Raw genomic sequence first — 112,693 nt, forward strand, 5'->3', positions numbered from 1 at the left:
CCGCCGCGGTCGCCGTACGGCCCTCGCGCAGCAGCAGCGCGGCCAGCAGGGCGCGTTGCTGGGGGGAACCGGTGCTCAGCGACTCCTCGCCGCGCCAGGCGCGCACCGGCCCGAGCACGCTGAAGCGCAGCGTCTCCGGCTCCTGCGCAGAGCCCGGACGCCTCTGTACCGGCACCTGCGGAGGTACCTCGTCCATCGCCGTCCCCCTAGACATCCTGAGCAACCCTGTCAGTTTGCCTTGCTCATGGCGGATGCGTCAGCCGCGCGAGACCGCACTCACAGCCAGGCGCGCGGGACACCACAAGTCCCTCACACCCTCTTCGCACACTTCCGCACTGACCTGAGCGCGAAGCCCCGTCCGAGATACACCCAGCCGGAGACCAGGTAGCTGACGGGTCGTCAGATCGGCGCTACCTTGCCTCCATGGACACCTCCTTCCCGAAGATCATCTCCGTCGACGACCACACCGTCGAACCCCCGAACGTCTGGCAGGACCGGCTCCCGAAGAAGTACCTCGACACCGGGCCGCGCATCGTTCGCGCCCCCCTGAAGGAAATGACCTTCCTCGGCGGCCGCTTCAAGCCCGTCATGGGGCAGCCGGACGACGACGGCCCGATCGGCGACTGGTGGGTCTACGAGGACCTGCACCGCCCCCTCACCCGCCTCGACACCGCCGTCGGCTACAGCAGGGACGAGATCAAGCTGGAGATCATCACCTACGAGCAGATGAGGCCGGGCTCGTACGACGTCCCCGCCCGTCTCGCCGACATGGACGTCAACCACGTCCAGTCCGCCCTCTGCTTCCCCACCTTCCCCCGCTTCTGCGGCCAGACCTTCACCGAGGCCGCCGACCACGAGCTCGGCCTGCTCTGCATCCGCGCCTACAACGACTGGATGGTGGAGGAGTGGTGCGGGCCCGAGGCTCAGGGGCGGCTCATCCCCCTCACCCTCATCCCCCTCTGGGACGCCGGGCTGGCGGCGGCAGAAGTCCGGCGCAACGCGGCGCGCGGCGTCCGGGCCGTCGCCTTCTCCGAGATGCCCCCGCACCTGGGCCTGCCCTCCGTCCACACCGACGACTGGGACCCCTTCCTCGCCGCCTGCGACGAGACCGGCACGGTCATCGCGATGCACATCGGCTCCAGCAGCCGTATGCCCTCCACCTCCGCCGACGCCCCGCCCGCCGTCGGCTCCACCATCACCTTCGCCAACTGCTGCTTCTCGATGGTCGACTGGCTGATGAGCGGTAAGTTCGAGCGGTTCCCGAACCTCCGCGTCATGTACGCCGAGGGGCAGATCGGGTGGATTCCGTACATCCTCGAGCGCGCCGACGTCGTCTGGGAGGAGAACCGCGCCTGGGGCGGTGTCGCCGACAAGGTGCACCGGCCGCCGTCCGAGCTGTTCGCCGAGCACGTCCACGGCTGCTTCTTCGACGACGCCTTCGGGCTCCGCAACCTGGACTCCATCGGAGTCGGCAACGTCCTCTACGAGACCGACTACCCGCACTCCGACTCCACCTGGCCGAAGTCCCGCGAGGTCGGTGAGGCCCAGATGGGGCACCTGGCGGCGGACGTCGTGGAGCGGATCGTACGGCGCAACGCCATCGAGCTGCTCGGGCTGACCGACGACGGCCTGTGGGTCGGGCCATGAGCCTTCGCTACGGCATCCAGCTCCCCGTCCAGTCCCAGAGCACCCTCTACACCGAGCCCTGGGAGGCCGCCGCCGGCCCCGACGACCTCGTCGCCGTCGCCCGCGCCGCGGACCGCGCCGGGTTCGACTACGTCGCCTGCTGCGACCACGTCGCCATCCCGCGTCGGCTCGCGCCCGCGATGAGCACGGTGTGGTACGACCCCGTGGCCACCCTCGCCCATCTGGCGGCGGTCACCGAACGCGTCCGGCTCCTCTCCCATGTCGCCGTCGTCGGACTGCGGCACCCCCTGATCACCGCCAAGCAGTACGCCACCCTCGATCACCTCTCGAGCGGTCGCCTGATCCTGGGGGTCGGCGCCGGGCATGTGCAGGAGGAGTTCGAGGCGCTCGGGGTGGACTTCCGGCAGCGCGGCGCCGTACTCGACGAGTCCATCGACGCCCTGCGGGCCGCTCTCGGCCCGGACGAGTTCCCCGTGCATCACGGCAAGCTGTACGAGTTCCACGATCTCGGGCAGCGTCCCCGGCCCGCCCAGCCAAGCGTTCCCCTCTGGGTCGGCGGCTCCTCGCCCGCCGCCGTACGCCGGGCCGCGCTCAAGGGTGACGGCTGGCTGCCGCAGGGCGATCCGCGGGACCGGCTGCCCGGGCAGATCGCCCGGCTGACAGCACAGCGGGCGGAGGCGGGCATCGAGGCCCCGCTCACCATCGGTGCCCTCACCGAGCCGCTCTACGTCGGCCGCCCCACCTGGGACGTCGGCCGCCGCACCCTCACCGGTGACCCCGACGCCCTCGCCGAGTCCCTGCGGGCCTACCGGGCGATGGGTGTGCACCAGATCCAGGTGCGGTTCCGCAGTCGGAGCCGCGCCGAACTCACCGACCAGATGACCGCATTCGGCGCCGACGTGGCTCCGTACCTGTGAGGAGAACGCATGGGCAAGCTGGACGGACGTGTCGTGATCGTCACCGGTGCGGCGCGCGGGCAGGGGGAGCAGGAGGCCCGGCTGTTCCGGGAGGAGGGCGCCGAGGTCGTCGTCACCGATGTCCTGGACGACGCGGGCGAGGCGCTCGCCAAGGAGATCGGAGCCCGATACGTCCATCTCGACGTGGGGCGGGAGGACGACTGGCGCGCCGCGGTGGCCGCCGCCGAGGAGGCGTACGGCCGGGTCGACGGGCTCGTCAACAACGCCGGCATCCTGCGCTTCAACGCCCTCGTGGACACTCCCCTCGAGGAGTTCATGCAGGTCGTGCAGGTGAACCAGGTCGGCTGCTTTCTGGGTATGAAGACCGTGGCACCCCACCTGGAGACGGGCGGCACGATCGTCAACACCGCCTCCTACACCGGCATGACCGGCATGGCGGCCGTCGGCACCTACGCGGCCACCAAGCACGCCGTCATCGGCCTCACCCGGGTCGCCGCCCTGGAGCTGGCCCACCGGAGCATCCGCGTCAACGCCATGTGCCCGGGTGCCATCGACACGGCCATGTCCAACCCGGCGCTCCTGGACCCGGACGCGGACCCCGTGCAGACCTCGCAGGCCCTGGACGGGCTGTACCGCAGGCTGGTGCCGCTGGGGCGGATCGGGCGGCCGGAGGAGGTGGCGCGGCTGGCGCTGTTCCTGTCCTGCGAGGACTCCTCGTACATCACCGGGCAGCCGTTCGTGATCGACGGGGGATGGCTGGCCGGCGTCAGCATCATCTGACGGCCCATCAGCTATTGACGGTACGCACCCCCGGTGCCACAGTCGGCGGCAGCGAAGAAACCTGACGGTGCATCAGAAAAGACCCGGGACGGTGAACCTCCTTGGAATTCGGGCTCTTTGTACAGGGATACGTGGGCAAGCGCGCCGAGACCGACCCGCTCGCCGAGCACAAGGCGCTGATGGAGGAGGCCGAGTACGTCATCCAGGCGGACAGGTCCGGGTTCAAGTACGCCTGGGCGTCCGAGCACCACTTCCTGGAGGAGTACTCCCACCTCTCCGCCAACGACGTCTTCCTCGGCTACCTCGCCCACGCCACCGAGCGCATCCACCTCGGCTCCGGCATCTTCAACCCGCTCGCCCAGGTCAACCATCCGGTGAAGGTCGCCGAGAAGGTCGCCATGCTCGACCACCTCACCGAGAACCGCTTCGAGTTCGGCAGCGGACGCGGCGCGGGCAGCCACGAGATCCTCGGCTTCCTCCCCGGGATCACCGACATGAACTACACCAAGGAGATCTGGGAAGAGACCATCGCCGAGTTCCCCAAGATGTGGCTCCAGGACGAGTACGCCGGGTTCCAGGGCAAGCACTGGTCGCTGCCGCCGCGGAAGGTCCTGCCGAAGCCGTACGGCAGGTCGCACCCGGCGATGTGGTACGCGGCCGGGTCACCGCCCTCGTACGCGATGGCCGCCCGCAAGGGGCTCGGCGTGCTCGGCTTCAGCGTGCAGAAGGTCTCCGACATGGAGTGGGTGCTGGAGCAGTACAAGACCGCGGTCGTCGAGGCCGAGCCGATCGGGGACTTCGTCAACGACAACGTGATGGTGACGACCACCGCGATCTGCGCGCCGACGCACGAGGAAGCGATACGGATCGCGGCGAACGGTGGGTTGCACTACTTGCCGTCGTTGGTGTTCCGGTACCACGACACCTTCCCGCGTCCCGAGGGCTTCCCCGTGTGGCCGGAGACGCTCCCCGCGTACACGGAGGAGTTCGTCGAAGTCCTCATCGAGGAGGAGCTGTTGGTCTGCGGTGACCCCGACGAGGTGTTGCGGCAGTGCAAGCGGTGGGAGCAGGCCGGGGCCGACCAGTTGAGTTTCGGGCTGCCGGTGGGGGTGCCGAAGGAGGAGACGTTGCAGACCATTCGCCTCATCGGCGAGCACGTGATTCCGAAGATCGACACGGATCCGGTACATCGGACCTCCCGGTTCCGGGCTGCCGCGTAATCGCCGTTGCGGGGTGCGGGTGTTCTGTGGCTGGTCGCGCCCACGCGGCGGAGCCGCATGTCGACGCAGTCCCGCGCCCCTGGGTATCTCCACCGGCCCGGAGTCAGGAGGCAAGGCTCATGCTCGATCACGTCATCAAGGGCGCGACCGTCGTCGACGGCACCGGCGCGCCCGCGTACACCGCCGACGTCGGGATACGGGACGGTCGTATCGCCGTCATCGGCACGATCAGCGAAGGGGGCCGGACCACCGAGGACGCGCACGGCCTCGTCCTCGCCCCCGGCTTCGTCGACCCGCACACCCACTACGACGCCCAGCTCTTCTGGGACCCGTACGCCACTCCCTCCCTCAACCACGGAGTGACCACGGTCGCCGCCGGCAACTGCGGGTTCACCCTCGCCCCGCTCAACCCCGACCGCCCCGAGGACGCCGACTACACCCGTCGCATGATGTCCAAGGTCGAGGGCATGTCGCTGGTGGCGCTGGAGGAAGGGGCGCCGTGGAGCTGGCACACCTTCGGTGAGTATCTGGAGGCCCTCGAGGGGCGGATCGCGGTCAACGCCGGGTTCATGGTGGGGCACTGCGCGCTGCGGCGGTACGTGATGGGCCCGGATGCGGTGGGCGGGCAGCCGAGCGAGGAGCAGCTCGCGGCGATGCTCCGGTTGTTCCACGAGGCGATGGACGCGGGGGCGTGGGGCCTGTCCACCACCCAGTCGTCCACCCACTCCGACGGCGACGGGAAGCCGGTCGCCTCCCGGCACGCGCAGCCCGCCGAGCTGCTGGCTCTGTCCCGGGCGGTCGGCGAGCACGAGGGAACGCAGATCGAGGCGATCGTCGCGGGCTGCCTGGACCAGTTCAGCGACGCCGAGATCGACCTGTTCGTGGAGATGAGCGCGGCGGCGGGCCGGCCGCTGAACTGGAACGTTCTGACCATCGACGCGGCCGTCCCCGAGCGCGTGCCCCGCCAGCTCCTCGCCGGTGAACGGGCGCGCAAGGCGGGCGGCCGGGTGGTGGCGCTGACCATGCCGATCCTCACGCCGATGAACATGTCCCTCGGCACGTTCTGCGCGCTGAACCTCATCCCCGGCTGGGGCCCGGTCCTGGGCCTGCCCGTGCCCGAGCGGATCGCGAAGCTGAAGGATCCCGCCGTGCGGGCCGGGATGCTGAAGCGGGCGGCTTCCAAGGAAGCCGGCGTCTTCCGGCGGCTGGCGGACTTCGGGCGGTACGTCATCGGTGACACGTACAGCGAGGCGAACGCCGGGCTGACCGGCCGGGTCGTCCGGGACATCGCAGCGGAACGCGGCCAGGACCCCTTCGCCTGCCTGGTCGACATCTGCGCGAACGACGACCTCCGTACGGTCCTGTGGCCCATGCCCCCCGACAACGACCCGGCGTCCTGGGCGCTGCGGGCCGAGACCTGGCAGCACGAGGACGTCCTGCTGGGCGGCTCCGACGCGGGAGCCCATCTGGACCGGATGTGCGGGGCGCCGTACACCACCCGGTTCCTCGGGGACTGTCTGCGCGGGCGGAAGCTGGTCGGGCTCGAGCAGGCGGTGAAGATGCTGACGGACGACCCGGCGCGGCTGTTCGGCCTGCGGGAGCGGGGCCGGGTGGCGGAGGGCTGGCATGCGGACCTCGTCCTGTTCGACCCGGAGCGCATCGACGCCGGTACGGCCACCCTGGTGCACGACCTGCCGGGAGACAGCCCGCGCCTGGACTCCAGGGCGCTCGGTGTACGGGCCGTCTGGGTCAACGGGGTGGAGGCGATCCGGGACGACGTGGTGAGCGGGGCGGTTCCGGGGCGGGTGCTGCGCTCGGGGGGACACGCGGACGGTGAGCACGAGGTGAGCCAGCGGCTGTTCGTCGGCGGGGAGTGGGTCGAGCCCGAGGACTGTTACGCGGTCGTCGACCCCGCGACGGAGGAGACCGTCGGCTGGGCGCCGGAGGCCTCGCGGGATCAGGTGCACGCGGCCTGCGCCGCGGCCCGCGAGGCCTTCGGGCCCTGGTCGCGCACCCCCGCGGAGGAGCGGGCGGCGGTGCTGGCGCGGGCCGCGGACATCATCCGGAGCCGTCTGGTCCAGTACGCCGAGCTGGCCCAGGCCGAGACGGGGGCGACGACGGGGACGGCCCGCGGCATGCAGGTGGGTGTGGGCGCGGCCCGTTTCCGGCGGTACGCGCGCGTGGAGCCGGCGGAGTGGGCGATCCCGCCGCAGATCAACGAGGCCGGGCCGATGGGGAAGGCCGGCGTGATGGGCGCGCTGGCCGTCCGTCAGCCCGTCGGGGTCGTCACCTGCATCACCTCGTACAACAACCCCTGGGCGAACCCGGCGGGCAAGGTCGCCCCGGCGCTGGCGATGGGCAACACGGTGGTGGTGAAACCGGCTCCGCAGGATCCGCTGTCGGTGTACCGGATGGCGGAGGCGCTGGCGGAGGCGGGTGTGCCGCGCGGGGTCGTGAACGTCGTCTCGGGACGGTCGGTGGAGGTCGGGGAGGCCGCCGTCGCGTCGGGCGATGTGGACATGGTGAGCTTCACCGGCTCGACGGCCGTCGGGCAGCGCATCGCCGAGGTGTGCGGGCGGTCCATGAAACGGCAGTTGATGGAGCTGGGCGGGAAGGGAGCGGCGGTCGTCTTCGACGACGCGGACCTCGGTTCGGCGGTGTCCGGGATCGGCACGACGTTCTCCTTCTACAGCGGCCAGATCTGCACGGCGCCGACGCGGGTGCTGGCGCAGCGCGGGGTGTACGACCGTCTGGTCGGGCAACTGGCCGCGTACGCCAGCCGGTTGAAGGTCGGCGATCCGCGCGACCCGTCCACGGTCGTCGGCCCGGTGATCTCGGCGGCGCACCGGGGGCGGGTGGAGTCGTACGTCGAACTGGGCCTTAAAGAGGGCGCGGTGGTGGTGACGGGTGGCGAACGGCCCGCACTCGACCGGGGCTTCTACGTGGCACCGACCCTGCTCGCCGACTGCACGAACGACATGCGGGTGGCCCGGGAGGAGATCTTCGGCCCGGTGGTCGTCGTGATTCCCTTCGACGAGGAGGACGAGGGGGTGGCCCTGGCGAACGACAGCGACTACGGCCTGATCGACTACGTGTGGTCGGGCGACGTGGCCCGCGCCTTCCGCGTGGCCCGCCGCCTGCGGGCCGGCGGAGTCGGCGTGAACACCGTCGGCCGCAACATGGAGGCCCCGTTCGGCGGTTTCAAGAAGAGCGGCGTCGGCCGGGACGTCGGCTCGTACGCGCTGCACGCGTACAGCGAGGTGCAGGCGATCGTGTGGCCGGGGTGAGGCGTCAGGGAGGGCTGCCGTCCTGAGGGCTCAGGTACGGCCGCCGTCCGCCAGATCCACCCGCACGGTCAGCAGTTGCGTCCCGATGACCCGGACCGCCGCGCTGTTGAGGCGCGGCAGGGTGCGCAGGCGTGCGATGGGGTCGTCGTCCGGGAGGAGGTGGGCGGTTCCCTCGTGCCAGCGGCCCCTGATCCGTACGCGCACGTGTGGGTTCGCCTGGATGTTGCGGATGTACTGGGACCGCCCGCCGAACTCCGACACCAGCCAGAAGGAGTCACCGACGCGGCGCCCGCCCACCGGTGTGCGGCGGGGGAGGCCGGAGGTGCGGCCGGTGGTCTCCAAGACCGCGTGCAGGGGGAGCCGGCGCATCAGAGGATTGGCGAGGTGGCGCTGGACGGTCGTGGCGGCGCGGAATCTGAGGTCGGCGAGACGGGGCATGGTCCGTGCGGCTCCTGTGTCGTGGCCGGGGCGGTTGTTGATTCAATGGTCCCTCGGACGCGGTGCGACGAGGGCGGTGGCCATGCGGGTCGTGACCTGGAATCTATGGTGGCGGTTCGGCCCCTGGGCGGAACGGCAGAAGGCGATCCTCGCCACACTCAGGGACCTGCGCCCCGATGTCGTCGGCCTCCAGGAGGTGTGGGGCGCGGACGGCGAGAACCTCGCCGAGTGGCTCGCCGGGGAACTCGGCCTGCACTGCGCCTGGGGTCCGTCGCACGCCCCGGAGCGCTGGCAGCGCCGGATCGGTGACGAGCGCGTCGGCATCGGCAACGCCGTCCTCAGCCGCTGGCCCGTCACCGAGCAGGCCGTCCTCCCGCTCCCCGCCCCGGCGGATGCCGACGACGGCCGGCTCGCCCTGTACGCCCGGCTGGCCACCCCCGCCTATGAGGTGCCCTTCTTCACCACCCACCTCACCTCCGCCCTGCACGCTTCGGCCACCCGCTGCCGACAGGTCACCGCACTCGCCGAGTTCGTCGCCGAACACCGCGGCGACACGCCGTTCCCGCCGGTCGTCACCGGGGACTTCAACGCCTGGCCGGACTCCGACGAGATCCGCCTCTTCGGCGGCTACAAGACGGCTCCGGCCGTCCCCCGCCAGGCCCTCATCGACGCCTGGGAGTACGCCGACCCGGCCGCCCCGTCGGCCACCTGGGACCCGGCGAACCCGTATGTCGGGCCGGACCCGGCGGTCCGGATCGACTACATCCACGTCGGCCGGCCCGGCCCGGACGGACTCGGCCATGTGCAGGGCATCCGCCGGGCCGGCGACGCGCCGGTCGACGGCGTCTGGCCCTCCGATCATGCGGCGGTCGTCGCCGACCTGGCTGCCGAGCCCGGCTCGTAGGCGAACCCGCCGGCCCCGGGTGTGCTCAGACGGCGTGCTGACGTCGCGCCGACATGATCAAGTCCCAGGTGCGCGTACCAACGGCAGTAAGTCTCCTGGCAGTTGCCGCCCTCGCCCTCACCGCGGGCTGCGGCGGCCCCGCCGAGTACGGTGAAGGGGATCGCGCCATCACGGTCGACGCCGGTGACGAGTTCACCGTCGCCGTCGACGAAAACCCCTCCACCGGCGAGCGCTGGTATCCGGCCACGCCGAAGCCCGACGCCTCGGTGGTCCGCAGCCGCGGCGACGACTACGACGCCGACGACGACACCGGGAGCCTGGTCGGCTCCGGCGGCCGGCGGGTCTTCACCTTCGAGGCCACCGGCGCGGGCCGCACCCGTATCGTGCTGCTGCACTGCCCGGTCTACGCCTGCGACGGCGACCGCGCCTCCCCGGCCCCGGCCCCGGCCCCGGCCCGACCGCACCCGTCTCCCGGCCGGCCGCCGAGCGGACGACGTACACCGTCACCGTGAAGTGAGCGAACCGAGGAAGACCGGGTTCGTGAACGCCGCCAGCGCCTCCGGCAGCGGTCCCAGTGCCGCCTCGTGCCGTAGCTCCGCCCGTACATAAGCCGCGTACGAAGGCGTCGTACGCCATTCCACGGCGCCCGAACCGGTCACCGGCAGCGGCGCACTCGTGTGCAGCACCCCCTGGTCGGTGACGAACCGGACGGTGCAGCGCGGGGCGCCGCTGACCTCCAGGCGGACGGTCACCGGTGTCTCGCGGTCCACGTCCAACCGCTCGCCGATGCCTGCGTGTTCGCCTCGCCCGCCGGAAGCCGTGAAGGACAGGACGATGTTCCTGGACTCGGCGACATACGAGCGGCCCGCGCGGATGCCCTCCTGGATCGCCTCCCGGGTGAGACCGTCGGCCAGCACCACCGTCTGCGGGCGGCCGACGACATCGGGGTCCCGGTGGGCGTCGCTGTTGCCCATCGCCGGGATCCAGTCCCGCCCGTTGCGCACCGACGACACCAGCATGCTGTCCCAGTCCGCCAGCGACATCTCGTCGTCGGGTGTCCACGGCCCGTTCCACACCTCGACGGCGTCCGCCTCGCCGAAGCCGAACTTCCAGTTGCAGCCGATGCACGTGGCGTGCGGATGGGCCGGGACCACCAGGCCGCCGGCGCGGCGGATCTGGCGGGCGAAACGGCCGTAGCGGTTGTCGCGGGCCCGGTAACGCCAGTCGATGAACGTCCCCGGCTCGACACCCAGAGCCACCACGTGACCGTTGCGGGTCGTGACCTCCTCGCCCAGCAGGACCAGCAGGTCGTCGCCCGCCACGTCGGCCCAATGGGCGTGGGAAGCATGCGTGTTGTGCTCGGAGGTGTTGATGAAGTCCAGGCCCGCCGCACGCGCGAGGGCTGCGATCTCCGCCGGGGTGCGACGGCCGTCGGAGTACCAGGAGTGCAGGTGGCAGTCGCCCCGGTACCAGTCCCGGCCCCGGCCCTTCGCCCGCTCCGGCGGGTAGACCACGTCCGGGGCCTCGCCCTGCTCGCCGTACGTCAGCGTGATCGTGATCTCGTACGTCAGCCCCTGCGGCGCCACCGTGTACGGGCCCAGCGCGATGTGCCAGGTGCCGGGGCGGATCGGCCCCGGGAGGTAGCCGGGCGTCGCCTCGTCCGCGCGGATGAAGAACTCCGTGCGCGCCCCTCCCGACCAGCCCCTGAAGCCCCGGCCGCCCAGCTCGGTACCGCGTTCGTCGAAGATGCCGATGTCGAGGGCGTTGCCCACGGTGCCGGCCGGGACGGAGGGCCGGTCGTAGGTGTACGCGACCTTGAGCTCCCGTACCCCGGAAGGGATGTCCAGCGGTACGTACACGAAGTCGGGCGAACCGGCCGGAAGAGTGCCCCGTACCGTCCGCGTCTCCTGGTCGCCGTCCGCGGCCTCGGCGCCGCTCGCGAAGGTCACGCCACCCAACGTAAGGGCGGTCGCCGCTCCCGTCACGACCAGCGCACGTCTGCCGATGCCACCGTGGTCCTCAGACATGCCCCCAGTTTCGGGGACGCGCGTGAACTTCCGGGCACGGTAAGGGAATCGAGGGCTTACGGCGTCGCACGCGCAGCGCACTGCAGAAGACCTGCCGACCGGTCGGTATGGACAGGTGAGGTGTCCCCGGGTAGAGATGGGTCATGCGCATCGCCGTCACCATCTTCCTCACCGACGAGACCATCACTCCGACCCGGCTCGCCCGTGAGCTGGAGCAGCGGGGCTTCGCCGGGCTGTACCTGCCCGAGCACACCCACATCCCCGTCGAGCGGACCACGCCGTACCCGGCGGGCGGCGAGCTGCCGCCCGAGTACGGCCGCACCCTCGATCCCTTCGTCGCGCTCGGCCAGGCAGCCGCCGTCACCGAACACCTCGGCCTCGGCACCGGCATCACGCTGGCTGCCCAGCACGACCCGATCGGCCTGGCCAAGCAGATCGCCACCCTGGACCACCTCTCCGACGGCCGCTTCACCCTCGGTCTCGGCTTCGGCTGGAACGTCGAGGAGGCCGCCGACCACGGTGTGGAATGGCGGACGCGGCGTGAGCTGGTCCGGGACCGGATGGCGTTGATGCGCGCGCTGTGGTCGGAGGAACCGACCGCGTACGAGGGCGAGTTCGGCAGCGTACGGGCCAGCTTCGCCTACCCCAAACCGGTGCAGAAGCCGCGCGGGCCGGTCACCGGGCCGCGCACCCTCATCGGCGGTGCCGCCGGGCCGAAGCTGTTCGCGCACATCTGCGAGTACGCCGACGGGTGGCTGCCCATCGGCGGACGCGGCCTGTCCGAGTCGCTGCCCCTGCTGCGCGCCGCCTGGGCCGACGCGGGCCGCGCCCCGGAGGCGTTGCAGGTCGTGCCGTACGCCGTCCACCCCACCCCGGGCAAGCTCGCGCACTACACGGAGCTGGGCATCGAGGAGGTCGTCGTACAGCTGCCGCCGGCCGGGGAGGCGGAGGTGCTGCGGGCATTGGACGGGTACGGCGGCTTCCTGGACTGACCATCCGGACCTGATCACCTCGACCGTATGCTCGAAGGATGACGACTTCCGCGACCTCCGGAACCGGACCCACCGAGAACTCCCTGCGTCGCGCCCTGAAACGCGCCCGTGACGGCGTCGCCCTCGACGTCACCGAGGCGGCCGTACTGCTCCAGGCCCGCGGCGAGGCCCTCGAGGACCTCGCCGCTTCCGCCGCCCGGGTGCGGGACGCGGGCCTTCAGGCGGCCGGCCGGCCCGGCGTCATCACGTACTCGAAGAGCGTCTTCATCCCCCTCACCCGGCTGTGCCGGGACAAGTGCCACTACTGCACCTTCGTCACCGTGCCCGGCAAGCTGCGCCGGGCGGGACACGGGATGTTCATGTCCCCCGACGAGGTCCTCGACATCGCCCGGCGCGGCGCCGCACTGGGCTGCAAAGAGGCGCTGATCACCCTCGGAGACAAGCCCGAGGACCGCTGGCCTCAGGCGCGCGAATGGCTCGACGCGCACGGCTACGACGACACCATCGCCTACGTCCGCGCCGTCTCCATCCGCATCCTGGAGGAGACGGGCCTGCTGCCCCACCTCAACCCCGGGGTCATGACCTGGACCGACTTCCAGCGCCTGAAGCCGGTGGCCCCGTCCATGGGCATGATGCTGGAGACGACCGCTGAAAGGCTCTGGTCCGAGCCCGGCGGCCCGCACTACGGCTCCCCGGACAAGGAACCCGCCGTACGCCTGCGCGTCCTTCAGGACGCCGGGCGTTCCTCCGTCCCCTTCACGTCCGGGCTCCTCATCGGGATCGGCGAGACGTACGAGGAACGCGCCGAGTCCCTCTTCGCACTGCGCCGCGTCTCCCGGTCGTACCACGGCATCCAGGAACTGATCATCCAGAACTTCCGCGCCAAGCCGGACACCGCGATGCGCGGCATGCCGGACGCGGAACTGGACGAGCTGGTCGCCACGGTGGCGGTCGCCCGGCACCTCATGGGGCCGAGCGCCTGCCTCCAGGCCCCGCCCAACCTGGTCGACAGCGAGTACGAGCGGCTGATCGGCGCCGGCATCGACGACTGGGGAGGCGTCTCCCCGCTCACCATCGACCACGTCAACCCCGAACGCCCCTGGCCGCAGATCGAGGAACTCGCCGAGAAGTCCCGCGCGGCCGGCTTCGAGCTGCGGGAACGGCTGTGCGTGTACCCGGAGTTCGTCACGCGCGGCGAGCCCTGGCTGGACCCACGACTGCTGCCGCATGTCCGCGCGCTGGTGGACCCGGAGACCGGCCTCGCCCGCCCGGACGCGGTGGTGGAGGGCCACCCGTGGCAGGAGCCGGAGGAGGTCTTCGAGGCGTCCGGCCGTACGGACCTGCACCGCACCATCGACACCGACGGCCGTACGTCGGACCGCCGCGACGACTTCGACGAGGTGTACGGCGACTGGGGCGCCCTGCGTGAGGCGGCCGCCCCCGGCATGGCACCGGAGCGCATCGACACGGACGTACGGCAGGCCCTCGCGACCGCGGCGGACGATCCGACGAAGCTCACCGACGACGAGGCCCTCGCGCTGTTCCATGCGGACGGCCCGGCGCTCGACGCACTCACCCGGATCGCGGACGACGTGCGCAGGTCGGCGGTCGGCGACGACGTCACGTACATCGTCACCCGGAACATCAACTTCACCAACGTCTGCTACACGGGCTGCCGCTTCTGCGCCTTCGCCCAGCGCCGCACGGACGCCGACGCGTACACGCTGTCGCTGGACCAGGTCGCCGACCGGGCGCAACAGGCGTGGGACGTGGGCGCGGTCGAGGTCTGCATGCAGGGCGGCATCCACCCGGACCTGCCCGGGACGGCGTACTTCGACATCGCGAAGGCGGTGAAGGACCGGGTCCCCGGCATGCACGTGCACGCCTTCTCCCCGATGGAGGTCGTCAACGGCGCGACCCGCACGGGTATGTCCATCCGCGAGTGGCTGACGGCGGCGAAGGAGGCCGGCCTCGACTCCGTCCCCGGCACGGCGGCGGAGATCCTGGACGACGAGGTCCGCTGGATCCTGACCAAGGGCAAGCTGCCCACAGCGACGTGGATCGAGGTGATCACGACGGCGCACGAGCTGGGCATCCGGTCGTCGTCGACGATGATGTACGGCCATGTCGACCAGCCCCGCCACTGGCTCGGCCACCTGCGCACCCTGTCCGGCATCCAACAACGCACGGGCGGCTTCACGGAGTTCGTGACGCTGCCGTTCATCCACACCAACGCGCCGGTGTACCTGGCGGGCATCGCGCGCCCCGGCCCCTCCATGCGGGACAACCGCGCGGTGACGGCGATGGCGCGGTTGCTGTTGCACCCCCACATTCCCAACATCCAGACCAGCTGGGTGAAGCTGGGCACGGAGGGCGCGGCGGAGATGCTCCGCTCCGGCGCGAACGACCTCGGCGGCACACTCATGGAGGAGACGATCTCCCGCATGGCGGGCTCCTCCTACGGCTCGTACAAGTCGGTGCGCGACCTGGTGGCCGTCGCCGAGGCGGCCGGCCGCCCGGCGAAGCCGCGGACGACGCTGTACGGCGAGGTGCCGGAGGAGCGGCAGCGGGCGGCGGCGGCCTCGGACGGGCACCTGCCGGAGTTGCTGCCGGTGCTGGACTGAGGGATGGGGGCTCGGCCCCTCGCAGTACGATGATCCGACCCCCGGCATCGGGGGTCGGAGACTGAGGAGATGCGTGCCCGTGCCTGCCCGACGGCTTCCCTCGTGGGCCTGGGTGAGCGGCCTGACCGTGGGGGCGGTCGCGGGGGTCGCCGTCCTGGCCGTCCAGGCCGAACAGGGACCCCGGCCCACGGCCGCGGCCGCCCGGCCCGGCCCTTCGGCGTCCGCGAGCGCGCAGCCCTCGGCCGCGCCGACCCAGTCCCGGCCCGCCGCGGTACCGGACGGCTCCGGCACCGGGCGGCGCATCGTCTACTCCCTCGGCGAGCGGCGCATATGGCTGGTCGACGCGAGTGACAGCGCCCGCCGTACGTTCACCGTGTGGCCCGGCACGGTCGACCCGGACCCCGGTACGTACACGGTCGGGACGCGGACGGACGCCACCACGGGCTCCGACGGTGTGGAGATCGAGCACGTCGTGTACTTCGCGGCCAAGTCCGGCGTCAACATCGCCTTCTCCGCCGCGGTCGACGGCTCCTCGCCCCCACCGGCCGCGTCCGGCGTCCAGACCGGCGGCATCCGCATGAAGACGTCCGACGGCTCGGCGCTGTGGACGTTCGGGACGGCGGGGACGACGGTGGCGGTGGTCGAGTAGCGGGCCGTTCCTGCTCTTCAGTACAGGATCGAGGGCAGACAGGAACCGGCCGGGCGGCAGCGACGAGGCGGCTGCGCAGGCCTGTGGCATCCGGCTCGGTGCCCGGAGGCAGGCGATGCCCGACCTGGGAACTTGTATCCGTGAAGGCCGGGAAACGGCGAGCCGTTGGTACTCGGCGAGCGCGCCCGGTGGAATGCGCGCATCGGGCAGCGCTCCGCCATGCCGCGTGACGGCTGCGACGTACGAGGTTGTAGTGCCTCGCCCGCGCCGACGTGGCGAGGGTTCTTGCGACATGAAGGGCCGGCCGTCGCGTGGCCGGGGCAAGGGACCGTAGGTTCACATCCTGTCGTCCCGTGACTGCTCAGGTCCGTTGATCACGCGGGGAGTGGCGGTAGCCAGAGCTTCCCGGTGAACACGTCGCGGAGCACGGCGAGGAAGTTTTGTCCGTGCTTGCGGGCAGTGGTCACAGAGAATCTTCATATCCTGCTCGGGGCTTGGCGAAGAAGCACTGGCCGTCTTTACCATCTTCTCCGTCCTTGCCGTCCTCTCCGTCCTTTCCATCCTTGCCGTTCTTGCCGTCTTTACCGTCCTTTCCGTCCTTGCCATCCTTTACGTCATCGCCGCACCAGACGGCATCCCCGCCGTCTCCGCCGTCTCCGCCGTCTCCGCCCTTGGCGCTGCCGTCGCTGTCGCCGCCGTTCCCGCCGTTCCCGCCGTTCCCGCCGTCGGCGCTGCCGATGCTGTCGCCGCCGTTCCCGCCGTCTCCGCCGTCTCCGCCGTCTCCGCCGTCGGCGCTGCCGTCGCTGTCGCCGCCGTTCCCGCCGTTCCCGCCGTCTCCGCCGTCGGCGCTGCCGTCGCTGTCGCCGCCGTTCCCGCCGTCTCCGCCCTCTCCGCCGTCATCGGTGAAGGAGCCGGTGTGCACCACCGCCGCGGAACTTGGCGACATCGGCGTCGCGAACGCACTCACCGGCAGCGATACGGCGCCGGCAGCCAGAACAGTCGATGTGGCAGTCAACGCCAAACGCAGCGTCCAGCTGATTTTGCCCATGGAATTTTCCTTTCCCTCAGACTTCTTCTCGATGGGCCTCACGCCTTTCTGATGAGGCTGCGCATCCAGTAAGCCCGACCCGACGACTTTCCTCATGCCGCGAAAAAACGTGACTTGACATGACTGCTCACGACGGTTCGTGACGTGCGGAGGTCCCCGAAGCCGCCGTTCTCGGACAGTCCGTTCCGCAAGCCCGCGCCGCGCTCGCAGCGCACAGCTACCGGCCGCAGGCCCGGCGCCCAGCCCGGGCTGCGGGAACAGTCTCGACGCGGACGCGGAGCCGGTGAGCTTCGCCCGGGGACAGGTCTTCGACCTGCCCGATCCGCGCCTGACGGTGACCGAGCACCGGATGCTGAAACTGTGCTGCGGCTGCGGGCACACCACTGGCGCGAGCGTGCCAAAGGGCGTGCGCGCTGACCCAGTACGGCCCCGGCGCCCACGCCCTGGCCGTCTACCTGCTCGTGCAGCAGCACCTGCCGAGCGCTCGCGGCGTGGACGCGGCCGCCGACCTGCCGGCGGGTTCTTCTCCGAGGGCTTCCGGGATGCCGCCCTACGCCGGGCCTGTACCTGCTACCAGCGCTACGGCACCGCCCGCGCGCTGTGCAACGCCCACCTGCTGCGCGACCTGGACGCGATCACCGGCCAGGACCCGGTCGGGCGGGCAGGTGTGGGCCAAGGCCGCCGCCGACGCACTCACCGAGGCGAACACCGCCTGCGAGAGCGCCCGCGCTGACGGTCGCGACACCGTGCCCAGGACCTGGTCCGCGAGCTGACCCGCCGCTACGACCACGCCGTGGCCTGCGGGAAAGCGGCCCACCCCCACCGGCCGGAACCAAGAAGACCTTCGCCCGCCAGGTTGCCGACCGCGTAGAGCGCCGCCGAGCCGACATCCTGCGCTTCCTGCACGACCTCGCCGTCCCCTTCACCAACAACCAGGGCGAGCAGGACATCCGCACGGTCAAGGTCCAGACGAAGACCAGCGGCGGCCGGCGCACCCTCGACGGTGCCAACCGCCGGCTCCTGGTGTGCTCCTACCTCTCCACCGCCCGCAAGCACGGACAGAACTCCCTCGCCGTGCTCCCGAACGGCCGGAGGCTGTCGGCGGCAGTCGCGTGCTTTTACCCGAGGCCTCCGGCTCCGTCAAGCCCCGAGTCCTCGGAACATGACCAGGCTTTGCCGGTCAGGCCTAATTGAAGTGCGGGCCTCACCGGAAAGGAAACGAGGCAGCACGGTAAGGCGGAATTCCTCACCGAGGATACTCCCTCTCACTGAACCGCTGGTTATCCAGGTATGACGGTCCCGGTCGAAACCGGTCCGCCGACTGGCACCCTGAATTTCCGGGGAATGCCAGAAATCCCCTCTGTATCAGAAGGAGAAAATCCATGACTCATGACGTTCACACTCACAACGAGGCCCAGCCCAAGCGACGGGGCGTCCGCCTCGCGATGCTTTGCGCCGCGACCGCTCTGGTCTCTGGGGCTGTCGCCCTTCCGGCGTCCGCCTCGACGCCGGTCATGAGCCAGCCCACGACCGCGATCTCCTTCGTCACCGACGGTGGAAAGGGCGGCGCCGGTGGTGCCGGTGGCAACAGCGACGAGGGCGCCGGTGGTAACGGCGGTGCCGGCGGTGCCGGCGGCAACAGCGTCGAAGGCGACGGCGGCGACGGTGGCCGTGGTGGCGACGGCGGCGACAGCGACGAGGGTCCCGCTGGTGGCGGCGGTTCCGGCGGTGCTGGCGGTTCCAGCGTCGAAGGCGACGGCGGCGACGGTGGCCGTGGCGGCAACGGCGGCGACAGCGACGAAGGCGGCGGCGGCGGTGGCGGTGGCGGCGGTGGCGGCGGCGACAGCGTCGAAGGCGACGGCGGCAAGGCGGCCGTGGCGGCAACGGCGGCGACAGCGACGAAGGCGACGCGGCGACGGCGCGGCGGCGGTGGCGCGGCGACAGCGAGGAAGGCGACCGCGGCGAACGGCGGGTAGGTGAAGCCGTACGTGGTCCCCGGCACCCGGTAGTCGTAGATGCGTCCGCCGTCGTGGATCCAGCTGTGGATGGTCCCGTGGTAGACGCGCAGGTCGAACCAGTCCCGCAGCAGCGGCACCGTCGCGGTGAAGACGGTCACGGCGGCGGCGAGGACGAGCACGAGCAGCGGTCGCCCGCGGTCGGTGCGGGGCGCCCTCATGCCGTACGTCCAGGACCGGGACCTGCGCGGCCTGGTGGGCCTGCCACAGCACGACCACCGCGAGGACCCCGCCGGAGACGGCCAGCAGCAGCTGCCCGAGGTCCGCCGGGCCGCCGCTGGGCAGCACGGCGAGCGCGAGGACGCAGGTGACGGCCGCCACCCGGTGCCGTACCCAGGTGGTGGGCGCCGCGGCGGCGATGAGGAACAGCCCCCACAGCGCGTACCAGGGCCGGATCGCCGGGCCGAAGGCCGCGACCGCCGCCAGGCTGAGCCCCAGCGCGTACACCGGGCGGGGCGCAGCCGCAGCCATATGACGAGCAGGGCGATCGCGGTGATCGCCAGTCCGGCCGTGCCACACCGGGACGGCGAGCGGCGCCAGATCGCTGCCCAGCCGTTCCAGCAGGGCGCCGGTGGCACGGCCGAGCAGGCTGGTGAGCGCCCAGTTGTGCGGCGAGACGGGCGTGTTGAGAGCGGCGATCCAGCCGTACCGGTGCCGGCCACGGCCGTCGCGGTGACCGTCGTGGCCGCGGACGCGGCGGCGGTCGTCAGCACCGCCCGTACCGGGTGGCGCCCCGCGCGCATCTGCAGCACGACGATCGCGGCGAGTCCGAGCACGGCGGGCGCCTTCACCAGCGCGGCCAGTGTGATGAGTACGGCGCCCAGGACCGGCCTGCGGCCGAGCGCAGCGACCAGGCCGACGCCGAGCAGGCCGAGCATCATGGCGTCGTTGTGTGCGCCGGCCACGAGGTGCAGCAGCACCAGCGGGTTGAGGGCACCGAGCCACAGCGCGGCGGCCGGGTCGGCACCGCTGTGCCGGGCGAGGCGGGGCAGCGCGGCCGCCATCAGGGCCACGCCCAGCAGCGCCAGGAGCCGCATCCCCATGAGGCCGGCGGGCAGTTCGCCGCTGGTCAGGCCGGACAGCGCGGAGGCGGCGGCGAGGAACACCGGGCCGTAGGGTGCCGCGGTGTGCTGCCACACCGGGGACACCTCCTCGGCGAGCGGGCCGCCGAGACGGGACGGTCCGTGCGCGTACACGTCGATCTGGGCGTCCACCATGGCCCCTTGGGCGAGGTAGCTGTAGACGTCCCGGCTGAACAGCGGCGGGGCCAGCAGCAGCGGGGCCGCCCAGACGGCGAGGACCAGCAACAGCGCGCGCGGCGTGGGCGGTTCGGGACTGCGGATCAACCGGCCGAGCAGGGCCCAGGCCGCGATCAGCAGGACGACGCCGAAGTACACGCCGACCAGCCCGAGAGCGGCGCCGGCCGAGGGGCGACAACAGCTCGCGGACGGGAAGGGCTCCGGCCGTCTCACCGCCCAGTGCGAGAAAGGCGGTACCGGCCAGGCCGAGTACCTGACAGCGGCGGAGATCGACGGAGGAAGCCATGGCCAACACTCGGTCAGCGTGTCAACGCCGGGTGGCCGGAAAACGACGTTCCCCTTCCGGTGGGAGACCTGCGCATGACCTCCGTGTGATCAGAACACCGACAGTCCGGTGAGCGTCGTGAAACGGTCCAGGGCAGCGACCCCGGCGACCGAGTTGCCGCGCTCGTCCAGCCCGGGCTCCACACGCACAACGTGCAGCGTCCCGGCACGACGGCGACGATTCCTCCGCCGACGCCGCTCTTGCCGGGCAGGCCGACGCGTAGGCGAAGTCGCCGGCCGCGTCGTACGTTCCGCAGGTCAGCATCACGCGTTGACCTGTTTGGCCTGGCTGCGCGTGAACAGCCGCGAGCCGTCGGCGCGAACGCCGTGCCGGGCCAGGAAGGCGGTGGCGAGGGCGAGGTCGGCCAGGAGGCCCGGACGGAGCACTGCCTGAAGTACTGGTCGAGCAGCAGCGGCACCGGGTTGTCGATGTTGCCGTACGAGCCATGAAGTGGCCAGGGCGCGTTGCGGTCGCCGTGCGCGGCTTCGGAGGCGGCGACCTCGTGGTCGAAGTCCAGGCCGGGGTTGCCCTCTCGGTGCGCAGGAAGTCGAGAGTGCCCGCCGCGTCGCCGGTACGGTCTGGAGGCGGTCGGTGACGACCAGCGCACGGCGTTGATGAACGGGTTGCGCGGAATTCCGTTCTCGTACTCCAACTGGACCAGGGAGTTGAACGGGTTGCCGACGGCTCGCGGCCGACGTTCCCAGAGTTCGTCGCCCTCGCGGGCCAGGTCGAGGGCGAGGTGAAGACCTTGGTGACGGACTGCGTGGAGAACGGCTCACGCCAGTCCCCCACGCCGTACACCGTGCCGTCCAGCTCCGCGACGGCCATGCCGAAGCGGCGCGGGTCGCAGGCGGCGAGCGCCGGGATGTAGTCGGCGGGCCGGCCACGTCCGGGCGTGTGCTCGATCTCCTCGGCGATGCGCTTCAGGACCGGTTCGAAGGTCAGCGACGACGTCATGATCAACAGTGTGCCTCCGCATCAGGTCCTGACGCGCATCCGCAGTTCAGACGACGGGCGAGCCGCTGCCCGCGACGACCTCCGCCGCAACAACGCGGCCAGCCGCTCGGCCGGCAACAGGCCCCTCTCCAGACGAGTTCGCGACCCCTCGCGCCGGTGGCCAGGGCCTCCTTGGCGATGTCGGTGGCGGCCGTGTACCCGATGGCGGGTTGAGCGCGGTCACCAGGCCGATGGAGTTCTCCACGCTTGCGCGCAGGGCCTCGTGTTGGCGGTGATGCCGTCCACGCAGCGCTCGCGAGGGCGTGGCAGGCGCTCTCGAGATGGGTGATGCTCTCCGACAGGGAGTGCAGGATGACCGGCTCGAAGGCGTTCAGCTGAAGCTGTCCGGCCTCGGCGGCCATGGTGATGGTGACGTCGTTGCCGATCACCTCGAAGGCGACCTGATTGACGACCTCGGGGATCACCGGGTTGACCTTGCCGGGCATGATGCTGGAACCGGCCTGCACGGGCGGCAGGTTGATCTCACCGAGGCCCGCGCGCGGCCCGGAGGACAGCAGGCGCAGGTCGTTGCAGCTCTTCGACAGCTTGACGGCGATCCGCTTGAGCACGCCGGACATCTGCACGAACGCCCCGCAGTCCTGGGTCGCTCGACCAGGTTCGCGCGGTGACCAGGGCAGCCCGGTGATGTCGGCGAGATGGCGGCGAGCGGCTTCCGCGTACCCGGCGGGGGCGTTCAGCCCCGTCCCGATCGCGGTGGCGCCCAGGTTGATCTCGTGGATCAGCTCGACGGCCTCGGCGAGCCGGCTGGTCCTCGTCGAGCATCACCGCGTACGCCGAGAACTCCTGTCCCAACGTCATCGGCACCCGTCCTGGAGCTGGGTCCCCATCTTCAGTACGTCGCGGAACTCGACGCCTTGCGGCGAAGGCGTCCTGCAGCACGGACATCGCCTTGAGCAGACCGCGCACCGCGAACACCGTCGCGATCTTGACGCGTCGGGTAGACGTCGTTGGTGGACTGGCCGAGGTTGACGTCCTCGTTGGGATGCAGGTACCGGTACCGGCCCCTGGCGTGCCCAGCAGCTCCAACGCCCGGTTGGCGACGACCTCGTTGGCGTTCATGTTGGTGGAGGTGCCGGCACCGCCCTGGATGACGTCGACGACGAACTGGTCGTGCAGCTTTCCGGAGCGTATCTCCCGCAGGCGCGACGATGGCGTCCGCCTTGTCCGAAGGGAGCAGCCGAGTTCCTCGTTCGCGAGAGCGCGGCCTCCTTCACGGCGGCGAGGGCGTCGATCAGATGCGGGTAGGCGGAGATCGGCGTGCCCGTGATGGGGAAGTTCTCCGTGGCGCGCAGGGTGTGGATGCCCCAGTACGCCTCGGCGGGACGTCGCGGTCTCCGAGCAGATCGTGTTCGCTGCGGGTGGCGCGGTCATGAAGTCCTCTGTGGTGTCGGAGGTGTGCGAGTCAGGCGTACGAGGCGGAGGGCAGCGGATCGAGCGCGCGCACCGGCCGGACGCTGCCGACCCTGTCCGCCGCCGAGCAGCGGCTCGCCCGCGAACTCGGCGAGCAGCGCCGGGTCGACGCCGGCCCGGCCAGCGCCGCGCGCGACCGATCCGGCCCGTCGCGTCGGCATCTTCACGGCGACGGTCCGGCCGTCCGGAGTGCGGCGACCTGCACGCCTTCGAAGCCGTCCTTGCGAGCAGTCCGGGCACGGCCCGCATCAGCGCGCCACGTCCCGCCGGACCGCGAGGCCATTTCGGCGTGCTCGCGCATCGCATCGGCGACCCGCGCCTCGGGGTGCCGGGAGCGGCGGTGGTGATACGGGGCGGCCCGCGCAAGGCCGTGCAGGGAGACGGAGAACAGGGGTGCGCCGCAGCCGTCGACGGCACCCTGGCGACCCTGGCCGGTGGTCCTCGACGATCTCGGCGATGGCCTGCTGGAGGGAATGGGCGGGGTCGAGTAGTCGTCGAGGGACCAGCCGTTGAGCTTGGCCGTGTAGAGCATGGCGGCGTGCTTGCCGGAGCAGTTCTGGGCGACCGGGAGGGCATACGGCCCTCACGCACCCAGGCGTCCCGGACGACCGGGTCGAACGGCAGGTCGGGGACGTTGCGCAGATCGTCCTCGTCGAGTCCGGCGGTGTCGAGATGCGCCGGGTGCCGCGAGATGCGCTCCTCCCCGGAGTGGCTGCGGCGCGAGCGAGAGCAGCTCGCCGTCGAGCGGAAGTCCGGCCCGCACCATGGCGAGCGGCCTGGACGGCTTGAGTGCCGACCGGGGTAGAAGGGGCCTCGATGTCGCCGAGCTGGAGCTGGACCTCGCCGTCCGCACGAGGACGACGACGGAGCCGTAGTGGATGCCTTCGACCATCCCGCCGCGTATGAGATGGGCGACGGGGGCGTGGAGGGGCTCACGGACTGGGGTGCGTCCCGACGGAACTGCTGTACATCACTGCCTGGTTCATCGGTGAGGTGTCGTCGGCCGGGGCGCGGTTCACGCGTCGGCCCTGGTGGAGGTGGTGCGTATCCGGCCGCGCATGCCGTCCCCCGCGACCAGCGTCGCGACGATCAGCGGCAGGCACAGCACGTCTCCGGCGTCGACATGGACGGAACGTTTCTGCACAGCGTCGTGCAGGACTGCTCGCTCACGCCTCGGGTCCGCCTTCCGTGGGGTGTCCGTGCGCGCTGAGCGCACGATGTCGGTGAGGGTGGTCTCGACCCGGTCGTGGTGGGACATGGCCTCGACGCGTCGCGCTCGGAACCGTCGATCAGCGCCTCGACGATCGCCCGGTGCTCACGGTTGGACTGCTCCCGGCGTCCGCCCAGCTCGTTCAGGAACGCCGACTGGCGGGCCAGCGCGTCCCGGATCTCCTCGATGACCCGGCGGAACACCGGATTCTCGCGGCCTCGGCCACGGCCAGGTGAAGAGGTGTCCATCGCGACCCACGCGGTGGTGTCCGTCTCCGCTCCATGCGGTCCAGCAGGTGGCGAGGTGGTCGAGTTCTCCGGTGCGGCGCAGCGCCGCGTACCCGCGACCGGATCTCGACGTGTCGGCGCACCTCCAAGAGTCGCCGGCCGAGTAGTCGCCGAACGTGGGCTCCTCGACGCTGCTCGCGACGACGAAGGTGCCCTTGCCGGTCTTGGCCACGGTCAGCCCCATCGTCTGCAGGGCGCGCAGGGCCTCCCGCAGCACGGGCGGGAGACCTCGAGCGTGCGGCAGAGCTCCGCCTCGGAGGGGAGCTTGTCGCCGATCGCGTACTCGCCGCGCTCGATGGCGCCGCGGAGGTGTGAGCACCGCTTCCATCGCGCTGACGCGCCGCGGCCCACTCCACCTGTCTGGCTGTCTGACAGGTCACAGGGGTGATACTCCGGGTGGCCGGCGGTGGTGTCAAGCGGGCCGAGCGCGCCGCAAACCGGTGGACCCCCGTTCCGGCAGTGGGGCTACCCGCACCCCGCTCGGGGGAAGACGTCATTCTGCTGCCGGGAAATGGCTCACATACTGAAGCGCATGGCCAATCCAATGGTGCTCCCAGGGAACTCGTCCACGCGAAGAACAAGGCGCACAGCAAAGGGAAGCGACTTTTCCGAACTGTCGCGCCGCATAACCGAAGCCGGCTTCTGCGCCGCCGTTGTATTACACCGTGCGTTTCGGGGCGGTGACCTCGCTCTTGCGGAGGCATCGGGGCGTTTCTCGCGCTGGGGACAGCTGGAGCCAGCTGATCGTCGCCGCTTTCCTGGCCGTGATCTTCGGCCAGCTCGCGCTGGCGGCCCATGACCTCGCCCACCGGCAGTCTTCTCCGTCGGCGTCCCAGCGAGGCCGGCGGTCTGCTGGTCGCCGATCTGCTGCGGGCATGAGCTACGGCTGGTGGATGAACAAACACACCCGGCACATGCGAATCCGAATCACGAGGGAAAGGACCCCGACGTCTCTCCCGACATTCTGGTGTGGTCACAGCGGCAGGCACGCAAGCAAAGGGCTGCCCCGTTTCATCGAAAGCACCAGGCCATGCTCTTCTTTCCGCTGCTCACCCTGGAAGGGCTGAATCTGAGTTTCGCCAGCTTCAAGGCGCTGGGGAACGCGTCGTGAAACGGCCGGTGCTGGAGACGCTGCTCGTCGTCCATTTCTCGTGTACTTCGGTGCCCTGTCACCGTGCTCTCCCCTGCCAAGGCGCTCGCCTTCGTCGCCGTCCACCAGGGCCTTTCGGATCTGTCTCGGCTCGGTGTTCGCCCCAACCACAAGGGGATGCCGATGATCAGGAGGGGATGCGGCTGGACTTCCTGCGTCGCCAGGTCTCACCTCGCGCAACGTCAGGGCGGTGCGCTCATCGTCTTCATGGGCGGGCTCAACTACCAGATCGAGCACCACCTCTTCCCCAGCATGCCGACGCCGGCGCTCCGCAGGGCCCAGGTCATCACCGAGCGGTACTGCCCGAGCTGGGCATCCCGTACCACCAGACGGGCTGCTCGCCTCGCACCGAGAGGCGCTGCGCCACCTCAGGAGCGTCGAGAGCCGCTGCGCGCGGGGGTGACTGACTCGCCGGCGCCGTGCGGTGCGGAGGGCGCGGTCTTCGCCCCCGCACCCCCGTTACGACCACACGCCTCGGCGATCGCCACCCCCACGAACGCCGCGCCGAGACCCGCGCACGCTGCCACTACGTTGACGGCGGCGTAGAGCCCAGGCCCCCGTCTCGGCCAGCCGCAGTGTCTCGTACGAAGGTCGAGTACGTGGTCAGGCCCACACAGGCCGGTGCCGAGGAGCAGCTGAAGGGGAGCCCGCGCCCGCCGCGGCGCGCCGGCCAGCAGGCCGAGGACTGCAGAGCCCACGACGTTGACCGCGAAGGTGCCCCACGGGAAGACGGAGTCGTGCCGGGACTGCACCGCCCGTCGGCGAGATAACGGAGCGGGGCGCCGATCATGGCGCCCGCGACGACCAGCAGCCAGTTCACGACGACGTCTCCCCCTCGGTCCCGATGCGCCACGGCCGACGTACCTGATGACCTCGCAGCCCTCGAGGATCACGAGTCCCTCGGTGACCAGTTCGTCGAGCTGCGGCAGGAAGGCCCGGACGCGCTCCTCGGTGTCGACGATCACGACAGCCACCGGCAGGTTCTCGCTCAGGGACAGCAGCCGGGAGGTGTGGATCACGGACGAGGCGCCGAAGCCCTCGATGCCCTTGAAGACGCTGGCGCCCGCCAGCCCCGCCGCGCGGCCCGGTGCACGATCTCGGAGCAGAGGGGTCTGTGGTGCCAGGTGTCGTTCTCGCCGACGAAGACGGTCACGCGCGTAGCGCTGCCGGTCAGCCGGGTCATCGCTGCCTCCGTGTCAGGAAACGACGGGTCGCGGTCGCGCCGAGCCACACCGCGGCGAGCGCCGCCGACACGGTCGCGGCCAGATACGCCAGGGCGGTGCGCGGGTGGCCGGCGTCGACCAGCTGCTGAATGTCGACGGCGTACGTCGAGAAGGTCGTGAAGCCGCCGAGCACGCCGGTGCCGAAGAAGGGGCGGACCAGGCGGTGGGCGACCCAGACGTCGGTGATGATCACCATGAACACGCCGATCACGGCGCAGCCGGTGACATTGACCCAGAAGGTCGACCAGGGGAACCCGCCCGTCTGCGCGGGCCACCACACCGAGGCCGCATACCGGGCCGTCGCGCCGATCGCGCCGCCGACGACGACCACCGCGACGACGGGCACCTGGGCACGCCAGGCGCGCCGTCGTGGGGGACGCGTGTCCAGGGGGAGGCTCTCGGTCTCCGGGGCTGTCATGACAGTACGTCTCCTACTCGCCGGGCCCTGACTGCGGGCGCCTGTCGTCGCAAGTAGGGACCGTTGGCGGCACCGACGCCGCGGTTCGGGTACGGCGGGCCCCACCGCCGCGCCGCGCGGGAACGCGGCCCCCGCCAGACTAGCTCCGGGGCCGCGCACCCGTCACTTCGAGGCGGTGCCTCGCACACCGCGACGCCGCGCTCCCGGACACTGCCCAGGATCAGCAGGTCGCCCCCTGCACAGACGCTGGTGATCACGCGGAAGCCGGTGCGGCGGTGGGTGAGGTGGTGGACGACGTCACCGTCGTCGACCGCCAGGACACCGGCCGCGGCCGGAGGGCGGACGGGGGCGTGACCCTCGGGCGGGTACCCGCCGTGGCCGCTTTCCCTACCAGCCCTTCTCGAACATCCGGGCCACCTCGGCGATCCGGACCTCGTCGCGGCGGTAGTAGGTGCGGCGCCGGACACGCTTGGCGCGCAGCATGCCGAGGTCCGCGAGGAGGGTGAGGTGGGTGTGGGCCACCGCGCGGCGGACGCCGAGCTTCGCGGCGACGGCGTCGGCGGAGACCCCGTCCGCCACGAGGTCGGTGTGCCGCCGGCGGGGAAAGTGGGCGACCGGATCCTTCAGCCACTCCAGGATGCGCAGGCGGGTGTCGTTGCGGAGTCCTCAGCATTACGTCCCCCTCGGTCCGGGCCCTCTATGTGCGGCTTGCCCACTGTGGCGCCGGTCAAGCCGCCGTGCTCGGCACACCGCCGGACTTGACCGGGATCGAACGGACCTTCGCCTCAATGTCACGGAACAGCGAGGACCCGGCCGCGGAGGTACGCACTCGCACGGCCGGGTCCTCGGGTCCCGTGATCCGCCTGGGAGCAACACGATGGGGCCTCACCTCAGCCCCGCCGACCCCCGGCGAATCCCCGCCGAATCCCCTCAGCGGTGGCTGAACCACGCCATCGCCGGCAGCGCCCTGTTCGTAGCCGAACAGGGCCTGGTTCTCCCAGCCGTTGCCGGAGGAGGCGTCGGTCGGGTCCCAGCCGTTGCCGTTGACGGCGGTCCAGGTCGCCTCCCAGTAGAAGACGCCGAGGCCGCGGCCGTTCGGGACGGCCTCCACGATGCTCGCGATGTCCTTCATCCACTGCGTCTGCCCGGCCGTCGAGGCCGCGTAACCGGACACGAGCTCACCGGAGAGGTCGATGATGTTCTCGTGCGCGTCCTCGCTGTCCAGACGGAAGGGGTAGGCCGTCTCGGCGACGAAGACCGGCTTGCCGTAGCGGGACGCCGCGTCGTCCAGCGTGTCTGGAGTCGTGGAGCGTGCCGTGCCAGTAGCCGTAACGACAGACCGATGGCGTCGAACTTCACGCCGCCCGCCACGGCGCTGTCGAACCACCAGCGGGTGCCGGACAGGTCACCGCCCTTGGCGAGATGAAGCGCGACGGTGGTGGACGAGTTGACCGCCTTGACCGCGTCGTATCCACTGTTGATCAACCCGGCGAGCTGCGTCCAGTTGTCGGTGGATCCCTCGTTCCACAGCATGCCACCGTTGATCTCATTGCCGACCTGGACCATGTCGGCGGTGGTGCCCTGTGCCTTCAATGCGTTCAACACGTCGTACGTGTGGTTGTACACGTCCGTCTTGAGCTGACTGTACGAGTGGCCGCCCACGCCGCCGGCTTGCTCTGGGCGCCCGGGTCGGCCCATGTGTCCGAGTAGTGGAAGTCCACCAGCAGCTTCATGCCCTGCGCCTTGACGCGCTTGGCCATCGCGAGCACGCGCGTCTTGTTGTTGTAGCCGTCGGCCGGGTTGACCCAGACCTTCAGGCGCGCGTAGTTCATGCCGGACGACTTGAGGATGGCGAGGGCGTCGCCGGTGGTGCCGGAGCTGTTCTTGTAGACCCCACCCTTGGCCTCACTCTTGGCGAGGGACGAGATGTCGGCACCCTTGATCGACGTACCGGACGTGCCCGACGTGAAAGGTCAGGTCGTCAACATTGATCCAGTTACCCGCGTTCGCGTCCTGTTGATGCTGATGGTGCACTGGTTGTTCGTCACATTGACCGGCACGACGATCCGGATCCACCCACTGGCGGACACCGGCAGATCCGTGCGCTGCTCCGCGCTGCCACAGTTCTTCAGGGCTATGTACGCGGATTTCTGGCCACCGCCGGAACGGACCCACGCGGTCAGCTTGTAGGTGCCGTTGGCGAGCCCGGAGAGGTACTGGTACGTCTCCACCTTGTAGGCGGTGGACGCCCAGTGGCTCAGCCGGTAACTGCCGCTGCGGCCACCGGCTTCGACGTACGAGGCGCCGGTCGAGCCGTACTCGGACCAGCCGCTCGGCGTGGCCGCGCCGGTGCCGTCGGCCTCGAACCCGCCGTTGGTGAGCGTGCTCGCCGCAGCCGCGGTCGGGGCGGGCAGGGGCGGTGAGGGCGAGCCCGGCCGCAAGCGGCAACAGCAGGGCTCTGAGGGTGCCTCTGGGATGGAACTTCATCGTCCGTCGTCCCTTCCGACGTGATGGGGATGGGGGATGCCCCTCTCGTGGGGATGAGGGGCCCCTCCGCCCGCGGCTCTCGTGGCACACACGGGCGGAGGGGAGTCGGCTCAGCCGTCGAGTCGTACGACCCGTACGGCTCCGCCGGAACCGCCAGGCGGCCGGCGGCGCGTTCGCCGGTCAGCAGCTCGGTTCCGGACGTGTCCAGCGGCACCTTGGCGTCGGCGGCGGTGTGGTTGACGGCGAACAGGAAGGTGCCCGACTCGCCGGTGCGGCGCACGACTTCGACATCGTGGGGCAGGTCGGTGCGCGGGGCGATGCGCGCGTCCTCGGCGGCCCGGCCCAGCACCGCGTCGAGGCCGTCGGTGCGAGGCGGGTGGAGACGTACCAGGCGGTGCCCTCGCCGAGGCGGTGCCGGGTGACGGCGGGGCGGTCGGCGGTGAGGCCGTCGACGTAGGTCCACACCGTCTCGGCGCCGCGCGGCACCACGAACTCCGTCCACACGTCGGCGGCTCGCGCGAGGTCGGCCGTCCGGGCCGGCGATCCGGACCTTCTCGCCCTTCAGGAGCGGCGAGAACTCCTCCACCGTCAGGCCGAGGATCTCCCGCAACGGGCCCGGATAGCGCGCCTCGTGGACGGCGTCGTGCTCGTCGACGATGCCGGAGAAGTACGACACGACGAGGGTGCCGCCGTGCTCGACGTACTCCTTGAGGTTGAGCCCGGCCGCCTCCGTCATCAGATACAGCGCGGGCACGACGACAAGGGGATACGCCGACAAGTCGGCTTCGGATGGGCGAAGCGACCGTGAGGTGGCGGTCGTAGAGCACCTCGTAGAAGGTGTCGGCGCGTTCGCGGGCGTCGTGGTCCTCGCTGGGGCGCCAGTCGAGGTTCTGCGCCCACCAGGAGTGCCAGTCCCACAGGACGGCCACGTCGGCCTGGGTGCGGGTGCCGCGGATCGGGCCCAACGTGTCGAGGACGCGCCGAGTTCGACGACCTCGCGCCACACGCGCGTGTCGGTGCCGCCGTGCGGCAGCATCGCCGAGTGGAACTTCTCCGCGCCGCGCCGGGACTGCCGCCACTGGAAGGAACATGGCGCCCTCGGAGCCGCGCGCCACATGCGCGAGGGAGTTGCGGGCCATCTGGCCGGGCGCCTTGGCGGGGTTGCGGGCCTGCCAGTTGACCCGAGGTGGAGTGCTCGAGGAGCAGCCAGGGGGCGCCGCCGGCGACGGAGCGGGTGAGGTCTGCGGCCATCGCGAGGTTGACGTGGGTGCGGCGGCCGTCGGTGATCAGGTAGTGGTCGTTGGTGACGAGGTCGACCTCGCGGCCCCAGGCCCAGTAGTCGAGGGAGTCGCACTGGCTGAGCGCGGTCATGAAGTTGGTCGTGACCGGCACGCCCGGTGAGAGGCGGTGCAGGATGTCCCGCTCCATGCGGAAGTTCTCGCGGATGGTGACGTCGGCGAACCGCTTGTAGTCCAGTGCCTGCCCGGGGTTGCCGACGGTGGGGGTGAGGCGCGGCGGGTTGATCTGCTCGAAGTCGGTGTACCGCTGGCCCCAGAAGGCCGTGCCCCAGGCCTCGTTGACCGCGCCGACCGTCTCGTACGTGGCCTCCAGCCAGCGGCGGAAGTGCGCGGCGCAGGAGTCGCAGTAGCAGCGGAGACGGGGACGCCGTACTCGTTGTGCACGTGCCACATCGCGAGGCGGGGTGGTTGCCGTAGCGGTCGGCGAGCCGGGGTGGTGATGTTCGCGCGGCCGCCGGTAGTCGGCGTTGCTGTGACAGATGGCGCCGCGCGAGCCGAGATCGTAGCGGGTGCCGTCGGCCGTCACCGGCAGCGCCTCGGGTGGGCCCGGTAGAACCACACCGGCGGCACCACGGTGGGCGTGCGAGGTCGACGCGGATGCCGTTCTCGTGCAGCAGGTCGAGCAGGCGGTCGAGCCAGCCGAAGTCGTACATCCCGGGTTCGGGCTCCAGGAGCGCCCAGAGAAGATCCCGACACTCACCATGGAGACGCCGGCCTCCCGCATCAGCCGGACGTCCTCCTGCCAGACGGTTTCCGGCCACTGCTCGGGGTTGTAGTCCCCACCGAAGGCGAGCCTGGTGAGGCCCTGGGGGTGGTCTCCGGCATGGATCTCTCCGTTTAATCGATCATTTGGGAACGTGCACACACAGCTGGGGCGGTGCGAGCCCAACATAACCGCACAGCAACAACCATTGACAAGTGTCTGGGATGTTTCTCTACTGTGAACGCTCACAGAAGCATGACAGGGCCTCGCGACGGGCGAGGACCCAGGTCAGCAGGCATCTGCAGGGCAGTCTCCGCAGCGGGCGGGGACCCTGGTCAGGGGAGAGTTCCATGCCGAACACGAAGCGCCGGCGCTCTTTGAAATCGCAGCAACCACTGTCGCCGTCACGCTCGGCGCCACCGCACTCGCCGCCTGCGGTTCCGAGGACGACGGCGACGCCCAGTCGGGCCCGGTCTCGCTGACGTACTGGACCTGGACGCCCGGCATGGACAAGGTCGTCGACCTGTGGAACAAGGGGCCGGGCAAGAAGGAGCAGATCACGGTCACGGTGAAGAAGCAGGCGTCCGGCGACACGCTGGTCACCAAGATCCTCACCGCGCACAAGGCCGGCAAGGCGCCCGACCTGGTCCAGGCCGAGTACCAGGCGCTGCCGACGCTGGTCAGCAATGACGCACTCGCCGACATATCGGGCGAGGTGGGGACGCGAAGGGCAAGTTCGCCGAGGGCGTCTGGCAGCAGACGACGCTGGGCACGACGCGGTCTACGCGGTGCCGCAGGACATCGGACCGATGATGTTCTACTACCGCGAGGACCTCTTCAAGAAGTACGACCTGACGGTCCCGATGACCTGGGACGAGTTCGCCGAGACCGCGCGGAAGCTGAAGAAGGCCTCCCCGGACACCGACCTCACCACCTTCTCCGCCAACGACTCCGGCCTCTTCGCGGGCCTCGCGCAGCAGGCCGGCGCCAAGTGGTGGACCACCGAGGGCGACAAGTGGAAGGTCGGCATCGACGACGCGGCGACGCAGAAGGTCGCCAAGTTCTGGGGTGACCTCGTCGAGGAGGGCGCCATCGACAACCAGCCGATGTACACCCCGGCCTGGAACAAGGCGCTCAACACCGGCAAGCAGATCGCCTGGGTCAGCGCCGTGTGGGCGCCGGGCACGCTGAGCACCGCCGCGCCCGACACCAAGGGCAAGTGGGCCATGGCTCCGCTCCCCAGTGGTCCGGCAGCGAGAACGTCACCGGCAGCTGGGGCGGCTCCTCCACCGCGGTCACCACGGACTCCGGGAACAAGGAGGCCGCCGCGAAGTTCGCCGCCTGGCTGAACACCGACGGCGAGGCCCTGAACGCACTGGCCAAGGAGAGCGGCATCTACCCGGCCTCCACCTCCGCGCAGCTCAGCGGCGCCTTCACCACGCCGCCGGACTACTTCTCGAACCAGGCGGACTTCTACACCCAGGCCGCGGAGATCGCGAACACCACCGCGCCGTCCGCGTGGGCCCGAACGTCAACGTCGCCTACACGTCCTTCAAGGACGCCTTCGGCGCCGCCGCCAAGAACAAGTCGGACTTCACCGCCGCCCTGAAGACGATGCAGGACGACACGGTCGCCGACATGAAGAAGCAGGGCTTCGAGGTCGCCGAGTGACCAGCACGGCACGCCGGAAGTCGTACGGGGTCAAGGGGCCCCGTACGGCTTCCTGATTCCCGCATCGATCCTCTTCGTCCTGTTCTTCGCGCTGCCCATCGGGTACGCGATCTGGCTCAGCTTCCGCAAGGTGCAGGTCTCGGGCCTCGGCCTGGGCGCCGGTGCCCGCAAAGAGGTCTGGGCCGGGCTGGAGAACTACACCGACGCCTTCACCGACAGCGAACTGCTGGATGGTGCGCTGCGCGTCCTCGGCTACGGCTGCATCGTCGTCCCGGTGATGCTCGGCCTCGCCCTGCTGTTCGCCCTGATGCTCGACTCGAGAAGGTCAGGCTCGCACCCTTCTCCGGCTCGCGATCTTCCTGCCGTACGCCATTCCCGGCGTCGTGGCGGCGCTGCTGTGGGGATTCCTGTACCTGCCGGACGTCAGTCCCTTCTACTTCGTGCTCGACAAGCGGGCCTGCCGCAGCCGACCTGCTGGACGGCGGTCCGCTGTTCCTCGCTCTGTCGAACATCGCTGTGGGCGGCACCGGCTTCAACATGATCGTCATCTACACCTCGCTGCAGTCCATTCCGGCCGAGGTCTACGAGGCGGCGAAGCTGGACGGCGCCACGCCGCTGCAGATCGCACTGAAGATCAAGATTCCGATGGTGGCGCCCTCGCTGGTGCTGACCTTCTTCTTCTCGATCATCGCGACGCTCCAGGTGTTCAGCGAGCCGACCACCTCAAGCCGCTCACCAACTCCGTGTCCACGACCTGGAGTCCGCTGATGAAGGTGTACCAGGACGCCTTTGGCAAGGGCGACATCCACGCCCGGCAGCGCAGGCCACGATCATCGCGCTCGCCACCCTGCTGTTGTCCTTCGGCTTCCTGCGGGCCGCGAACCGTCGGAACAAGCGGGACGTCAGTCAAGGAGTCGCACGATGAGTTCTCTTGCCGTCCGCAAGGCCGCCCCGGCGGCCGGCACGACCCCGGGCACCGCCCAGGGTCCGCCGCTGCGCCGCCGGATCGCGCTGGTCCGACGATCACGCTGCTCCTCGGCGCGCTCTACTGTCTGCTGCCGGTCGCCTGGGTGGTGATCGCGTCCACCAAGTCCGGCAGCGAGCTGTTCTCCACGTTCACCTTCCTGCGGGCACCGGCTTCGCCGAGAACCTGTCGGACCTCAGCGCCTACCGCGACGGCGTGTACTGGCAGTGGATGGGCAACTCGGCCCTCTACGCCGTTCTCGGCGCCCTGCTGTCGACGGTGGTGTCGTCGTTCAGCGGCTACGCGCTGGCGACCTACCGCTTCCGCGGCCGCGAGGCGATCTTCAACGTGCTGCTCGCGGGCGTGCTGATGCCTCCGGTGATCCTCGCCATCCCGCAGTACCTGCTGCTGGCGAGGTGGACCTCACGGACTCGTACCTGTCCGTGCTGCTGCCGCAGATCCTCTCCCCCTACGGCGTCTACCTCGCGCGGATCTACGCCGCCGCCGCGGTCCCCTCCGACGTGGTGGAGCCGGGCGGATGGACGGGGCGAGCGAGTGGCGGATCTTCACCCGGATCGCGCTGCCGATGATGATCCCGGGGCTGGTCACGGTGTTCCTGTTCCAGTTCGTGGCCATCTGGAACAACTTCCTGCTGCCGTACATCATGCTCAGCGACGACGAGAAGTTCCCGATCACCCTGGGCCTGCACACGCTCCTGGAGCAGGGTGCCAACACCCCGGCGCTGTACACACTGGTGATCACGGGGCGTTCCTCGCGGTGTTCCCGCTGGTCGCGCTGTTCCTGGTCGTCCAGCGCTTCTGGAGCCTGGATCTGCTCTCCGGGGCCGTAAAGTCATGACCATGAGCAACACGGGGGCCGGCGCAGACGCCGACGATTCACGACGTGGCGCGCGAGGCGGGTGTCTCGCGCGGCACGGTCTCGCGCGTGCTCAACGGCGGCCATTACGTCAGCCCGGCGCGCAGGAGGCGGTCAACGCCGCCATCCGCAGGACCGGTTACGTCGTGAACCGGCACGCCGCTCGCTGATCACCGGGCGTTCGGACTCGATCGGCTTCCTGCTGACGGAGCCGCAGGAGCGGTTCTTCGAGGACCCGAACTTCAACGCCTGCTGCGCGGCTGCACCCAGCCCTCGCCCAGCACGACATCCCGCTGCTGCTGATGCTGGCCGGCACTGAGACGAACGGCGGCGCATCACGCGGTACATCACCGCGGGGCACGTCGACGGGGTGCTCCTCGTCTCCAGCCACTCCGGGATCCGGTGGCCCAGGAGCTGCGCGAGGCGGGGTGCCGCTGGTCGCCTGCGGCAAGCCGATCGGGCTGGGCTCGAAGGTGAGTTACGTCGCCGCCGACGACCGGGACGGCGCGGGACATGGTCCGGCATCTGCTGTCCCTCGGCCGACGGCGGATCGGCGTGGTCACCGGTCCGCTGGACACGCCGGGCCGTGTCGAGCGGCTCGCCGGGTACAAGGAGGTGCTGACCGACGGCGTCGAGATCGACGACGGCTCATCGTGTCCGGCGACTACAGCCGGGCCAGCGTGAGGCGGGCGCCGAGCGTTGCTCGCGCAGGCCCCGGACATGGACGCGGTGTTCGTCGCGTCCGACCTGATGGCACAGGGCGTGCTGACGGCACTCAGCGGGCGGGCGCCGGGTGCCGCAGACGTGGCGGTCGGCGGCTTCGACGACTCCCCCGCCGCCGTCACGGCGAGCCCGGAGCTGACGACCATTCGACAGCCGGGGACCGGATCAGCGCCGAGATGGTGCGGGTCCTGCTCGCGCAGATCGGGGCAGGATCCGGCTGCCGTGATCCTGCCACGGAGCTGGTGAAGCGGGAGTCCACGTAGCCGTTGCACGCACACTAGTTGCACACTCAACGAATGGCCGATTCGGTGTTACCGTGCGGATATGGCAGCGAACACGGCCCAGTCCGGCCTGGAGCAACGGTGGCGGGACATCCTGTCGGCGCATGCGCGGACGATGTGCGAGATCGACCGCGTGCTGCATCCGCACGGCCTGGGGGCGAGTGACTTCGAAGTGCTGGACATCCTCGCCACCGAGTCGCCGGAGGAGGGCGACCAGTGCCGGGTGCAGAACCTCGTGGGGCGGGTGCATCTGAGCCAGAGCGCCCTGTCCCGCCTCATCGGCCGGCTGGAGAAGGACGGCCTGGTCGAGCGCTCCGTCTGCGCGGGGACCGGCGCGGCGTCTGGGTGACCCTGACCCGCAAGGGCCGCGAGCTGCACGCCGAGGTCCTGCCCCTGCAACGGGCGCCCTGGCCCACGCTGCAGGGCTGACATGGGCGTTCACCCGGGGTGAACGCCCGCGGTCACCTCTGTGGCCGGGCCAGCAGGGTGCGCACGCCGTCCGAGGTGAGCGTCAGGCCGTGCGACGAACTGCCGTCGATGGTGAGAGACAGGTCGTCGGAGGGCCACTGCGAGGCGAGCGCGCCGAGCGGTACGAGGCGGTAGCGGGAGACGAACGGGAGCAGCTCGGCCATCTCCAGCTCCGAGGTGAAGACAGGCACCACCGGGCGCCGTCCGGTTCCTCCAGCACGGCAGCGCCACGGCGGTGGGATCGGCGGCCTCCTCCTCGAGGGCGTCGTCGGGCACGGGGACGAGCACCTCACTGCTCGCGAGCGTGTCCAGCGCCGCCGTGTCCTCGGTGTTCTCGCGAGCACGTCGAGTGCCCGCTGGGCCGGGGTGGCGTTGTTGTCGTTCGCGGGTGTCTCCATGACAGATCCCCTGGTAGCGGTGGTCGTACGGCCCGCCCGGCACGAAGTCGCCCCGGCGCGGCATCCCACGCGTACCCGACCCGACGGAACCCAACCCTCCGCCCGCCGGGCGGTGCTCCGGCGCCGGAAAAGGAGGTGAGGCCGGGCCCGCCCGCTGGTTGTATGAGCGTCATGCTGCCCACCGACCGCCTGCTGGCCTTCGCGGCCATGTCCTTCGTGCTGATCGTGATCCCCGGGCCGAGTGTGCTGTTCGTGATCGGCCGGGCGCTCGCGCAGGGCCGGCGCGCCGCGCTGACCACCGTCGTGGGGAACACGCTGGGCGCGTATGTGCTGGTCGTCGCCGTGGCGCTGGGGGTGGGGGCGGTGGTCGAGCGTTCCGTCCTGGTGTTCACCGTGCTGAAGCTGGCGGGCGCCGCGTATCTGGCCCACCTCGGGGTCAGGGCGTGGCGGCAGCGTGGTGCGCTGCAGGCCGCGTTCACCGCCGACGAGGGTCACCGGGGTGGTCTGCGCACGCTGTGGGAGGGGTTCGCGGTCGGGGTGGCCAACCCAAGACCATCGTGTTCTTCGCCGCCGTGCTGCCCCAGTTCGTGGACGCGCTCAGGGGCACGTCGTGGTGCAGATGCTGCTGCTCGGTCTGGTCTTCAACATCATCGCGGTGGTCTTCGACAGTCTGTGGGGGCTGACCGCGGCCACCGCCCGGAACTGGTTCGCCCGCTCCCCGCGACGGCTCTCCCTGGTCGGCGGCGTCGGCGGCCTCACCATGATCGGCCTGGGTGTCACGGTCGCCGTGACGGGCCGCAAGGACTGAACCGCCGGGCGGTGGCGGTCGCCCGCGACTGACCGCCCTCGGGGTTCCGACCTGCGGCTCGGCGGAGGCGGAGGCGGCGCTGTCCGGTGTATCTGCGGCAGCCGGACATGGGTTCATCATGGCTTGTGTGGTCACCTACAGGCTGATCGCCGGTTGTTTGTCGCGCTTCGGCCCTGGCGGCGCTCGCCGAGCGCGCGTTCGCTCGCGACGGTGGCCGCCGCGGCGCCTGCCTCCTGCTGCAGCGCCGGTTCCCCGCTCCTCGGTGAGAAGAAGGAGTGCCGTGTCATGGATACAAAGCTTGAGGTCGTGGTGATTCCGGTCGCCGACGTGGACCGGGCCAAGGCCTTCTACAAGGCGCTGGGATGGCGGGAGGACGCCGATTTCCCCGCCGGGGACGACTTCCGCGTGGTGCAGATGACCCCGCCCGGCTCTCCCTGCTCGGTGATCTTCGGCACCGGAGTCAGCGACGCCGCGCCCGGCTCGGCGCAGGGGCTGCACCTGGTCGTGTCGGACGTCGAGGCGGCCCGGGCGGAACTCGTCGAGCGGGAGCGGAGGTCGGCGAGGTCTTCCACGACGCCGGAGGCGTGTTCCACCGCGCCGTACCGACAACCGGGTCCCCGGGCCCGACCCGAACAGCTACGCCTCCTTCGCCTCCTTCAGCGACCCGACGGCAACGGCTGGATCCTGCAGGAGATCACCGAACGCCTTCCCGGCCGCTGAGGCTGCTGCTCCGCGGCTACTGGCCGAGGCGGTCCAGATCGGCGGGGGTCATGCCGAGCGGGCCGAGGACCACGACGCCGAGTTCCTCGGTCAGTGCCATGAACCACTCCGCGTCCAGCTCGGTCTCCGGCGTGGCCAGGTGAAGCGGGTGTCGGCCCGGACGACGAGCTCGGCGAATCCGGCCGGCGAGGAGTCAGACTTCTTGCGGGTGCCGACGTACCGGTCGCATAGGGCCGGTGAACAGGCGGAATCGCCCCGGGCCGGCGCTCGGTCAGCGGCTGCGGGTGCGGCTGACCGAGTCGGAGTCGGAGGTGTGGCTGGTCCGGTCCGTGCCGGCGGACGGACCGCCCGCCCTGAGCGCGGCCACGGCGGACGCGGGGTCGTCGGCGTAGAAACGGAAGGTGCGAGCCTCGGCGGGCTTGCCCAGGGCGTACGTACCGCACCGGCTCGGTGAGCTCGACGGTGACCGTCGTCTGGCCGTCCACCGCCATGTCGGCGACGCCGTTCTCATCCACGACGGCCAGCTTGCCGTTCGGGAACTTCCGGTCCAGGCGGACGGAGGCTATGCGGTCGGCCGGGATGCGGATGTCCAGCAGGGCGCCGTAGCGCAGGCGCAGCGAGCCGTCGGCCCCGATCACATGCGGGCGAACCACGCAGGAGGCGTGCAGGGCGATGACGAAGTAGCAGCCCCAGATGTCGAGGACGAGAGTGACGGCGTGCACCACGGGCCAGGGGATCAGGAAGGCGAGGGCCACGGTCTCGACGATGCAGACGAAGAAGAAGCCGTACATGACCGCCGTCTGACCCGAGGCGTACGGGATGGGCAGGTCCCCTCGCGTACGCCGTGCGGTCCGCGGCGGGTCACCCAGCGCAGGAAGCTGGTGGAGAGGAAGACCTCGTGGTGGTCAGCTTGCGCACGGGCGCCGGAACGGTGTCGGCGATCGCGGCGCGGAAGGCAGGGCCGCTCCAGACCGTCCGACGGTGCCGGCGGTAGTCGAGGGAGAGCAGGGCGGTCGCCGCGGCCATCAGCGCGAGTACGTCAGCTCCACCACCAGCCGGACGGCTGGGGCTGTGCGCACCCCGCCGACCACGCACAGGACGAGCACGAGTTCCCCGGGGACGAGCGTGGCGAAGGACCAGCGCACCGCCTTTCTCAGCGCCTTCACCTGGCACGCTCCCGCAGCAGCTCGATGGCGCGGCGCACGGCCGCGGCCTGGGCGGGGCGAAGTCCGCGAAGAAGGCGTCGCGAAGCGCCGTCCTCACCCACGGCGCCGTCGTCCGGGATGGCCATCGACTGCGCCGCCTCGTCCGGGATGCTGTCGACGATGGCCCGGGCGGTCGCTCCACCCGCGGTCGTCCTCGGCTGCCTCGGCCAGCTCGTCCAGCTGTGCGTAGACCTCGTAAGCGCGCCGCATGGCCTCCGGCCCGGCGCTGAGGCTGCGCACCATGGCGTCGAGCCAACCGCCGTCGCCGCCTGGTGAGCCGGTCTCCAGAAGGCGAGCAGCTCCCGCTCCCTGGCCGCCATCGCCGGCTCCGGCCCGGGCAACCGCGCCGAGGCGCGGGCCATGTCGGTGAAGAGGGCTGCGAGTTCGGGCGAGATGGGGGCCTCGGCGGGCAGCCGCCCGGTCTGCTCGGCCTGCTCGAGCAGCTGGCGCAGGCGGGCGCGCGCTGCCGGATGGACTCCTCCTGGCGGGCCAGGTCGGCGTCCAGCTCGGTGAGGATCTCGACGAGATCCTTGCCCGCGTCGTCCACCAGCACGTCCTTCACCTCGTCCAGGCTCAGGCCGAGCTCGGTCAGACGGCGGATGCGGGCCAGCTCGACGGCGTCGCGCAGTGAGTACTCGCGGTACCCGTTGGGCTGCCGCGGCGGCTCGGGCAGCAACCCGATGCGGTGGTAGTGCCGCACGGCGCGGGTGGTGATGCCGGCGATGCCGGCGAGCTCTCCGATTCGCATGGCCCAGTAGAAACGTTGTCGCCGCGACAAGGTCAAGCGGCACGGTTCACGGCTGGCGGCCTCTGCCGAACGCCGACCGTGTGTCCGCGCGCAGCCCGTACAGCACACCGTGCAGGCCGATGTCGTGCGCCTCGGGGGAGGAACGGCCCGGGGCAGAGGCAGACCCGGCTTCGCCTCGACCACCCGGGCCGTCCCGGTCGTGATGTCCTGCGCGCTCGTCGGTCACTCGGTGAGGGCGAGGAACTCCCGCACGGGCAGCGCCCGGTCGACGATCCGTGTGTCGCCGATCCAGCCGTAGAAGCCCTGCCCGAAGCGCGCGTCGAACTGTGTGGCGCCGAGGACGAAGGGCTTGCCGAGGGTGGCGATGCCGGCCGACGGCTGCGTGGGGTTGCGTGCGATCTTCGAGCCGTCCACGTACATCACCGTGCGGCGGCCGTCGTTGACGACGGCGATGTGCATCCAGCGGCCGACGGGGACGGCGTGGGACCACGACGTCGGGTCGGCGTCCTGCAGGTGCGGGTAGACGACGAACTGCAGGAACCTCTCCGGCGACAGGTTGAGACTGCAGGTGGGTTCCAGCGGCGACCAGCCGGTGGTCTTGCCCGCGTCGCCGTTGCGGCCCTCCCAGCTGAGGATGCCCATCCAGCTGTGGTCGCCCTCGAACGGCTCCGGCAGCCGGACGAAGGTCTCGATGGTGTAGCCGCGGGTGAACTTCTCGCTGTTCAACGGCGCCTGCGCGGCGGTCCGCAGGACGGCGCCGCGGTCGGGGCTCTTGCCGCCGTCGAAGCGGAGGCTGGCGTGCGCGGGCTGTCCGGGGTGGTGGTCCCGGGACCAGGTCAGCGCCTCGGGCCCGCTGGAGTGCAGTCGGCTCACCGTCAGGTCGTTGCCGTTGCCGGTGAGGTCACGTACGACCACGCCGTCGGCGACGGGGGCTCCGGAGGTGCCGGCCGCGGGGGTTCCGGACGCGTCGAACCGCCAGTAGGCGACCGTGCCGCGGGGCATCACCGCGGAGGCCGGGCGCGGCTCGGGCCGCACGACGGGAGCGAAGCCCTTGAACCGCTCGTCGAAGTCGATGTCGAGGCTGAACCGGTCGACGGGGCCGGTGAGTTCGATGGTCTCGGCCGCCAGCGGCGACCGCTGCTGCGGGTCCCGGGCGAGGAACCACGGCGAAAAGGTCTCGACGTCGATGACGCCGCGGACGAGGTCGAAGCCGTAGGTGCGGATCATCCCGGCGCCGCCGTAGTAGCGGTCCTGGTAGTTGGTGATGTGGACGTGGACATCGTTGTCGGCGTCGTTGGTCAGGACCGTGCGCCCCGGGGGCCAGTAGTGGCCGCCGAGCGCGAGGAAGATCTGGTCGTTGCCGCGGATGAGACCGTTCCACAGGCGGGTGCCGTGGCCCGACAGCTGGGCCTTGCCGTCGTCGTCCGACCAGGCGATGTCGTGTGTGGTGAGGACCGCGGGCAGTGCGGGATGGGCGTCGAGGACGCCCTGAGCCCACTGCAGTCCCTTGTCCGAGACCCGCCAGTCCAGGGCGAGGACGATCCACTCCTGGCCCCCCGCCTCAGGACGTGGAAGCTGTTGTAGCCGTCGGGCGAGGCACCCCGGAAGGTCGGCATGGCGGCGTAGCGGCGTGGTCCGAAGGCGGCGAGGTAGGCGGAGTCGCCGCGCTGGTCGTCCGTCGATGACCGGATGTCGTGGTTGCCGGCCAGCACGCTGTAGGGCACCTTGCCGTGGAGGGTGCGGAAGGTGTCGGCGGCGAGTTCGATCTCGTCCTCGGTGCCGTGTTCGGTGACGTCGCCGAGGTGCGTCATGAAGGCGATGTTGGACGCGGACCGCTCGGCCACGAGGTAGCGGAAGGTCTCCCGCAGCGGGGTGGGGTCGGCGCTGTCGGCGTCGAAGAGGTACTGCGTGTCCGGCAGGACGGCCAGTGCGAAGCGCGGGCTCTCGGTGTCGAACCGGCCGCCGCCTGCGCGGTCCTCGGCGGCCGCGGCCGTCGTGACATCCAGCCCGCGACCGCCGCGCCGGCTGCCGGACGGCGACCGCGGCGCGCAGCAACGCGCGTCTGTGCAGGGGAGTTTGCTGTCTGTCTGCGCTCATCGATGCTCCACGGGAGAAAGCTGGGTCGGGTCAGCCCGTACGCTGCTCACCCGCCCTGGCCACCCGGTGGCGTGGAGCTGAACACCGGCTGCATGGACGCCGCCGGTGCGTCCCTCTCACTACAACCCGACGCTCAGCACGTCCGCGGCCCGCACCGCCCGCCCCGACGCGAGGGACTCGTTCGCGGCCAGGCCCGTCACGAGGGACCGGGCGCCGGCCGTGGCGTCGGCCGCACGGCCGAGGGGGTCGGCGCCGGCGTCGCCGAAGAGGTCGTCGAGCATGCGGACGTCGCCGCCGCCGTGGCCGCCCTCGCCCGTGGCGACCTTGATCTCGCGCGGGCGTTCCCAGAAGCGGCGCAGCAGCAGTTCGGTGCGGCCCGCGTCCTCGTCGGTCTCGGCGCCGTGCAGAGCGGTCCGGGTGCCGGGGCGTGACCAGGTCGTCTCCTCGACGAGGAGTTCCAGTCGTCCCTCGCTGCCGTTGAAGGCGATGCGGTAGCCCTCCAGGGCGCGTACGCCGTCAGGTGGTACGTCAGCGTCGCGCCGGAGTCGTAGCGCACCAGTACCGCCATGTCGTCCTCGATGGTCACGCCCGGCGCGAAGACGTTCTGGTCGCGGTGGTAGCCGTCCTCCGACTCTGCGTCCAGGTAGAGCGACTTGAGGATCGGCTCGTCGGCCAGGCGCAGGGCGTACGGGTCGTCGTCGGCCGCCGGGGAGCCGTGTGCGCGGATGTAGTCGCGGGCCAGGCCCGGCGTCGGCCGGCCTCGTCGCCGTAGAAGAAGAGGCCGCCCTGTGCGAAGACGGTGTGCGGCGTGGCGTCCAGCCACCAGTTGACCAGATCGAAGTGGTGAGTCGACTTGTGGACGAGGAGTCCGCCGGAGTCGGCCTTGTCGCGGTGCCAGCGGCGGAAGTAGTCCGCGCCGTGCCGCAGGTCGAGGAGCCATTCGAAGTGCACCGAGCCGACCTCGCCGATCTCGCCGCCCGCGAGGAGCTCCCGTACGGCCGAGTGCACCGGGTTGTAGCGGTAGTTGAACGCCACCCGCACCGAGCGTCCGGTCCGCCGCCGTGCGTCAAGGATGCGCCGGGCGCGCTCGGCGTCCGTCGTCATCGGTTTCTCGGTGACCACGTCGCAGCCCGCCTCGAGGGCGCGCACGATGTAGTCGTCGTGGGTCCGGTCCACGGTGCACACCACCACGAGGTCGACCCGCTCACGGCGCAGCATCTCGTCGAAGTCCTCGGCCCCGTACGTGGGTACGGGCACGCGGTCCGGGTGCACGGACGCGATCCAGTCGTTGTGGACGTCCATGCGGTGCGCGTTGACATCGCAGAAGCCCACAAGATCCACTCGGTCCGCGTAGGGGCCGGCCAGTGCCTGCGTGTAGAGCCGGGCGCGGGCGCCCAGACCCACCACGGCACAACGACGTCGGGGCGCGGTGTCGAAGGTCATGCGGAGCCTTTCGTTCCGATGAGGCGGTGCAGGGGTCTTGTCGTGACATCCGGACGTCTCTAGGGTCGCAGAACGGTGCAAGCGCTTTCTAGTGTCTGGAGAGGGGTGACTCCGCATGCCCGGAATGCCCGTAGTGCCAGGAAGCAGAACGACGAGGTCCTGGCTCACGGCAGCCGTGCTCGTGCTGTGCGCGCGCTGACCGGCTGCTCCGGTTCCGCCGAGACGAGCGGCTCGTCCGGCAAGGTCGTGCTCCGCTACACCTGGGTGGGGCAATCCGGACAGGGCGGCCAGGACGGAGCAGGCGATCGAGCTCTTCGAGAAGGAGCACCCGGACATCGAGGTGCAGACCTCGTTCTCCGGATACGACAGCTACAAGCAGAAGCTCGCCACCCAGGCCGCCGGCGGCGACGCCCCCGATGTGATGCAGCTCGACTACCGCATGATCGAGCAGTACGCGTCCGGCGGTGTCCTCTACGACCTCGGCCGGCAGAAGTCCGTGCTGCGGACGGACGAGATCGATGCCGGCCTGCTCGCCACCGGTGCCGTCGACGGCAAGCAGTACGCCGTACCGCAGGGGCGTGGCACCGAGGCCGTCGTGTACGACGCAAAGACGTGGCGGGCCACCGGCGTTCCCCTGCCGAGCGGGGACTGGACCTGGAGCGAGTGGGCCGACACCATGCGCACCCTCGCGCAGAAGACCGGCCGACCGGCGGCCACCGACCCGGGCCAGAGCGAGGACGCCTTCGAGGTGTGGCTGCGCGGCCAGGGCAAGTCCCTGTACACCGAGGACGGCAAACTCGGCTTCACCGCCGACGACCTCACCCGCTGGTGGACGTTCACCGATGAGCTCCGCCGCGAAGGCACCGTCTCGCCCGCCGAGCAGACCCAGCTCGACGGCACCGTCGAGAACACCCCGCTCGGCCGTGGCAAGGCCATCGCCGACATCAACTGGGACGCGCCGGCCAGCGGTTTCGTCCCGCTCGTCGGCGAGGGCGTCACGCTCGCACCGATGCCGTCCGGCGAGGACGGCACACCCGGACAGTACTTCAAGCCGTCGATGTTCATGGGCGTCTCCGCCGACTCCGGGCATCCCGAAGAGGGCGCGCTGCTGATCGACTTCATGCTCAACGACCCCGGCGCCGCGAAGATCCTCGGCGCGACCCGCAGCATCCCGGTGAACGAGACCCTCCGCGAGGAGACCGCCGGGTCCCTCACGGACTTCGACCGGACCATCCACGACTTCCAGACCACCCTCGAAGGCGAGCTCAACGATCCGCCCCAGGCGCCCCCGTCGGGTGACAGCGCGTTGCAGACCACCTTCCAGCGGGACTACGACCAGGTCTCGTACGAGCGGATGTCACCCCGTGAAGCGGCCGAGAACTACATCACCGAGGCGAAGGCGGAGCTGAGGTCATGACCACCACGCAGATACCAACCGCGGTACGCCCGAAGGGCGTTGCCCCGGCACACAAACCCCGCGCCGCCGACGCGAGGGCGCCGCCTGGGTGTTCCTCTCCCCCTGGGTGCTCGGTGCCTGCGTCCTGACGTTGCTGCCGATGGCCGTCTCGCTCTACCTCTCCTTCACCGACTACGACCTGTTCAACCCGCCGAGCTGGGTGGGGCTGCGCAACTACACGCAGATGTTCACCGAGGACCCGCGCTACTGGCGCTCGGTGGTCGCGACCCTGACGTACGTCGCCATCGCCGTGCCCCTGCAACTGGGGCTCGCACTCGTCGTGGCGCTCGCCCTGAAGGGCATGAAGCGGGCAAGGGCTTCTACCGCTCGGCGTTCTACGCGCCCTCGCTGCTCGGCGCCTCGATGTCCATCGCCCTGGTGTGGCGGGCGATCTTCAACGACGGCGGCACGGTCGACAACCTCTTCGGTACCGGCGGCTGGGTGAACAAGCCCGGCTGGGCGCTGCTCGCGGTGGCCCTGCTGACGGTGTGGCAGTTCGGGGCGCCGATGGTGATCTTCCTGGCCGGACTCCAGCAGATCCCCGGAGAGTTGTACGAGGCCGCGGAGGTCGACGGGGCCGGGCGGTGGCGGCAGTTCCTGTCCATCACCGTGCCGATGCTGTCCCCGGTGATCTTCTTCAACCTGGTGCTCCAGACGATCCAGGCCTTCCAGGTCTTCACCCCGGCCTTCGCGGTCAGCGCGGGCAAGGGCGGGCCGGCCGACTCGACGCTCTTCTACACGCTCTACCTCTACGACCGTGGCTTCGTCGCCTCCCACATGGGCTACGCCTCCGCCATGGCCTGGGTGCTGCTGATCGTCATCGGCGCGGTGACCGCCCTGCTGTTCCGCACCTCGCGCTCCTGGGTCTTCTACGCCTCCGACACCGATGGAGGAGCCCGATGACTACGGCAACTCCCGCTGTCCGCAAGCCCGTTGCCTGGCGACGGGTCGCCCTGCACGCCGGCTGTCTGGCCGCGTGCTGGTGATGCTGTACCGCTGGCCTGGCTGGTGGCGACCTCGCTCAAGCCCGCCGACGAGGTGATCGCCAGCCTTCAGCTGCTGCCCAGCCGCCTGGAGTGGTCGAACTACTCCACCGCCCTGGACGGTGTGAACGACGTCTCCGTGGGCCGGCTGCTCACCAACTCCCTGCTGATCGCGGGCGGCGCGGTCGTCGGCAACGTCCTGTCGTGCTCGCTGGCCGCGTACGCCTTCGCGCGACTGCGGTTCCGCTTCCGGGGCCCGCTGTTCGCCTTCATGATCGCCACGATCATGTTGCCGCACCACGCGGTGCTGATCCCGCAGTACATCATCTTCAACCAACTCGGCATGGTGAACACCTACTGGCCGCTGATCCTGCCCAAGTTCCTCGCCACCGAGGCGTTCTTCGTCTTCCTCATCGTGCAGTTCATGCGCGGGCTGCCACGTGAGCTGGAGGAGGCGGCGCGCATCGACGGCTGCGGCCGTTCCGCAGTTTCCTCCTGGTCATCCTGCCGCTCACCCGCCCCGCGTTGATCACCACCGCGATCTTCACGTTCATCTGGACGTGGAACGACTTCTTCACCCAGCTGATCTATCTCTTCTCGCCCGAGAAGTTCACGCTGACGCTGGCCCTGCGGGCGTTCGTGGACGCCTCCAGCCAGTCGTCGTTCGGTCCGATGTTCGCGATGTCGGTGATCGCCCTGCTGCCGATCGTGCTGTTCTTCCTCGCCTTCCAGCGGTTCCTCGTGGAGGGCATGGCCAGTTCGGGGGTCAAGGGATGAGCGCCCGTACGCGTACGACCCGTGAGCCGGGCGAGCTCTTCGCCCCGCGCGACCCTCTTCGCGGACATGCTCAGCGTCGGCCTCGCCACGGCCGTGGCCTGTCTGCCGCTGGTGACCGTGCCGGCTGCGTTCTCCACGGTGTGCGCCGTCCTGCGCGCGTACGCGAGGACCGGCCCGCAACGGCGGGGCGGTATCTCACCCTGCTGCGCAGCGGCTGCGCACAGGTGACCTGGCGGCCGGTGCGGTGCTCCTCGCGGGCGTGCTGCTGCTGGCCGCGGACCTGGCCCTCGCGGGCGCGGGCTGCCGGAGCACGGCTGTTCGCCGTGGCGGCGGGCGCGATCGGCGCGTGCGCGGCGGTCGTCGGACTGCGTGCGTGCGCCCGCCCCGAGTCACTCACCGACTGGCCCGCGGCCGTGCGTACGGCGGCCCGGGACGCCGTACGGGATCCGGGCGGCAGCGGCCTGGTCCTGCTCGCCCTCGTGGCGGCCGCGCTGTGCGGCTGGATGCTGCTGCCGCTGGCCTTTCTCGCACCGGGGCCGCTGGCCCTGGCTCTGACGTCCGTCGACGTACGACTGGAGAGCATGTGATCGCCCGCAGAACGTTCCTCGCCACGACCGCCACGGCCGCGCGGCCACCGGATCAGCGGCGCGCCCGCCGCGGCCGAACCGCACACGGACGCCGGCTTCCTCGCCCTGCTGACCGAGGCCGCCGACCAGCGCGTCACCGGGCTGCTCACGACGTACGGCGAAACCATCACCGACCTGCGCGACCGGGGCCGGGCGCGGGCCGCGGCCCGCGCGCTGCGCACGTTCACCTCGGTCTATGTGCACAAGGAGTCGGCGTACCACCACTCCCCCGACCTGCTCGGCCCGCTCCGCGAACTCGCCGGCACTCTCGCCGAGGAGCAGCACGACGACGGCCTGTACGACCAGGGCGCCGTGCACTCGCCACCGGACACCGCCTTCTCGGTCGTCGACCTGAATCTGGCGTACGCCCTGCTGGACCGCGACGGGCACCGGCCGACCGAAGCCGTGCGCAGCGTCGTCGAGCAGGTGCTGGACAAGGCGGGCCCGGGTCTTGCGACCGGTGGTGTGCACACCGCCAACCACCGCTGGCTGGTGCGCCGCACTGGCCCGGATCCACCGCCGCCGGCCCGACCCGGCGTACGCCCGCCGCATCGACGCATGGCTGGCCGAGGCATCGACCTGCTGCCCGGCGGCGAGTACAGCGAACGCAGCCCCACCTACTCGGCCGTCGTCACCAACCCCGCCCTGCTCACCCTGGCCCGCCACTACGGCCGTACGGATCTGTACGCCCCCGTACGCGCCAATCTCAAGGCCACCCTCTACGTCATCGAGCCCAACGGCGAGGTGGAGTCGGTGCATTCGCGGCGCCAGGACCAGACGGCCCTGCGCTACCTGCCTGAATTCTGGCTCCAGTACCGGGAGTTGGCGATCCATGACGGCGACGCCCGCTTCGCCGCCGTGGCCGCCCTGCTGCAGGAGCGCGGCACGGACCAGACCTTCGGGAGACACCGCTGGGCGACCGGCTCGCGGAGGTCCTGGACCGCCCGGAGCTGGCTCGCCCGCTGCCGTCACAGGCACCGCTTCCCGAGAACTTTGTGCACCACGACCCCGACTGCCGCCTGGTTCGCGTACGCCGGGGCACCCGCACCGCGACCGTCTTCGCCGGCACCGACTTTCCCGAGGTGCGGGCCATTTCCTCGGGCCTGTCCACCAATCCCACGTTCTTCAAGATGCGCAAGGGCGCGGCGATCCTGGACTCGCTGCGCCTGTCGCCGCAGTTCTTCTCCCTCGGTCACTTCCGTGCCGAAGGGCTCGAGCCGGTCGACGGCGGCTGGCGGCTGCACGCCGAGGTACGGGCCGCGTTCCACCAGCCCCTGCCGCCGCAGCACCGCCGGCCCGACGGCGACTATCCGCTCAGCAACGACGGACGCTTCTGGTCCGCGATGGACTTCCCGCACCGCCCCAAGGAGTGGCGGACCTGCGCACCGAGGTACTGGTGCGTCAAGTACGCGGCGGCGGCTGGGAACTGGACTTCGACGTCTCCCGGTCCGGTACCCCTCGCACTGGAGCTGTGCTTCCGCCGCGGCGGCACCTTGACCGGTGACGGGCTCGAACCCGTTGCGGGCCAGACCGACACCTACCAGCTCGTCAGCGGCGAGGCCGCGTACACCGTCGGCGACGACCGGATCGAGTTCGGCCCCGGCAACGGCAAGGGCGGCAAGCAGCCGCCGGTGGTCGAGCCGGGCGAACGCTACTCGTGGATGAACGGCTCCCTCACACCGGACGGCATCCGCGTGCTGATCACCGGCAGGTCACCGCTGGCGTACCGGCTCACGCTGAGGTGATCGTCACTCGTCGACTTCTCATCGGGCGTCTGCGCAATTGAGCCGACGGGCCACTGCAGGGCGAATTCAGTGGCGTCAGTGCCGGGGCGGGTTCCTGCGCGGGGTGATCGTGGCGTTCGGCAGGGTGGGGGCGGGCAGGCGGTCGCCGTCGTACCCCTTGACGGTGCCGAAGCGTTCGGAGGCTTTCTGCCAGTCGTCCCGGGCCGGACGATGTCGTCATGGCTGCGGCCGATGAAGTTCCACCACATGACGATCTCCTCCTCGAAGGGGGGCCCTCCGAGCAGGACCGTGCGGGCCCTGACGTCCGACTCGTTCGTCAGCGTCAGGGCGCCGATGCCGGGGTGGGCGTAGCCCATGTCCGCCGGACGCAGCAGGGTGTCGGCCATGCGGACGTCGCCGTGGTCGACGAGGAGGCCGTGCTCGTAACCGGGGTCCACGGCGAGCGTGACCGATGCGCGGGGTTCGAGGGCGATTTCGGCGCCGAGCAGCGGCGTGAAGGTCCGCACCAGGGAGACGGAGCCCGCGAGCGAGCCGAGGAAGACCCTGATCTCGGCTCCGTCGATGTGCACGGGCTCGGGGACGTGGTGCTGGAAGTCCTTTTCGGTATGCCGGTGTTCATCGCAGGGCCACCCACAGTTGCACGCCGTGCAGGATCGTGGTCCGCGGCGTCGAAACCTCGGAGTGGGCGATGCCGTGTCCTCCGGTCATGAGGTTGAGTTCACCTGGCCGTACGAAAGCATGGCTGCCGAGCGTGTCGCGGTGCTCGATCTCCCCGCTGAACAGCCAGCTGACCGTCTGCAGTCCGGTGTGCGGATGCGGGGCGACGTCCATGCCACCGGTGGCAGAGACGTCGTCGGGGCCGTAGTGATCGGCGAAGCACCACGCTCCGATCAGCGTCCGGGCGCGCTGCGGCAGTGTGCGCCGTACGGTCATCGCCCGCGGCCCGCCCAGCGGCACCTCGCGCGGAGAGATCACCTCGACGCGCGGCTTCTCCGCCCCTCTTTCGGCGTCCGTTCCGCACAGCATCTCCACGGGGTCCGTTTCCATGTTGCTCATCGGATGCCGCCTCTCGCCCACCCCAAGGGGTTGTTTAAAATGGAACAACTTGTCCCGAGTATACGGAGCCCACGACCGCGTACACCACGCACCACGTGGACGGGGCGCCATCACCGAAGGAGTCCCGGGTTGAGCAGCAGCACGACGGAACCGGCGGTTCAGCGGATCTTCATCGACAAGCAGAGCCCAAAGGCCTACGACGCCCTTGTCCAGACGTCCGAGGCGGTCCGTGCCGTCGCTGCCGACGCCGGACTCGACCGCACCCTCGTAGAGCTGATCAACCTGCGCGTCTCGCAGATCAACAGCTGCGCCTTCTGCCTCCACACGCACACTCGGGCCGCCCTGCGCTCAGGCGACACCCCCAGCGGCTGGGGGTCCTGGCTGCCTGGCGGGACACCGAACTGTTCACGCCCGCGGAACGAGCCGCACTCGCTCTGGCGGAGACCGTCACCAGCCCCGCCGACGCCACGACACAGGAATCCGCCTACGCTTCGGCGCGCGAGACACTCACCGAGGACCAGATCTCCGCGGTGATCTGGGTGGCGATCACCATCAACGCGTTCAACCGGGTCTCGATCATGAGCAAGCACCCGGTACGGAGCAACTCCCGACCGTGATCGGCCCACCTTCAGGCCGTGCGAGGCGCCGCCCCGGATCGCCCCGAGGGCGCCACGCCGTCATCCTGGAACGGTGGGGAAGTCTCCTCGCTGCCGGAAGGAGCCCCGATGAAGGCCGTGCGAACCCACGACCGTGATGCCGCCGTCGACGGCCTGGTGGTGGAAGAGGCACCGTACCCGTACGCGGGCGAGGGCGACGTGATCGTAAAGGTGCACGCGGCCTGCTTCACTCCGGATGAGCTGACCTGGCCGGCCACCTGGGTCGACCGGGCGGCCGGGACCGAGCGCCCGTCATTCCGGGACACGAGGTGTCGGGTGAGGTCGCCGAGGTCGCGGTGGCACGACCGGGCTGTCGGCCGGTCAGCGTGTCGTCGGGCTGACCGACTGGAACCGGGACGGCACTCTCGCCGAGTACGTGGCGGTGGAAGCGCGCAACCTGGCGCCACTGCCCTCGGGAATCGACCACGTCCAGGCGGCGGCTCTGCCGATGCCGGGCCTCACCGCCTGGCAGGGCCTGTTCGTACACGGAAGGCTGGAGGCCGGGCAGAGCGTGCTGGTGCACGGAGCGGGAGGGGGCGTGGGAATGGCTGCGACACAGCTTGCCGCGAAGCCGGGGCGCGCGTGATCGGGACGGGGCGCGAGGGCAGCCGGGAGCAGGTACTGGAGCTCGGCGCCGAGGTTTTCCTCGACCTTCAACAGCCGGCGTGGGAGGAGACCGTGGGCCACGTCGACCTCGTCTTCGACGCCATCGGCGGGCAGGTCCTCGCCCGCTCGGCCGCCGTGGTCAGGCCCGGCGGCACCCTGGTGACCATCGCCCATCCCCGAAGGTGCGGCCCGAGGACGGCCGGGCCATGTACTTCATCGTCGAACCCGACCGCAGTCACCTCCTCGAGATCATCGGCCGGCACCGGAGGGCCGGCTGCGCCCGCTGGTGGGTGCCGTCCTTCCTCTGGACCGGGCGCCGGAGGCGTTCCGCACGAAGAAGGGAACAGTCGGCAAGACGGTCATCCAAGTTGCGTGAGCTAGTCGGAGGGTTTTCGCGACGGATGCTCTCGACGAACGTTGCCTCGTCCTGTGCGATGCGGTTGGCCTCCTCGAACACGCTGAGGACCTGTGCAGCGGGGATGACGGGCAGCGCCGGACGCGTCCGCGAACACGTAATCACCCGGGCGGACGGTCACGCCGGACACGACGACCGGCCGGTTCGCCTCGAACGGCGTCACCACGTCACCGCCCCATTTACTCGTCTCCCCAAGCAGTAGGCGGCGAAGTCGTACGTCGCGATGTCGACGAAGTCCCGGAGACGGCCGTCGGCCAGGACCCCGGCAAGACCATGTACCGCCACCAGCGAGAGCTTTGTTCCGCCTCCGAGCGATATGCCGGTATGCCCGTTGCCGGCCAGGACCAGCACCCGCCCCTGTGCGCCCTGTGCGATGGCGTCATGGAACAGCCGGAGGAAATTGAACTGCTCAGGTGGGAGTGCTTCCCGCATGCAGGGAGAAACGAGATCGTCACCGCGGGGCCCAGGAGGACACGGCCCGGGGTCGGGCTCACCAGGTCGTCGATGTGACACCGGTGACGGTGCATCCGTCCCATGGCATCGACGACATCGGGGGTACGTACTCGCGCGGCGAGATCCTGCAGGCGGTCGTTCTCGCGGGCAGTCATGCCGGTGCGGGATCTTGAGGTAGTCCAGTCCGCCGGCGTCGAGCCACATCTCGGTGGGAGAGCGAACCAGGCGAAGCAGAACCCTGTCGCAGCCGGGACAGCGCAGCACCATCCCGGGACCATCGAGGTAAGCGTGCGTCTGGGCAAGCACCATCTGTTCACCGCAGCCGCGGCATCGTCCGGAAACCACGGTCATATCGGTTCCGAACAGGGCTTCGAGATCCCGGCGGCGGCGTTGCCGTCAAGGAAGTCCGGCGTCACGGTCATGGAGATTCAGCTCCTCATCCGCTGGATCCAAAACGCTCGGTGCGGATACGGCCGGGCTGGTGGCCGAGGGCCACCAGCAGGCCGGCGGCCGTTTCGACGAAGCCGGTGGAACCGCAGACGTAGCAAGTGGGTTCAAAGTCCGGTGGCCACCCGGCGTTCGACAACTCCGAAGCGGTGAACCGCCCGGGGGGCCGCGGCCACTCGGCCGGGGTGGAGCGGGTATAGAGGTACGTCTTGTCGAGGCCCGGATCGTCCCCTCTCAAGTCGGATACGAAGAGCTGGTACTCAGGGCTGCGCACGACGTACACCAACCGGAAGGGCGTACGGCTGCCGACCGCGCGGCGCATGCGGATCATCGCCATCAGCGGCACCAGGCCCGAGCCGCCGCCCACCAGCAGAATCGGCTCCTTCTGCTCGGGCCGCCACACGAACCAGCCGCCGACCGGTCCGCGCAGTTCCACCACGTCGTCCACTGCCAGTTCGTCCGTCAGATACGGGGAGACCTCGCCGTCATCGACACGCTGCACGGTCAGCTCGACGCTCTCGCCGTCGGGTGCCGACGCCAGTGAGTAACTGCGCTGTGTGCTGTAGCCGTCCTCCGCCGTGAGTCGCACATCGACATGCTGCCCCGCCAGATGACCCGGCCAGCCGGGCACCTCGAAGACGAGGGTGCGCGCAGCGTCGGACTCGATACGCCGATCGGTCAGGCGGGCTGTCGTCCAGCGCAGCCGGTCCCCTAGTCGCCCTGATACCGCTGCTCGCGCCATGGGTCCCCATAATCGTGGTAGCCGATGTTCTCCCAGAATCCCCGTTCGTCCTCATCGAGCAGTTGGATGCGCTGCACCCACTTGGCGGACTTCCAGAAGTACAGGTGCGGAACCAGCAGTCGGGCGGGGCCGCCGTGCTCCGGCGCGAGTTCCTCGCCGTCGTAGCGGTAGGCGATCCATGCCTTCCCGTCGAGGAGGTCCTCCAGGGGCACGTTGGTGGTGTAATCGCCGTAGGAGTGAACCAGTGCGTAGTCGGCACTGGTCTCCACGTCCTCCAGAAGGACGTCCAAGGAAACTCCCTGCCACTCCGTGTCGAACTTCGACCACTTGGTGACACAGTGCAGGTCAACGGTCGGAGTCTGGCTGGGCAACGCAGTGAATTCCGCCCAGTTCCAGCTGTGCCGTGTGCCCGTCTCTGTGCGGATGGTGAACTCCCATTCGTCAGGGTTCACCCTGGGGGTGGGTCCTGCGGACAGAACGGGGAAGTCGGTGGTCTCGTACTGCCCAGGAGGAAGTCTGTGCCGGGTTTCCCGCGCTCGGCCGTGGAATCCGCGCGAAACGATGGGCATGTCGTGCCCCCATTCTCCGAAGCAGGCGGTTTCCATTCTCCAGGACATCGCACAGCACAGCATCTCGGCAGAAAAAGGCTCCGGAGTGGTATGGCTTCAGAACCACGTCATGGATCACATCACTGAAGACATCACTGAAGAGCGGAGGAACCCGTGAAGCTGGTACGCGACGCCATGACCACCGACGTCGTCACGGTCGAGCCCTACACCTCGCTGACCGCGGTGGCAGCCTGCATGCGGGAGGCCGACGTCGGCTGCGTTCTGGTCATCAGCGACGACGCCCTCCATGGGCTGGTCACCGACCGCGACATCGCGGTCCGCGTCATCGCCGAAGGTCTGATTGCCGGCAGCATCACAGCGCTGGAGGCCGCCTCCGGGGACCTCGTCACCGTCACCCCCGACACGTCACTGTGTGAGCAAGCACGTCATGCGTGACCACGCACTGCGCCGGCTGCCCGTCGTGGACGAGGGTCGCATCGTGGGTCTGCTCTCGCTGGGCGACATCGCCTCCACCCCGCACGCCCAGGAGGTTCTCATCGCACTCAACAATGCACCAGCCAACCACTGACATCCGGCACTGCCTGTCCGGCGCTTGAGCTGCGTGCACCAGCCCGGTGCGCTTCCGGCTCAACGCGAAAGGAGGACAATATCCGGGTACCGCAAAACCCAGAAGCCGTCTCCTGCCGATTACCGCAGTCCGTTCGGAAACGACGACAACACAAACGCGGAGGACCGAGATGACAGGACAGACACAGAGGGCCGTTCTGGCAGGCGGGTGTTTCTGGGGCATGCAGGACCTGATTCGACGCCTGCCCGGAGTGACGTCGACCCGCGTCGGCTACACCGGCGGTGACGTGCCCAACGCCACGTACCGCAACCACGCACACACGCCGAGGCGATCGAGATCACATTCGATCCCGACCGGACCGACTTCCGCACGCTCCTGGAGTTCTTCTTCCAGATACACGATCCGACGACGAAGAACCGCCAGGTAACGACATCGGTCTCAGCTACCGCTCGGCCATCTACTACGTGGACGAGAGCAGCGGAAAGTGGCGGAGGACACCGTCGCCGATGTCGACGCTTCTGGCCTGTGGCCCGGCACGGTTGTGACAGAAATCGAACCTGTCGGACCCTTCTGGGAGGCCGAGCCCGAGCACCAGGACTACTTGGAGCGCTATCCCGACGGGTACACCTGCCACTTTGTCCGCCCAGGCTGGCGGCTTCCCACTCGCGCGAGGGATTGACGCGGCGAACCGCACAGGCGCCTGGACTTCTACAACTGTCAGGCAGGGCCCCACACGCTCGGCTTGAGGTGACATGCGCCCGAGGGCTGCCCACCGACGGCCGCCGGAGTCACGATGTCGTACGACAATCTGGTCATCGTTCTCGCGGTGTCCGCCGGTGTCCCGTTCCTCCTCGCGGTGATGCCCCGCGTCCCTCTTCCGGGCCCGGTCCTCGAGATCGTGGCCGGGATCGTCCTTGGCCCGGCGGTGCTGAACGTGGTGCAACCGGACGCCATCGTTCAGGCCTTGTCGATCATCGGCCTGAGCTTCCTGCTGTTCCTTGCCGGGCTCGAGATCGACTTCCAGCAGCTACGCGGGCCGTGGCACGGCTCATCGGTATGGGTCTGGCGGCACACTTGCGCTGGCCGCGACCGTCGGCTGGGGCTGCACATCGCCGGGCTGGTCGAGAGCCCGCTGCTGATCGGAACCGCGCTGGTGGCCACGTCTCTGGGTCTTCTGGTCCCGATCCTGAAGGACGCCGACGCGGTCGATCGGCCGGTCGGCCAACTGACCATCGGTGGCGGCTCGGCAGGAGAGATCAGCGCCGTGGTGTTGCTGTCGCTGTTCTTCTCCGAGCATGCGTCGGGCCCGGCCTCCAGGCTGCTTCTCCTGCTCGGCCTCGCTTGTCTGGTGCGCTCGTCATGGTGGCCTCGATGCGTGCAGGACGCTCCATGTGGCTGTCCGGGGCCGTGGTGAAGCTGGCGGACACAAGCGCCCAAGTCCGGGTCCGCTTGACAATGGCTCTGATTGTCGGCCTGTCCGCGGTCGCCCTGCACCTGGGATTCGAGGCCATTCTGGGTGCCTTCATCGCGGGGGCCGTACTACGGCTGGTCGACCCCGACGCCGAACGGAACACCCGCAGTTCCACGTCAAACTGGAGGGCCTCGGCTATGGATTCCTCGTCCCGGTGTTCTTCGTGACGAGCGGTATCCAGTTCGACGTAGGAGCCCTGTTCGCGGACGCTGAGACGGTGCTGCGGGTACCGATGTTCCTTGCCGCGCTGCTCCTCGTTCGGGGACTGCCCGCATTGGCCTACCGCAGCGCCGGGCTCTCGCGCGCGGAGATCATGGCCAGCGGACTCCTGCAGGCCACCTCCCTCCCCGTCATCGTGGCCGCGACAACGATCGGCTTGAAGCTGGACGCGATCCGGCCGGCCAACGCCGCCGCGCTGGTGGCGGCAGGCCTGCTGTCGGTGGTCGTGTTTCCTCTGACGGCCCTGCCCTTGCTGAACCGTTCACGAGCATCCGCAAGCTCGGAGCCCGGAAAGGACCCGGATTGATCCCAAGAACGGCTCCCGCTGTCACTTGGGGCGCAGGCGTACCGCAACGGCGGCAGGGATGCCGGGAGGCTGGGAACGTGGTCCGGAGCGGAGACGTTTTCGTCTGGGAGCGGGCGGGTCGGCCCGCCCCGCCGACGAGGGGAACGAGGACGTCAAGATGAGCGACAAGGCCCGGAAGCTGTTCGAGGCACTCGACCTCGACCAGAACGGGACCCTGACCCGCGAAGAGGTGATCACCGCCCTGCGCACGAAGGGCCCGTCTCTTGCCGCGTCGGGGGATCTGCCGTTTTGGGGCGTGGGCGACGCCGATGCCTCCTCCGCGCTGTTCGACGCCGCTGACCAGAACGGGGACGCGGTACTGACCCTGGAGGAGTTCGCGGCATTGGTCGACCGCCGTTTCGGCTGGCACTGACACCGGACCGGCCTCCGCTGCAGGCGGCGGGCCGGCGCGACACGCGATACGGGGCGCGAGTGGGGCCGGCCGCGTGCATGAACCGTACGTCGCACCGGGCCCCCTCTTGTCTCCGACGGCATGGCACCCGTACGCTCACCATCCATACCGACTGGATGGTATGTCCCGAAGGAGCCGCCGGAGATGAGCCGCATCAACCGCCAGGTGCGCCTGGCCGCACGCCCCGTGGAAGAGCCGCGGCCGACCGACTGGGAGCACGTCGAGGAGCCGACCGGGCAGCCGGGCGACGGGGAATTCCTGGTGCAGGTGCTCTGTCTGTCGATCGACCCGGCGATGCGCGGCTGGATGAACGCGGGCAGGTCCTACATCCGCCGGTGGAGATCGGCGAGGTGATGCGCGCCGGCGCAGTGGGAAGGGTGATCGCCTCCCGGCACTCCGGGTTCGCGGTCGGCGACCATGTGTCGGCTCGTTCGGCGTGCAGGAGTACTGCGTGTCGGACGGACTCGGCGTGACCAAGGTCGACCCGGCGATGGCCCCTTGCCGACGTATCTCGGTGCTCTCGGCATGTCGGGACTGACGGCCTACTTCGGCCTGATCGACATCGGGCGTCCCGAGCCCGGCCAGACCGTCGTCGTCTCCGGAGCGGCGGGGGCGGTCGGCAGCGTCGTCGGGCAGATCGCCAAGATCCTGGGCTGCCGGGTCATCGGCATCGCCGGCGGCGAGGCCAAGTGCCGGCTGGTGGTCGACGAGTTCGGGTTCGACGCCGCGATCGACTACCAGAACGAGGACGTGCGCAAGGCGCTGCGCGAGCATGCCCCCGCCGGCGTCGACGTGTACTTCGACAACGTCGGCGGTGACGTTCTGGACGCCGTGCTGCTGCGGCTGGCGCGCGGTGCCCGTGTCGTCGTCTGCGGCGCGATCTCCCAGTACAACAGCACCAAGCCGCAAGGCCCTGCCAACTACCTGTCTCTGCTGGTGAACCGCGCCTCCATGACGGGCATGGTGGTGTTCGACTACGCCGACCGGTACGCCGAGGGCGTCGCACAGCTGGCCACGTGGCGGGCGGAGGGCCGGCTGAAGTCCCTTGAGGACGTGGTGTCCGGTGGAGTGGCGGCGTTCCCCGAAACCCTGATGCGGCTGTTCCGTGGTGAGAACCACGGCAAGCTGGTCCTGAAGATCGCGGACTGACGGGCGGAGGGGGAGGAATCCGGTGAAGGCACTGAGCTACCACGGCCGTCATGACATCCGCTACGGGATGTCCCCGACCCGGCCGTCACCAGCCCCACCGACGCGGTCGTCCAGGTCACCACGGCCGGCATCTGCGGCAGTGACCTGCACATCTACGGTGGCAACCCGTTCAGCCCGGAACTGGGCTACACGCCGGGACACGAGTGCGTCGGTGTGGTGGTCGACACCGGCGGCCAGGTCACCCGCTTCAAGCCCGGCGACCGGGTTCTGGTGCCCGCCTCGGCCGGCTGCACCCTGTGCCGGTCGTGCGCGGCCGGGTTCACCGCCCGGTGCGAGCGCGCCAAGTCCAGCACGGAGCTCTGCTACGGAGTCAGCCCGCAGCTTCCGGGCAGCCAGGCCCAGGCGCTGGCGGTGCCGTACGCCGATGTCAATCTGGTGCACCTGCCCGAGGGCATCTCCGACGAGGCCGCCGTCGTCCTGACGGACAACGCGCCCACGGCCTGGTACGGCTGCCGCCGTGCCCGTATCCAGCCCGGTGAGACCGTCCTGGTCATCGGCCTCGGCCCGGTCGGCCTCATGGCCGCCCAGTCCGCTCTTCGCGATGGGCGCCGCGCGGGTGCTGGCACGGACCTGGTCGCGGAGCGCTGCGCCTTCGCCGCCACCCTGGGGGTCGAGCCGGTCGAGGGCGAGGACGCACGGACGGCCGTACGGGACATTGACCGGCGGACGCGGGCCGGACGCCGTGGTGGAGGCCGTGGGCTCGGACGCCACCATCGATCTCGCCCTCAAGGCCGTCCGGCAGGCCGGCCGGGTCAGCGTCATCGGGGTCAGCCACAGCAAGGCGTTCCTATCCACATGGGATTGGCACAGGTCAAGGAACTGGAGTTCGCCATCGGGCTCTGCTCGATCCACTACGAACTCCCTCCCTGATCGCCCTCACCCGGCCGGCCGGATCAAGCCCGAGGTCGTGGTCTCCCACCGCTTCGCCCTCTCCGAAGGCCCGGCAGCGTACGAACTGTTCGCAGGCCGCTCCGACGGCGTCCGCAAGATCCTTCTCGACCCCACCCGCTGATTTTTTGCGCAGGGCCGCTTCGTCCGGGCGGTCCGCACCCTGCCGAGCTCGCCCGGTGTGCTCGCGGAGCGTGCCTACGGCTGCGCGGTGCCGTCGATCAGCTGCGAGACGCGGGTTGCGCCGGCGCGCACGGCATCCCGAGCTGCCGATGCCGCTGCTCGAACAACTCCACAGGTATGGACGTGGCCAGGGCCCCCGCGACCTTCCCCCGTGAGCCGGGGCAGTCCCTGCTGCCGCAGGTGGTCACGACGCCGCTCGGCCGGCAACGACGACAACATGACCTTGCCGAAAGCCGTGGCGTGGGGAGCCTGGTGGAGCACACCGAGCACCCCGGGTCACCTCGAGTTGCCGGCACAGGCGCCGGTGCAGGCCGGTGAGTTTGTACCCCAGCCCGTACCCGCGGGACTGGTGGAGCCTGACCAGACAGCCCTCGTGGACCAGGGTGTGCAGCAGGCGGTACGTCGTCAGGAGGGTGAGGCCCGCGCGCCGGGCGACGGCCTTGGCGGTGATGCCGTCACCGCCCGCCGCGACCGCCTCGAGCACCCGCAGAGCACGGCGGACCGATCCCCCCCGTACCGGGCACTTTCCAGGTGCGGGCGGCCTGCCGGTCACCGGCCGGCGCCGTAGGATCTGGTCGCCAAGGTCCTGGCCGGCGGGCACGAGTCGGCCACCGCCTGTTCGACGGCCGGCGTCGCTCGTGCCATTGCCGCCCCGCTCGACCGCACCGCCGGGCCTACCGGACCGGCCGCACGTGCCGACCGCCGTCACCTGCTGCAGGCCCGCAGCCGATCGACATACGTCCATGGAGAGAGTCTGATGATCTTCATCACCGCCAAGTTCCGAGTCCGTCCCGAGCATGCCGACCAGTGGCCGGAGATCACCGCCGACTTCACCGAAGCCACACGCCGGGAGCCCGGCTGCCTCTGGTTCGACTGGTCGCGAAGCGTGACGGACCCCACGGAGTACGTCCTGGTCGAGGCCTTCCGCGATGACGAAGCAGGCGCTGCTCACGTGCAGTCGGCGCACTTCAAGGCCGCACAGCAGACGCTGCCGCCGCATCTGGTCGAGACCCCTCGCATCGTGAACGCGAACGTTCCGCAGGACGACTGGTCGCTGCTGGGCGAGATGGCCGTTCCCGAGCAGGAGTAGCACGAGTGGGGCGCACTCCCCGGAGTGACTGGGGTGCGGACTGCGGCGGCACCGTTACGCGCTACGACGCGTCTGCGGCTGTCTCTCCGCCGGCGCCGCCACAGCCGCTTCCCCGTGCCCTGCCGTGTGGGCGGCTCACGGCACTGCGTACCAACGCATGCCCCGCGGAGCCGGTACGACGAAGCGCGCGGCGCCCGCACGGCCGATACTGAGGATGAGCCGCTGCAAGCCCAGGCACGCGGGGACGGGTGGGAGCGCCCGGCGCACCGCACTACGAGTCCCTCGAACGGTGCGAGGTTGATGGGGCGATGGACGACACATCCCTGACGACGCTCAGCGAGAGCCCGGAGGACCCCTTCTCGATCTACCAGTCGGCGTCCGCCGTCCTGGACGACCACGGGCGGGTCGTCGCCTGGAGCGAGCAGGCCACGAGCCTCCTCGGGCATCGGGCCGACGAGGTGCTGGGCCGGCCGCTGCGCGAGGTCCTGGTCGCCGATGGAGACGAGGCCCTGATCGCCGAGGCGGTCGCCGCGTGCCTGCGGGAGCGCGGCTGGTTCGGGCTGCTGCCGGTCCGGCATAGCGCAGGCCACCGCGTGTACGTGGGGTTCCGCGCCCGGAGGGTGCAGCGCCTGGACTCCACCGTCGAGTGGCTGCTCGTGGGCTCGCGCGCCGAGGACGTCGTCCAGTGGGAGGTCGACCGGGCCGTGCTGGACGGCTTCTTCCGCCGGTCCCGGTCGGTGTCGCGGTTCTCGGCCCGGACCTGCGCCTGCTGCGGGTGAACCGGGCGATCGCCCGGTTCGGCGGGCTGCCGGCCGAGGCCTACCCCGGACTTCGCACCTCCGACTTCCTGCTCGGTCCGGACGCGCAGCTGGTCGAGGAACGGCTCCGGTCGGTCCTGGAGACGGGCCAGCCCGTGATCTTCGCCGAGCAGCCCTGCCGGCTGCAGCGGGACCCTCAGAAGGAACTGATCGTCTCCGTTTCCGCCTTCCGGATGCAGGACCCGTCCGGCCGGGTGCTCGGCGTCACCGAGATCATCGAGGATGTCACCGACCGCCACCGGGCCCGTCGGCGCCTCGCGCTGCTCAACGAGGCCGGCACCAGAATCGGGAGCACCCTGGATGTGGCCAGGACGGCGCGTGAGCTGGCCGAGGCGGCGGTTCCCGCGCTGGCCGACGCGCTCTCGGTGGATCTGCTGGAACCCGTGACCCATGGGGAGGAACCCGCCCCGACGCCGTGGGCCCGCTGCGCAGGACGGCGGTCCGCAGCGTCCGGCCCGAGGCGCTGCAGGTGCTGTACCCGCTGGGCCATCTGTTCTCCTTCCCCGAACAGACCGCGCAGGGACGCTGCCTGGCCGAGCGGCGTTCGGTCCTTCAGCCCGCCGTGGAGGTCGACCGCGAATGGTTCCTGGTCGACCCTGAGCGGGCCGACAGGATGATCGCGCTGGGTGTCCACTCGCTGATGGTGGTGCCGCTGGCCGCGCGCGGTGTCGTCCTCGGCCTGGTCTGTTTCTGGCGGTGGCAGCGGCCCGAGCCGTTCGAGGAGGACCTCACCCTGGCGGAGGAGTTCGCCGCCCGGGCCGCTCTGCATCGACAACGCCCGCCGCTACACCCAGGAGCACCAGGCGGCCGTGGCCCTCCAGCGCAGCCTGCTGCCGAGCGAGGTACCCGAGCACCCGGCGGTCGACACCGCCCACCGCTACCTGCCCGCGCAGGCCTCCACCGGTGTCGGCGGCGACTGGTTCGATGTCATCCCGCTGTCGGGACTACGCGTCGCGCTGGTCGTCGGCGACGTCGTCGGCCACGGCATGCACGCGTCGGCGACCATGGGACGGCTGCGCGCCGCCGTGCACACCCTGGCCCATCTCGACCTGGCTCCGGACGAGGTCCTCGCCCGGCTCGACGACCTGGTGGATCATCTGGCCACCGAACAGCGGCAGGCCGACGCAGGCGCCCCCCAGATCGTCGGCGCCACCTGCCTGTACGCGATCTACGATCCGGTCTCCCGGCACTGCGCCATGGCCCGCGCGGGGCACCCGCCGCCGACCGTGCTGGGCCGGACGGTCGGGTGCGCCTGATCGACCTGCCCGCCGGGCTGCCGCTGGGTGTGGGCGGGCTGCCGTTCGAGACCGCCGACCTCGAACTGGACGAGGGCAGTCTGCTCGCCCTGTGCAGCGATGGGCTGCTCCTGGCCGACCACCGGGACATCGACCAGGGCTTGGCACTGCTGCGCACCGTACTGGCCGGTCCGGCCCGCTCGTTGGAGCACACGTGCAAGGCGGTGGAGGACGCGATGCTGCCCGAGCGGCCCCCGATGACGTCACGCTGCTGCTGGGCCGCACGCGGGTGCTGGCGGCGGAGAAGGTGGCCACGTGGGAGCTGTCGGCCGACCCCACTGCCGCCGGCCGGGCCCGGGCGCTGGTGACGGACCAGCTGACCGAGTGGGGGCTGGAGGAGCTCGCCTTCGTCACCGAACTGATCGTGAGCGAACTGGTCACCAACGCGTACCGGTACGCCGGCGGCCCGGTGCTGCTGCGACTGATCCGGCACACCCATCTCATCTGCGAGGTCTCGGACACCAGCAGCACCTCCCCCCACCTGCGCCAGGCCCGAAGCACCGACGAGGGCGGACGTGGCCTGTTCCTGGTGGCCCAGCTGTCCGAACGGTGGGGCACCCGCTACGGCCGCAACGGAAAGACCATCTGGCCGAGCAACCACTGTCCACTGCCGCTCCGAACGCGCGTAACGGTGAAACCAGGCCTTCCTGACCTGCGCCGCCACGCTCCGCGAAGAGCACTGAGCGGCGTCGAGGATCCGCTGCCGGCTCGCTTGTCGCGCACGGCGCCGCCGAGAGCGGCCGGAGCCTCTGGCTGGTGGAGGCACTGTCCGAACGCTGCGGGGTCCACCGCATCCCGGACGGCGCGAAGGAACGGGGGCGGTCCGCAGGTGTCGGGCACCGACTCGGACCGCCCCCGTCGGCTCAGTTCGCCGGGGAACCGAATTCCTTGCGGGTGTCCACCGGCTTGCCGAACAGCTGCCACCGCTCGTCCTTGAACCGCATCAGCTGCATCGTCTCGATGGGGAAGGCGTCATCGGGCCCGGTGGAGAGGGTGACACCGGGCAGCAGCATGTCCACCTTGACGTCCTTGAGGTTGCGCACCGCGTCCGCAGCCCCTCCCTGGTCGGGCACTCCATCGCGTCCAGGGCCTTGTGCAGGCTGGAGGCGGCGGCCCAGCCGTAGGCGTTGAACTGGTTGGCCGGGTCCGAGCCGGGCGCGTACTTGCTCAACGCGTCCTTGTACGTCTTCATCTCCGCGTCGTCGGCCCACTGCGGGTCGGCGGGTCCTTGAAGTAGGTCGCCGAGACCACACCTTGGACGTTCTTGAATCCGACGGGCTTGAGCACCGTGGCGGACGAGGACACGTTGTTCACGATGTGCAGCGGGTTCCACTTGGTGTTCTTGGCATCGGCGGCGAGGGCCTGGCTGCCGAACTTGGGCGTGGTGATGTTGAGCAGCACATCGGCCTTGGAGCGGGCGAGGCTTGTCATCTGCGCCGACACGGAGGGGTCGGTGACCTCGTAGCTCTCCTCGGCAACCACCTTGATGCCGCCGGCGACGGCTCCTTGAACCCGCGAGCAGATCCTTGCGAAGTCGTCGTTCTGGTAGAGGACGGCGACCTTCGCCTTCGCTTTCTCCTTGAGGTATTTGGCGTACACCGTGCCTCGGACACGTAGTTGGGCTGCCAGCCCGTGGTCCACGGGTGCTTGTCGTCCGTACCAGACGGAGGCACCGTGGCGACGAGGGCTGCGGCACCTTCCGCTTGTTGAGGTAGTCCACACGGCGGCTGTGGACGGGGTGCCCAGAGTCTGGAAGACGGCGAAGACCTTCTCCTGCTCTACCAGTCTGCGGGCCTCCTCGACCGCCTTGGGGGCTGGTAGCCGTCGTCGCGCACGGTGAACTCCACGTGCGGCCGTCGATGCCGCCTTGTCGTTGACGTGCTTGAAGTAGGCGCTCACGCCCTTGCTGATCGTGCCGTACGCGGAGGCCGGTCCGACAGCGGGTAGATTCCGCGAGCTTGATGGTCTTGTCGGTGATGCCCGTGTCTGTTGGCCCTGGCACCGCGCCGTCGGCAGCGGCGTCCTTGTCGTCCTGCCCGCGCTGGGTGCTGCAGGCGCGGCGAGGAGCAGGGCGGTGGATGCGGCCGCGGCCGTGGCCGCCCGCAGAGCGGTCGTCTTGCGCATGTGATTCATTCCTTTTCCGTGCGGGCGGTGCGCCCACGGGTTCGGCATCGACAGGTGCGGGATCCGCGGTGCGGGGGCGCGGACGGGGTTCTGATTCGGGTGTGCGGTCGGCGGCGGGTGGTGGTGCGGGTGAGGCGGCGGGCAGCGGCGCCCCGGGCGCGGCCCGCCAGACCGGCCAGTCCCGTCGGAGCCACGAACATCACCGCGATGATCAGCAGGCCGAACACCACACCGGGCGCCGCGTCGCTGATGTCCTGGGCCACGCTCGGCACGTACATCACGAACGCCGCCCCGAGCAGCGGTCCGTACAGCGAGGCGAGGCCCCGACCACCAGGCCGGCCAGCAGCGTGATGGACAGGACGAAGCTGAACGAGTCGGGTGAGACGAAGCCGATCACCCAGTGTACAGACACCCGGCGACACCGGCGAAGCTCGCGCTCCACGCGAAGGCGAGGGTCTTGTGCAGGGACAGCCGTACGCCCATGACCTCCGCGGCGCTCTCGTTGTCCCGCAGGGCGAGCAGTGCCCGGCCGACGCGCGACCGCAGGAGGTTGCGGGCGAGCAGCAGGGCCACCACAGTGACGGCGAGGACGACGAGGTACATCCACTGGTCCTCGGCCAGCCCGCTCCACGCGGGCGGCTGCAGCTTGTCCACGGTCAGGCCCATGGAACCGCCCGTGACCGGTTCGAGCCGCTTGAGCAGCGGCGGCAGGAACACCGCGAACGAGAGGGTGACCAGGGCCAGGTACAGCCCGCGCAGGCGCAGGGCGGGCACTCCGAAACCGAGGCCCAGCAGGAAGCATCCGACGGCCGCGACGGGCAGGGTGGCCAGGTGGCCGGTGTCGTACCGGTCGAGCATGACCGCGGCCGTGTAGGCCCCGGCCGCGAAGAACGCCCCGTGCCCGAGCGAGATCTGCCCGCCGAACCCGACCAGCAGGTTGAGTCCGGCCAGCGCCACGGCGTACAGCAGGACCATGGTCAGCTGGAAGACCTGGAAGGGGGCGAAGTAGAACGGTGCGCCGACGGCTACTGCCACGGCGAGCAGCGCGGTGAGCGCGGCCCGCAGGCGCCGGGCACGGTCGGTGCCGAGGTTTGCGACGATCGTGCTCATGTGCGCTCCACCGCCGCTCGTCCGAACAGGCCCTGGGGCCGCATCAGCAGCACCGCCAGGATGATCACCAGGGGTACGCCCACCTTGAGATCGGCTCCGATCACGTCCACGTACGCCCCGGCCAGCGTCTCGGCGACGCCCACGAGCAGGCCGCCGACGACCGCCGACCGGGCTGTCGAAGCCTCCGAGGGTGGCCGCTGCGAAGGCGTAGATCAGTACCCGCCCATCATGTTGGGCTCCAGGAACAGCACCGGGCGACGAGCACGCCCGAGACCGCGCCGACCGTCCGGCAGCCCCAGCCGAGCATCAGCACCCGGCCCACCCGGATGCCCGACAGCCGGGCGGAGACGGCGTTGCAGGCGGCCGCCCGCATCACCAGGCCGACGGAGGTGTGCTGGAACAGCAGGTACAGCAGGCCCATCACGAGGGCCACAGCGATGATCCCGAGCGTCGACCAGTCCACCCGCACCCCGGCCAGATCCATCCCGCCGTCGGGGAACGGCTGCGGGAAGTCCTTCACGGTGAACGACCAGATCAGACCGGCCAAGGCATTCACGAAGATGAACAGGCGACCGTGACGATGACCGTCGTCAGCTCGGGCGCGTTCCGCACGGGACGGATGACGAGCCGTTCGACCAGCATGCCGCCGGCGAACGACACCACCAGGGTGACCGGCAGCGCAAGCCAGAACGACATCCCGGACGCCACGAGCTGCCACGCCACATAGGTGGAGATCATGGCGAGCTCGCCCTGGGCGAAGTTGACGATCCCGGTGAACCGGTGGATCAGCACCAGGGCAGAGCCAGGCTGGCATAGACGGCGCCGGAGCCGACGCCTTCCACCACTTGCTGGAGTACCTCGGTCACGGCGCTCACCGCCCTTCCCCGGCGGACGGAGACACCGAGGTACACCTCGGCGACCTGTCCGTCCTCGCGGATCGGTCGGCCGGTCCGGACAGCACCAGGCGGCCGGCCTCCAGTACGTGGGCCCGGTGCGCGACATCCAGTGCGAGCTGGCGTTCTGCTCGACGACGACCACGGTGGTGCGTTCCTCCTCGTTGACGGCACGGACGATCAAACAACTCGCGGTGACCAGCGGCGCGAGCCCAGCGACGGCTCGTTCCAGGAGCAGCAGCGAGGGCCGCAGATCAGCGCCCTGCCGATGGCGAGCATCTGCTGCTCGCCGCCGCTGCGGACTGCCGGGCCTGGCGGGACCGCTGACGCAGCTTGGGGAAGTAGCCTAGATCGTTTCCAGTCGGCCGCCACCGCCGCACGCTCGGCGCGGCCCCGCCGCCGTCGACCGGGCGCACGTGGGCGCCGATGCGCAGGGTTCTCCTCGAACGGTCAGTCGTTGAAGGTGCCCCGCCCTCGGGCACGTGCGCCACGCCGAGCCGGGCGGCCTGCTCGGGCGAACGCCCAGCAGCTCCGTACCGTTCAAGGTCCCGAGCCGCGTCCGCGACCATGCCGCACAGGGCCCGCAGGTTGGTCTTGCCCGGCCGTGGGTCCGAGATCGCGCACACTTCGCCGCCGTGCGACGGTGAAGTCCAGCCTTGGAGCACGCGGCCTGGCCGTATCCGGCGTGCAGTCGGACCACCTTCAGGAAGTCCGCTCCGCGCACTCGCCCCGGCCTCGGTGGGACGGTGGTCGCCTCGCTCATGCCGCCACCCCCAGGTACGCCTCGATGACCGCCGGGTCGCGCTGGATCTCCTCCGGCGGGCCTTCGGCGATCTTGCGCCCGAAGTCGAGACACACGACCTTGTCGCACAGGCCCATCACGAACCCCATGTGGTGTTCGACCACCACGAGCGTCAGGTCGAAGTCCTCGCGCACCGCCCGGACCAGATCCGCGAATTGGTCGACCTCGCCGTGGCTGAGACCGTTGACGGGTTCGTCGAGCAACAGCAGCCGGGGGCGTACCGCGAGCGCCCGGGCGAGTTCCACGCGTTTGAGGGTGCCGAACGGCAGCCCGGAGGCGGGTGCTCGGCGACGTCCGCCAGGCCGAGCCGCCGTAGCAAGTCGTCCGCCTGGTCACGCAGTTCCCTCTCCTCCCGCGGACGCGGGGCAGCCGGAGCGCGCGGCGAAGTGACCGGTGCGCCCCGGCTGTGGCGCCGACCATGACGTTTTCCCGGACCGTGAGCCGCGGGAACAGTCCCAGGTTCTGGAAGGTGCGGGCGATACCGCGCCGGCCACGGAGTGCGCGGAGGGCGAGCAGGTCCTCGTCCTCGAAGCGCACCGTTCCCGCATCAGGGCTGCAGCGCCTGGTGAGGCAGTTGAACAAAGTGGTCTTGCCGGCTCCGTTCGGTCCGATGAGCCCCACGGCGGTGCCCGGCTCGACGGTGAAGGCGACACCGTCCAGTGCCGTGATCCCGCCGAAGCGCACGCTGATACCGTCGACCGCGAGCATGAGTGACGCCCCTTCCGAGGTGCGGGGGGTGAGCGAGCGTCACAGTAGGTGGGGGCCTTACGGCGGCACATTGGGTGCGAGCACCCAACTTCGCGGCCTCCGACTTGTGCGCCGCGCCCAGTTCCCCGGGATCTCGCCGCCGGGCCTGTTGACGGGACACGATGCGGACAGCGACGATCGGCGCCATGCCTCGCGGACCCGCCCTGGGCGCCCCCGCACTCTCCGAACGCTCAGCCGGGAGCGGCACCGCATCCTGCACGCCGTCCAGGACCGCTCGAGGAGGTCACGCAGACCGCCGTCGCGGTGATGCGCACGGAGATCCCGTCGTACGCCCTCCAGACGAGCGGTTTTTCGACGACGTACGTGACCAGGTGCTCACGCACTACCGGATGCAGCTCGCGGCGCTGGCCGGCGACCGCGACATCGCCCCCGAGGACCTGGTCTTCAGCGCGCGGCAGCCATGCGCAGGGCCCGCGCGGGTTCGCTCTGGAGGACTGGATCAGCGCCTTCCGCGTCGGCCGGCAGGTGCTGTGGGACGCGCTGCTGGACTGCGCGGGCCCGTCCCCCGAGGCGCAGCAGGCCGCGCTGTCACTCGTCACCCCGCTGATGCGGTACGTCGACTACGCCAGCACCCATGCGCGCAGGCCTACGTCGAGTACAAGCAGCACGTGGTCGCGGACGCGGACCGGAGCGCGGGACCTGCTGGACCAACTCCTGGCCGGCGCGGCACCGACGCGTGGCCCCCTGCTCGCCCGGCCCAGCGTACGGCATCGGCCGCACTCGCCGATGATGGGTCGTGGCCGTGTGCGTCGACGACACCCGCACCGGCGACCTCACCTCCGCCGAGCACGGCTACGCGACCAGCGCGTCCCTCAGCGTCGCCGGGCCCTGGGCCGGCCGGACCCTGGTCGTCGTCCGCCATGGCCAGGTGGTGGCCGTGCCCGTGGTGCGCACCGGCATGGACCCGGAGGACATCTGTGCGCACTTCGGGGCCGTGCAGCGGCGGCTCGCGCGGGAGGGGACCATGCTCGCCATGGGCATCAGCACCGTCGCCAGGCGCCGGCGAACTGCCGCGCGCCTACGAGGAGGCCCGGGCCGCACTCGACCTCGTGCCGAGTGGGGCGGGGTGGCGGCACTGCCGCGCCTGTCCCCTTCGACTACCTTGCGCTGCGTGCCGACGACCTCGCCGCCAGTTGGTCGATCCCCGTGTGCGTGCGCTGCTGGAGGAGGACCGAAGACGTGGCGATCCGCTGGCCGCCACCATACGGGCCTTCGCGGAGGCGGATCTCAACCTGCGGCTGGCCGCCGACCGGCTGCGGTGCACCACAACACGGCGCACTACAGGCTGCGCCGGATCGAGGAACGTACCGGGCGCAATCCGCGCCGGATCGCCGACCTCCTGGAACTGCTGGTCGCCCTCGCCATCCGCGACGGGGACAGGGAAGACGGAGAACCAGTGAGCGGAATCGTGGAGACGACCGGGACGCAGACGCCGCGTCAGCACCCGGACGGACAGGCGAAGTCGCGCCTGCCGGAAGCGGACGCCGAGCGGACGGCTCCGTGCGGCACGCCCTGCTGAGCGCCGCCCTGGAGGTGTTCACGAGCGCGGTTACACCGAGCCGGTCTCAATGAGATCGCGACACGTTCCCACATCCCGCTGGGCAGCCTCTTCCAGCACTACGGCGGAAAGCGCGGCCTGTATCTCGCCCTCTGGGAGGAGTTCCGGGAGGAGCAGGAGCGCCGGACCGCGGCCACGCTGGCCGCCGAGCGTGACCGTGGCGTGGACGATCCCATCGCCCTCTTCGTCGCGGAGCCAGGGCCTACCTGGAGGGTGCCTGGAACAGTCGGCGCCTCGCCATGCTCCTCGTGGAGGACGACGGCCCGCCGGCTTCGACGCGCTGCGCCGCCAGTGGGACCGCGCCTGGGTACAGCGCAACGCCCGGCTCCTGGAGGTGGACGAGAAGCGACGTGTCGGCCGGGTTCGGGTGAGAGTGCTGACCACCGTCATCGGAGGGCTGCGCGCGAGCTGGGCGACTGCGCGGACGAGAGGAGGCCCGGGAGATCGGACGAGGTGTGCGGCATCCTCATCCACCTGTCGGCTCCGGCCGGCTGAACGCCCGGCGCCGGCACGGCACCAAGGTGCCGCACAGACGTGCGGGTGCGCGGGTGGCGGGTTGAGACAACGCTGCGCGGAGTGCGTATCGCTTCACGACGGATGTCGCCGAGGAGGACTGCCGATGGGAATCCCCGACGCCGAACCGCGGCATGGCCGCACGTCCGGGGCGGTCCCGCGCAGGAAATCCGGGACTCCTTCCAGGCCGTTCTGGACGCCTTGGACGCCGCACGGACCGACCTGCGCACGCTGGACCAGCAGCACCGTCGCCTCGGCGACACGGCCGAGGACAGCGCTGTTGCCGGTCACCTGCGCCGGATTCCGCAGGAAGTCGTGCAGGGCCGCTGTGGTCACGCGGCACGCGACCAGCTGCGGACCGCAGAACCGGCCCACCTGCGGACACTCCCCGCTCCGCCATCCCGCAACCGTGGGATGCGCCTCCGGCCCCGCTCGTCGCCCCGCCCTCCGACGCGCCCGTGTCCCCGCAAGTCGTCCGCGCGCCCGAGCGGCAAGGAAGCGGAGGACTCCGACGACGCCGAGGATCTGGTCGCTTCATCGACCGCCGGCGCATCCGTGTCGCCGGAGCCCTCGGACTGGGCACCGTGAGCGGATTGATCGTCGGCGCGGCCCTGCTCGACAACGAGCACACCGCACCGGCGGAACCCCCCGCATCCATGGAGCAACCGGACCGCCGCTTCCCGGCAGTTCCGCGCTCCCCAGATCCCGGGCACCGGCGTGCTGCGCGAGGCGGACAGCGGCCACGGGGTGTACGAGTTGCAGGTGCGTCTGCTGCAGATCCCGGGCATCTACGACGGCGGCGCCGTCGACGGCCACTACGACGCGGAAGTCGGCAGGCCGTAGCCCGATTCCAGGAGTGGTACGGCATCCGCGGGACGAGAGCGGCGTCTACGGGGACAACACCCGCCACGCCCTCATGCTGCGCACGAAGTAGTGGCCGACAGCCATGCGGCGGACATCGGCTCATCCCCACGGCCTTCGTGCGGACATCAAGCTAGCGGCCGAGGCCCTCGACCGCCACGGTGGCGGCCTTGGCGAGCAGGGCGTCGCGGCGCTCGGCGTCCTTCTTGTCACGGGTGGACAGGACCGCCATGACGATGGGGTTGCCGCCGTCGTCGGGCCACACCACGGCGATGTTGTTGCGTCCCCCGTATCCGGCGGTGCCGCTCTTGTCGGCCACGTCCCAGTCGTCGGGACGCCCGCCCTGATGAGCGTCCGGCCGGTCATGTTCGTCGTCATCCACTGCCGCAGAAGCTCGCGTTCGTCCCGCTTCAGGGCGTCACCGAGCAGGAACGCCCGCAGGCTCCCCGCCATCGCTCGCGGGGTGCTCGTGTCGCGGATGTCACCCGGTGTGCCCTCGCTCATCTCCGTCTCGTACCGGTCCATCTCGGTGACGTCGTCGCCGAACTCCTCCAGCACCTTCTCCAGGCCGTCGGGCCCGCCGAGTTCGTCGAGGAGCAGGTTGACCGCCGTGTTGTCGCTGTACCAGAGGGTGGCGGCACACAGCCCCCGCAGGCTCATGCCGGTCTCTACGAAGTTCTCGGACACGGGCGAGTTCTCGACCAGGTCGTCGCGCGAGTACCTCACCACCTTGTCGATGCCGTCCGTCCCGTACTTGCGGAGGACGGCACCCGCCGCCAGCGCCTTGAACGTGGAGGCGTACGCGAACCGGTCGTCCGCCCGGTGGCCGACCGACCGGCCCGTGCGGTGTCCAGGGCGTAGACACCGAGCCGCGCGTCGAACTCCCGCTCCAGTGCCCGGAACTCGGCAGTGGTGGGCTTCGTGCCCGCCGCCGGTGATGCGGACCGCGCCGCGCCGGCGGGTGAGCCGGCCCCGGACGCGGTGTGCTGACCGCACGCCGGAAGTGCGGCGAGCGCGAGCAGTCCGGCCGCCACCCAGGCGGCGCCCGGCGGATGCGAAGCGGATGCGTCATGGAATGGACCTCCGAGCCGTCGAATGACATGGGGAACCTGCGAGCCCGGGGAAAGCCCTGGGCGTCGACCACTCTCCGGCCAGTGAGGTGCCGAGGTCCAAGACGCGGACGTTCGACTCCATGCTGTTTTGGCATAGTTGGGCTCATGGATCTTGTCGCGGCATGCCGGGCGTTCGTCAGTGTGAGCGAGCACGGCAGCTTCACGGTGGGCGCGGCGGCGGCCCGGACGGCCCAGTCCGTGGTGAGCCGCCGCGTCGCCGCGCTGGAACAACGCCTCGGCGAGCGGCTGCTCGACCGGTCCTCGCGGCGGTGACGCTGACGCCCTTCGGCCGGGACATGCTGCCGACGGCGAAGCAACTCGTGCGGCTCGCCGACCGGTTCGAGCACGAGGCGGAGGCCGCGCGACGTCGGCCGCTACGGCTCGCCGTACCCGCCCTCTGCCCGACCGGTGCCCTCGCCCGCCTCATCGCCCAGGCGCACGAGCAGCACGTCCTCCTCGACCCGTTTCCCGCCGGGCCGGCCGAGCGGCCGACCTCGTCACGTCCCGGCAGGTGCGCGCGGCGCTGCTCGCGGTGGCTCCCACCGAGGCGACCTGGATGGTGCCGCTGGGCCTGGCGGTCGCGCACGCCCCGGGCGGCGGGCCGATCTATCTGGACACCCTGCGCCCCGGCCGGCCGACCGCGACCAGCGGCCCCGGCGTGTGTGGCTCCAGCCGGAGGACGACGTGCCGCACGTCCGGGACCGTCTCGCCCGGCTGCGCGACGCCGTCGGGCTGCTCCCGGCCCAGCTGGCCGTCGCACCGGCCGTGGCCGCCGCGGCGGACGTGCTCAGTCAGGGCGACGCACTGCTGTGCTCGGCCGCGCAGGCCCGCGAACTCCGCTTCCACTGGCGGCCCGTCGGCGAGCTGGGCCCCGGCTTCGCGCGGGGTTCTCCCTGGCCGTGGCGGATGAGGCGGACGTCGACGCCGTCCGCGTACGCCGGGCGTGCGCGGACGGTATCAGCCGGTGCCTCGGCGCCACGGAGCGCTCGGAGGCAGCCGCATGACCACCAGTACCGAGAGACTGCTCGGGGATCTGCGCCGGGCCCTGCGCGACGGCGGGCTGTACGGCTCGTTCCTCGTCCGGGACCTGGAGACGGGTGACGAGATCGGTATCGACCCCGACATCGAGTTGCCCGTCGCGTCCCTGGTGAAGATCCCGCTCGCCCTGGTGACGCTGGAACGCATCCGGCGCGGGGAACTCGACGGCGCCACGGTGATCGAGGTGCCGCCGGGGCGCATCACCACTGCCGGTCCGACCGGCCTGAGCCGGTTCCGTCACGCCGCCCACATCGCAGTGGAGGACCTGCTCTACCTCACCCTCTGCATCAGCGACAACAGCGCCGCCGACGCTCTCTTCGAACTCACGCCGCCCGACCGGGTCGGGGCGGTGCTGCACGAGTTGAGGCTGCGCGGCATCGCAGTCCGGCACACCATGCGCGAGCTGATGGAAACCCCGGTGGAGCGTTTCGACCCGGCGGACGTGCACCTCGCGCACGCCCTCGCGATCGACGCCGGCACCCCGGGGCGCGGCCACCGGGTGCCGCAGCTCGACATCTCGCGCGCCAACACCGGGACGGCACGGGCCTTCGTCGACCTCCTTCAGGCCCTCTGGCGGTCGCGGCCCGGAACCGAGAGCGCCGAGCCCCCGACGATGCCCTCGGCGATCCACCCCGACGTCGCGGCACGGGTACGCGGCTTCATGGCCAACAACCTCGTGCGCAACCGCCTCGCCCCGGACTTCGACTCCGACGCCTCCACCTGGTCGTCCAAGACCGGCATGCTGCTCAACCTGCGCCACGAGGTGGGCGTCGTCGAACACGCCGACGGCCAGATCTACGCGATAGCCGTCCTGACCGAGTCGCGGGTGGCCGCCGGCCGACAGCCTGGCGCCGACGCCCTCATGGGCCAAGTCGCCCGGCGGCTGCGCGACGAGCTCCGTTCGAGGTGGGGCTAGGTGTTCTGTCCACGGAGGTCGGTGACGGTGACGCCGTTGCGGGTTCGGGCGGGCAGAACTCGGCCGAGACGACGTTCTTGCCGCCACCGACCCAGTCGCCGTTGAAGTTCAGAGCGATCATGTGCCGCCCGTCCTTGGTGCCGAAGGCCTGTGTCGAGGAGCCGTGGATACCGCCGGAGTGGCCCCAGACCTTGATCCCGCAGGTCGTCTCGTACTCGATGAGGCCCAGGCCGTAACGCTGGCGCGGCAGGTTGCCCTCGGTCGAGACCGTGGTCGTCATCTGCCGGAGCTGGGCGGGGCGCAGCAGCCTGCCGCCGAAGAGGGCGGTGTAGAAGCGGTTGAGGTCGGCGGAGTTGGTGACCATCTCGCCCGCCGCCCAGGCCCAGGACGGGTTGAGTTCGGTCACGTCGTAGGTCTTCCCCGGGTCCTCCGTGAAGGTGGAGTAGTGCCGGGTGGGGCGGGGACATGCGGGTCGGTGCCGGGGAAGTACGTGGCGCGCATCGCGAGCGGCCTGGTGATGCGCCGCTCGATCTCCTCGGCGTAGGGCCTGCCGGTCAGCTTCTCGATGATCAGCCCCAGCAGGAGGTAGTTGGTGTTGGAGTACTTCCAGGAGGTGCCGGGTTCGAACTGGGGCGGGTTCTGCAGGGCGAGGGCGATGACCTGCTGTGGAGTCCAGTCGTCGTAGCGGGACTCGAGGAACTCGATGCCCAGCACCTTCTTCGAGAACGCGGCGTCCTCGGTGAAGTTGAAGATGCCGCTGGTGTGGTTCATCAGCTGACGGACGGTGATCTTCGTGCCGTCGTGACCGTTCCCCGCACCAGGCCGGGGAGGTAGTGGTCGACCGTGGCATCGAGATCGGCCTTCCCTTCCGCCTGGAGCTGGAGCAGGACGGTCGCCACCAGCGTCTTGGTGACGCTTCCCGCGCGGAACCGGTCGCCGTTGCCGCGGGGCTGCTGTGTGGAGAGGTCGGCGACGCCCGAGGTGCCCTTCCATCCCCGCGGGTGTCGCGTGCTTCGGCCACGACACCCGGTACGCCCGCGGCGACGGCAGCGTCCATGGCGGCCTGGGTGGCAGCGTGCCGGGACTCCCGCGTCTCAGCAGCGGTCACCGTGCCGCCGGCCGCGGCCGCAGGCGTCGTCAGCAGGGCCGATCCTGCCGCTGCGATCGCTGTCACGCCCAGCAGCGTCCTCCGTGTCCGGCGTGTCGACATGTGCACCAACCCTCTCTCGGCCTGCGGGACACGCATCGTGCCGACCACCCCTAACCGGCCACCAACACCCGCCAACGGCGGTGATGTGACGTTGAACCCGGCCCGTTACTGAACGAAGATGATGTTCTTCGATCGATGCCGGACGCCGGACGTTCGGTGTTCGGCGTCCGACGCGGGAGGGCCGGTGAGGTTCGCAGTACTGGGATCGCTGACGACCATCGACGACGACGGCGTGGCCGTCGCCCTCGGCGGATCGAAACCCCGCTCGTTGCTCGCCGTACTGCTGCTGGAACCGAACCGCACGGTGCCGCTGGACACGGTGTGGGGTGTTGTGGGGCGAGGAGCCACCGCCGACGGCCACCGCCTCGCTGCACAACCACGTCGCCCGGCTGCGGCGAAGCCCCACGACGCCGACGGCACACGGCTGCGCACCATGCCTCACGGGCTCGAAATGCACGTCGGCGAGGGTGAGTTGGACCGTGACGTGTTCGAACAGCGGGTACGCCGAGCGCAGGAGGCCCGCAACCGGGAGGACTGGGAGGTGGTGGAGCGGGACGCCGGTGCCGCCCTGGCGCTGTGGCGCGGCGCACCGTTCGCCGATGTGCCCGCCGTCGCCGGCCACCCCGTGGCGACGTTCCTCCAGGAGCAGCGGTTGCAGGCGCTCGAATGCCGCTTCGAGGCTCTCCTGCACCTCGACCGCCTCGACGGGCTCGCCGCCGAACTGGGCGTCCTGGTCAAGGAGCATCCGTTCCGGGAGACGCTGCACCGCCAGCTGATGCTCGTCCTCGGCCGCACGGACCGCCGGGCCGAAGCGCTGGCACTCTTCCGGTCGCTGCGCCGGAGCCTGGTCGAAGAACTCGGGGTGGAGCCCGGCCCGCCGTCCAGGAAGCCCACCGGGAGGTGCTGCTCCGCAGCGCGGCCGTCCCGCACCGCGCATCACCCGCCGCTCCGGCGGCCGGCCCGCGGCCCCCGTCGGCGGGGACGCCCCGCGGCTGGCGCAGCTTCCCGCGCCGCCCGGTGAGTTCGTCGGCCGTGCCGAGCACATGGCCGAGATCCGTACGGAGCTGGAATCCGGTCGCAGCCGCACTGCACTCGCCGTGATCAGCGGAATGCCGGGCGTGGGCAAGACGGGCCTCGCCCTGCACATCGCGGAACAGCTCCGGCATGCGTTCCCCGACGGCCAGCTGTATCTCAACCTCCACGGAGCCCACCCGGCGTGGCCCCCCTCGAACCCGCCGACGCCCTCGCCGTTCTCCTGCACGGCCTCGGGTGGACACCCGGCGGATCCCGTGCGATGTGGAGGCCGCCTCCGCCCTGCTGCGCTCCGCGCTCGCCCCCACCCGCACGCTGCTCGTCCTCGACGACGCGGCCTCGGTGAGCCAGATACGTCCGCTGCTGCCGGCCGGCGCCGGCTGCGCCGTACTGCTGACCAGCAGACGGCCGCTGGCCACCCTGGGAGCCGCCACGCATGTCCGGCTCGAACCGCTCTCACCGCCGGACAGCGCCCTCCTGCTGGAGCAGGCCTCAGGCCGGTCCTGGGCCGCGTCCGACGCCGAACCGGTCGCCCGGCTCGTGGCTCTGTGCGGCCACCTGCCCCTGGCGCTGCAGGTCTCCGCAGCCCGTCTGAGGAGCCGGCGAACCCTTCCGGTGGAGAAATTGGTCGAACGCCTCGCCCGGCAGGAGGACCGCCTGGACCATCTCGAACTGGAGGACCTCAGCGTGCGCCGATCCCTGATGGCGGCCCATGAGGCGCTCCTGGGCTCGGACGATCCGCGCGACGGTGACGCCGCCGCGGCCCTGGTCCTCATCGGTGCGCTGGACCTGCCCGAGTACGGGGCACCGCTGATGGCCACCGCCATGGACTGCACGGAGCGCAGCGCCGAGAGGACCCTGGACCGTCTTGCGGAGGTGGCGCTGCTCCAGGAAGTGGGCTGGGGCCGCTACGCCCCGCACGACCTGATCCGCGACTTCGCCCGGGAACTCGCCGGCCGGCCGGGTGAGCAGGCCCGGAACGCCGATGCCGTCGAACGGTCCCTGCGCTGGTACCAGGAACGGCTCGCACACTGCGCCGCGGCCCTGCGGCCGGGGACCGGGCGAGCGCCCGAGCACGCCGGGGGCCGGACCGGCACGGTCTTCGCCGATACGGCGGCGGCACTCGCCTGGGGTGCCGCGGAAGCGCCGAACCTGCTGGTCCTGGCCGGCTCCGGTGCGCACGGACGCCTGGCCCGACCCGCACCCTGGAGCTGATCAATGCCTTGTTCCCCTACCTGCACGACCGCGGCCGGGTGCAGGATCTCGAACGGCTGACGCGGCACGCCATCACCCTTGCCAGGTCCAGCGGCAACACCCGCGCCGAAGGCCGGGCGCTGGGCCACCTCGCCTCCGCGTACTACTCGGCCGGACACGTCCGACAGGCACTGCTGCTTCTGGACGAAGCCGTGGAGCTCAGCGAGCACCTCGCCGACGACGTGGCCCGGATGTGTCACCTCGGCAACCGGGCCGCGCTGCTGCGCGAACTCGACCAGGACGCTGATGCCCGAGCAACGCTGGCACGGTGTCTCGCCCTGCGCCCCGACCACCTCGCACCCGGCGAGGAAGCGATGCTCCTCGGGCACCAGGGGTACGTGGCCGAACTCACCGACCTGCGCTCGGCCCTCTCGTACCACCTGCGCAGCAGGGAACGTGCCCGGGAGGCCGGCAGCGCCGTGATCGAGCAGGTCGCCCTGTGCAACATGGGCCGCACCCACCTGGGTCTCGGCGAGCCCGCCCGGGCCCTGCAGAGCTTCGAAGAGGCGCTGCGCGTCATGGCGGCCGACGGGGCGCACTGGAACGCGGAGCGGGAGACGCGCCTGGGCCAGGCCCAGGCCCTGCGGGCGCTGGGCCGGCTCGGAGAAGCCGGGGAAGTGTGCACGGCGCTGCTCCAGGAAGCCGCCACGCGCGGCGACTCCTACGGTCGGGGCCTCGCCGAGTACGAGTTCGGGCACGTCCTGAGAGCACTCGGGACGAACGGGCGGCCCTGAGCCGATGGGGCAGCGCACTGTCCGCCCTGGAAGGAACGGACGCGCAGGTACTCGCCGACCTGCGTGCCCTCACCTCTGCCCGACGGTCGCTGCCGACGGCTGACCGCTCGTCGGCGCAGTTCCAGGCGGCTCCGTACGTACGAAGGGCGCAGTCAGCGGGTCGGGGTGATCCGTACGGTCTCGGCCCAGTCGGGGGGCTGAGGGGCGTCCTCACCGATCAGGGCGACGATCAGGCGGCAGGAGACAGGTTCCGGGGCCACGGGGTGTACCCGTCGGTGAGCACGACGACGATGTTCGGCGGTTCGGGTGCGGCGAGCGCATTCCGGATGCCGACGGTCATGTCCGTCCCGCCGCCGCCGGCCAGTTCGACCTGGTCGACGGCGGTCACCCTGGCGACGGCGTGGACGTCGGCGTCGCAGGCGAGGACGGCGACCCGGTTGCCGCCGACGCCCACCTCGCGCAGCACGCCCGACACCTCGGCGAGCGGGCCGCGAGATCGTCCTCGCCCATCGAGCCGGAGGTGTCGACGACGATCGCCACGCGTGGCAGCGGTCGGCGCAGGCTGGGCAGCACCACCCGGCCGCCGAGGGCCGGGTGCGGCGCGAGGGGCGCCGGTAGGTGTAGTCGACCGCACCGCCCGCCCACGCGGCGGCCTCGCGGACGGCGCCGGTCAGCGCCTTGCGCCAGTCGACGGTGGGTTCCAGGACCTCCTCCGCCCAGCGCCGCCAGCCCGCCGGCACCGAACCCCGGGAGCGTCGGTGGGCACGGACGGCCTGGGCGGTCTGGCGGCGCAGGGCCTCGGCCTCCACGGGGCCGAGCCCGGCCACGCCTTCGCCGCCCTTCTCCCCCAGGTCCCAGGGCACTGGGACGCCGTGCGCGCCGGACCCGCAGTCCACCGGGTGGAGGGACGTGGCCGGAATGCCGGGCAGGTACTCCTCGAAGAGTCCGCCTCGGGCAGACCGAACATGCGGGGTTCCATACGCCCTTCGGGCAGTCGCAGCCCGTCGGAGACCAGGTCGTCGTTGATCTCGCAGTCCTGGGCGATGTTGACCCGCAGGCGGTCGCGCTGGTCGGCCGCGGGCAGCCGGTCGGCCCGGCCGTGGTGGTCGCGCAGGAGGTGCGCCGCCTCGTGGATCCACACCCCGGCCAGTTCCTCGACGTCGGTCGTCTCGACGAAGTCGGGTGCGACGTAGCAGCGCCAGTACCGGTCGACGGCCATGGTGCGCACCTGCCGCGAGCGACGGCTGTCAGGGCGTACAGGGCGGAGGCCAGGTACGGCGTGCCTCGGCCGCTCTGTAACGCGCGGCCAGCAGCTTGGCGCGGTCCAGCCCGTCGGCCGGGCCCCCGGTGACAGCCATGGGGCCGGTCAGCGCGCGCCCGGCAGGGCGCCGGCGAGCTGGAGCAGTTCCAGGAAGGCGTCGATCCCGGGCGGGATCGGCCAGTCGGGCTCGCGCATCGCGGCGAGGTCGCGGGCGGCTCGCGCGGCCACGTCGGGCACTCCGGCGTCCACGGCCTTGGCGAGGACGTCCCAGCCCGCCTCCCAGCGGGGCGAGTGGGTTCGCTCTGCACGGCGGCGACCACGGCGATGAGGAACGCCAGCTGGCGGTCGCCGCGTTCGGGAGCGCGAAGGCCGACGGGTCGGCGAGCACCCGGTCGGGGTCGGGCAGGTCCAGGTTCTCCAGGTACGACAGCAGCTCGATGCCGGCCGCCTCGCCGACGGCGCCCATCACGGCGGCGGCCTGCGCCTCGCGTCCGGCGCCGGACGCGTACCCGGCGGCGAGCAGGCGCAGCGCCATCTCCCAGGTGCGCGGGGAGGGCCAGGCGCGGCCGCGCCCTCGGCCTCTTTCGGCATGTGGTGGACCAGGCCGGGCCGGGCGGTCAGGAAGCCGCTGATCACGCCTCGGGCGCGGGCGACCGCGCCGGGCACGCGGCCGGGTTCCACGCGGGAGGACCGTCTCGGGCCAGGTGCCGGCCATGCCGCGGGCCACGGTGCGCGGGTCGTGCGTCCAGTCGAGGTGGACGAAGCGGTTGGCGAGCGGAGGGCTGAGGTGCCAGCCGTCGGCGGCGCTGGAGGGCGGGTTGGCGGCGGCGACGATCCGCACCGACTCCGGCAGGGTCAGGCTGCCGACCCGGCGTTCGAGGACCACTCGCAGCAGGGCTGCCTGCACGGCCGGCGGCGCCGAGGACAGTTCGTCGAAGAACAGCAGCCCGTGGCCGGTGCGCGCGAGCCGGACGGCCCAGTCCGGCGGGGCCATCGGCACGCCCGAGGCCGCCGGGTCCTCGCCGACGATCGGCAGCCCGGCGAAGTCGGACGGCTCGTGGACGCTGGCGATGACCGTCTCCAGGTGCACGCCGAGGGCGGCAGCGAGCTGTTCCATGCCGGCCGACTTGCCTATGCCGGGCTCGCCCCACAGCAGTACGGGCTGATTCGCCGTCACGGCCAGGGCGAGGGCCTCCAGTTGGGGGTTGCCGGCCGGTTCGGTGCGGGTGACGCGTATGCGGGCGTTGAGGGCGTCGGCCGCGCGGGCGGCGGGAACGGGAAGGGAACCGGTCATGCGTGGATGTCTCGTTCTGTGCGGCCAGCTCTTCGTCCTCGTCCCAGTCGGGCTCGGAGTCCTGCTCGCTCATGTATTCGTCCCACCACTCGGAGCCGATGCCGGGGTGCTCCTGCAGCACGCGGCGGCGCAGGAACATCAGGTCGGTCCGTTGGTAACGGCGGATCACCTGGGCGAGGGAGAGCTCCATCTCGTCGTCACGTCGATCTGGCGCCGGCGTCGAGAAGGTCCTGACCAGGGCGGCGGACCCGCCGTAGTGGACGGCGCTCTGGAGCGGGGTGCGGTACGTCTTGTCCTGCGCCTCCAGGTCGAGCCCGGCGGCAAGCAGTCGCGCAGCAGTTCCCGGTGGTCGAGCAGATGGAGGACGTGCAGCAGGCCGCGCCTCTGCGGTCGCGGACGTGCGGGTCCGTTCCGGCGTCGAGCAGCGCCAGCACGGCGGGGGTGTCCCGTGCTGGCATGCTGGAACAGCTCGCGCCGCTGGTCCCGCAGGGCGCGCGGCAGCCGTCCTCGCCGCTGGTCCAGGCGTGCTGGGTGGCGAAGCAGCCGGACACGGTGCCGCCGAAGGCGCGCAGGGCGAGTTCGCGCTGCCGCTCCTGCTCGGTGTGGGATGTCGAGCACGCCGTTCCTGGACACGACCTCGTGCCACACGCCGCCGCAGCGGACGCGGACCGGCGCGGCGTCGTCGGGCCGGGCGGGCCGGCAGCGGGTCCGGCCTGCGGGAACAGCGCGGCGGCGACCAGCGGTGCAGGTCCTCGGGCCGGATCCGGCCGGCGCGCAGCAGGCCGATGTCGGGCAGTCGCTGCCAGGCGTACGAGGGCAGGCGGGGACGTCCTCCTCCTGGCCGCGGTCCCTGCCGACGACCTGGGCCGGGGCCCCGTCGGCGGCCGCGAGGGTGACCCGAAGGCAGCCGCGCCAGTCGACGGGGATGCGGAAACACGTGCCGCGTCCGGCGCGCTCCAGCAGACGGACCTCGGGGGCGATGCGGGTGAGGTCGGGTGCGAAGTACGTGATGAGCTGGGCGACGTCGAGCTGCCGGTAGGAGCGCGGGCCCTGCGGTGGAGGGGTGAGGTCGAGGTCGAGTCCGGCGGCGGCGTACGCCTCGATGTGCGCGCCACGGGCCTGTAGGACGGCGACCCACTCGGCGCGGGCGGCCGGGTCGGCGGGGCCCGGGTCCTCGGCGGGCAGCTCCCCGGCGGCGAGCGGGGTGCCGTCCGGGTGGAGGAACGGCAGACGGCCGGAGTCGGCGGGGCCCGCGCTGTGGCGCAGTTCGCCGGTGCGGCGGACGTCCCAGAAGCGGCGGGCGGCGGTCCAGTCCTCGGTGACGTACGTCAGGCCGTGGAGCCGGTCGCGCGCGGGCGCGATGGCGGGGCCCAAGTGCAGCCGGAGCCGCTGCGGTCCTTCCAGCATCGGGGAGTTCGTCAGCGACAGGACGGGGCCGGAGCCCCCGTATGCGGCGAGGACGACCCGCCGGCCGGGGGTGAGCGTGGTGTGGCCGCTGAGCGTGCGCGGCAGGTGCCAGCGCAGCAGGTCCGGTGCCAGGTGTGCGCAGGTCGTCGGTCACCCGGGCTGCCACGTCGGGGCCGTACCGGTCGGCGATCCGCTCCGGGTCGAGGTCGTCCGGGACGTCCACCGCGGCCGCGGCACAGGCGGCCCGCCAGTCACCTGCCAGGCGTGCCTGCGTGGCGCGTTCGATCATCCAGCCGGGGACGGCGTAGCGGCGGATGCGGGCCCAGGCGGAGGCGTCCTCCGGCGAGAGGCCGCGGGTGGCAGCGGACGCCGGCTCATCGGTACACGCTGCCGATCGCACGCAGGTCGGGGTGGGTCGGCCGGGCGGGGCGCAGCCGCTCGGCGAAGGACCGCTTGACGCGACGGGGCAGGCCGGGGCCGAGGCCCACGTACTCGAGGCGGTGCCGCTCGGGCAGCGCGGCGAGCAGGCTCTTCGCGCCGCGGCCGGTGATGCCGGTGTGGCGCAGTTCGAGGCGGCGCAGCGGGCTGCCGGGCAGGGCGGCGGCCAGGCCCGGGCGCCGTCGTCGCCGGTGGCGTTGCCGGTGGAGCCGAGGCTGCGTTCGGACATGGCCCGGCCGAGATCGAGGGTTTCGATGCCGTCGAGGGCGTCGGCGAGGGCGCGGGCGCCCGCGGGGCCGATGCCGTTGCCGCCGAGGCCGAGCCGGACGGGCCTTGCGGGGTCGGTCGCAGCGGCCAGGACGGCGGTGCCCTCGTCGCCGAGGTGGTTCGCCGTCAGGTAGAGCTCACGGACGCCGGCGTCACGGACGAGGGCGGCGAGCAGCGGTGCGTCGGCGGCGGTCAGGCCGTTGCCGCCCAGGAAGAGCCGTTCGAGCGGAGCCTCCCGGTCCAGGAGGGCGTCGAGGAGCACCCCTACGCCCGCGGGGCCGATGCCGGAGTTGACGAGATCGAGGGTGCGCAGGGTGGTGTTGCGGCGCAGCAGCCTCGCGAGAGTGCGGGCACCGGTCTCCCGGACGGGATTCCGCTTGAGCCACAGGGCGCGGAGAGTGGTGTCGTCGGCGAGTGCCGCGGCGAGGGCGGTCACGCCGTCCGGGCCGATGCGGTTGCAACCGAGGTAGAGGGTGTGGATCCCGTGGGAGGCGCCGGCGTCCCGCGCGGCGGCCAGGGCGTCGGCGACCGACCGGACTCCGTTGTCGCCGAGGGAGTTGGTGCCGAGGAGCAGATGGGCGGCGTGCGGGGAGGCGGTGGCGACGGGCAGCAGCCGGGGCGCCGTCGGCGCCGAGCCCCTGCTTGCACAGGTCCACCGACCGTCGGCGCGCAGGGTGCCGAGCGGAAAGGCCTCGTCGTCGGCAACGGGCCGCGCGTCGGCGAGGCGGGCCATCAGCGGCCCGAGCTCCTCGGGGTCGGCGAGCGGCAGATCGGGGTGCTCGATCGCGGGGCAGCGCACGGGCGTTGTCGGCTGGGTCATCACCACTCCACCGGTCTTCGCCGGGGCCCGGCGTCCGCGTCGACATCAAGTAGGCGCAAGACCGGTCGGATTCGAACCGACGTCCTCCAGCTCGATGCGTGGGCGCGACGACCTCTGCGCTACGGCCTTGCTGCGCACGATCATAGCCACACTCCGCACCTGATTTCGATCACCAGTGTGATGCGATTGCGCCAGGCGGCGCGGCCGAATATGGGCGTACGGTCGCGGGGCACGGACGCCCCGACACCAACTCCATGGTGGAAACGCGCACTTCAACACCCAAAACTATGGTGTCCCACCGCACACGAGGAAGTGGCGCACATGGCCTCCGCAGCATCCGCTCCCCCAACGCCCGGCAACCTCAAGCGCATCGTCGCCGCCAGCCTCATCGGCACCACCATCGGGGCATCAGCGGTGACGCCCGCGCTCACCTACTCCCTGTTCTGGCGAGGGTTCACTCGCACCGGCCTGCTCGCCACCCTCTACGGCGGCGCGGCCTGCGCGCTTGTGCTGATGGTCTTCTCCAAGGCCGTTTCGGGCACGCCGTCCGCCGTCTTCCCGGACGCCGACTTCGCCCTGTTCCCCATGCAGTCCACCGGACTGGTCTCCGTCCCGTTCGGCTACCTGGCGGGCTGGCTGGGCAGCCGTCCGGACCACTGGCACCGCGCCGCCGCCAGCCTCGAGAACCGGCGGCTGTACGAGGAGAGCGAGGCACGGCTGCTCGCCGCCGCCCCGGAGGCAGCCCGTCAAGCCAGGTTCGACGGACGATGCCGTAACGGCGCATCTTGCGGTACATCGTGGCGCGGGAGATACCAAGGTCCTGGGCAGTGCGCTGGACATTGGAGTTGTGGTCCATCAACCCACGCAGGATGGCATCGCGTTCCAGCGCCTCGATGGTGGTCAGGACCTTGTGCGAGGACACCCGGCATTCCGGCGGGAGGTCCTCCGCATGGATCATCGGGCCGGAAGGCCGCCGCGCCAGTCCGCGCATCACCGACTCCAGCTGCCGGACGTTCTCCGGCCAGGGGCATCGCTGCAGCATGGTCAGGGCATCCGGGGAGAACCTGCTCTCACCGTTCGGCCGGTACTTGCGCAGGAAGAACCGCGCCAGGTACTCGATGTCCCCGGGCGATGGCGCAGGGCGGCACCTCCACCAAGGCACCGCAGAGCTGGTCGAGCTGGTCATCGGTGCCGACCATCGACGGCTGGCTGGTCAGGACCAGTTGCCCGGTGGCGGTGCCGTCCAGGTGCGTCAGCAGGTTCCTCAGTCGCTGCCGCAGCTGGTCGCCCAACAGGTGAACGTCGCGCAGGACAAGCACGTTGGACGGCACGGCGAGCAGCTCTCCGATGTCATGCAGCCAGCCCTCGGTGGCGGCAGGCGCATCGGACAGCGGCGGCTGCGTCATCTCCAGCCGGCGTCCGCCGCCGTGGGCCCGGTGCAGGGCCTCGACCAGCGCCCTCTTGCCGACGCCGGCTTCGCCCAGGAGATGCAGCGACGTCCCGGCCACGAACGCCGCCTGGCTGTCGGCGACCGCGCGCAGCCAGTGCGGGGACGAGCCCACCAGTCCCAGGTCGGACCGGGCAGGCGCGGCGGAAACCGCGGGTCCCTGCTGCGGGCGTCCGATCAGCCGGACTCGGAAGACGGCGCCCGCGTCGCTGTCCTCGCGCCGACAGCGACTGACCCTGAGTTCGGCGACCCGTCCGGAGGGCAGGGCGATGCTGCGCGTCCCCTCCGTCCGGGGCTGTCGGCGATCTCGCGGGCGTGGTCGAGCAGCGCGTAGTGATCCGGCCCGGTCACCGCCGTGCTGAGTTGCTCGTTCATCATGACGACATCGCGGTTCAGGGCCAGCACGGGGCCCGGACGTACCGAGGAGCACGCCTCCATGTAGTCATGGAACAGGGCCCGCTCGCGCCGCGAGGTGATCGCCGCGATTTCACCTTCGATCTGGGCTGCGACCGAGCGGGCGAAGGCCATCAGCATGCCGTCGGAGCCCTGACGGATGGTGGTGAGGTTGAAGGCCCCCAGCAGGTGCGCCGGGTGGATGCAGGATCGGCACGGCCGCGCAGTGGAAGTCCCGCAAAGCCTCGACGTAGTGCTCCATTCCGGCGATCATGACCGGACGGCCGCTGGCCAGCGCGGTCCCGATGCCGTTGGTGCCCACGTAGCGCTCGGCGAACACATGGCCCGGGGCCAGCTGCACGCGGTTGAGGTTCGTCGTCAGCCCCTCGTGGGACACCTTCCGGAGAGCACCACGCCGTTCCGGTCCGTGATCATGATGGACACCGGGTCGTCGGCGAGCTGCTCGTGCAGCCTGTCCAGGATCGGCAGCGCCGCCCTGGCGAGGGGGCTGTCGAGGTTGGGTTGTTCAGGTACGGAGCATCGAGGCTGCCCGACCGCACCTTGTGCTCCATCGAGCGCTGCCACGAGGCCACGACAAGCGGCCGGGCGCTTGGATCGTTGGTGACTTCCAGGTAGAGCTCTCTGGCTGCTCTCAGCGAGCTTCCGGGCTGGTGGCGGGGCATTAACACTCCCGTACTGCGCGCGTCGCATTCCCTCAATGCAGTGATTGGACCAGCTCGGCGGCGTGGCCCTACGGCGTGTATCACATTGAGACATCCGCGGACGACTTCTGAGACATCGACCTGCGAGCGACGGCCTGTGTAATCGGCGCACCATCCACCCGCCGACCCACAGGAGCCGCCATGAAGGCCGTGCAGGTCATCGAGTACGACGAGCCGCCCGTGCTCGTGACGTGCCGGACCCGCAGATCACCGTCCGCTGGATGTGATCGTGAAGATCGGGGGCGCCGGAGTCTGCCGGACCGATCTGCACATCCTCGAAGGACAGTGGAAGGACAAGAGCGGGGTCACCCTGCCGTACACGATCGGTCACGAGAACGCCGGCTGGGTCGCGGAGGTCGGGCAGTCCGTCACCACGTCAAGGTCGGTGACCCGGTCATCCTGCACCCGCTGGTGACTTGCGTCTGTGCCGCGCCTGCCGGGCCGGCGACGACGTGCACGCATGAACTCGGCCTTCCCCGGCATCGACGCCGACGGGGGCTACGCCGAGTACCTGAAGACCAACGCCCGCTCGGTCGTGCCGCTCGCTCCGTCCCTCGAGCCGGCCTCGGTGGCGGCCCTGGCCGACGCCGGGCTCACGGCGTACCACGCCGTCGCCAAGGCGGCCCGGGTACTGCGGCCCGGTGACAGGGCCGTGGTCATCGGCGCGGGCGGGCTCGGCACATCGGGATCCAGGTGCTGCGGGCCCTGTCGCCGGTCGAGATGATCGTCATCGACCGCAGTCCGGAGGCCCTGGCGCTGGCCGAGGAACTGGGCGCCGACCACACGCTCGTCGCGGACGGAAGCGAGGCCGACCGTGTGCGGGACCTCACCTCGGGGCACGGGCGGAGGCCGTCCTGGACTTCGTCGGTGAGGGGGGTGCCGTCGAGACGGGCGTGGCCTGCCTGCGCCGCAACGGCAACTACTACGTCATCGGCTACGGCGGCCACCTCCACGTTCCGACGATCGACGTCATCTCCACGGAGATCAACTTCATCGGGAACCTCGTGGGGTCCTACAACGACCTCTCCGAGCTGATGGTCCTGGCCGCCCGCGCAAGGTCACCCTGCACACCCAGCGCTACCCCTCGCCTCCTTCCAGCAGGCCCTCGACGACCTGGACTCCGGGCCGTGCGCGGCCGAGCGATCTTGATCCCTGACACCGCAGGAGCAGCCCATGCGCAGCAGACCGTACCCGGCCCTGGTCGCCGTCGCGGCCGTCGCGGCCCTGACCGCCACCGCGTGCACCGCCCAGAGCCAGGAACAGCAAAAGCCCAAGGAAAGGCCGCGCTCTTCAAGCCCGGCTCGGAGATCAGCTACCAGAAGTACGGCAAGGACTACCCGGCCACGAAGGTCAAGGACGTCCCCGGACCCTGCAGCTACGAAGCGATCAGCCGCAAGGACTACTCCGGACAGACACTGAAGATCATCAGCCACGCCGTTCCCGTCATCGGTGAGCCGACTCAGCTGCACGCCAAGCAGTTCGAGGACATCACCGGCGGGAAGGTCGAGGTCGTCAACGTCCCCTTCGGTGAGCTGCACCAGAAGATCCTCACGCCCCTTCAGGCGGGCCAGCCGGCGTACGACGTCATGTTCTACCCGTCCCTGTGGATCGGCGACATGGCCCCCTATCTGGCACCGGTACCGAAGAAGTACCTGAACACCCCCGGCATGAAGGACGTCACCAAGGCCTACATGGACGTGGCGACCTGGGACGAGAAGGTCGTGCAGTACCCGGTGGACGGTGACCGGCACTACCTCAAGGTCCGCACCGATGTGCTGAAGGACCCCAAGCGGCAGGCGGAGTACAAGAAGGCCACGGGCAAGGACCTGAAGGTCCCACGACGTGGGCCGAGTACCAGCAGATAGCCGAGTTCTTCAGCGGCAAGGACTTCGACGGCGACGGCAAGCGCAACTACGGCAGCGCCGAGGTGACCAAGCGCGACGACCTGACGTTCTCCGCGTTCATCAGCCGGGCGGCGCCCTATGTGAAGAACGCGGACGTCGAGGGCGGTGTCTTCTTCGACGTGGAGACCATGCAGCCGCTGATCAACACGCCCGGCTTCGTCCGCGCCCTGGAGGACATGGTGAAAGCCAAGTCCACGTGGGCACCCGGCGGCGCAACTTCGGCCTGGGAGACGAGATCTTCTCCTTCGGCGGCGGGCAGACGCTGATGTCGTACTCGTGGACGACGCCTTCATCCAGGCCCAGCAGCCGGACAGCAGGATCCGCAACAAGGTCGAGGCGGCGCCGCTGCCGGGCTCCACGGAGGTCTACAACCGCACCACGAAGTCGTGGGACAAGAATGCCAACCAGGCGCCCTACTTCACCTGGGGATGGACCTCGGCGGTGGCCAAGTCCTCCAGCCACCAGCAGATGGCCTTCGACTACCTGTGCTTCTTCAGCAACGAAGCCAACACCGCCCTCGACCTGACCATCGGCCGGTTCGGTGTCAACCCCTACCGCAACGCCCACTTCGACCCGGCGTTCTGGCAGAAGCAGGGCTGGGACAAGGACGCCGCAGAATCGTACGTCCGAACACTCTCCGGCATGGAGAAGAACCCCAACCGCATGTTCGACCTGCGTGTTCCCGGTGTGAACCAGTACATGTCCGCGCTGGCCAACGGCGTCGCCGCGGCTCTGGCGGGCCAGCAGTCCCCGCAGCGGGCACTGGACGACGTGGCCCAGGAATGGTTCGAGATCACCGACCAGATCGGCAAGGACAAGGTCCAAAGCGCCTATCGCAACGTGGTCGCGCTCGAGGACAACTCCTGATCCGACCGCAGGATGCCCCCGGGTGGCCGGACCGGACCGGCCACCCGGGGGCGCCCGCCCCTTCCGCGAGGAGAACCATGGACGGCCTGCGCCGACACAAGAGCATGTTCCTGTTGCCCGGACTGCTCACGCTCTTTCTGATCATCATCTTTCCGCTGCTGTTCACCATCCGCGTCAGCTTCTCCGGCTGGAACGTCAGCAACCCCTACCTGGACTTCATCGGAGGGCCAACTACACCGCCGTGCTGCACGACAGCCGCTTCTGGGCGTCCATCACCCGGCTGATCCTGCTGGCCGGCGGCACGGTCCTGATCCAGTACGTCATCGGGTTCGGCATGGCCCTGCTGGTCTGGCGCGAGGTACGCGGCCGCAGATTCTGGCGCGTGCTGTTCCTCGTCCCGATGATGACCACGCCCGTGGTGATGGCCGCCATCTGGCAGACGATCTTCCATGAGTCACTGGGGCCGGCGAACGATCTGCTGGACATGCTGGGCCTGAACAGGATTCCCTGGCTCACCGAGTCCGGGCCGGCGCTCGTCGCGCTGATGACGGTCGAGGTCTGGCAGTGGACCCCCTTCATGTTCCTGCTGCTGCTGGCCGGCCTGCTGAGCCTGCCGAAGGAACCGTTCATGGCCGCCGCGATCGACGGCGCCGGCACTGGCGCACCTTCTGGAAGGTGACCTTCCCGCTGATGGCTCCGGTGTCGGTCGCGCGGTCGTCATCCGGCTGATCGAGGCGTCCAAGCTCTCCGACAGCGTCTACGTACTGACCTCCGGCGGGCCGGGCTCCTCCACGGAGACTCCGGGTTACTACCTCTACATCCAGGGGCTCAGGGACCAGCAGACCGGGTACAGCGGCGCGATGTCCCTGATCTACCTGGTGCTGATGAGCGTCACGCTCACGGTCGTCGCCGCCCTGCTCACCAGAGCGTTCAAGCTGAAGGGACTCATGAGGTCACGCCTTTATCCCACATTCAAATACACCGTGATCGCGCTGTGGGCCTGCTTCGTCGCGGGACCGTTCTTCTGGGCGATGACGACCAGTTTCAAGAATGCCAACGCGGTCCAGGCGGCCCCACCTACCTTCCCTGGCTGCAGTACAAGCCGACCCTCACCGGCTGGCGCAACATCTTCGGCGGAGCCGGCGGTGTCGATGTGATCCAGCCCTTCGTCAACAGCGCGATCGTCACCATCGCCGCGTCGGCCATCAGCCTGGCCCTGGGTCCCTGGCCGCCTACGCACTGTCCGCTACCGGTTCAGGCTGGGCTTCATCAAGAACGGCGACATCGTCTTCTTCTTCGTCTCACAACGAATCATGCCGCCGGTCGTCCTGGTGATCCCCTTCTTCTACCTCCTGCAGTGGGCGGCCTCCTGGACAGCATCCCCGGCCTGGTCATCGTGACGGTCGCACTGCTGCTGCCCATCGCGGTCTGGGTGATGGTGGACTTCTTCAACGGCATTCCGCGGGAAATCGACGAGATGGCGATGCTGGACGGCTGCGGCCCGTTCCAGACCTTCGTACGGGCGATCCTGCCGAACTCCCTGCCCGGCCTGACCGTGGCGGCGATGTTCTGCGCCGTGTTCGGCTGGAACGACTTCTTCTTCGCCTTCCGGCTGACCTTCACCGAGGTCCAGACCCTGCCCCAGGCGGTCGTCGCCCTCAACTCCTCCATTCCGCCGTGGTGGACGCTGTCCGCCCCGCGCTCTTCGGCGTGACGCCGCTGATCCTGCTCGCCATCTGGGTGGAGCGCTATCTGTCCAAGGGGAACCTGTCGGGAGCGGTCCGATGAACCTGAACGCCACTGATCTCTGCCTGACCGTCGACGGCGTCGACCACCTCAGGAACGTGACCGCGACCTTCCAGCCGGGACGGCTCCACACCGTCATCGGCCGGACGATGGCCGGAAAGACGACGCTGCTGCGGTCCTGGCCGGCCTGCAGAAAGTGGATTCCGGCTCCCTGACCCGGGCGGGAGCGGACTTCCTGAAGACGCCGGTGTGGCGGCGCGACACCGCCATGGTCTACCAGCAGTTCATCAACTACCCGCATCTCAATGTGTTCCACAATGTGGCCTTCCCGCTGAAGCGGGCCGGGCTGTCACAGGAGGAGATCCAGCGTCGGTCCGGCAGAGCCTGACGAGTGTCGGGCTTTCGGATTTCGAGGCACGCAAGCCGTCCCAGCTCTCCGGCGGCCAGCAGCAGCGCGTCGCGATGGCCCGCGCCCTGGCACGCGCCACCGGCATCCTCCTGCTCGACGAGCCGCTGGCGAACCTGGACTACAAGTTGCGCGAACAACTGCGTGACGAATTCAAGACCCTCTTCTCGGACCGGGGGGACACGATCGTCATCTACACGACCACCGAACCCGCCGAGGCGATGATGCTCGGTGATGTGGTGCTGGTCATGCACGAGGGGCGGATCCTCCAGACCGCACCCCGCAGGAGGTCTTCGAACGCCCGGCGACCACCACGGTGGCGTCCATCATCAACGACCCGCCCATGAACATCTTCGCGGGCCGGATCGAGGGCGGCCAGGTCACGGTGGCCGGCTTCCAGGCCACACATGTCTCCGCGCACTGTCCGACCTTCCCGACGGCGCCTACCGGTTCGGCCTGCGCGCCACGGACGTCGGCCTGGCCTCCAGCGGGGTCGAGGGCGAGGTCACCTTCGTGGAGATCTCCGGTTCCGAGACCTTCGTCCATGTGGTCGTCGGCGAGAGCCCCTTCGTCGTACAGATCGAGGGCATCCACGACGTCGCCTCGACCTGGTCAAACTGCGGCTCCGTCCCGACCGGCTGTTCGCCTTCGACGAGCAGGGAACGCTCGTGCGGACACCTTCATACGATCTCGCTTCAGTGGAAGGGCGTTGACATGGCGCAGTTGGACATCGTCGACGTCGGGCACGCCTACGCGCCGGGTGTCGAAGAGGAGCGGTGGGCTCTCAAACCGCTGAACCTGACCTTCGAGTCCGGCACGACGTATGCACTGGTCGGCCCCTCGGGCTGCGGCAAGACGACGCTGCTGAACATCCTGTCCGGCCTGGTCAGACCGTCCCAGGGACGGGTGCTGTTCGACGGCGTCGACGTCACCGCCCTGCCCACGAAGGCCCGCAACATCGCCCAGGTCTTCCAGTTCCCCGTCATCTACAAGTCGATGACGGTCTACGAGAACCTCGCCTTCCCGCTGCAGTGCCGACGTTGGGACAGGGCGAGGATCGACGCCAAGGTCCGGCAGGTCGCCGAGGCCCTGGACCTGCACGGCCGGCTGAGGCAGCCCGCCCGCGGGCTCACCGCCGACGACAAGCAACTGATCTCACTCGGCCGCGGCCTGGTCCGGGACGACGTCGCGGCCGTACTGATGGACGAGCCGCTCACCGTCATCGACCCGCAGCTGAAGCACCTGCTGCGGCGCAAGATCCGTGCGATCACCGAGCAGTTCAGGCCCACCGTGATCTACGTGACGCACGACCAGTACGAGGCGATGAGCTTCGCGCAGGAAGTGCTGGTGATGAAGGACGGCCGTGCCGTGCAGCAGGGCACCCGGAGCAGCTCTTCGAGGCGCCCTCGTCCACCTACGTCGGCTACTTCATCGGCTCACCGGCGATGAACTTCCTGACCGTGGACCGGGGCAACGGAAGCCTCGCGCTGGGTGGCCGGGCGCTGTCCGCCGCCTGGGACATCCCGCACAGCACGACCGAGGTCCAGGTGGGCGTCCGGCCCGAGTACGTCAAGATCGTCACGGACCCCGGTCCCAACACCTTCCCGGCACTCTGCGGAGCGTCACGGACCACGGCGCGCAGCGCGTGCTCGAGGTCGAGGTGGCCGGGCAGCTCGTAAGGACCAAGACGCGCGCGGGAGGAGGGAGTGCCGGCGGGCGAGGAGGTCCTGGTCCATCTGCCGCGCGCCAAGGTACTTCCGTACGCGGACGGTCAGTTGGTACTCCAGCCGTCATGACCCGCCGGGCACGCCCGCGCCACCCTCCCTCCCCCGCGCCGCCGCACGCGGCGGAAACGACACCAAGACATCCAAGACATCCAAGACATCCAAGACATCAGCGAAGGAATCCCATGATCTTCATCACCGCCAAGTTCCGGGTCCGTCCCGAGCACGCCGACCGCTGGCCCGAGATCGCTGCTGACTTCACCCGGGCCACGCGCGCCGAGCCCGGTTGCCTGTGGTTCGAGTGGTCGCGCAGTGTGGAGAACCCGACGGAGTACGTTCTGGTGGAGGCTTTCCGCGACGACGAGGCCGGGGTCGCGCATGTGCGGTCCGCGCACTTCAAGGCTGCGCAGCAGACGCTGCCGCCCCATCTGGCCGAGACGCCGCGCATCGTCAACATGAGCGTTCCGCAGCACGACTGGTCGCTGCTCGGGGAGATGGCGGTCCCCGGCCAGGACTAGCGATCCCGCCGCCGGGTGCGGCCGCTGCCGTCCTCGGCGGATCCGGGGTCGCCCGGCGAGGCCCGAGACGGTCAGGTGAACATGCCGGCCAGTGGTTGTTCGGTCCACACGGTCTTGCCCTCGCGGGTGTAGCGGGTGCCCCAGCGTTCGGCCATCTGGGCCACCAGGAACAGTCCGCGCCCGCCCTCGTCGGTGGTACGGGCGCGGCGCAGGTGGGGTGAGGTGTGGCTGGTGTCACTGACCTCGCACACCAGACACCGTTCACGGATCAGCCGCAGGGTCGCGGGGCCACTGGCGTAGCGGTAGACGTTGGTGACCAGTTCACTGGCGATCAACTCGGTCGTGAACGCCAAGTGCCCCAGGCCCCATTCGCTCAGCTTGGCCGAGGTCAATGCCCGGGCCCGGGCGGCGCTGGCAGGCTCCAGCGGCAGACGCCAGGAGGCGACATCGTCCGCCGGCAGCATGCGGGTGCGGGCGATCAGCAACGCGACGTCGTCGCTGGGGCGCGGGCACGAGTGAGTCGACCACCGCTTGGCAGGTCCGTTCCAGCGGGTCCGCAGGACGGCTGAGCGCGGCGCACAACTTGGTCAGGCCGACGTCGGCATCGATGTGACGCTCGCCGATGATTCCGTTGGTGTACAGGCACAGCAGGCTTCCCTTGGCCAGTTCGACCTCCCGGGCCTCGAACGGCAGGCCGCCCAGGCCGAGCGGTGGCCGGCGGGCAGGTCGAGCAGAGCCACCTGTCCGTCCGGAGCGGTCACCACCGGCGGCGGGTGGCCGGCACGGGCCGCGGAGCACCGCCCGGAGACCGGGTCGTACACGGCGTACAGGCAAGTAGCGCCGACGACCTGCTCGCCCACGGGCGGTTCGCCGGCTGCTTCCTGTTCGGCCGCCAGCAGAAGGACCAGATCGTCCAGGCGGGAGAGGACCTCGTCCGGTTCCAGGTCGAGACTGGCGAGCGTGTGTACGGCGGTGCGCAGCCGGCCCATCGTGGCGGCGGCGTGGATGCCGCGTCCCACCACGTCGCCGACGACGAGGGCGACCCTGGCCCCGGACAGGGGAATGACGTCGAACCAGTCGCCGCCCAGGCCCGGGGCCGCGCTGGCCGGCAGGTACCTCAGGGCCACCTCGACGGCCGACTGGTCCGGGACCGTCCGGGGCAGCAGGCTGCTCTGCAGGGCGAACGCGGTCTGCTGCTGCTGAGTGAAGCGCCGGGCGTTGTCGATGGCGACGGCGGCGCGCGAGGCGAGTTCCTGGGCGAGGGTGAGATCGTCCGCCTCGAAGGGATCGGGGCGGCGCGAACGCCACAAGGTCATCACGCCCAGCACCAGGCCCCGCGCGGCCACAGGGACCACGATCAACGAGTGAGCGCCCAGGTCCGGAGCGTGGGCCCCCTGGCGGCCTTCCGCCGAGAACCAGTCGGGCGGGAGAACCGGTTCCAGGACGGGCTGTCCTTCGGCCAGGCATCTGGCCTGGGGTGTGTCAGGCCCGAACTCCACCGGCTCGCCGTGGGGATGGGGCGGGCCGGCTTGCTGGGCGCCGACGCTGTTGGCGCCCACGCGGACCACCGGCCCCGCCAGGCCCCGCGCCAGTTCCTCACCGCGCGTCACGGGTTGAAGCAGGTCCACCGACGCGTGGTCGGCGAGGTGAGGCACCACCACTCGGCAAGTTCCCGGGCGGTCTCTCCCACATCCAGGGTGGTTCCGATACGGCTGGCGGCCTGGTCCAGGAGCGCGAGCCGACGCTGGGCCCGATGGCGTTCGGTGATGTCCTCGATCATCTCGGCCACGCCCAGGACGCGGCCGGACGCATCCTCCATCGGGAAGGAGGAAACCATCGCGACCTGCTCCCGTGCCGGATCCCACTCCAGGCGAACGAACTGCTCGGAGTAGACCATCGGCCTTCCGGTCTCCATCACCTGGCGCACCCGGTCCACGGCCCTGCGTGCATCGTCGGGGACGAGGAAACAGCCGGTGGGCAGCCCCCGAAACTCCGCTGCCGGGACGCCGCTGAAGCGTTCGATGGCCCGGTTGACCCGCAGAAGCCTCAGGTCGGGACCGTGGACGACCAGGCCGATCGGACACCGGCGGTACAACCCGTCCAGGACCGCCCGGTCCCTTTGCCACTCCAGGACGTCAACCGCGAGTGCCCCCGCAAGAAACCACTCACGGACCCGGCCATCGCGTGACAGCTCATGGGCCTGAGCCCCATCTCCACGAGCCGCCCGTCGCGGTGCCGCAATGTGAGCACGCCGAACCAGCCGCCGGCTCTCCTGCACCTCGCCGCGGCCTCAGTGACAGCCGGCAGATCAGGAGGATCGACAAGGACCTCGAACGCCGGACGACCGATCACGGCTGTGCCCGGATAGCCGAGCAGTTCCTGAGCCCGCCGGTTCCATCCGACCACGACTCCCGGTCGTCGAGCACCGCCAAGGCGGCAAGGTGCAGGGCGAACGGATCGTCATGGATCTCGCTGAACTCCGTCATCCGCTTCTCCACCGCTGGACACCACCTTGTACTCCGGGTCGGTGGCCAGGCGTTCCTGAATGCCCCGCTGACCTGCTGTTGCCTGGCAAGCCTAGTGAACCCGGTGCGGCCGCGGCCTCGCCCACGGCGCGGCACGCCGTGGCGGGCACGAGGGATTACGGCAGGCAGTGACCCTCTTGCGCTGGCGGGACTCGCGCAGCAGCCACAGCCTCCGCGGCCGACACTCTGTCCTTCGCGCCGCGAGCAGCGGAGAAGGCATCGATCAGCCTGGAAGTAGTCTCCTCCGTGGCTCTCAGCGAGTTCCCCCGCCAATGACACGACCAGCGTGCCATCGCACTTGCGGCCCGCTGTCCCGGTCCGATTGGCTTGCCTGAGTGAATGAGCGACTGCGTTCCGCGCTTGTGCAACGCGGCCTGACGGTGGAGGAGTTGACCGAAGCCTGCTCCATGGATCCCAAGACCGCCAGCCGGTGGGTTGGTGGCCGGGTCCCCCACCGCCGGCACCGTTGGACGGTCGCGAACCTGCTGCGCGTAGACGAGACATACCTGTGGCCGGAGAACGGCCAGGGAGCTCAACGGCCCGGTACGGCCCGCTCGGAACTCGTTGACACCTATCCCAACCGGGCGAGCGCCCCCGGCGATGTGTGGCTCTCCCTGCTTCTGGCGCCATGAAGCAGGTGGACGTGCTCGTTTTCTCCAGGACCTTCTTCGCACAGACGAACCCGCACATCGCGAGGATGCTCCAGGAAAGGACGCAGGCAGGAGTTCGCGTGCGGCTGTGCTTCGGCGATCCGGACGGGGAGGCAGTCCGCATCAGAGGCAGGGAGGAGGGCATCGGAGACACGCTCGCGGCCAAGATCAAGGCGTCCCTCACGTACTACCGCGACCTCGTCGGCTACCCGGGCAGTGAGGTGCGCCTTCACGACACGACCCTCTACAACTCGATCTTCCGATACGACGACCACCTCATGGTCAACCCGCACATCTGGGGCCAGCCGGCCAGCGCCAACCCGCTACTCCAGCTCCGCAGCACAGACGGCGGGGAGTGGTTCCAGCGGTACAGCGACAGCTTCGAGGCCGTGTGGGCATCCGCGCGCCCCTGGGCGCCCGACAGGCAGGAGTAGCACCACCGTCGGCAGGACCGAGTACTACTACGACCTCAAGGCTCCCAAGGCCAACACTCTCATCCCGCCAGCAACCTGCTCGTGGTCAACGACGAAGGCGCCATCCTCCTCCAGCGACACCGCGACACCGGCCAGTGGGCGCTGCCCGGCGGGGCCCAGGTCGTTCGTACAGTGGCGCGCTCCACCTGGACGCCATGAACCACGCCTGCTCCACGTGTGTGGGTCGACGGCGTACGGGATGCGAGCTGGGGAGAGTGTGGGTAGAGGCAGGGAGCGGGTGCGGCACGAAGCGGCCTAGGAGCGGCGCGTACAAGCGTCGCCGAGCCGGTTGCGGCACCACGGCGCCCGGAGCCAGTCTGTGGGAGCCGGTCGAGGGAGGCTGGGGGCACGGCGAGGGTTTGCAGGATGTGTCATTCATACTGCTCCTCAAGCGAGCCGGGGATTGCAGTAGGCCCCCGAGATCACAGAAGCGAACACGTGAACGATCAGCCGTCCCGGCTCGAGATGCTGCGCTTCCTCGAACGAGTCCAGCAGCAAGACCTCGAGCGCACCCGACGGTGGATCGCGGCAGCCCAGCAGCGAGAGGCGCAGCGCCAGCGCGCCATCCAAGCCCGTCCCCGGCGCCGGACCGGCTCATCGAGCAGAGCCTGAGCCGCGACGTGCCAGCCGCCTACGTCCACCGAGGCGACTGCCACATGGCAGGCAAACGTTCCAGAGGCGTCGCCCGCGACCAGGCGCTGCGGGCGCTCACCGACGGCATCGCCCGTGCCCGCACCGCCTGCCGGACACCGAGCTGGGGATTCTCGACTAGGCGCTGCGAGACTTCCGCGCCCCAACCAGCCTCCGAGCGACACCCGCGCCCCGAAGCAGACATAACACCTCAAACAGGATGAATAGCGGCACATGCCGGGGCACTCCGACCCTTAACCCCCACAGAACGGAGTCACCCCATGGTCATCCAAAAGATGCATGAAATGGGCATCCGCAGTGAACACGCCTACATGGCCGGCATGGCATCCATCGGCCTCGCCGTCGCCGCCTGGGTCACCAGCCTCAACGCCGAGCCCGGCGCCGGGGTCGCCCGCGCCGACAGGTGGGGAATCTTCGTCGGCGAATGGGCCCCCACCTTCTTCGGCCTCGGCCTCGCCCTGTCCCTACGAACAGAACGACGGCACCCTCACCGCTAGCGTCCACGAAATTCGGGAGCAGCAGAAGGCCAGCTGACTACACCACACTGCGGCGTCCGCCTCTGGACCAAGGGGCGGGCGTCCATCCACCGCCCAACGTGCAGCACAGGCCCGACACCCACACCCTGGACCCATGGCCACCGCACGCGTCGTCATCTACCCGCCCGACGAGGACGGCGGCCGGCGCGTGCGCATCGACGGGGAGATCCGCGGGCGGGCGTACAGCGTCCGCGACATTGCCGCGCTCATGCAGAACGCCGACCTGCAAGGCTTCCACGAGATGGACGTCGTGCGGGCTACGGGCATCGAATGGCGCGGCGGCGGACCCGACAGCTGGACGCACCGAAGAAGGCCGCGCGTCACGAAAAGGCGACCCTCCACGAGAAAAGCACAAGTCCTCCACCAAATCGCTACTCTCAGCCCTCCCAGAATCAATCAGGGGGGCGACATGACCAACCCGTACACCACCACGCCGCGGCCAGCGCCGAAGTGGGCGCGGAAGCGCTACGTGCTGCCCGCACTCGGCCTTACCTTCTTCCTCGGCATCGGGGCCGGCGCCAGCGACTCGCAGCCGACGGACGACGCGAAGCCGGCCACGGCCAAGGCACAGCCCACCGCGACCGTCACCGCCACCATGACCGCCGCCGCCAAGCCGAAGCCTGCGCCCACCGTGACGGAAACCGTGGAGGTTGAGGTCACGGAGACTGTCACCGCCGAGTCCGCCTCCGACACCGGCAGCGACAGCGGTGGGGCAGCGTCTACTACGAGAACTGCGCCGCGGCCCGGGCCGCCGGAGCCGCACCCGTCCACCAGGGCGAGCCCGGCTACGGCAGCCACCTCGACCGCGACGGCGACGGCACGGGCTGCGACTGGGGCTGACACACAGGAGCCCGCTGGGACGGGGGAGCCTGGCGGGCCTGCGGCCTGTGTGGCACGGAGTGGCTGGGAGAGCCGGTCGAAGCTCAGGAACAGCCGGATGAGCTCCGGGAGAAGGGCATACGTGCCCTCCGCGTGCCCGAGGAACAGCGACGCTCGGGAACAACGGGGAATCTCGGTGAGGACGCCGGAAACTACCAGGTCAGCGGCTTGCTAGGTCAGCACGCATCCACATACGAGATCTTCCAAACAGGTGCTCCGAGACCCTCGATGCGCCGGGCTTGGCTGGAACATTGACCCCCATCACCCGCGCGGGTCCCTGACTCACTCGCTCGGCTCTTGGGGCGCGAGCACGCTCAACCGATAGGTGATCGGGTGCTTCAGCCGCCCGCACAAGGTGTCGATGGTTGCGTCCTGGAAGGATCAGTATCAGGTCGCTCCTCCTGGAGGCTACGCAGCCGCGCCCGGAGCTGGTCGGAGTCCTCCGTTTCACAGATGACTTCCCAGCACCATCCAACCGCCAGGGCCGCGGAAGCTCGCTGATGTTCCTCGCGTGCTTGCCGCTTCCTTTTCCTCTGTCCAGGCATGGGCATCACCATGACGGCTGCCAACTCCCCTGACAACAGCGACGGCGTCATCGCATCCGGCCTGAGTGTCTGACTGCGTGACAACGCCGACGTACAGCGACGCACATGGGGCACACCTGCGGACCATGGCGGCAGGTGAGGGGCACCCTGGCCCATGGTCGGGGCTCAGAGGAGTTGCTTCGGGACGAAGAGGTCATCTGGTCAAGGGTTCGAGGTTGCAGAACGTCGGAGCCGCAGGCGGGATCGGTCGTGGTCTCCTACGGTGGAAAGGGACGCCAGAAAGGCCAGCGCAGGACAGCAGGTGAGTGGCTGTGAGCGACCCCACGGGCCCCGGTAGCGACACGATCATGAATGAGCTGGTGCAGGCCTTTCACGAGCTGGCTCCCGAGGATCTGCCGGAGCTGTTGCGGCGGCACTACTCGGCTCTGGGATCACCGGGCTGACCGCCTACTGCGCCGATCTACGGCAGGAGTACCTGATCGCCCTTCCCGACAGCCGCGGCGATTCCTCGCAGCGTCTGCCCATCGACTCCAGCTTGGCGGGCTGGGCATACCGGACCGTCTCGGCTCGGATCGCCGAGAGCGACTCCGGCGCGTTGACCCTCTGGCTGCCCGTGATAGATGGCGTCGAACGGATCGGCGTCCTGGGGGTCCAAGTGCCGGACCTCAACGCCGTCATCCTGAACCGCTGCCGGGCGCTGGCCTCCCTCATCGCCTTCGTCCTGATCAGCAAGGGAACCCACAGTGACAGCTACGCCAACCTGCAGCGCAGGCAGTCCATGAAGTTGCCGGCGGAGATGGTCTGGGCGTTCCTGCCGCCCAAGTCCATAGGCACGCCGTACGTCACTTCCAGCGCCATCCTGGAACCGGCCTACGACCTGGGGGGCGATGCCTTCGACCATGCCCTCTTGGGCGACGTCCTGCATGCTGCGGTCATCGATGCCATGGGTCATGACCTGTACGCGGGACTGACCTCCTCCGTCGCCCTGGCCGCCTGCCGCAATGCCCGCCGCAGCGGCGGGGAGCTACCCCGCATCATCGACACCATCGACCACACAATCCACGAGGCGTTCCCCGACCGCTATGCGACCGGCGTGTTCCTGCACCTGCACCGCACCACTGGACAGCTCAGCTGGGCCAATTGCGGCCATCCCCCGCCCATCCTGCTGCGTCGCCGCGATGTCATCCCTGGCGCTTTCGACAGTCCTCCGAGCTGCCTCTCGGGTTGGGACCCACACGCCCGGACATCCCTCGGCGCATCCACTCCGCGCAGCTGGAACCCGGAGATCGCGTTCTGTGCTATACCGACGGCGTCGTCGACGCCCGGTCCTCAGACGGCGAACTTTTCGGGGAGGAGCGCTTCGTCGACTTCATCCCTCCGCGCCACCGCCGCCGGTGAACCCGCATTCGAAGTCTTGCGCCGTCTCGTGCACGCCATCCTTGACCACCAGCAGCACCACCTCACGGACGACGCCACCGTCCTGCTCTTCGAATGGCATCCACAAAGGCCCTTACGTTCACCACCGGACGGTGAAGCGACATTCGTTTCGGTCCGCCTGGTCGGCAACGCCTACTACCCGGGGGATCGTCCGGGCCGTCCCTGGACCGTGCGAGGGCGCCCGAGGGCACTCAATGGCGACCGACAGTGACAGACGAGCTACCACGCCAGCAGTGAAACCCCAGGTCAGAGGGGACCGGCCATACGGGTTTCCGCTCAGGGTGGCGTTCAGGCAAGAGGGGGTGTTTCGTGCCGCTCCGGCACGCATTTCCCCGGCTTGGCCTCCGGACGACTGCTCTACGTAGGCATAGCCCCGCTGGTAGCTCCAGGACGACGGCCCATGGGCTTCGAGCAGTCGGGTCACATGGGGATCGGGCCGCTGGGCACACCCATGGCATCGCGTGCATCGCGGGCCACGGCCGCGATGTCCGCCCGGCTCGGTTCGACCGGCAGGGCCAGGCGCGGCAGTGCCGCTGGGGGAAGCTCCACGTAGTGCTCGACGGTCGTGACCAGCCGCCAGACGATCTTGCCGAACGCGACAGCTTGATCCCGTTGCAACTGCGTCGTTGCCCTGAGGCTTCGGAAGGGGGCAGCGCTGGGCACCGTTGGATGCGGGTGCCCCGTAGCGAAGAACGTGGCAGGCACCCCAATGCCATGGCCAGCTGCGCAACTACCGTGGCCGAAGGCCGACTCTGGCCTAGCTCGTACTGACTGACCGCTGCCGGTGTGAGCCCCACCTTCCTGGCAAGTTCGTTCTTGCGGAGCCCTCGAAGCTGACGAGCCGTAGTCAGAGCTTCGGGTTCGAAGGAGCGGGAGGCGAGCTCAGCGCCTCTCGAACAGCTCGGCGGAGTCGGCCTCCAGGGCGCCTTCCGCGGCGGAGTGCTGGGCGAGCGCGACGAGTTCCTCGGGCTGCGGGCGGAGGCCAGTTCCTCGGCGGGCTCCAGGCCGAAGCGGCGTACGAAACGGTTCGCGGTGTTGTTCAGGTGGTGGATGAACGGGCTGAAGGCGGCCGTGAAGCCGCGCTGCGGGGCTGCGACCACCTTCGCGACGGCCAGCGGATGGGAGATCGCCCAGTTCTTCGGCACCAGCTCGCCGACCACCATCAGCACGACAGTGGAGACCGCCACACCCACCACGGTCGCCACCGGCGAGGCGGCACCGCCCAGGCCCACGGCCTGAAGCGGACCCCGCAGCAGCGCGGCGAGCGACGGCTCGGCCAGCATGCCGATCACCAGCGAGGTCACCGTGATGCCCAGCTGAGCGCCGGAGAGCTGGAGGGTCAGTCGGCGTACGGCCTTCAAGGCGCTGTCGGCCCCCCGCTCGCCCGCCTCCGCGGCGCGTTCCAACTCAGCGCGCTCGACGGTGGTCAGCGAGAACTCGGCCGCGACGAACAACGCGCAGGCCAGCGTGAGGAAGAGGGCCAGCAGGAGCAGCAGGACCTCGGTCACCGTGCCACCCCCGCTCCCTCGGGCGGGCGGGAATCGGCACGGCTGGTACTGGGAGGCTCACCCATTGCGGGACCGTGACTCCTTTGTCGGATCGGGGGGGTCGGGAAGAGCATCGACGCCTTCACCTATGGTAAAGGGCACGCAAAGCACACTGGTCAAGTAGTCGACCACCGCCGACTTCCGGCAGTTTTCGGACTTTCCCGCGTCGAGAGCCGCAACACCGTCTCCAGGGTGTGCAGCCACCCTATGCTTCTACTCGCTTGTAGAGAACGGCCCGGCATCCCCGGTTGTTCCACGGACACGCACGTACGCACGTGAAGGAGTGAACGCCACGATGGTGTTCAAACGACTGCTCGGCTCGCTCGTGTGGGCGGCCCCACGGTCGACACAGTCCTCGACCCCGGTCCCCGCCCGGCGGCACGCTCAGGGGGCAGGTTCACCTCAAGGCGGCAACGCCGACTTCGACATCGAGTACATCACCCTGGAGCTGGTGGCCCGGTCGAGGCCGAGCACGAGGAGGACGAGAGCGAGGGCTCCATCGCCTTCGAGCGGTACACGGTCGGCGGCGGCTTCCGGCTCGCCGAGGGTGAGGAGCGGTCCGTGCCGTTCAGCGTGACGCTGCCCTGGGAGACGCCGATCACCGAGCTGTACGGCCAGCCCTTGGGCATCGCGGTGTGCGCACCGAGTTGTCGGTGGCGGCGCGAAGGACAAGGGCGACATCGACCCGCTGACCGTGGGCCCGCTGCCCGTACAGGAAGCGGTGCTGGAAGCCCTGGGCCAGCTCGACTTCGGCTTCAAGTCCGCCGACCTGGAATACGGCCGCATCGGCGGCACAGGGCAGCAGCTGCCCTTCTATCAGGAGATAGAGATCACCCCGTCGCCCGGTATGCGCACCAGGTGAACGAGATCGAGGTGACCTTCCTCGCGAACCCGGCCGGCCTGGAGGTGGTCCTGGAGGCCGACAAGCGCGGCGGCTTCCTCTTCTCCGGCCACGACGCGCTCACCCGCTTCACCGTGGGCCACCACGACTCCCGCGACTGGAACGCCGAGGTCGACGGCTGGATCAGGCAGTTGGTGGAGCACCGGGCGCCGCACGGACACGAGAGCCACTACGGACACCACGGCCACGACGAGCACCACCACCACGGCCACCGCTCCGGCCCCGGCATCGGCACCGCGGTCGCCGCCGGAGCGGCGGGTCTGGCCGTGGGTTCGTCGGCGGCATGGTCGCGGCCGAGGTCGTCGACGAGGTGGGGGACTTCTTCGAGGGCGAGGAGGAAGGGAGGACGAGGGCTGAGCCGTACCCCAATGACAGCAATCGCACCCCGACGGGACCCATCCTGCTAACTTCTACGTAGCTGTAGAAGATGCGGCCGCCTCGACGCGGGCGGCCGCAACCCCGTACCCGTTTGGAGTTCTCATGGCCCTGTGGGACCGCATCAAGGAGTCCGCATCGACGATGCAGACCCAGCTGGCAAAGAAGAACGACCTCAAGAGCGGCGCCTTCCGCGACGCGAGCATGCCATGTGCGCCCTGGTCGCCGCCGCCGACGGCACGATCGACCCCTCCGAACGGCAGCGCGTGGCACAGCTCATCGCCACCAACGAGGTGCTGCAGAACTTCGACGCCGAAGATCTGCGCCGTCGCTTCGAGGACAACCTCAGCAAACTGACCACCGACTTCGCCTTCGGCAAGGTCAGTGTGCTGCAGGAGATCGCCAAGGCGAAGAAGAAGCCGGCCGAGGCGCGCGCCGTCATCCAGATCGGCATCGTCATCGGCGGCGCCGACGGCGACTTCGACAAGACCGAAGCGGTCGTTCGCGAGGCGTGCTTCACGCTCGACCTGCCGCCGCACGAGTTCGATCTCTGACCGAGGACTGCCCCACGGGGCGGACGTCGGGCCCTTGGCCCCTGCCGCCTGCGTGATCACCCAATCCCACGCAGGCGGCAGGCTTTCCCTGGTCCTGGATGTGAGCGTTTGTGACGCCGAGAAGCGTAAGGCGCGGCAAGGTGCCATGCCTCCACACCGCAGCCGTGCTCTCTGAAAGTCGCGCCTTTCTGCGCTGGTTCCGCTTGGACTGGGCGAGGAGAGCGTGAGCAGTACGACGCAGGCTGCGTCGGCCCGTGCAGCGGCATCCGCGACTGCAGCCGCCGAGCAGACGGGGCCCTGCGGCCGAAGCGGCGGGACGCCTTCTCGACAACGCCAAGTACCTGGCGATGGTCCTGTCGCGATGGCACGCCTGGGAGCCCTGCGTTCCGCAGCCGTGCTGTCACCGCGTCTACACGATCGTCTACGCCTTCACATGCCGGCGTTCATCGTGATCTCGGGCTACTTCTCGCGCGGCTTCGACGCAAGCCCGGAGAAGATCAAGCGCCTGATCACCGGGCTCGTCGTGCCGTATGTCGTCTTCGAGGCGGCGTAACCTTCTTCACCCGGTGGAGCAACGGCGTCCCCGACCGCCCGGTCAGCCTGCTGGACCCCCTGTATCTGACGTGGTTCCTGGCGGCACTGTTCCTCTGGCGGTTGACCACACCCGTCTGGAAGAGCATCCGGTGGCCACTGCCCATCGCGCTCGGTATCGCGGCCCTGGCCACGCTCTCGCCACCCATCGGCAAGGACCTCGACCTGCAGCGCGTCCTGCAGTTCCTGCCGTACTTCGTGCTGGGCCTGTGCCTGAGGCCGGAGCACTTCCGGCTGGTGCGCCGGTGGCGGGTGCGGATCATGGCCGTGCCAGTCTTCGTGGGTGCGCTCGTGTTCGCGTACTGGGCGGTCCCGCAGATGGACTACGCCTGGTTCTTCCACAACGCCGCCGCCGAGGACTTCGGAGTGCCCGCCTGGTACGGGCCGGTCATGACCCTGGCCCTCTTCGGCTGTTCCATGGTCCTGGTTGCCTGCTTCCTCGCATGGGTGCCTGGACGCCGGGCATGGTTCACCGCCCTGGGCGCGGGCACCCTCTACGGCTACCTCCTGCACGGTTTCGTCATCCAGGCCGCCAACCACCGGCACTGGTCCCACCTCGACTGGTTCCACCAGCCGCTCGGCAAGATCACCGTCTCCCTCATCGCCGCCGCAGTCGTGACCGTGCTGTGCACGCCTCCCGTGCGGAGCATCTTCCGGTTCGTGCTGGAGCCGAGGATGGACTGGGCCTTCCGGAAGGGCTTGACCCTGACGGGTCGCGGCCAGAGGGCCGCACAGAAGTAACCAGGGGTCGCACAGGAGTAGGGGCCGGGAGGCGCCGGGAACCGGGATGTGGCCAGAATCGTTTGCCTAATTCCACAGCTATCGGAGGAGTACCGACCTTGTCCGCCAGATCGACGGACCCCTCGGGGCACAGTCCCCGACCATCCCGCCAGGTCTTTGCTGAGCGCGGCACCCGGCGGGGTGCCCCATCCCGATCGATGCGCCGATGAGTGCCGTGGAAGCCTGGCTGGGCCTGCTGGCCGTCCTTGTCCTGACCGCGGGCACCGGCTATTTCGTCGCCCAGGAATTCGCCTACGTCTCGGCCGACCGGCTCGCGCTCTCCCGTGACGCCGAGGCCGGTGATCGGAAGGCCGCCCGTGCGCTGAAGGTGCTGGAGCGGCTGTCGTTCATGCTGTCCGGCGCGCAGCTGGGCATCACCGTGACCGGTCTGGTCGTCGGCTTCATCGCCGAGCCGTCGGTGTCCGCCCTGCTCAAGCCGGTCCTGTCCGGTATCGGCATCCCGATGGGGCGGTCAGCGGTATCTCCGTGGTGCTCGCCTTCGTGGGCGCCACTGTCGTGCAGATGGTGCTGGGCGAGCTGGCGCCGAAGAACCTCGCGATCGCCGTGCCCGAGCGACTGGCGAAGTCGCTGGCCACCTCGACTATGGCGTACCTGAAGGTCGTCGGCCCCGTGGTGAGGATCTTCGACGGCGCGGCGAACCGGCTGCTGCGCAAGGTCGGCATCGAGCCCGTCGAGGAACTGCACCACGGCGCCACCCTGGAGGAGCTCGGCCACCTGATCGGCGAGTCGCACGAGCAGGGCGAGCTGCCGAGGGACACGGCCGCCCTGCTGGACCATGCCCTGGAGTTCTCGGAGCGCACCCTGGACGAGGTGATGGTGCCGCGCGCCGACGCCGTCTTCGTCCGCAAGGACGCCGGCGTCGCCGAAGCCATCGCCCTGATCGGCATGCACGGCCACTCCAACTATCCCGTCCTCGGCGATCACCCCGACGACATCACCGGCGTCCTGGGCGTGCGCGAGCTGATGCGGCTACCGCGGAGCAGTTCGCCGGCACGACCGCCGGCGCTGTCGCGCGGCGTCCGCTGCTGCTGCCCGACACGCTGCCGCTGCCGGAGGCGGTCGAGCAGATGCGACAGCAGGACGACGAGTTCGCGGTCGTTCTGGACGAGCACGGTGGCGTGGCCGGCATCGTCACCTACGAGGACATCGCCGAGGAGCTGGTCGGCGACATCGCCGACGAGAGCGACACCGTCACCGAACTCGCCGTCGCGGACAGGGACGGCTGGCTGGTGGACGCCGGGCGCCGCCTGGACGAGATCGCCGAGGCGACCGGCATCGAGCTGCCCGAGGAGGAGGACTACGACACCGTGGCCGGCCTGATCGTGGACCGGCTCGGCCGCTTCCCGACGGTCGGCGACCGCCTCTCCGTCGAACTGTCCGACGGCGGTCGCGCGGTGATCGACGTACGGAGCCTGGACCGGCACGTGCCGGAACGGGTCCGCATCCAGCGGGTGGCAGAGAAGGTGGAGGAGCAGGCATGAATTTCCCGATGGCGCTCTTCGTCACCGTGCTGCTGCTGATCGGCAGCGGGTTCTTCGTGGCCGCCGAGTTCGCGCTGGTCGCCGCCAAACGGCACCGCATGGAGAAGGCCGCCGCCCAGGGACAGCGCGGCGCGAAGGCCGCGCTCGCCGGAATGCGCGAGCTGTCGCTCATGCTCGCCGGGGCGCAGCTCGGCATCACCGTGTGCACGCTGGGCCTGGGCTCGGTCTCCAAGCCCGCGATCTCCCACGAACTCGACCCGCTGCTGCACAGTCTCGGTCTGCCCAGCGCGCTCAGCTACGGCGTCGCCTTCGCCGTCGCCATGATCGTCGTGGTGTTCCTGCACATGGTGGTGGGCGAGATGGCCCCAAGTCCTGGGCCATCGCACACCCGGAGCGCTCGGCGATGCTGCTCGCCCCGCCCTTCCGGGGCGTGGTGAAGCTGGTGCGGCCGTTGATCGGGCTGCTCAACTGGGTCAGCAACGCGCTCGTGCGACTGTGCCGGGTCACCCGCGCGACGAGCTGGCCGCCGTCCACAACCGCGAGCAGCTCACCCACCTGGTGGAGGAGTCCGAGCGGCTCGGACTGATCAGCGAGACCGACTCGGAGCTGCTCACCCGGTCGCTGACCGAGCCGAGACGCGGGTGAGCACCCTCCAGGTCCCGGCTGGTCAGATCACGTCCGTCGAGGGCAGCGCCGGCATCGAGGAGATCCTGCGCGTGGCTGCCGACAGTGACCGAACCCGTCTGCTGGTCCGTGACGGCGACGTCTTCCTCGGCTCGATCCATGCCCGGGACGCTTTGGTCGCCCGAGCCCAGGGCCGTGCCGCCGACGCTCGTGCCCTGGCCCGACCGGTGCCCGAGATGGCCGGGGACACCACCGTCACTGACGCGATCGACCTGCTCCGCGGGCGCCGCGCCTCTCTGGCGGTCGTGCGCGACGCGTCCGGCCGAGCAACCGGCATGGTGAGCCTGGACGACCTCCTGGCCCGCTTCCTGCAACCGCAGACAGCCTGAGCGGACAAGTGATCACACGACGGGGTCCGGCCGGCAGGCCGGACCCGTCAGCGTCTTGCCGCCACGTCGACCGGTCAGGAGCGCGCGGGCGGCTCGTCCCGCTCAGCGGCAGTGCCCGGCACGACCCGGCCCGCGCCAGGCTGTGCGCCGTCGGCGTCCTGCTCCTTGAGCGCTTTGGCCTCGCTCTTGAAGATTCGCGCTGCCTTGCCCGCCGAACGCGTCAGTTCGGGCAGTTTCTTGATGCCGAGGACCACGACAACGACGAGGAGGATCAGGGCCAGTTCACTCAAGCCGAACATCAGGTCTGCTCTCTCCTGGGGCGAGCCGTCCGCCGATATGACGAACCGGCGACGCGAAGTGATCTACAGTGCTGTAGAAGTCTCTCCTGAAACGTGATCGCGCAACAAGCCCGCCTTCCAGCCTCGTTGGCCGGGAGAGGCTGCACCATGCGAGGGAGCAAGGCAACAAGATGCTGGACCACCACGACCCTACAGCCGCACCGGTAGCCGCATCAGTTCGACGGGATGCGGCCCGCCGCTGCCGAGCCATCACCGAGGCCCGCTGGTTCGCCATCACGGTCTTCGCGATGATCCTGGCCAACGCGGCCCTGCTGGGCGTCGAGACCTACCACGGGCTGGCGGCCGAATGGCACCGCTGGTTATGGCTCGCCGAGCATGTCTGCCTTGCCGCCTTCACCATCGAGATCCTTCTGCGCATGGCCGCCCATGCAGACCGCCCCGGGCAGTTCTGGAAGGACCCCTGGAACGTCTTCGACCTGGCCGTGGTGCTGTGCGCCTACCTCCCGTCGTCCGCGAGAACACCACCGTCCTGCGACTGCTGCGCCTGGCCCGCGTCCTGCGCACCGCCCGCTTCCTGCCCCAGCTCCGCGTAGTCCTGACGGCGGTCGCCCGCAGCCTGCCCGGCACACTCAGCTTCCTGCTCGTCGGCACCCTGCTGCTGTACGTGTACGCCATGGTCGGCTGGGTCTTCTTCAGCCACCACGACCCCGAGCACTTCGGCTCCCTCGGTCGTGCCGTGCTCACCCTGTTCCTCCTGATGACGCTGGACGGCATCGGCGACGCGGTCCGCGCCGGCTTGGAGATCTCCCGCTGGAGCCTGCTCTACTACGGCTCCTACGTGCTGCTCGCCTCCTTCGTCCTCGTCAACGTCCTCATCGGCGTCGTCCTGACTTCCCTCGACGAGGCGCGGCAGACGGAACGGGACGAGCCCGAACAGGCCGAGGGCCCGGCAGACCCATGCGCGCTGCAGGAACGAATCACCGCCGCCCGCCGCGCCCTGGACGATCTTCAAGCCGAACTCGACCGCTCCACCCCGGCCATCACTCGAGAAGCAGAGCGGATTGAAATCAATTCGAACGGGCACTCGCATGCCGCCAACGATTGAGAGGGTGGCATACCGCTCGTGGAGATCTCAGGCGTCATCAGCGCGATCGTCATCGGCATCGTGATCGGTTTCCTCGGCCGGCTCGTCGTCCCCGGCCGCCAGCGCATCGGCGTCCTCTGGACGATCGCGATCGGCATCATCGCCGCGCTCATCGGCACCGGCATCGCCTCCGGCCTCGACGTCGCCGACACCGAGGGCGTCGACTGGGTCGAGTGGCTCTTCCAGATTGGCCTCGCGGCCCTCGGCGTCGCCGCGGTCAGCAAGGTCAAACTGCGTCGCTGACTCGCCGACTCCACAGCATGCGCGGAAACCCGAAACAGCCGCCGCCAGCACAGGAGCGGATCTCGGCGCACTACCCGTCGGGGCTTCCGACCCGGCGGACATCGTCACCCACACCGACCGGACCGCCGAGGTCAGGGAGGCCGCGGCGACAGTGGGCGGCGTGGCCCGCGTCGAGGACGCCACCGACCACACACCGGACAGCGAACTCACCCACCTGACCGTGGTGTTGAAGGACGCGCCTGACAGCCAGGCCGCAAGGACACGATCGACGACCTCCGCGAAGCCGTGAACCCGATGGGCGCCCTGGTCGGCGGCACCACCGCCGAGACTCTCGACACCCAGCGAGCCGCCGACCGCGACCTGACGACGGTCGTCCCCATCGTGCTCCTCGTCGTCCTTGCCGTACTGATCCTCCTGCTGCGGTCCCTCATCGCCCCGATCCTGCTCCTGGCCACGGTCGTGCTGTCGTACTTCGCGGCCCTCGGCGCCTCGAACCTGCTCTTCGAGCACGTCCTGGACTTCGCGGGCGTCGACTGGTCGATCCCGCTGATGGGCTTCGTGTTCCTTGTCGCCCTAGGCATCGACTACAACATCTTCCTCATGCACCGCGTGAAGGAGGAGACCGGAGGCTGGGCCACGAACGCGGGATCCTGGAAGGGCTGACGAGTACCGGCGGCGTCATCACCTCGGCGGGCATAGTCCTGGCGGCCACCTTCGCGATCTTCGCGGGACTGCCGATGGTGACAATGGCCCAGATGGGCGTCCTCGCCGGCATCGGCGTCCTCCTGGACACCTTCCTCGTCCGCACCGTCCTGGTGCCCGCCCTCGCCCTGGACCTGGGTCGCTGGTTCTGGTGGCCGGGCCGCCTCTTCCGGCCCTGCCGCACGTCGACGGGAACACCTCGGCTCACACCGCCTCCACCACGGCCGGGACCGGGCCCACGAGGTGGCGTAGGCCCAGGAAGGTCCCCCTCCTCTCCAGGCCCTCGCCTACCCGGCGCATGCACATCGGCAAGATGCGCATGCGCCGAGCTTGCCCGGCCGATGCCGGATCCCACTGGTCAGCCGGTGGACAACGCCTGACCGCGCCGACGCCTGCTCACAGGGGCGTGGCGGCGTACAGGATGAAGAACATCGTCACCGCGGAGTTCGCGGACGACATCGCCGATACCGCCGTACCCGCGGCCGCACCCCACGCCGCAAGGCCCACGGTGGTGAACACCGAGGGCCAGCTCCGCACGACGGGAGCCGGGCCGAGCAGAGCGGTTACCCGGCGCGGCACCGGCCCCGGTGCGGCGAGCCCCGCCAACGTGGGTACCGGAGTGGCGCGGACACGAGCGCCGCCTTGCCGATCGCGCGCGCCACCGTGCGGCGACTGCCCACCTTCTGAGCGCCTCTTCGTCCGCCCACCGTTCGGCTGTGTAGGAGACGGCCGTGCGCAGCGGACGCAGGAACGGGTTGGCCTGGCCGCGAGTTGGACAGCGAGCAGGAACCGGTGATGCCGCGCGGCCAAATGCGCCCGCTCATGGGCGAACAGCGCCCGGCGTTCGGCCGGCTCCAGGCAGTCCAGCAGGGCCGTGGTCACCACCACCCGGTCCCGGCCACCTCCCGGCAGCGCGTACGCGTAAGGGACGCCATCGGGCAGTACGACGACCTCGGTGCCGGGCATCCCGGCCAGCGCCCTATGAGCCCGCGGCGCACCCGGCCGTGCCGCCACAGGGTCCGGCCGCAGCCAGCAGCACGGCGAACAGTGCGGGAATGGCGGCCTTCCCGGCTACCTCGTCGTACGGCACCGCCGCCCGCACCTCCGGGTCCGACCAGCCGTCGGGCAGCGGGTTGCCGGGCAGTTGGGCGTGCCCACCACCATCACCAGGCCCAGGCACACCGTGCTGCAGGACGCCATCATTGCGGCCACGCCGGTCAGCAGTCGGTCGCGGCCCGCGGATGCAGGTGCTGCTCGGCCAGGCGCGCGATCGGCCAGGCCGTGAGCGGCAGTACCAGCGGCAGAAAGACGAAGACCCCCATGAGATGTCAGTCTTCCCCTTCGCTCCGGTCCGACCCAGCAGGTCGCGCAGCAGCCGCTCGTCGTCCGGCCCCAGGCCCGTGACAAAGCTGGCCAGCACCGCCTCCCGGTCGCTCTCGG

The 112,693-nt window shown here is 70.2% G+C and carries 90 protein-coding genes and 61 pseudogenes (2 of these 151 only partly in view); 78 read left to right on the forward strand and 73 right to left on the reverse strand.

Features of this window, described 5'->3' with window-relative positions; translation table 11 throughout:
- On the reverse strand, positions 1-196 hold the 5' end (the start) of the coding sequence (locus tag StrepF001_RS00500; protein ID WP_129796372.1) for a BTAD domain-containing putative transcriptional regulator. Its footprint begins 2,756 nt before the window's first position; the window shows 196 of its 2,952 coding nt (coding positions 1-196); the start codon lies at positions 194-196; its stop codon lies off the left edge, out of view.
- Positions 197-423: 227 nt separating this feature from the next.
- Here StrepF001_RS00500 and StrepF001_RS00505 point away from each other — a divergent pair, with 227 nt between their 5' ends.
- The 6 genes and pseudogenes from StrepF001_RS00505 (at position 424) to StrepF001_RS00530 (ending at position 7,851) form a co-directional block, all read left to right on the forward strand.
- Positions 424-1,647, forward strand: a complete 1,224-nt coding sequence (locus StrepF001_RS00505) for an amidohydrolase family protein (protein WP_129796373.1) — start codon at positions 424-426, stop codon at positions 1,645-1,647.
- Entirely contained in the window at positions 1,644-2,564 is a 921-nt protein-coding gene (locus tag StrepF001_RS00510) for an LLM class F420-dependent oxidoreductase (RefSeq protein WP_129796374.1), read from the forward strand. Before StrepF001_RS00505 ends, StrepF001_RS00510 begins: the two co-directional genes overlap by 4 nt.
- A gap of 9 nt (positions 2,565-2,573) precedes the next feature.
- Positions 2,574-3,344, forward strand: a complete 771-nt coding sequence (locus tag StrepF001_RS00515; RefSeq protein WP_129796375.1) for a glucose 1-dehydrogenase — start codon at positions 2,574-2,576, stop codon at positions 3,342-3,344.
- A 101-nt stretch (positions 3,345-3,445) separates the two neighbouring features.
- Complete coding sequence (locus tag StrepF001_RS00520; RefSeq protein WP_129796376.1) at positions 3,446-4,564, forward strand: LLM class flavin-dependent oxidoreductase; 1,119 nt, start codon at positions 3,446-3,448, stop codon at positions 4,562-4,564.
- Between the two features lie 119 nt (positions 4,565-4,683).
- Positions 4,684-6,412, forward strand: a pseudogene (locus tag StrepF001_RS00525) (D-aminoacylase).
- Positions 6,413-6,420: 8 nt separating this feature from the next.
- Complete coding sequence (locus StrepF001_RS00530; protein ID WP_129797465.1) at positions 6,421-7,851, forward strand: aldehyde dehydrogenase family protein; 1,431 nt, start codon at positions 6,421-6,423, stop codon at positions 7,849-7,851.
- A gap of 30 nt (positions 7,852-7,881) precedes the next feature.
- On the opposite strand, the gene StrepF001_RS00535 is transcribed toward StrepF001_RS00530, so the two are convergent.
- Positions 7,882-8,289, reverse strand: a complete 408-nt coding sequence (locus StrepF001_RS00535; RefSeq protein ID WP_129796377.1) for a nitroreductase/quinone reductase family protein — start codon at positions 8,287-8,289, stop codon at positions 7,882-7,884.
- 82 nt (positions 8,290-8,371) lie between these two features.
- On the opposite strand from StrepF001_RS00535, the gene StrepF001_RS00540 reads away from it, so the two are divergent.
- Positions 8,372-9,193 (forward strand): endonuclease/exonuclease/phosphatase family protein, encoded by an 822-nt coding sequence (locus tag StrepF001_RS00540; protein ID WP_129796378.1) that lies wholly within the window; start codon positions 8,372-8,374, stop codon positions 9,191-9,193.
- 53 nt (positions 9,194-9,246) lie between these two features.
- Positions 9,247-9,705 (forward strand): protease inhibitor I42 family protein, encoded by a 459-nt coding sequence (locus StrepF001_RS00545; RefSeq protein WP_129796379.1) that lies wholly within the window; start codon positions 9,247-9,249, stop codon positions 9,703-9,705.
- On the opposite strand, the gene StrepF001_RS00550 is transcribed toward StrepF001_RS00545, so the two are convergent.
- The gene (locus StrepF001_RS00550; protein ID WP_129796380.1) at positions 9,697-11,220 is read right to left on the reverse strand and encodes a CehA/McbA family metallohydrolase; all 1,524 of its coding nucleotides are present in this window, start codon (positions 11,218-11,220) and stop codon (positions 9,697-9,699) included. The two genes, StrepF001_RS00545 and StrepF001_RS00550, sit on opposite strands and share 9 nt — an antisense overlap.
- Before the next feature lie 143 nt (positions 11,221-11,363).
- On the opposite strand from StrepF001_RS00550, the gene StrepF001_RS00555 reads away from it, so the two are divergent.
- The 3 genes from StrepF001_RS00555 to StrepF001_RS00565 all read left to right on the forward strand — a co-directional run bounded on the left by StrepF001_RS00555 (position 11,364) and on the right by StrepF001_RS00565 (position 15,485).
- A complete protein-coding gene (locus tag StrepF001_RS00555) occupies positions 11,364-12,212 on the forward strand; it encodes an LLM class F420-dependent oxidoreductase (RefSeq protein WP_129796381.1) in 849 nt (282 codons plus the stop codon).
- 38 nt (positions 12,213-12,250) lie between these two features.
- Positions 12,251-14,836, forward strand: coding sequence for a bifunctional FO biosynthesis protein CofGH (locus tag StrepF001_RS00560; RefSeq protein WP_129796382.1), 2,586 nt, complete (start codon positions 12,251-12,253; stop codon positions 14,834-14,836).
- Positions 14,837-14,909: 73 nt separating this feature from the next.
- Complete coding sequence (locus tag StrepF001_RS00565; protein WP_129796383.1) at positions 14,910-15,485, forward strand: hypothetical protein; 576 nt, start codon at positions 14,910-14,912, stop codon at positions 15,483-15,485.
- Between the two features lie 463 nt (positions 15,486-15,948).
- Here StrepF001_RS00565 and StrepF001_RS00570 read toward each other — a convergent pair whose 3' ends face one another.
- The 9 genes and pseudogenes from StrepF001_RS00570 to StrepF001_RS00600 form a co-directional block, all read right to left on the reverse strand.
- Positions 15,949-16,629, reverse strand: coding sequence for a hypothetical protein (locus tag StrepF001_RS00570; RefSeq protein WP_129796384.1), 681 nt, complete (start codon positions 16,627-16,629; stop codon positions 15,949-15,951).
- Positions 16,630-17,313: 684 nt separating this feature from the next.
- A complete protein-coding gene (locus StrepF001_RS46845) occupies positions 17,314-17,589 on the reverse strand; it encodes a hypothetical protein (RefSeq protein ID WP_240797212.1) in 276 nt (91 codons plus the stop codon).
- An 895-nt stretch (positions 17,590-18,484) separates the two neighbouring features.
- Positions 18,485-18,709, reverse strand: a pseudogene (locus tag StrepF001_RS46175) (hypothetical protein); the annotation flags it as partial.
- A 22-nt stretch (positions 18,710-18,731) separates the two neighbouring features.
- Positions 18,732-20,093: pseudogene (mptB, locus tag StrepF001_RS00580) on the reverse strand (polyprenol phosphomannose-dependent alpha 1,6 mannosyltransferase MptB); the annotation flags it as partial.
- Positions 20,094-20,182: 89 nt separating this feature from the next.
- A pseudogene (locus StrepF001_RS00585) lies at positions 20,183-21,089 on the reverse strand (glutaminase).
- 46 nt (positions 21,090-21,135) lie between these two features.
- Positions 21,136-22,491, reverse strand: a pseudogene (locus StrepF001_RS00590) (aspartate ammonia-lyase).
- Between the two features lie 231 nt (positions 22,492-22,722).
- On the reverse strand, positions 22,723-23,091 hold the full coding sequence (locus StrepF001_RS46850) for an asparaginase (protein ID WP_240797214.1): 369 nt from the start codon (positions 23,089-23,091) through the stop codon (positions 22,723-22,725).
- A 51-nt stretch (positions 23,092-23,142) separates the two neighbouring features.
- Positions 23,143-23,451, reverse strand: a complete 309-nt coding sequence (locus StrepF001_RS46855) for an asparaginase (RefSeq protein ID WP_240797216.1) — start codon at positions 23,449-23,451, stop codon at positions 23,143-23,145.
- Between the two features lie 309 nt (positions 23,452-23,760).
- Positions 23,761-24,431, reverse strand: a pseudogene (locus tag StrepF001_RS00600) (GntR family transcriptional regulator); the annotation flags it as partial.
- A 514-nt stretch (positions 24,432-24,945) separates the two neighbouring features.
- Between StrepF001_RS00600 and StrepF001_RS46860 the strand changes: the two are divergent.
- Both StrepF001_RS46860 and StrepF001_RS46865 read left to right on the forward strand, forming a co-directional pair.
- Positions 24,946-25,167 carry a hypothetical protein gene (locus StrepF001_RS46860; RefSeq protein ID WP_240797217.1) on the forward strand — a complete coding sequence of 74 codons (222 nt, stop codon included), beginning with the start codon at positions 24,946-24,948 and terminating at the stop codon, positions 25,165-25,167.
- Between the two features lie 246 nt (positions 25,168-25,413).
- Positions 25,414-25,752, forward strand: a complete 339-nt coding sequence (locus StrepF001_RS46865) for a fatty acid desaturase (RefSeq protein ID WP_240797300.1) — start codon at positions 25,414-25,416, stop codon at positions 25,750-25,752.
- On the opposite strand, the pseudogene StrepF001_RS00610 reads toward StrepF001_RS46865, so the two are convergent.
- From StrepF001_RS00610 to StrepF001_RS49300, 11 genes and pseudogenes are all read right to left on the reverse strand, one after another.
- Positions 25,677-26,026 (reverse strand): annotated as a pseudogene (locus tag StrepF001_RS00610) (CrcB family protein); the annotation flags it as partial. The gene StrepF001_RS46865 and the pseudogene StrepF001_RS00610 overlap by 76 nt on opposite strands.
- A gap of 22 nt (positions 26,027-26,048) precedes the next feature.
- A pseudogene (locus tag StrepF001_RS00615) lies at positions 26,049-26,389 on the reverse strand (DUF190 domain-containing protein); the annotation flags it as partial.
- Positions 26,386-26,847 (reverse strand): fluoride efflux transporter CrcB, encoded by a 462-nt coding sequence (gene crcB, locus StrepF001_RS00620; RefSeq protein WP_129796385.1) that lies wholly within the window; start codon positions 26,845-26,847, stop codon positions 26,386-26,388. The gene crcB and the pseudogene StrepF001_RS00615, both read right to left, overlap by 4 nt.
- 387 nt (positions 26,848-27,234) lie before the next feature.
- Positions 27,235-27,520, reverse strand: a pseudogene (locus tag StrepF001_RS00625) (ArsR family transcriptional regulator).
- A 257-nt stretch (positions 27,521-27,777) separates the two neighbouring features.
- Positions 27,778-29,334: pseudogene (locus StrepF001_RS00630) on the reverse strand (glycosyl hydrolase 53 family protein).
- A gap of 205 nt (positions 29,335-29,539) precedes the next feature.
- A pseudogene (locus StrepF001_RS49285) lies at positions 29,540-29,683 on the reverse strand (Beta-galactosidase C-terminal domain); the annotation flags it as partial.
- A gap of 74 nt (positions 29,684-29,757) precedes the next feature.
- Positions 29,758-29,838, reverse strand: a pseudogene (locus StrepF001_RS49905) (hypothetical protein); the annotation flags it as partial.
- A gap of 82 nt (positions 29,839-29,920) precedes the next feature.
- Positions 29,921-30,070: pseudogene (locus StrepF001_RS49290) on the reverse strand (beta-galactosidase trimerization domain-containing protein); the annotation flags it as partial.
- A gap of 124 nt (positions 30,071-30,194) precedes the next feature.
- Positions 30,195-30,338 (reverse strand): annotated as a pseudogene (locus StrepF001_RS49295) (hypothetical protein); the annotation flags it as partial.
- Between the two features lie 24 nt (positions 30,339-30,362).
- Positions 30,363-30,451: pseudogene (locus tag StrepF001_RS49910) on the reverse strand (beta-galactosidase); the annotation flags it as partial.
- 23 nt (positions 30,452-30,474) lie between these two features.
- A pseudogene (locus StrepF001_RS49300) lies at positions 30,475-31,524 on the reverse strand (beta-galactosidase); the annotation flags it as partial.
- Between the two features lie 161 nt (positions 31,525-31,685).
- On the opposite strand from StrepF001_RS49300, the pseudogene StrepF001_RS49305 reads away from it, so the two are divergent.
- From StrepF001_RS49305 to StrepF001_RS00660, 5 pseudogenes are all read left to right on the forward strand, one after another.
- Positions 31,686-33,006: pseudogene (locus tag StrepF001_RS49305) on the forward strand (extracellular solute-binding protein).
- Positions 33,003-33,931, forward strand: a pseudogene (locus StrepF001_RS49915) (sugar ABC transporter permease). The pseudogenes StrepF001_RS49305 and StrepF001_RS49915 overlap by 4 nt, the downstream one beginning before the upstream one ends.
- A pseudogene (locus StrepF001_RS00650) lies at positions 33,928-34,828 on the forward strand (carbohydrate ABC transporter permease). Before StrepF001_RS49915 ends, StrepF001_RS00650 begins: the two co-directional pseudogenes overlap by 4 nt.
- A pseudogene (locus StrepF001_RS00655) lies at positions 34,825-35,832 on the forward strand (LacI family DNA-binding transcriptional regulator). The pseudogenes StrepF001_RS00650 and StrepF001_RS00655 overlap by 4 nt, the downstream one beginning before the upstream one ends.
- A gap of 61 nt (positions 35,833-35,893) precedes the next feature.
- A pseudogene (locus StrepF001_RS00660) lies at positions 35,894-36,279 on the forward strand (MarR family transcriptional regulator).
- Positions 36,280-36,311: 32 nt separating this feature from the next.
- Here the strand turns inward: StrepF001_RS00660 and StrepF001_RS00665 are convergent.
- A pseudogene (locus tag StrepF001_RS00665) lies at positions 36,312-36,716 on the reverse strand (SseB family protein).
- Between the two features lie 171 nt (positions 36,717-36,887).
- Between StrepF001_RS00665 and StrepF001_RS00670 the strand changes: the two are divergent.
- Positions 36,888-37,524 (forward strand): annotated as a pseudogene (locus tag StrepF001_RS00670) (LysE family translocator).
- Positions 37,525-37,809: 285 nt separating this feature from the next.
- Positions 37,810-38,244: pseudogene (locus StrepF001_RS00675) on the forward strand (VOC family protein).
- A gap of 271 nt (positions 38,245-38,515) precedes the next feature.
- Here StrepF001_RS00675 and StrepF001_RS46915 read toward each other — a convergent pair.
- From StrepF001_RS46915 to StrepF001_RS00695, 7 genes and pseudogenes are all read right to left on the reverse strand, one after another.
- Positions 38,516-38,755 (reverse strand): hypothetical protein, encoded by a 240-nt coding sequence (locus StrepF001_RS46915; RefSeq protein WP_240797224.1) that lies wholly within the window; start codon positions 38,753-38,755, stop codon positions 38,516-38,518.
- A 350-nt stretch (positions 38,756-39,105) separates the two neighbouring features.
- Positions 39,106-39,270 carry a hypothetical protein gene (locus StrepF001_RS46920; RefSeq protein WP_165396116.1) on the reverse strand — a complete coding sequence of 55 codons (165 nt, stop codon included), beginning with the start codon at positions 39,268-39,270 and terminating at the stop codon, positions 39,106-39,108.
- Positions 39,270-39,410 carry a hypothetical protein gene (locus StrepF001_RS46925; protein WP_165396117.1) on the reverse strand — a complete coding sequence of 47 codons (141 nt, stop codon included), beginning with the start codon at positions 39,408-39,410 and terminating at the stop codon, positions 39,270-39,272. Before StrepF001_RS46925 ends, StrepF001_RS46920 begins: the two co-directional genes overlap by 1 nt.
- Positions 39,407-40,197: pseudogene (locus tag StrepF001_RS00685) on the reverse strand (MerR family transcriptional regulator). Before StrepF001_RS00685 ends, StrepF001_RS46925 begins: the two are co-directional and overlap by 4 nt.
- 222 nt (positions 40,198-40,419) lie before the next feature.
- Positions 40,420-41,424, reverse strand: a complete 1,005-nt coding sequence (locus StrepF001_RS46930; protein ID WP_240797225.1) for a LamG-like jellyroll fold domain-containing protein — start codon at positions 41,422-41,424, stop codon at positions 40,420-40,422.
- A 71-nt stretch (positions 41,425-41,495) separates the two neighbouring features.
- A complete protein-coding gene (locus StrepF001_RS46935) occupies positions 41,496-42,041 on the reverse strand; it encodes a hypothetical protein (protein ID WP_346656886.1) in 546 nt (181 codons plus the stop codon).
- A gap of 372 nt (positions 42,042-42,413) precedes the next feature.
- Positions 42,414-43,737: pseudogene (locus StrepF001_RS00695) on the reverse strand (Gfo/Idh/MocA family oxidoreductase).
- Between the two features lie 115 nt (positions 43,738-43,852).
- Between StrepF001_RS00695 and StrepF001_RS00700 the strand changes: the two are divergent.
- From StrepF001_RS00700 to StrepF001_RS46185, 5 genes and pseudogenes are all read left to right on the forward strand, one after another.
- Positions 43,853-45,154, forward strand: a pseudogene (locus StrepF001_RS00700) (ABC transporter substrate-binding protein).
- Positions 45,151-46,096, forward strand: a pseudogene (locus StrepF001_RS00705) (sugar ABC transporter permease). Before StrepF001_RS00700 ends, StrepF001_RS00705 begins: the two co-directional pseudogenes overlap by 4 nt.
- Positions 46,093-46,953: pseudogene (locus StrepF001_RS00710) on the forward strand (carbohydrate ABC transporter permease). Before StrepF001_RS00705 ends, StrepF001_RS00710 begins: the two co-directional pseudogenes overlap by 4 nt.
- A 140-nt stretch (positions 46,954-47,093) precedes the next feature.
- The gene (locus StrepF001_RS00715; protein ID WP_240797226.1) at positions 47,094-47,540 is read left to right on the forward strand and encodes a hypothetical protein; all 447 of its coding nucleotides are present in this window, start codon (positions 47,094-47,096) and stop codon (positions 47,538-47,540) included.
- 1,034 nt (positions 47,541-48,574) lie between these two features.
- The gene (locus StrepF001_RS46185; RefSeq protein WP_206306742.1) at positions 48,575-49,324 is read left to right on the forward strand and encodes a hypothetical protein; all 750 of its coding nucleotides are present in this window, start codon (positions 48,575-48,577) and stop codon (positions 49,322-49,324) included.
- Positions 49,325-49,399: 75 nt separating this feature from the next.
- On the opposite strand, the pseudogene StrepF001_RS00725 reads toward StrepF001_RS46185, so the two are convergent.
- Positions 49,400-50,380 (reverse strand): annotated as a pseudogene (locus StrepF001_RS00725) (pirin family protein).
- Between the two features lie 129 nt (positions 50,381-50,509).
- On the opposite strand from StrepF001_RS00725, the pseudogene StrepF001_RS00730 reads away from it, so the two are divergent.
- Positions 50,510-50,997: pseudogene (locus StrepF001_RS00730) on the forward strand (carboxymuconolactone decarboxylase family protein).
- A 60-nt stretch (positions 50,998-51,057) separates the two neighbouring features.
- Here StrepF001_RS00730 and StrepF001_RS46940 read toward each other — a convergent pair.
- Positions 51,058-51,213: a hypothetical protein gene (locus StrepF001_RS46940; protein ID WP_240797321.1), complete on the reverse strand. Its 156-nt coding sequence runs from the start codon at positions 51,211-51,213 to the stop codon at positions 51,058-51,060.
- Here StrepF001_RS46940 and StrepF001_RS00735 point away from each other — a divergent pair.
- Positions 51,151-52,018: pseudogene (locus tag StrepF001_RS00735) on the forward strand (NADP-dependent oxidoreductase). The gene StrepF001_RS46940 and the pseudogene StrepF001_RS00735 sit on opposite strands and share 63 nt — an antisense overlap.
- A 1-nt stretch (position 52,019) precedes the next feature.
- Here the strand turns inward: StrepF001_RS00735 and StrepF001_RS49920 are convergent.
- The 5 genes and pseudogenes from StrepF001_RS49920 to StrepF001_RS00755 form a co-directional block, all read right to left on the reverse strand.
- Positions 52,020-52,223, reverse strand: coding sequence for a hypothetical protein (locus tag StrepF001_RS49920; protein WP_346656887.1), 204 nt, complete (start codon positions 52,221-52,223; stop codon positions 52,020-52,022).
- Entirely contained in the window at positions 52,217-52,489 is a 273-nt protein-coding gene (locus StrepF001_RS49310) for a hypothetical protein (RefSeq protein WP_276322799.1), read from the reverse strand. Before StrepF001_RS49310 ends, StrepF001_RS49920 begins: the two co-directional genes overlap by 7 nt.
- Before the next feature lie 240 nt (positions 52,490-52,729).
- A pseudogene (locus StrepF001_RS49315) lies at positions 52,730-52,861 on the reverse strand (DUF6510 family protein); the annotation flags it as partial.
- An 85-nt stretch (positions 52,862-52,946) separates the two neighbouring features.
- Positions 52,947-53,699 carry a ferredoxin reductase gene (locus StrepF001_RS00750; RefSeq protein WP_129796387.1) on the reverse strand — a complete coding sequence of 251 codons (753 nt, stop codon included), beginning with the start codon at positions 53,697-53,699 and terminating at the stop codon, positions 52,947-52,949.
- A complete protein-coding gene (locus StrepF001_RS00755) occupies positions 53,669-54,268 on the reverse strand; it encodes a sulfite oxidase-like oxidoreductase (RefSeq protein ID WP_129796388.1) in 600 nt (199 codons plus the stop codon). Before StrepF001_RS00755 ends, StrepF001_RS00750 begins: the two co-directional genes overlap by 31 nt.
- Positions 54,269-54,421: 153 nt before the next feature.
- Here StrepF001_RS00755 and StrepF001_RS49925 point away from each other — a divergent pair, with 153 nt between their 5' ends.
- The 9 genes and pseudogenes from StrepF001_RS49925 to StrepF001_RS46955 form a co-directional block, all read left to right on the forward strand.
- On the forward strand, positions 54,422-54,703 hold the full coding sequence (locus StrepF001_RS49925) for a CBS domain-containing protein (RefSeq protein ID WP_346656888.1): 282 nt from the start codon (positions 54,422-54,424) through the stop codon (positions 54,701-54,703).
- On the forward strand, positions 54,696-54,836 hold the full coding sequence (locus StrepF001_RS49930) for a CBS domain-containing protein (RefSeq protein ID WP_346656889.1): 141 nt from the start codon (positions 54,696-54,698) through the stop codon (positions 54,834-54,836). Before StrepF001_RS49925 ends, StrepF001_RS49930 begins: the two co-directional genes overlap by 8 nt.
- A 169-nt stretch (positions 54,837-55,005) precedes the next feature.
- A pseudogene (gene msrA, locus StrepF001_RS00765) lies at positions 55,006-55,515 on the forward strand (peptide-methionine (S)-S-oxide reductase MsrA).
- A gap of 147 nt (positions 55,516-55,662) precedes the next feature.
- A complete protein-coding gene (locus StrepF001_RS49320; protein ID WP_165396118.1) occupies positions 55,663-56,250 on the forward strand; it encodes a cation:proton antiporter in 588 nt (195 codons plus the stop codon).
- Entirely contained in the window at positions 56,132-56,833 is a 702-nt protein-coding gene (locus StrepF001_RS49325) for a cation:proton antiporter (RefSeq protein ID WP_276322790.1), read from the forward strand. Before StrepF001_RS49320 ends, StrepF001_RS49325 begins: the two co-directional genes overlap by 119 nt.
- A gap of 157 nt (positions 56,834-56,990) precedes the next feature.
- Positions 56,991-57,245 carry an EF-hand domain-containing protein gene (locus StrepF001_RS00780; protein WP_129796391.1) on the forward strand — a complete coding sequence of 85 codons (255 nt, stop codon included), beginning with the start codon at positions 56,991-56,993 and terminating at the stop codon, positions 57,243-57,245.
- A 183-nt stretch (positions 57,246-57,428) separates the two neighbouring features.
- Positions 57,429-58,433: pseudogene (locus tag StrepF001_RS00785) on the forward strand (NADP-dependent oxidoreductase).
- Between the two features lie 150 nt (positions 58,434-58,583).
- Positions 58,584-58,799: pseudogene (locus tag StrepF001_RS46950) on the forward strand (alcohol dehydrogenase catalytic domain-containing protein); the annotation flags it as partial.
- 235 nt (positions 58,800-59,034) lie between these two features.
- Positions 59,035-59,223: pseudogene (locus StrepF001_RS46955) on the forward strand (alcohol dehydrogenase); the annotation flags it as partial.
- 525 nt (positions 59,224-59,748) lie between these two features.
- Here the strand turns inward: StrepF001_RS46955 and StrepF001_RS49330 are convergent.
- Positions 59,749-60,363 carry a helix-turn-helix domain-containing protein gene (locus tag StrepF001_RS49330; protein ID WP_346656890.1) on the reverse strand — a complete coding sequence of 205 codons (615 nt, stop codon included), beginning with the start codon at positions 60,361-60,363 and terminating at the stop codon, positions 59,749-59,751.
- Between StrepF001_RS49330 and StrepF001_RS00800 the strand changes: the two genes are divergently transcribed.
- Both StrepF001_RS00800 and StrepF001_RS00805 read left to right on the forward strand, forming a co-directional pair.
- Positions 60,322-60,654 (forward strand): putative quinol monooxygenase, encoded by a 333-nt coding sequence (locus StrepF001_RS00800; RefSeq protein ID WP_129796392.1) that lies wholly within the window; start codon positions 60,322-60,324, stop codon positions 60,652-60,654. The two genes, StrepF001_RS49330 and StrepF001_RS00800, sit on opposite strands and share 42 nt — an antisense overlap.
- A gap of 308 nt (positions 60,655-60,962) precedes the next feature.
- Positions 60,963-63,356 (forward strand): annotated as a pseudogene (locus tag StrepF001_RS00805) (SpoIIE family protein phosphatase); the annotation flags it as partial.
- 274 nt (positions 63,357-63,630) lie between these two features.
- Here StrepF001_RS00805 and StrepF001_RS00810 read toward each other — a convergent pair.
- The 11 genes and pseudogenes from StrepF001_RS00810 to StrepF001_RS45370 all read right to left on the reverse strand — a co-directional run bounded on the left by StrepF001_RS00810 (position 63,631) and on the right by StrepF001_RS45370 (position 69,439).
- A complete protein-coding gene (locus StrepF001_RS00810) occupies positions 63,631-63,840 on the reverse strand; it encodes a hypothetical protein (protein WP_129796393.1) in 210 nt (69 codons plus the stop codon).
- 115 nt (positions 63,841-63,955) lie between these two features.
- A complete protein-coding gene (locus StrepF001_RS00815) occupies positions 63,956-64,891 on the reverse strand; it encodes an ABC transporter substrate-binding protein (protein ID WP_165396120.1) in 936 nt (311 codons plus the stop codon).
- A gap of 5 nt (positions 64,892-64,896) precedes the next feature.
- Positions 64,897-65,169 (reverse strand): hypothetical protein, encoded by a 273-nt coding sequence (locus StrepF001_RS46190; RefSeq protein ID WP_206306744.1) that lies wholly within the window; start codon positions 65,167-65,169, stop codon positions 64,897-64,899.
- A gap of 115 nt (positions 65,170-65,284) precedes the next feature.
- The gene (locus StrepF001_RS46195) at positions 65,285-66,001 is read right to left on the reverse strand and encodes a branched-chain amino acid ABC transporter permease (protein WP_206306745.1); all 717 of its coding nucleotides are present in this window, start codon (positions 65,999-66,001) and stop codon (positions 65,285-65,287) included.
- Positions 65,998-66,144 (reverse strand): hypothetical protein, encoded by a 147-nt coding sequence (locus StrepF001_RS46200; RefSeq protein ID WP_206306746.1) that lies wholly within the window; start codon positions 66,142-66,144, stop codon positions 65,998-66,000. Before StrepF001_RS46200 ends, StrepF001_RS46195 begins: the two co-directional genes overlap by 4 nt.
- An 83-nt stretch (positions 66,145-66,227) precedes the next feature.
- The gene (locus StrepF001_RS46205) at positions 66,228-66,557 is read right to left on the reverse strand and encodes a hypothetical protein (RefSeq protein WP_206306747.1); all 330 of its coding nucleotides are present in this window, start codon (positions 66,555-66,557) and stop codon (positions 66,228-66,230) included.
- Complete coding sequence (locus StrepF001_RS46210; RefSeq protein ID WP_206306748.1) at positions 66,554-66,793, reverse strand: hypothetical protein; 240 nt, start codon at positions 66,791-66,793, stop codon at positions 66,554-66,556. The genes StrepF001_RS46205 and StrepF001_RS46210 overlap by 4 nt, the downstream gene beginning before the upstream one ends.
- Positions 66,794-67,653: 860 nt before the next feature.
- Entirely contained in the window at positions 67,654-67,941 is a 288-nt protein-coding gene (locus StrepF001_RS46965; protein ID WP_240797228.1) for a hypothetical protein, read from the reverse strand.
- Positions 67,942-68,134: 193 nt separating this feature from the next.
- Positions 68,135-68,404: pseudogene (locus StrepF001_RS46970) on the reverse strand (ATP-binding cassette domain-containing protein); the annotation flags it as partial.
- Positions 68,405-68,634: 230 nt separating this feature from the next.
- Positions 68,635-69,003, reverse strand: coding sequence for a hypothetical protein (locus StrepF001_RS00840; protein WP_129796395.1), 369 nt, complete (start codon positions 69,001-69,003; stop codon positions 68,635-68,637).
- Between the two features lie 253 nt (positions 69,004-69,256).
- Complete coding sequence (locus StrepF001_RS45370; RefSeq protein WP_165396121.1) at positions 69,257-69,439, reverse strand: hypothetical protein; 183 nt, start codon at positions 69,437-69,439, stop codon at positions 69,257-69,259.
- Between the two features lie 283 nt (positions 69,440-69,722).
- On the opposite strand from StrepF001_RS45370, the gene StrepF001_RS45375 reads away from it, so the two are divergent.
- Positions 69,723-69,983 (forward strand): helix-turn-helix domain-containing protein, encoded by a 261-nt coding sequence (locus StrepF001_RS45375; protein ID WP_165396122.1) that lies wholly within the window; start codon positions 69,723-69,725, stop codon positions 69,981-69,983.
- A 627-nt stretch (positions 69,984-70,610) separates the two neighbouring features.
- Here StrepF001_RS45375 and StrepF001_RS00850 read toward each other — a convergent pair.
- Complete coding sequence (locus StrepF001_RS00850; protein WP_129796397.1) at positions 70,611-70,871, reverse strand: hypothetical protein; 261 nt, start codon at positions 70,869-70,871, stop codon at positions 70,611-70,613.
- 381 nt (positions 70,872-71,252) lie between these two features.
- Here StrepF001_RS00850 and StrepF001_RS49335 point away from each other — a divergent pair, with 381 nt between their 5' ends.
- Positions 71,253-71,378, forward strand: coding sequence for a hypothetical protein (locus StrepF001_RS49335; RefSeq protein ID WP_276322791.1), 126 nt, complete (start codon positions 71,253-71,255; stop codon positions 71,376-71,378).
- Between the two features lie 151 nt (positions 71,379-71,529).
- On the opposite strand, the gene StrepF001_RS49935 is transcribed toward StrepF001_RS49335, so the two are convergent.
- Together StrepF001_RS49935 and StrepF001_RS00855 are read right to left on the reverse strand one after the other, a co-directional pair.
- On the reverse strand, positions 71,530-71,778 hold the full coding sequence (locus StrepF001_RS49935; protein WP_346656909.1) for a hypothetical protein: 249 nt from the start codon (positions 71,776-71,778) through the stop codon (positions 71,530-71,532).
- 5 nt (positions 71,779-71,783) lie between these two features.
- Positions 71,784-72,392 (reverse strand): annotated as a pseudogene (locus tag StrepF001_RS00855) (serine hydrolase); the annotation flags it as partial.
- A 221-nt stretch (positions 72,393-72,613) separates the two neighbouring features.
- Between StrepF001_RS00855 and StrepF001_RS49940 the strand changes: the two are divergent.
- Positions 72,614-72,781 carry a LysR family transcriptional regulator gene (locus StrepF001_RS49940; RefSeq protein WP_346656891.1) on the forward strand — a complete coding sequence of 56 codons (168 nt, stop codon included), beginning with the start codon at positions 72,614-72,616 and terminating at the stop codon, positions 72,779-72,781.
- Positions 72,782-73,114: 333 nt separating this feature from the next.
- Here StrepF001_RS49940 and StrepF001_RS49945 read toward each other — a convergent pair whose 3' ends face one another.
- A complete protein-coding gene (locus StrepF001_RS49945) occupies positions 73,115-73,354 on the reverse strand; it encodes a hypothetical protein (RefSeq protein WP_346656892.1) in 240 nt (79 codons plus the stop codon).
- A 154-nt stretch (positions 73,355-73,508) separates the two neighbouring features.
- Between StrepF001_RS49945 and StrepF001_RS00865 the strand changes: the two genes are divergently transcribed.
- Positions 73,509-74,462, forward strand: coding sequence for a serine hydrolase (locus StrepF001_RS00865; RefSeq protein ID WP_129796398.1), 954 nt, complete (start codon positions 73,509-73,511; stop codon positions 74,460-74,462).
- On the opposite strand, the pseudogene StrepF001_RS00870 reads toward StrepF001_RS00865, so the two are convergent.
- Positions 74,407-75,672: pseudogene (locus StrepF001_RS00870) on the reverse strand (serine hydrolase domain-containing protein). The gene StrepF001_RS00865 and the pseudogene StrepF001_RS00870 overlap by 56 nt on opposite strands.
- 184 nt (positions 75,673-75,856) lie before the next feature.
- Here StrepF001_RS00870 and StrepF001_RS00875 point away from each other — a divergent pair.
- From StrepF001_RS00875 to StrepF001_RS00885, 3 genes are all read left to right on the forward strand, one after another.
- Entirely contained in the window at positions 75,857-76,693 is an 837-nt protein-coding gene (locus StrepF001_RS00875; protein ID WP_165396123.1) for an AfsR/SARP family transcriptional regulator, read from the forward strand.
- A 248-nt stretch (positions 76,694-76,941) separates the two neighbouring features.
- Positions 76,942-77,919, forward strand: a complete 978-nt coding sequence (locus tag StrepF001_RS00880) for an NB-ARC domain-containing protein (protein WP_165396124.1) — start codon at positions 76,942-76,944, stop codon at positions 77,917-77,919.
- 8 nt (positions 77,920-77,927) lie between these two features.
- Positions 77,928-78,692 carry a hypothetical protein gene (locus tag StrepF001_RS00885; RefSeq protein WP_129796401.1) on the forward strand — a complete coding sequence of 255 codons (765 nt, stop codon included), beginning with the start codon at positions 77,928-77,930 and terminating at the stop codon, positions 78,690-78,692.
- A gap of 229 nt (positions 78,693-78,921) precedes the next feature.
- On the opposite strand, the gene StrepF001_RS46975 is transcribed toward StrepF001_RS00885, so the two are convergent.
- From StrepF001_RS46975 to StrepF001_RS47005, 11 genes and pseudogenes are all read right to left on the reverse strand, one after another.
- Positions 78,922-79,158: a VWA-like domain-containing protein gene (locus StrepF001_RS46975; protein WP_240797229.1), complete on the reverse strand. Its 237-nt coding sequence runs from the start codon at positions 79,156-79,158 to the stop codon at positions 78,922-78,924.
- Positions 79,159-79,345: 187 nt separating this feature from the next.
- Positions 79,346-79,588 (reverse strand): annotated as a pseudogene (locus StrepF001_RS46980) (hypothetical protein); the annotation flags it as partial.
- 140 nt (positions 79,589-79,728) lie between these two features.
- Positions 79,729-79,911 (reverse strand): annotated as a pseudogene (locus StrepF001_RS46985) (hypothetical protein); the annotation flags it as partial.
- Positions 79,912-80,058: 147 nt separating this feature from the next.
- Positions 80,059-81,247, reverse strand: a pseudogene (locus tag StrepF001_RS00895) (AAA family ATPase).
- Positions 81,248-81,412: 165 nt separating this feature from the next.
- Positions 81,413-82,654 carry a hypothetical protein gene (locus tag StrepF001_RS00900; protein WP_206306749.1) on the reverse strand — a complete coding sequence of 414 codons (1,242 nt, stop codon included), beginning with the start codon at positions 82,652-82,654 and terminating at the stop codon, positions 81,413-81,415.
- Positions 82,655-84,235: 1,581 nt separating this feature from the next.
- A pseudogene (locus StrepF001_RS45380) lies at positions 84,236-84,308 on the reverse strand.
- A 325-nt stretch (positions 84,309-84,633) separates the two neighbouring features.
- Positions 84,634-85,365, reverse strand: a complete 732-nt coding sequence (locus StrepF001_RS49950; protein ID WP_346656893.1) for a helix-turn-helix domain-containing protein — start codon at positions 85,363-85,365, stop codon at positions 84,634-84,636.
- Positions 85,250-85,741 carry a hypothetical protein gene (locus tag StrepF001_RS46995; RefSeq protein ID WP_240797230.1) on the reverse strand — a complete coding sequence of 164 codons (492 nt, stop codon included), beginning with the start codon at positions 85,739-85,741 and terminating at the stop codon, positions 85,250-85,252. Before StrepF001_RS46995 ends, StrepF001_RS49950 begins: the two co-directional genes overlap by 116 nt.
- 62 nt (positions 85,742-85,803) lie before the next feature.
- Complete coding sequence (locus tag StrepF001_RS47000) at positions 85,804-86,154, reverse strand: hypothetical protein (RefSeq protein ID WP_240797231.1); 351 nt, start codon at positions 86,152-86,154, stop codon at positions 85,804-85,806.
- Complete coding sequence (locus tag StrepF001_RS49955) at positions 86,114-86,416, reverse strand: GAF domain-containing protein (protein WP_346656894.1); 303 nt, start codon at positions 86,414-86,416, stop codon at positions 86,114-86,116. The genes StrepF001_RS47000 and StrepF001_RS49955 overlap by 41 nt, the downstream gene beginning before the upstream one ends.
- Positions 86,398-86,604, reverse strand: coding sequence for a hypothetical protein (locus StrepF001_RS47005; protein WP_240797232.1), 207 nt, complete (start codon positions 86,602-86,604; stop codon positions 86,398-86,400). Before StrepF001_RS47005 ends, StrepF001_RS49955 begins: the two co-directional genes overlap by 19 nt.
- Before the next feature lie 366 nt (positions 86,605-86,970).
- Here StrepF001_RS47005 and StrepF001_RS47010 point away from each other — a divergent pair, with 366 nt between their 5' ends.
- The 16 genes and pseudogenes from StrepF001_RS47010 to StrepF001_RS00950 all read left to right on the forward strand — a co-directional run bounded on the left by StrepF001_RS47010 (position 86,971) and on the right by StrepF001_RS00950 (position 93,906).
- The gene (locus StrepF001_RS47010) at positions 86,971-87,156 is read left to right on the forward strand and encodes an alcohol dehydrogenase catalytic domain-containing protein (protein ID WP_240797233.1); all 186 of its coding nucleotides are present in this window, start codon (positions 86,971-86,973) and stop codon (positions 87,154-87,156) included.
- Between the two features lie 45 nt (positions 87,157-87,201).
- Complete coding sequence (locus tag StrepF001_RS47015) at positions 87,202-87,465, forward strand: hypothetical protein (protein WP_240797234.1); 264 nt, start codon at positions 87,202-87,204, stop codon at positions 87,463-87,465.
- Between the two features lie 169 nt (positions 87,466-87,634).
- Positions 87,635-88,606 (forward strand): extracellular solute-binding protein, encoded by a 972-nt coding sequence (locus tag StrepF001_RS47020; RefSeq protein WP_240797235.1) that lies wholly within the window; start codon positions 87,635-87,637, stop codon positions 88,604-88,606.
- Positions 88,607-88,668: 62 nt separating this feature from the next.
- On the forward strand, positions 88,669-88,911 hold the full coding sequence (locus tag StrepF001_RS47025) for a hypothetical protein (RefSeq protein WP_240797236.1): 243 nt from the start codon (positions 88,669-88,671) through the stop codon (positions 88,909-88,911).
- Between the two features lie 10 nt (positions 88,912-88,921).
- Entirely contained in the window at positions 88,922-89,512 is a 591-nt protein-coding gene (locus tag StrepF001_RS47030) for a hypothetical protein (protein ID WP_240797237.1), read from the forward strand.
- 77 nt (positions 89,513-89,589) lie between these two features.
- Complete coding sequence (locus StrepF001_RS47035; RefSeq protein WP_240797238.1) at positions 89,590-89,796, forward strand: hypothetical protein; 207 nt, start codon at positions 89,590-89,592, stop codon at positions 89,794-89,796.
- Complete coding sequence (locus StrepF001_RS47040) at positions 89,754-90,191, forward strand: sugar ABC transporter permease (RefSeq protein WP_240797239.1); 438 nt, start codon at positions 89,754-89,756, stop codon at positions 90,189-90,191. The genes StrepF001_RS47035 and StrepF001_RS47040 overlap by 43 nt, the downstream gene beginning before the upstream one ends.
- A 181-nt stretch (positions 90,192-90,372) precedes the next feature.
- Entirely contained in the window at positions 90,373-90,669 is a 297-nt protein-coding gene (locus tag StrepF001_RS47045; RefSeq protein WP_240797240.1) for a hypothetical protein, read from the forward strand.
- A gap of 200 nt (positions 90,670-90,869) precedes the next feature.
- The gene (locus tag StrepF001_RS47050) at positions 90,870-91,226 is read left to right on the forward strand and encodes an ABC transporter permease subunit (protein ID WP_240797241.1); all 357 of its coding nucleotides are present in this window, start codon (positions 90,870-90,872) and stop codon (positions 91,224-91,226) included.
- Positions 91,227-91,296: 70 nt separating this feature from the next.
- Positions 91,297-91,473 (forward strand): hypothetical protein, encoded by a 177-nt coding sequence (locus StrepF001_RS47055; RefSeq protein WP_240797242.1) that lies wholly within the window; start codon positions 91,297-91,299, stop codon positions 91,471-91,473.
- On the forward strand, positions 91,455-91,646 hold the full coding sequence (locus StrepF001_RS47060; protein WP_240797322.1) for a hypothetical protein: 192 nt from the start codon (positions 91,455-91,457) through the stop codon (positions 91,644-91,646). Before StrepF001_RS47055 ends, StrepF001_RS47060 begins: the two co-directional genes overlap by 19 nt.
- Positions 91,643-91,717, forward strand: a pseudogene (locus StrepF001_RS47065) (hypothetical protein); the annotation flags it as partial. The gene StrepF001_RS47060 and the pseudogene StrepF001_RS47065, both read left to right, overlap by 4 nt.
- 3 nt (positions 91,718-91,720) lie before the next feature.
- Complete coding sequence (locus StrepF001_RS47070; RefSeq protein ID WP_240797323.1) at positions 91,721-92,011, forward strand: hypothetical protein; 291 nt, start codon at positions 91,721-91,723, stop codon at positions 92,009-92,011.
- Positions 92,012-92,177: 166 nt separating this feature from the next.
- Complete coding sequence (locus StrepF001_RS00945) at positions 92,178-93,113, forward strand: ABC transporter ATP-binding protein (protein WP_240797243.1); 936 nt, start codon at positions 92,178-92,180, stop codon at positions 93,111-93,113.
- The gene (locus tag StrepF001_RS47075; RefSeq protein ID WP_240797244.1) at positions 93,110-93,343 is read left to right on the forward strand and encodes a hypothetical protein; all 234 of its coding nucleotides are present in this window, start codon (positions 93,110-93,112) and stop codon (positions 93,341-93,343) included. Before StrepF001_RS00945 ends, StrepF001_RS47075 begins: the two co-directional genes overlap by 4 nt.
- 230 nt (positions 93,344-93,573) lie before the next feature.
- Complete coding sequence (locus StrepF001_RS00950; protein ID WP_129796402.1) at positions 93,574-93,906, forward strand: putative quinol monooxygenase; 333 nt, start codon at positions 93,574-93,576, stop codon at positions 93,904-93,906.
- A 71-nt stretch (positions 93,907-93,977) separates the two neighbouring features.
- Here StrepF001_RS00950 and StrepF001_RS00955 read toward each other — a convergent pair.
- Positions 93,978-96,392: pseudogene (locus StrepF001_RS00955) on the reverse strand (SpoIIE family protein phosphatase).
- 667 nt (positions 96,393-97,059) lie between these two features.
- Between StrepF001_RS00955 and StrepF001_RS49960 the strand changes: the two are divergent.
- A complete protein-coding gene (locus StrepF001_RS49960) occupies positions 97,060-97,515 on the forward strand; it encodes a hypothetical protein (protein WP_346656910.1) in 456 nt (151 codons plus the stop codon).
- A 7-nt stretch (positions 97,516-97,522) separates the two neighbouring features.
- Positions 97,523-97,680, forward strand: a pseudogene (locus StrepF001_RS47080) (NUDIX hydrolase); the annotation flags it as partial.
- 261 nt (positions 97,681-97,941) lie between these two features.
- On the opposite strand, the gene StrepF001_RS45385 reads toward StrepF001_RS47080, so the two are convergent.
- Positions 97,942-98,124 carry a hypothetical protein gene (locus StrepF001_RS45385; protein WP_165396125.1) on the reverse strand — a complete coding sequence of 61 codons (183 nt, stop codon included), beginning with the start codon at positions 98,122-98,124 and terminating at the stop codon, positions 97,942-97,944.
- 86 nt (positions 98,125-98,210) lie between these two features.
- On the opposite strand from StrepF001_RS45385, the gene StrepF001_RS47085 reads away from it, so the two are divergent.
- The 5 genes and pseudogenes from StrepF001_RS47085 to StrepF001_RS49345 all read left to right on the forward strand — a co-directional run bounded on the left by StrepF001_RS47085 (position 98,211) and on the right by StrepF001_RS49345 (position 101,563).
- Positions 98,211-98,408, forward strand: a complete 198-nt coding sequence (locus tag StrepF001_RS47085; RefSeq protein ID WP_240797245.1) for a hypothetical protein — start codon at positions 98,211-98,213, stop codon at positions 98,406-98,408.
- Positions 98,409-98,465: 57 nt separating this feature from the next.
- Positions 98,466-98,739: pseudogene (locus StrepF001_RS00975) on the forward strand (hypothetical protein).
- 411 nt (positions 98,740-99,150) lie between these two features.
- Positions 99,151-99,581: pseudogene (locus StrepF001_RS00985) on the forward strand (excalibur calcium-binding domain-containing protein).
- Positions 99,582-101,108: 1,527 nt separating this feature from the next.
- Positions 101,109-101,282, forward strand: a pseudogene (locus StrepF001_RS49340) (SpoIIE family protein phosphatase); the annotation flags it as partial.
- 107 nt (positions 101,283-101,389) lie between these two features.
- The gene (locus StrepF001_RS49345; RefSeq protein WP_276322800.1) at positions 101,390-101,563 is read left to right on the forward strand and encodes a SpoIIE family protein phosphatase; all 174 of its coding nucleotides are present in this window, start codon (positions 101,390-101,392) and stop codon (positions 101,561-101,563) included.
- Positions 101,564-102,022: 459 nt separating this feature from the next.
- Here the strand turns inward: StrepF001_RS49345 and StrepF001_RS47100 are convergent, their stop codons facing one another.
- Positions 102,023-102,220 (reverse strand): hypothetical protein, encoded by a 198-nt coding sequence (locus StrepF001_RS47100; protein ID WP_240797246.1) that lies wholly within the window; start codon positions 102,218-102,220, stop codon positions 102,023-102,025.
- Positions 102,221-102,496: 276 nt separating this feature from the next.
- Positions 102,497-103,110, reverse strand: a pseudogene (locus StrepF001_RS01000) (CNNM domain-containing protein); the annotation flags it as partial.
- A 334-nt stretch (positions 103,111-103,444) separates the two neighbouring features.
- Here StrepF001_RS01000 and StrepF001_RS01005 point away from each other — a divergent pair.
- The 5 pseudogenes from StrepF001_RS01005 to StrepF001_RS01025 all read left to right on the forward strand — a co-directional run bounded on the left by StrepF001_RS01005 (position 103,445) and on the right by StrepF001_RS01025 (position 108,865).
- A pseudogene (locus StrepF001_RS01005) lies at positions 103,445-104,468 on the forward strand (sporulation protein).
- 62 nt (positions 104,469-104,530) lie between these two features.
- Positions 104,531-104,979 (forward strand): annotated as a pseudogene (locus StrepF001_RS01010) (TerB family tellurite resistance protein).
- 272 nt (positions 104,980-105,251) lie between these two features.
- Positions 105,252-106,311 (forward strand): annotated as a pseudogene (locus tag StrepF001_RS01015) (acyltransferase family protein).
- A gap of 205 nt (positions 106,312-106,516) precedes the next feature.
- Positions 106,517-107,852: pseudogene (locus tag StrepF001_RS01020) on the forward strand (hemolysin family protein).
- Positions 107,849-108,865, forward strand: a pseudogene (locus tag StrepF001_RS01025) (hemolysin family protein). Before StrepF001_RS01020 ends, StrepF001_RS01025 begins: the two co-directional pseudogenes overlap by 4 nt.
- A 74-nt stretch (positions 108,866-108,939) precedes the next feature.
- Here the strand turns inward: StrepF001_RS01025 and StrepF001_RS01030 are convergent.
- On the reverse strand, positions 108,940-109,164 hold the full coding sequence (locus StrepF001_RS01030) for a twin-arginine translocase TatA/TatE family subunit (RefSeq protein WP_129796403.1): 225 nt from the start codon (positions 109,162-109,164) through the stop codon (positions 108,940-108,942).
- Positions 109,165-109,334: 170 nt separating this feature from the next.
- On the opposite strand from StrepF001_RS01030, the pseudogene StrepF001_RS01035 reads away from it, so the two are divergent.
- The 5 genes and pseudogenes from StrepF001_RS01035 to StrepF001_RS49355 form a co-directional block, all read left to right on the forward strand.
- Positions 109,335-110,269 (forward strand): annotated as a pseudogene (locus StrepF001_RS01035) (ion transporter).
- A gap of 18 nt (positions 110,270-110,287) precedes the next feature.
- On the forward strand, positions 110,288-110,551 hold the full coding sequence (locus StrepF001_RS01040; RefSeq protein WP_129796404.1) for a GlsB/YeaQ/YmgE family stress response membrane protein: 264 nt from the start codon (positions 110,288-110,290) through the stop codon (positions 110,549-110,551).
- A 160-nt stretch (positions 110,552-110,711) separates the two neighbouring features.
- Entirely contained in the window at positions 110,712-110,840 is a 129-nt protein-coding gene (locus StrepF001_RS49350) for a hypothetical protein (RefSeq protein WP_276322792.1), read from the forward strand.
- Between the two features lie 5 nt (positions 110,841-110,845).
- Positions 110,846-111,214 carry an MMPL family transporter gene (locus StrepF001_RS46215; protein ID WP_206306750.1) on the forward strand — a complete coding sequence of 123 codons (369 nt, stop codon included), beginning with the start codon at positions 110,846-110,848 and terminating at the stop codon, positions 111,212-111,214.
- Positions 111,215-111,231: 17 nt separating this feature from the next.
- Positions 111,232-111,354 (forward strand): annotated as a pseudogene (locus StrepF001_RS49355) (hypothetical protein); the annotation flags it as partial.
- A 295-nt stretch (positions 111,355-111,649) separates the two neighbouring features.
- Here StrepF001_RS49355 and StrepF001_RS01050 read toward each other — a convergent pair.
- Both StrepF001_RS01050 and StrepF001_RS01055 read right to left on the reverse strand, forming a co-directional pair.
- A pseudogene (locus StrepF001_RS01050) lies at positions 111,650-112,575 on the reverse strand (M56 family metallopeptidase).
- 14 nt (positions 112,576-112,589) lie between these two features.
- Positions 112,590-112,693, reverse strand: a pseudogene (locus StrepF001_RS01055) (BlaI/MecI/CopY family transcriptional regulator) (its annotated part continues 276 nt past the right edge of the window); the annotation flags it as partial.

This window comes from Streptomyces sp. F001, from assembly GCF_004187715.1.
GTDB lineage: Bacteria > Actinomycetota > Actinomycetes > Streptomycetales > Streptomycetaceae > Streptomyces > Streptomyces flavusporus.

Bases quoted from the DNA above. Each gene is read 5' to 3' on its own strand.
- StrepF001_RS00545 (WP_129796379.1), top strand. From the start codon at position 9,247: ATGATCAAGTCCCAGGTGCGCGTACCAACGGCAGTAAGTCTCCTGGCA.
- StrepF001_RS47045 (WP_240797240.1), top strand. From the start codon at position 90,373: ATGTCCCTGATCTACCTGGTGCTGATGAGCGTCACGCTCACGGTCGTC.
- StrepF001_RS49330 (WP_346656890.1), bottom strand. From the start codon at position 60,363: ATGCTCGGGACGGACTCGGAACTTGGCGGTGATGAAGATCATCAGACT.
- StrepF001_RS47015 (WP_240797234.1), top strand. From the start codon at position 87,202: ATGAACTCGGCCTTCCCCGGCATCGACGCCGACGGGGGCTACGCCGAG.
- StrepF001_RS47055 (WP_240797242.1), top strand. From the start codon at position 91,297: ATGAACCTGAACGCCACTGATCTCTGCCTGACCGTCGACGGCGTCGAC.
- StrepF001_RS01030 (WP_129796403.1), bottom strand. From the start codon at position 109,164: ATGTTCGGCTTGAGTGAACTGGCCCTGATCCTCCTCGTCGTTGTCGTG.
- StrepF001_RS00815 (WP_165396120.1), bottom strand. From the start codon at position 64,891: ATGCGCAAGACGACCGCTCTGCGGGCGGCCACGGCCGCGGCCGCATCC.
- StrepF001_RS45370 (WP_165396121.1), bottom strand. From the start codon at position 69,439: ATGGCGAGCATGGTCCCCTCCCGCGCGAGCCGCCGCTGCACGGCCCCG.
- StrepF001_RS00550 (WP_129796380.1), bottom strand. From the start codon at position 11,220: ATGTCTGAGGACCACGGTGGCATCGGCAGACGTGCGCTGGTCGTGACG.
- StrepF001_RS47075 (WP_240797244.1), top strand. From the start codon at position 93,110: ATGAACTTCCTGACCGTGGACCGGGGCAACGGAAGCCTCGCGCTGGGT.
- StrepF001_RS00900 (WP_206306749.1), bottom strand. From the start codon at position 82,654: ATGCTGGAAGGACCGCAGCGGCTCCGGCTGCACTTGGGCCCCGCCATC.
- StrepF001_RS00570 (WP_129796384.1), bottom strand. From the start codon at position 16,629: ATGAGGAAAGTCGTCGGGTCGGGCTTACTGGATGCGCAGCCTCATCAG.
- StrepF001_RS49940 (WP_346656891.1), top strand. From the start codon at position 72,614: ATGGATCTTGTCGCGGCATGCCGGGCGTTCGTCAGTGTGAGCGAGCAC.
- StrepF001_RS49950 (WP_346656893.1), bottom strand. From the start codon at position 85,365: ATGACCAGCTCGACCAGCTCTGCGGTGCCTTGGTGGAGGTGCCGCCCT.
- StrepF001_RS00755 (WP_129796388.1), bottom strand. From the start codon at position 54,268: ATGCCCATCGTTTCGCGCGGATTCCACGGCCGAGCGCGGGAAACCCGG.
- StrepF001_RS00505 (WP_129796373.1), top strand. From the start codon at position 424: ATGGACACCTCCTTCCCGAAGATCATCTCCGTCGACGACCACACCGTC.
- StrepF001_RS00515 (WP_129796375.1), top strand. From the start codon at position 2,574: ATGGGCAAGCTGGACGGACGTGTCGTGATCGTCACCGGTGCGGCGCGC.
- StrepF001_RS46865 (WP_240797300.1), top strand. From the start codon at position 25,414: ATGGGCGGGCTCAACTACCAGATCGAGCACCACCTCTTCCCCAGCATG.
- StrepF001_RS46930 (WP_240797225.1), bottom strand. From the start codon at position 41,424: ATGATCCGCACCTACGGCTTCGACCTCGTCCGCGGCGTCATCGACGTC.
- StrepF001_RS47070 (WP_240797323.1), top strand. From the start codon at position 91,721: ATGGCCCGCGCCCTGGCACGCGCCACCGGCATCCTCCTGCTCGACGAG.
- StrepF001_RS46850 (WP_240797214.1), bottom strand. From the start codon at position 23,091: ATGCTCTACACGGCCAAGCTCAACGGCTGGTCCCTCGACGACTACTCG.
- StrepF001_RS46915 (WP_240797224.1), bottom strand. From the start codon at position 38,755: ATGAGAACGGCGTCGCCGACATGGCGGTGGACGGCCAGACGACGGTCA.
- StrepF001_RS00950 (WP_129796402.1), top strand. From the start codon at position 93,574: ATGATCTTCATCACCGCCAAGTTCCGGGTCCGTCCCGAGCACGCCGAC.
- StrepF001_RS00535 (WP_129796377.1), bottom strand. From the start codon at position 8,289: ATGCCCCGTCTCGCCGACCTCAGATTCCGCGCCGCCACGACCGTCCAG.
- StrepF001_RS00750 (WP_129796387.1), bottom strand. From the start codon at position 53,699: ATGGCGCGAGCAGCGGTATCAGGGCGACTAGGGGACCGGCTGCGCTGG.
- StrepF001_RS47035 (WP_240797238.1), top strand. From the start codon at position 89,590: ATGGACGGCCTGCGCCGACACAAGAGCATGTTCCTGTTGCCCGGACTG.
- StrepF001_RS46920 (WP_165396116.1), bottom strand. From the start codon at position 39,270: ATGGCCGCGGCGACCGCCCTGCTCTCCCTCGACTACCGCCGGCACCGT.
- StrepF001_RS00865 (WP_129796398.1), top strand. From the start codon at position 73,509: ATGACCACCAGTACCGAGAGACTGCTCGGGGATCTGCGCCGGGCCCTG.
- StrepF001_RS46195 (WP_206306745.1), bottom strand. From the start codon at position 66,001: ATGAGCACGATCGTCGCAAACCTCGGCACCGACCGTGCCCGGCGCCTG.
- crcB (WP_129796385.1), bottom strand. From the start codon at position 26,847: ATGACAGCCCCGGAGACCGAGAGCCTCCCCCTGGACACGCGTCCCCCA.
- StrepF001_RS49325 (WP_276322790.1), top strand. From the start codon at position 56,132: ATGCGTCGGGCCCGGCCTCCAGGCTGCTTCTCCTGCTCGGCCTCGCTT.
- StrepF001_RS49310 (WP_276322799.1), bottom strand. From the start codon at position 52,489: ATGCGGGAAGCACTCCCACCTGAGCAGTTCAATTTCCTCCGGCTGTTC.
- StrepF001_RS00510 (WP_129796374.1), top strand. From the start codon at position 1,644: ATGAGCCTTCGCTACGGCATCCAGCTCCCCGTCCAGTCCCAGAGCACC.
- StrepF001_RS47085 (WP_240797245.1), top strand. From the start codon at position 98,211: ATGGCAGGCAAACGTTCCAGAGGCGTCGCCCGCGACCAGGCGCTGCGG.
- StrepF001_RS00555 (WP_129796381.1), top strand. From the start codon at position 11,364: ATGCGCATCGCCGTCACCATCTTCCTCACCGACGAGACCATCACTCCG.
- StrepF001_RS00540 (WP_129796378.1), top strand. From the start codon at position 8,372: ATGCGGGTCGTGACCTGGAATCTATGGTGGCGGTTCGGCCCCTGGGCG.
- StrepF001_RS00780 (WP_129796391.1), top strand. From the start codon at position 56,991: ATGAGCGACAAGGCCCGGAAGCTGTTCGAGGCACTCGACCTCGACCAG.
- StrepF001_RS00560 (WP_129796382.1), top strand. From the start codon at position 12,251: ATGACGACTTCCGCGACCTCCGGAACCGGACCCACCGAGAACTCCCTG.
- StrepF001_RS00800 (WP_129796392.1), top strand. From the start codon at position 60,322: ATGATCTTCATCACCGCCAAGTTCCGAGTCCGTCCCGAGCATGCCGAC.
- StrepF001_RS49960 (WP_346656910.1), top strand. From the start codon at position 97,060: ATGAAGCAGGTGGACGTGCTCGTTTTCTCCAGGACCTTCTTCGCACAG.
- StrepF001_RS49930 (WP_346656889.1), top strand. From the start codon at position 54,696: ATGCGTGACCACGCACTGCGCCGGCTGCCCGTCGTGGACGAGGGTCGC.
- StrepF001_RS46855 (WP_240797216.1), bottom strand. From the start codon at position 23,451: ATGGTCGAAGGCATCCACTACGGCTCCGTCGTCGTCCTCGTGCGGACG.
- StrepF001_RS47000 (WP_240797231.1), bottom strand. From the start codon at position 86,154: ATGGCCTTCGCCCGCTCGGTCGCAGCCCAGATCGAAGGTGAAATCGCG.
- StrepF001_RS46190 (WP_206306744.1), bottom strand. From the start codon at position 65,169: ATGTACGTGCCGAGCGTGGCCCAGGACATCAGCGACGCGGCGCCCGGT.
- StrepF001_RS46215 (WP_206306750.1), top strand. From the start codon at position 110,846: ATGGGCGCCCTGGTCGGCGGCACCACCGCCGAGACTCTCGACACCCAG.